The 114,227-nt window shown below is 72.5% G+C and carries 104 protein-coding genes and 1 tRNA gene (1 of these 105 running past the window's edge); 41 read left to right on the top strand and 64 right to left on the bottom strand.

Translation table 11 applies throughout. The annotated features are described in order from the left end of the window. Positions 1-1,322, bottom strand: the 5' portion of a protein-coding gene (gene leuA, locus E4622_RS19790; RefSeq protein WP_134741919.1) for a 2-isopropylmalate synthase. It extends 439 nt beyond the left edge of the window; the window shows 1,322 of its 1,761 coding nt (coding positions 1-1,322); its start codon is at positions 1,320-1,322; its stop codon lies beyond the left edge, outside the window. A gap of 228 nt (positions 1,323-1,550) precedes the next feature. On the opposite strand from leuA, the gene E4622_RS19785 reads away from it, so the two are divergent. Both E4622_RS19785 and E4622_RS19780 read left to right on the top strand, forming a co-directional pair. Beyond that, positions 1,551-2,168 (top strand): methyltransferase, encoded by a 618-nt coding sequence (locus E4622_RS19785; RefSeq protein ID WP_245156118.1) that lies wholly within the window; start codon positions 1,551-1,553, stop codon positions 2,166-2,168. Positions 2,169-2,285: 117 nt separating this feature from the next. Beyond that, on the top strand, positions 2,286-3,083 hold the full coding sequence (locus E4622_RS19780) for a sigma-70 family RNA polymerase sigma factor (protein ID WP_134741917.1): 798 nt from the start codon (positions 2,286-2,288) through the stop codon (positions 3,081-3,083). A gap of 8 nt (positions 3,084-3,091) precedes the next feature. Here the strand turns inward: E4622_RS19780 and E4622_RS19775 are convergent, their stop codons facing one another. The 3 genes from E4622_RS19775 to E4622_RS19765 all read right to left on the bottom strand — a co-directional run bounded on the left by E4622_RS19775 (position 3,092) and on the right by E4622_RS19765 (position 5,344). Continuing rightward, on the bottom strand, positions 3,092-4,462 hold the full coding sequence (locus E4622_RS19775; RefSeq protein ID WP_134741915.1) for a cation:proton antiporter: 1,371 nt from the start codon (positions 4,460-4,462) through the stop codon (positions 3,092-3,094). 28 nt (positions 4,463-4,490) lie between these two features. Then, the gene (locus E4622_RS19770) at positions 4,491-4,763 is read right to left on the bottom strand and encodes a LuxR C-terminal-related transcriptional regulator (protein ID WP_245156117.1); all 273 of its coding nucleotides are present in this window, start codon (positions 4,761-4,763) and stop codon (positions 4,491-4,493) included. An 80-nt stretch (positions 4,764-4,843) separates the two neighbouring features. After that, positions 4,844-5,344, bottom strand: a complete 501-nt coding sequence (locus E4622_RS19765) for a hemerythrin domain-containing protein (RefSeq protein WP_134741911.1) — start codon at positions 5,342-5,344, stop codon at positions 4,844-4,846. A 99-nt stretch (positions 5,345-5,443) separates the two neighbouring features. On the opposite strand from E4622_RS19765, the gene E4622_RS19760 reads away from it, so the two are divergent. The 6 genes from E4622_RS19760 to E4622_RS19740 all read left to right on the top strand — a co-directional run bounded on the left by E4622_RS19760 (position 5,444) and on the right by E4622_RS19740 (position 9,678). After that, positions 5,444-5,590: a DUF1059 domain-containing protein gene (locus tag E4622_RS19760; protein ID WP_134741909.1), complete on the top strand. Its 147-nt coding sequence runs from the start codon at positions 5,444-5,446 to the stop codon at positions 5,588-5,590. 81 nt (positions 5,591-5,671) lie between these two features. After that, complete coding sequence (locus E4622_RS19755; RefSeq protein ID WP_134741907.1) at positions 5,672-6,487, top strand: septum formation family protein; 816 nt, start codon at positions 5,672-5,674, stop codon at positions 6,485-6,487. Continuing rightward, entirely contained in the window at positions 6,487-7,311 is an 825-nt protein-coding gene (locus E4622_RS19750) for a septum formation family protein (protein WP_134741905.1), read from the top strand. Before E4622_RS19755 ends, E4622_RS19750 begins: the two co-directional genes overlap by 1 nt. A 55-nt stretch (positions 7,312-7,366) precedes the next feature. Further along, positions 7,367-7,513 (top strand): hypothetical protein, encoded by a 147-nt coding sequence (locus E4622_RS22925; RefSeq protein ID WP_167736162.1) that lies wholly within the window; start codon positions 7,367-7,369, stop codon positions 7,511-7,513. After that, complete coding sequence (locus tag E4622_RS19745; RefSeq protein WP_134741903.1) at positions 7,510-8,568, top strand: YihY/virulence factor BrkB family protein; 1,059 nt, start codon at positions 7,510-7,512, stop codon at positions 8,566-8,568. The genes E4622_RS22925 and E4622_RS19745 overlap by 4 nt, the downstream gene beginning before the upstream one ends. 48 nt (positions 8,569-8,616) lie before the next feature. Next, on the top strand, positions 8,617-9,678 hold the full coding sequence (locus E4622_RS19740) for an NAD-dependent epimerase/dehydratase family protein (RefSeq protein WP_134741902.1): 1,062 nt from the start codon (positions 8,617-8,619) through the stop codon (positions 9,676-9,678). A gap of 20 nt (positions 9,679-9,698) precedes the next feature. Here the strand turns inward: E4622_RS19740 and E4622_RS19735 are convergent, their stop codons facing one another. The 11 genes from E4622_RS19735 to E4622_RS19685 form a co-directional block, all read right to left on the bottom strand. Then, entirely contained in the window at positions 9,699-10,880 is a 1,182-nt protein-coding gene (locus E4622_RS19735) for a zinc-dependent alcohol dehydrogenase (protein ID WP_134741900.1), read from the bottom strand. Between the two features lie 107 nt (positions 10,881-10,987). After that, positions 10,988-12,289, bottom strand: coding sequence for an HNH endonuclease signature motif containing protein (locus tag E4622_RS19730; RefSeq protein ID WP_134741898.1), 1,302 nt, complete (start codon positions 12,287-12,289; stop codon positions 10,988-10,990). A 649-nt stretch (positions 12,290-12,938) separates the two neighbouring features. After that, positions 12,939-13,637 (bottom strand): GAF domain-containing protein, encoded by a 699-nt coding sequence (locus E4622_RS19725; protein WP_134741896.1) that lies wholly within the window; start codon positions 13,635-13,637, stop codon positions 12,939-12,941. An 81-nt stretch (positions 13,638-13,718) separates the two neighbouring features. Further along, on the bottom strand, positions 13,719-14,666 hold the full coding sequence (gene era / locus E4622_RS19720) for a GTPase Era (RefSeq protein WP_134741894.1): 948 nt from the start codon (positions 14,664-14,666) through the stop codon (positions 13,719-13,721). Beyond that, positions 14,659-15,429 carry a siderophore-interacting protein gene (locus tag E4622_RS19715; protein WP_134741893.1) on the bottom strand — a complete coding sequence of 257 codons (771 nt, stop codon included), beginning with the start codon at positions 15,427-15,429 and terminating at the stop codon, positions 14,659-14,661. The genes era and E4622_RS19715 overlap by 8 nt, the downstream gene beginning before the upstream one ends. Before the next feature lie 13 nt (positions 15,430-15,442). Continuing rightward, a complete protein-coding gene (locus E4622_RS19710) occupies positions 15,443-16,711 on the bottom strand; it encodes a class I SAM-dependent methyltransferase (protein WP_134741891.1) in 1,269 nt (422 codons plus the stop codon). Continuing rightward, the gene (locus E4622_RS19705; protein WP_348537013.1) at positions 16,708-18,072 is read right to left on the bottom strand and encodes an FAD-binding oxidoreductase; all 1,365 of its coding nucleotides are present in this window, start codon (positions 18,070-18,072) and stop codon (positions 16,708-16,710) included. The genes E4622_RS19710 and E4622_RS19705 overlap by 4 nt, the downstream gene beginning before the upstream one ends. 136 nt (positions 18,073-18,208) lie before the next feature. After that, positions 18,209-18,550 carry a cytidine deaminase gene (locus E4622_RS19700; protein ID WP_134741887.1) on the bottom strand — a complete coding sequence of 114 codons (342 nt, stop codon included), beginning with the start codon at positions 18,548-18,550 and terminating at the stop codon, positions 18,209-18,211. Next, positions 18,543-19,865 carry a hemolysin family protein gene (locus tag E4622_RS19695; RefSeq protein ID WP_134741885.1) on the bottom strand — a complete coding sequence of 441 codons (1,323 nt, stop codon included), beginning with the start codon at positions 19,863-19,865 and terminating at the stop codon, positions 18,543-18,545. The genes E4622_RS19700 and E4622_RS19695 overlap by 8 nt, the downstream gene beginning before the upstream one ends. Continuing rightward, on the bottom strand, positions 19,862-20,341 hold the full coding sequence (gene ybeY / locus E4622_RS19690; RefSeq protein WP_134741883.1) for an rRNA maturation RNase YbeY: 480 nt from the start codon (positions 20,339-20,341) through the stop codon (positions 19,862-19,864). Before ybeY ends, E4622_RS19695 begins: the two co-directional genes overlap by 4 nt. Next, positions 20,338-21,357: a PhoH family protein gene (locus E4622_RS19685; protein ID WP_134741881.1), complete on the bottom strand. Its 1,020-nt coding sequence runs from the start codon at positions 21,355-21,357 to the stop codon at positions 20,338-20,340. Before E4622_RS19685 ends, ybeY begins: the two co-directional genes overlap by 4 nt. A gap of 103 nt (positions 21,358-21,460) precedes the next feature. Between E4622_RS19685 and E4622_RS19680 the strand changes: the two genes are divergently transcribed. Together E4622_RS19680 and E4622_RS19675 are read left to right on the top strand one after the other, a co-directional pair. After that, entirely contained in the window at positions 21,461-21,727 is a 267-nt protein-coding gene (locus E4622_RS19680; protein ID WP_134741879.1) for a hypothetical protein, read from the top strand. Positions 21,728-21,737: 10 nt separating this feature from the next. Continuing rightward, positions 21,738-22,025, top strand: a complete 288-nt coding sequence (locus tag E4622_RS19675; protein WP_134741878.1) for a DUF1905 domain-containing protein — start codon at positions 21,738-21,740, stop codon at positions 22,023-22,025. 116 nt (positions 22,026-22,141) lie between these two features. On the opposite strand, the gene E4622_RS19670 is transcribed toward E4622_RS19675, so the two are convergent. Continuing rightward, positions 22,142-23,377: a hypothetical protein gene (locus E4622_RS19670; protein WP_134741876.1), complete on the bottom strand. Its 1,236-nt coding sequence runs from the start codon at positions 23,375-23,377 to the stop codon at positions 22,142-22,144. Next, on the bottom strand, positions 23,374-23,712 hold the full coding sequence (locus E4622_RS19665) for an HIT domain-containing protein (protein ID WP_134741873.1): 339 nt from the start codon (positions 23,710-23,712) through the stop codon (positions 23,374-23,376). The genes E4622_RS19670 and E4622_RS19665 overlap by 4 nt, the downstream gene beginning before the upstream one ends. 142 nt (positions 23,713-23,854) lie before the next feature. Between E4622_RS19665 and E4622_RS19660 the strand changes: the two genes are divergently transcribed. Further along, positions 23,855-24,769, top strand: coding sequence for a Gmad2 immunoglobulin-like domain-containing protein (locus E4622_RS19660; protein WP_134741872.1), 915 nt, complete (start codon positions 23,855-23,857; stop codon positions 24,767-24,769). 22 nt (positions 24,770-24,791) lie between these two features. Further along, on the top strand, positions 24,792-25,838 hold the full coding sequence (locus E4622_RS19655; protein WP_134741870.1) for a winged helix DNA-binding domain-containing protein: 1,047 nt from the start codon (positions 24,792-24,794) through the stop codon (positions 25,836-25,838). 11 nt (positions 25,839-25,849) lie between these two features. On the opposite strand, the gene E4622_RS19650 is transcribed toward E4622_RS19655, so the two are convergent. From E4622_RS19650 to hrcA, 3 genes are read right to left on the bottom strand one after another with little or no spacing between them, the layout of a single operon-like run. Further along, the gene (locus E4622_RS19650; RefSeq protein ID WP_134741868.1) at positions 25,850-26,593 is read right to left on the bottom strand and encodes a 16S rRNA (uracil(1498)-N(3))-methyltransferase; all 744 of its coding nucleotides are present in this window, start codon (positions 26,591-26,593) and stop codon (positions 25,850-25,852) included. A 1-nt stretch (position 26,594) separates the two neighbouring features. Then, a complete protein-coding gene (gene dnaJ / locus E4622_RS19645; RefSeq protein WP_134741867.1) occupies positions 26,595-27,773 on the bottom strand; it encodes a molecular chaperone DnaJ in 1,179 nt (392 codons plus the stop codon). A 50-nt stretch (positions 27,774-27,823) separates the two neighbouring features. Further along, a complete protein-coding gene (gene hrcA, locus E4622_RS19640) occupies positions 27,824-28,849 on the bottom strand; it encodes a heat-inducible transcriptional repressor HrcA (protein ID WP_134741865.1) in 1,026 nt (341 codons plus the stop codon). Between the two features lie 147 nt (positions 28,850-28,996). Here hrcA and E4622_RS19635 point away from each other — a divergent pair, with 147 nt between their 5' ends. From E4622_RS19635 to E4622_RS19620, 4 genes are read left to right on the top strand one after another with little or no spacing between them, the layout of a single operon-like run. Beyond that, entirely contained in the window at positions 28,997-29,728 is a 732-nt protein-coding gene (locus E4622_RS19635; RefSeq protein ID WP_134741863.1) for a hypothetical protein, read from the top strand. 28 nt (positions 29,729-29,756) lie between these two features. Further along, positions 29,757-30,620, top strand: coding sequence for an MBL fold metallo-hydrolase (locus tag E4622_RS19630; protein WP_134741861.1), 864 nt, complete (start codon positions 29,757-29,759; stop codon positions 30,618-30,620). 19 nt (positions 30,621-30,639) lie between these two features. Further along, a complete protein-coding gene (locus tag E4622_RS19625) occupies positions 30,640-30,855 on the top strand; it encodes a hypothetical protein (RefSeq protein ID WP_134741859.1) in 216 nt (71 codons plus the stop codon). A 52-nt stretch (positions 30,856-30,907) separates the two neighbouring features. Beyond that, a complete protein-coding gene (locus tag E4622_RS19620) occupies positions 30,908-31,756 on the top strand; it encodes a DUF3097 domain-containing protein (protein WP_134741857.1) in 849 nt (282 codons plus the stop codon). A gap of 177 nt (positions 31,757-31,933) precedes the next feature. Here E4622_RS19620 and E4622_RS19615 read toward each other — a convergent pair whose 3' ends face one another. The 6 genes from E4622_RS19615 to E4622_RS19590 are packed head-to-tail and all read right to left on the bottom strand — an operon-like array spanning position 31,934 to position 38,355. Next, entirely contained in the window at positions 31,934-32,365 is a 432-nt protein-coding gene (locus tag E4622_RS19615) for a TM2 domain-containing protein (protein WP_134741855.1), read from the bottom strand. Between the two features lie 9 nt (positions 32,366-32,374). Next, positions 32,375-33,586 (bottom strand): radical SAM family heme chaperone HemW, encoded by a 1,212-nt coding sequence (hemW, locus tag E4622_RS19610; RefSeq protein ID WP_134741853.1) that lies wholly within the window; start codon positions 33,584-33,586, stop codon positions 32,375-32,377. A gap of 57 nt (positions 33,587-33,643) precedes the next feature. Beyond that, positions 33,644-35,464 (bottom strand): AMP-dependent synthetase/ligase, encoded by a 1,821-nt coding sequence (locus tag E4622_RS19605; protein ID WP_134741851.1) that lies wholly within the window; start codon positions 35,462-35,464, stop codon positions 33,644-33,646. Positions 35,465-35,521: 57 nt separating this feature from the next. Further along, complete coding sequence (locus tag E4622_RS19600; protein WP_134741849.1) at positions 35,522-36,748, bottom strand: MFS transporter; 1,227 nt, start codon at positions 36,746-36,748, stop codon at positions 35,522-35,524. Then, complete coding sequence (locus E4622_RS19595; RefSeq protein WP_134741848.1) at positions 36,745-37,395, bottom strand: MOSC domain-containing protein; 651 nt, start codon at positions 37,393-37,395, stop codon at positions 36,745-36,747. The genes E4622_RS19600 and E4622_RS19595 overlap by 4 nt, the downstream gene beginning before the upstream one ends. A gap of 57 nt (positions 37,396-37,452) precedes the next feature. Beyond that, positions 37,453-38,355 carry an aminoglycoside phosphotransferase family protein gene (locus tag E4622_RS19590; RefSeq protein ID WP_134741846.1) on the bottom strand — a complete coding sequence of 301 codons (903 nt, stop codon included), beginning with the start codon at positions 38,353-38,355 and terminating at the stop codon, positions 37,453-37,455. 254 nt (positions 38,356-38,609) lie between these two features. Between E4622_RS19590 and E4622_RS19585 the strand changes: the two genes are divergently transcribed. Beyond that, positions 38,610-40,037: a sugar transferase gene (locus E4622_RS19585; RefSeq protein WP_134741845.1), complete on the top strand. Its 1,428-nt coding sequence runs from the start codon at positions 38,610-38,612 to the stop codon at positions 40,035-40,037. Here the strand turns inward: E4622_RS19585 and E4622_RS19580 are convergent. The 7 genes from E4622_RS19580 to E4622_RS19550 form a co-directional block, all read right to left on the bottom strand. Beyond that, positions 40,000-41,106 carry a glycosyltransferase gene (locus E4622_RS19580; protein WP_280633785.1) on the bottom strand — a complete coding sequence of 369 codons (1,107 nt, stop codon included), beginning with the start codon at positions 41,104-41,106 and terminating at the stop codon, positions 40,000-40,002. The genes E4622_RS19585 and E4622_RS19580 overlap by 38 nt on opposite strands. Before the next feature lie 26 nt (positions 41,107-41,132). Continuing rightward, the gene (locus E4622_RS19575; RefSeq protein WP_134741843.1) at positions 41,133-42,401 is read right to left on the bottom strand and encodes a polysaccharide biosynthesis tyrosine autokinase; all 1,269 of its coding nucleotides are present in this window, start codon (positions 42,399-42,401) and stop codon (positions 41,133-41,135) included. A 172-nt stretch (positions 42,402-42,573) separates the two neighbouring features. After that, positions 42,574-43,644 (bottom strand): glycosyltransferase, encoded by a 1,071-nt coding sequence (locus E4622_RS19570; protein WP_134741842.1) that lies wholly within the window; start codon positions 43,642-43,644, stop codon positions 42,574-42,576. Then, complete coding sequence (locus E4622_RS19565) at positions 43,632-44,756, bottom strand: glycosyltransferase family 4 protein (protein WP_167736161.1); 1,125 nt, start codon at positions 44,754-44,756, stop codon at positions 43,632-43,634. Before E4622_RS19565 ends, E4622_RS19570 begins: the two co-directional genes overlap by 13 nt. A 5-nt stretch (positions 44,757-44,761) precedes the next feature. Then, a complete protein-coding gene (locus E4622_RS19560) occupies positions 44,762-46,084 on the bottom strand; it encodes an O-antigen ligase family protein (protein ID WP_134741839.1) in 1,323 nt (440 codons plus the stop codon). After that, positions 46,081-46,896 (bottom strand): polysaccharide deacetylase family protein, encoded by an 816-nt coding sequence (locus E4622_RS19555; protein WP_134741837.1) that lies wholly within the window; start codon positions 46,894-46,896, stop codon positions 46,081-46,083. The genes E4622_RS19560 and E4622_RS19555 overlap by 4 nt, the downstream gene beginning before the upstream one ends. Further along, on the bottom strand, positions 46,893-49,796 hold the full coding sequence (locus E4622_RS19550; RefSeq protein WP_134741836.1) for an oligosaccharide flippase family protein: 2,904 nt from the start codon (positions 49,794-49,796) through the stop codon (positions 46,893-46,895). Before E4622_RS19550 ends, E4622_RS19555 begins: the two co-directional genes overlap by 4 nt. A gap of 148 nt (positions 49,797-49,944) precedes the next feature. Between E4622_RS19550 and E4622_RS19545 the strand changes: the two genes are divergently transcribed. Further along, complete coding sequence (locus tag E4622_RS19545) at positions 49,945-50,667, top strand: hypothetical protein (protein WP_134741834.1); 723 nt, start codon at positions 49,945-49,947, stop codon at positions 50,665-50,667. 66 nt (positions 50,668-50,733) lie between these two features. Here the strand turns inward: E4622_RS19545 and E4622_RS19540 are convergent, their stop codons facing one another. Continuing rightward, complete coding sequence (locus E4622_RS19540) at positions 50,734-51,483, bottom strand: hypothetical protein (protein WP_134741832.1); 750 nt, start codon at positions 51,481-51,483, stop codon at positions 50,734-50,736. Between the two features lie 168 nt (positions 51,484-51,651). Between E4622_RS19540 and E4622_RS19535 the strand changes: the two genes are divergently transcribed. Then, a complete protein-coding gene (locus E4622_RS19535) occupies positions 51,652-52,710 on the top strand; it encodes a GNAT family N-acetyltransferase (RefSeq protein ID WP_134741830.1) in 1,059 nt (352 codons plus the stop codon). Here E4622_RS19535 and E4622_RS19530 read toward each other — a convergent pair. Next, positions 52,640-53,524, bottom strand: a complete 885-nt coding sequence (locus E4622_RS19530; protein ID WP_134741828.1) for a cupin domain-containing protein — start codon at positions 53,522-53,524, stop codon at positions 52,640-52,642. The two genes, E4622_RS19535 and E4622_RS19530, sit on opposite strands and share 71 nt — an antisense overlap. A gap of 161 nt (positions 53,525-53,685) precedes the next feature. Next, entirely contained in the window at positions 53,686-55,584 is a 1,899-nt protein-coding gene (gene lepA / locus E4622_RS19525; protein WP_134741827.1) for a translation elongation factor 4, read from the bottom strand. 43 nt (positions 55,585-55,627) lie between these two features. Between lepA and E4622_RS19520 the strand changes: the two genes are divergently transcribed. Together E4622_RS19520 and rpsT are read left to right on the top strand one after the other, a co-directional pair. Beyond that, entirely contained in the window at positions 55,628-56,575 is a 948-nt protein-coding gene (locus tag E4622_RS19520; protein ID WP_134741825.1) for a phosphotransferase, read from the top strand. A 137-nt stretch (positions 56,576-56,712) separates the two neighbouring features. Then, the gene (gene rpsT, locus E4622_RS19515) at positions 56,713-56,973 is read left to right on the top strand and encodes a 30S ribosomal protein S20 (protein ID WP_134741823.1); all 261 of its coding nucleotides are present in this window, start codon (positions 56,713-56,715) and stop codon (positions 56,971-56,973) included. A gap of 176 nt (positions 56,974-57,149) precedes the next feature. Here rpsT and holA read toward each other — a convergent pair whose 3' ends face one another. From holA to E4622_RS19485, 6 genes are all read right to left on the bottom strand, one after another. After that, positions 57,150-58,124: a DNA polymerase III subunit delta gene (holA, locus tag E4622_RS19510; RefSeq protein WP_134741821.1), complete on the bottom strand. Its 975-nt coding sequence runs from the start codon at positions 58,122-58,124 to the stop codon at positions 57,150-57,152. Between the two features lie 52 nt (positions 58,125-58,176). Continuing rightward, a complete protein-coding gene (locus tag E4622_RS19505; protein WP_134741819.1) occupies positions 58,177-60,456 on the bottom strand; it encodes a ComEC/Rec2 family competence protein in 2,280 nt (759 codons plus the stop codon). A gap of 11 nt (positions 60,457-60,467) precedes the next feature. Next, positions 60,468-61,478 carry a helix-hairpin-helix domain-containing protein gene (locus E4622_RS19500; protein ID WP_209022022.1) on the bottom strand — a complete coding sequence of 337 codons (1,011 nt, stop codon included), beginning with the start codon at positions 61,476-61,478 and terminating at the stop codon, positions 60,468-60,470. A 228-nt stretch (positions 61,479-61,706) separates the two neighbouring features. After that, positions 61,707-62,561 carry a DegV family protein gene (locus E4622_RS19495; protein ID WP_134741817.1) on the bottom strand — a complete coding sequence of 285 codons (855 nt, stop codon included), beginning with the start codon at positions 62,559-62,561 and terminating at the stop codon, positions 61,707-61,709. 30 nt (positions 62,562-62,591) lie between these two features. After that, positions 62,592-65,081 (bottom strand): leucine--tRNA ligase, encoded by a 2,490-nt coding sequence (leuS, locus tag E4622_RS19490; protein WP_134741815.1) that lies wholly within the window; start codon positions 65,079-65,081, stop codon positions 62,592-62,594. A 140-nt stretch (positions 65,082-65,221) separates the two neighbouring features. Next, complete coding sequence (locus tag E4622_RS19485) at positions 65,222-65,881, bottom strand: TetR/AcrR family transcriptional regulator (protein WP_134741814.1); 660 nt, start codon at positions 65,879-65,881, stop codon at positions 65,222-65,224. Between the two features lie 185 nt (positions 65,882-66,066). Between E4622_RS19485 and E4622_RS19480 the strand changes: the two genes are divergently transcribed. From E4622_RS19480 to E4622_RS19460, 5 genes are all read left to right on the top strand, one after another. Continuing rightward, positions 66,067-66,864: an SDR family oxidoreductase gene (locus E4622_RS19480; protein ID WP_134741813.1), complete on the top strand. Its 798-nt coding sequence runs from the start codon at positions 66,067-66,069 to the stop codon at positions 66,862-66,864. A gap of 2 nt (positions 66,865-66,866) precedes the next feature. Further along, positions 66,867-67,997 (top strand): DUF5938 domain-containing protein, encoded by a 1,131-nt coding sequence (locus E4622_RS19475; protein WP_134741811.1) that lies wholly within the window; start codon positions 66,867-66,869, stop codon positions 67,995-67,997. Between the two features lie 5 nt (positions 67,998-68,002). Continuing rightward, positions 68,003-69,535, top strand: coding sequence for a long-chain fatty acid--CoA ligase (locus E4622_RS19470; protein WP_134741810.1), 1,533 nt, complete (start codon positions 68,003-68,005; stop codon positions 69,533-69,535). A gap of 19 nt (positions 69,536-69,554) precedes the next feature. After that, positions 69,555-70,316, top strand: coding sequence for a 3-oxoacyl-ACP reductase family protein (locus tag E4622_RS19465; RefSeq protein ID WP_134741808.1), 762 nt, complete (start codon positions 69,555-69,557; stop codon positions 70,314-70,316). Between the two features lie 250 nt (positions 70,317-70,566). Further along, a complete protein-coding gene (locus E4622_RS19460) occupies positions 70,567-72,255 on the top strand; it encodes an alkaline phosphatase (protein ID WP_209022021.1) in 1,689 nt (562 codons plus the stop codon). Between the two features lie 39 nt (positions 72,256-72,294). Here the strand turns inward: E4622_RS19460 and E4622_RS19455 are convergent, their stop codons facing one another. Continuing rightward, on the bottom strand, positions 72,295-73,245 hold the full coding sequence (locus E4622_RS19455) for an AraC family transcriptional regulator (protein ID WP_134741805.1): 951 nt from the start codon (positions 73,243-73,245) through the stop codon (positions 72,295-72,297). A 70-nt stretch (positions 73,246-73,315) separates the two neighbouring features. Here E4622_RS19455 and E4622_RS19450 point away from each other — a divergent pair, with 70 nt between their 5' ends. Together E4622_RS19450 and E4622_RS19445 are read left to right on the top strand one after the other, a co-directional pair. Continuing rightward, positions 73,316-74,776, top strand: a complete 1,461-nt coding sequence (locus tag E4622_RS19450) for an NAD(P)/FAD-dependent oxidoreductase (protein ID WP_134741803.1) — start codon at positions 73,316-73,318, stop codon at positions 74,774-74,776. After that, positions 74,773-75,372 carry an acetoacetate decarboxylase family protein gene (locus E4622_RS19445; RefSeq protein WP_134741801.1) on the top strand — a complete coding sequence of 200 codons (600 nt, stop codon included), beginning with the start codon at positions 74,773-74,775 and terminating at the stop codon, positions 75,370-75,372. Before E4622_RS19450 ends, E4622_RS19445 begins: the two co-directional genes overlap by 4 nt. Positions 75,373-75,379: 7 nt before the next feature. Here the strand turns inward: E4622_RS19445 and E4622_RS19440 are convergent, their stop codons facing one another. Next, complete coding sequence (locus E4622_RS19440) at positions 75,380-77,020, bottom strand: acyl-CoA synthetase (protein ID WP_134741800.1); 1,641 nt, start codon at positions 77,018-77,020, stop codon at positions 75,380-75,382. 116 nt (positions 77,021-77,136) lie between these two features. Further along, positions 77,137-77,505: a hypothetical protein gene (locus E4622_RS19435; RefSeq protein ID WP_134741799.1), complete on the bottom strand. Its 369-nt coding sequence runs from the start codon at positions 77,503-77,505 to the stop codon at positions 77,137-77,139. A gap of 163 nt (positions 77,506-77,668) precedes the next feature. Here E4622_RS19435 and E4622_RS19430 point away from each other — a divergent pair, with 163 nt between their 5' ends. Continuing rightward, on the top strand, positions 77,669-78,508 hold the full coding sequence (locus E4622_RS19430; protein ID WP_134741798.1) for an acyl-CoA thioesterase domain-containing protein: 840 nt from the start codon (positions 77,669-77,671) through the stop codon (positions 78,506-78,508). A gap of 259 nt (positions 78,509-78,767) precedes the next feature. Here the strand turns inward: E4622_RS19430 and E4622_RS19425 are convergent, their stop codons facing one another. Continuing rightward, the gene (locus tag E4622_RS19425) at positions 78,768-79,082 is read right to left on the bottom strand and encodes a helix-turn-helix domain-containing protein (RefSeq protein ID WP_134741797.1); all 315 of its coding nucleotides are present in this window, start codon (positions 79,080-79,082) and stop codon (positions 78,768-78,770) included. 88 nt (positions 79,083-79,170) lie between these two features. On the opposite strand from E4622_RS19425, the gene E4622_RS19420 reads away from it, so the two are divergent. Further along, entirely contained in the window at positions 79,171-80,376 is a 1,206-nt protein-coding gene (locus tag E4622_RS19420; protein WP_134741796.1) for an MFS transporter, read from the top strand. 106 nt (positions 80,377-80,482) lie between these two features. Here the strand turns inward: E4622_RS19420 and E4622_RS19415 are convergent. From E4622_RS19415 to E4622_RS19365, 12 genes are all read right to left on the bottom strand, one after another. Then, a tRNA-Ala gene (locus E4622_RS19415) sits at positions 80,483-80,555 on the bottom strand. A gap of 72 nt (positions 80,556-80,627) precedes the next feature. Further along, a complete protein-coding gene (locus E4622_RS19410; protein ID WP_209022020.1) occupies positions 80,628-81,248 on the bottom strand; it encodes a histidine phosphatase family protein in 621 nt (206 codons plus the stop codon). Next, positions 81,241-81,633 carry a ribosome silencing factor gene (rsfS, locus tag E4622_RS19405; protein WP_134741794.1) on the bottom strand — a complete coding sequence of 131 codons (393 nt, stop codon included), beginning with the start codon at positions 81,631-81,633 and terminating at the stop codon, positions 81,241-81,243. The genes E4622_RS19410 and rsfS overlap by 8 nt, the downstream gene beginning before the upstream one ends. Beyond that, entirely contained in the window at positions 81,630-82,265 is a 636-nt protein-coding gene (nadD, locus tag E4622_RS19400; protein ID WP_134741793.1) for a nicotinate-nucleotide adenylyltransferase, read from the bottom strand. Before nadD ends, rsfS begins: the two co-directional genes overlap by 4 nt. 25 nt (positions 82,266-82,290) lie before the next feature. After that, entirely contained in the window at positions 82,291-82,449 is a 159-nt protein-coding gene (locus E4622_RS22920; RefSeq protein ID WP_167736160.1) for a hypothetical protein, read from the bottom strand. A gap of 21 nt (positions 82,450-82,470) precedes the next feature. Then, positions 82,471-82,929 (bottom strand): hypothetical protein, encoded by a 459-nt coding sequence (locus E4622_RS19395; RefSeq protein WP_134741792.1) that lies wholly within the window; start codon positions 82,927-82,929, stop codon positions 82,471-82,473. Then, a complete protein-coding gene (locus E4622_RS19390; RefSeq protein ID WP_134741791.1) occupies positions 82,926-83,555 on the bottom strand; it encodes a CDP-alcohol phosphatidyltransferase family protein in 630 nt (209 codons plus the stop codon). The genes E4622_RS19395 and E4622_RS19390 overlap by 4 nt, the downstream gene beginning before the upstream one ends. 31 nt (positions 83,556-83,586) lie before the next feature. After that, positions 83,587-84,837 (bottom strand): glutamate-5-semialdehyde dehydrogenase, encoded by a 1,251-nt coding sequence (locus E4622_RS19385; RefSeq protein WP_134741790.1) that lies wholly within the window; start codon positions 84,835-84,837, stop codon positions 83,587-83,589. A gap of 149 nt (positions 84,838-84,986) precedes the next feature. Continuing rightward, on the bottom strand, positions 84,987-85,940 hold the full coding sequence (locus E4622_RS19380) for an electron transfer flavoprotein subunit alpha/FixB family protein (RefSeq protein WP_134741789.1): 954 nt from the start codon (positions 85,938-85,940) through the stop codon (positions 84,987-84,989). Positions 85,941-85,955: 15 nt separating this feature from the next. Beyond that, positions 85,956-86,744, bottom strand: coding sequence for an electron transfer flavoprotein subunit beta/FixA family protein (locus tag E4622_RS19375; protein WP_245156116.1), 789 nt, complete (start codon positions 86,742-86,744; stop codon positions 85,956-85,958). Between the two features lie 191 nt (positions 86,745-86,935). Then, a complete protein-coding gene (locus E4622_RS19370) occupies positions 86,936-87,256 on the bottom strand; it encodes a hypothetical protein (protein ID WP_134741787.1) in 321 nt (106 codons plus the stop codon). 4 nt (positions 87,257-87,260) lie between these two features. After that, positions 87,261-88,040 carry an enoyl-CoA hydratase-related protein gene (locus tag E4622_RS19365; protein WP_134741786.1) on the bottom strand — a complete coding sequence of 260 codons (780 nt, stop codon included), beginning with the start codon at positions 88,038-88,040 and terminating at the stop codon, positions 87,261-87,263. Positions 88,041-88,169: 129 nt separating this feature from the next. Here E4622_RS19365 and glgX point away from each other — a divergent pair, with 129 nt between their 5' ends. Next, positions 88,170-90,323 (top strand): glycogen debranching protein GlgX, encoded by a 2,154-nt coding sequence (glgX, locus tag E4622_RS19360; RefSeq protein ID WP_134741785.1) that lies wholly within the window; start codon positions 88,170-88,172, stop codon positions 90,321-90,323. A 332-nt stretch (positions 90,324-90,655) separates the two neighbouring features. Here the strand turns inward: glgX and glgP are convergent, their stop codons facing one another. After that, the gene (gene glgP / locus E4622_RS19355) at positions 90,656-93,250 is read right to left on the bottom strand and encodes an alpha-glucan family phosphorylase (RefSeq protein ID WP_134741784.1); all 2,595 of its coding nucleotides are present in this window, start codon (positions 93,248-93,250) and stop codon (positions 90,656-90,658) included. Positions 93,251-93,377: 127 nt separating this feature from the next. On the opposite strand from glgP, the gene E4622_RS19350 reads away from it, so the two are divergent. The 8 genes from E4622_RS19350 (at position 93,378) to E4622_RS19315 (ending at position 107,185) form a co-directional block, all read left to right on the top strand. Beyond that, the gene (locus tag E4622_RS19350; protein ID WP_134741783.1) at positions 93,378-96,821 is read left to right on the top strand and encodes a M36 family metallopeptidase; all 3,444 of its coding nucleotides are present in this window, start codon (positions 93,378-93,380) and stop codon (positions 96,819-96,821) included. A 168-nt stretch (positions 96,822-96,989) separates the two neighbouring features. Continuing rightward, on the top strand, positions 96,990-98,984 hold the full coding sequence (locus E4622_RS19345) for an alpha-1,4-glucan--maltose-1-phosphate maltosyltransferase (protein WP_134741782.1): 1,995 nt from the start codon (positions 96,990-96,992) through the stop codon (positions 98,982-98,984). Continuing rightward, on the top strand, positions 98,981-100,747 hold the full coding sequence (gene treS / locus E4622_RS19340; protein WP_134741781.1) for a maltose alpha-D-glucosyltransferase: 1,767 nt from the start codon (positions 98,981-98,983) through the stop codon (positions 100,745-100,747). Before E4622_RS19345 ends, treS begins: the two co-directional genes overlap by 4 nt. Continuing rightward, positions 100,744-102,171 carry a hypothetical protein gene (locus E4622_RS19335; RefSeq protein ID WP_134741780.1) on the top strand — a complete coding sequence of 476 codons (1,428 nt, stop codon included), beginning with the start codon at positions 100,744-100,746 and terminating at the stop codon, positions 102,169-102,171. Before treS ends, E4622_RS19335 begins: the two co-directional genes overlap by 4 nt. Next, on the top strand, positions 102,168-104,396 hold the full coding sequence (gene glgB, locus E4622_RS19330) for a 1,4-alpha-glucan branching protein GlgB (protein WP_134741779.1): 2,229 nt from the start codon (positions 102,168-102,170) through the stop codon (positions 104,394-104,396). Before E4622_RS19335 ends, glgB begins: the two co-directional genes overlap by 4 nt. Before the next feature lie 10 nt (positions 104,397-104,406). Continuing rightward, on the top strand, positions 104,407-105,162 hold the full coding sequence (locus tag E4622_RS19325; RefSeq protein ID WP_134741778.1) for an NUDIX hydrolase: 756 nt from the start codon (positions 104,407-104,409) through the stop codon (positions 105,160-105,162). Between the two features lie 86 nt (positions 105,163-105,248). Further along, on the top strand, positions 105,249-106,763 hold the full coding sequence (locus E4622_RS19320) for an APC family permease (protein WP_134741777.1): 1,515 nt from the start codon (positions 105,249-105,251) through the stop codon (positions 106,761-106,763). A 5-nt stretch (positions 106,764-106,768) separates the two neighbouring features. Beyond that, complete coding sequence (locus E4622_RS19315) at positions 106,769-107,185, top strand: universal stress protein (RefSeq protein ID WP_134741776.1); 417 nt, start codon at positions 106,769-106,771, stop codon at positions 107,183-107,185. Here the strand turns inward: E4622_RS19315 and E4622_RS19310 are convergent. Beyond that, complete coding sequence (locus E4622_RS19310) at positions 107,100-108,047, bottom strand: EamA family transporter (protein WP_134741775.1); 948 nt, start codon at positions 108,045-108,047, stop codon at positions 107,100-107,102. The genes E4622_RS19315 and E4622_RS19310 overlap by 86 nt on opposite strands. 73 nt (positions 108,048-108,120) lie before the next feature. On the opposite strand from E4622_RS19310, the gene E4622_RS19305 reads away from it, so the two are divergent. Beyond that, a complete protein-coding gene (locus tag E4622_RS19305) occupies positions 108,121-109,014 on the top strand; it encodes a LysR family transcriptional regulator (protein ID WP_134741774.1) in 894 nt (297 codons plus the stop codon). A gap of 36 nt (positions 109,015-109,050) precedes the next feature. Here the strand turns inward: E4622_RS19305 and E4622_RS19300 are convergent, their stop codons facing one another. Then, positions 109,051-109,788: an EI24 domain-containing protein gene (locus E4622_RS19300; protein WP_134741773.1), complete on the bottom strand. Its 738-nt coding sequence runs from the start codon at positions 109,786-109,788 to the stop codon at positions 109,051-109,053. Positions 109,789-109,795: 7 nt separating this feature from the next. After that, positions 109,796-110,740, bottom strand: a complete 945-nt coding sequence (locus E4622_RS19295; RefSeq protein ID WP_134741772.1) for a tetratricopeptide repeat protein — start codon at positions 110,738-110,740, stop codon at positions 109,796-109,798. Positions 110,741-110,812: 72 nt separating this feature from the next. Between E4622_RS19295 and E4622_RS19290 the strand changes: the two genes are divergently transcribed. Further along, entirely contained in the window at positions 110,813-112,087 is a 1,275-nt protein-coding gene (locus E4622_RS19290; RefSeq protein WP_134741771.1) for an endonuclease/exonuclease/phosphatase family protein, read from the top strand. A 4-nt stretch (positions 112,088-112,091) separates the two neighbouring features. Here E4622_RS19290 and E4622_RS19285 read toward each other — a convergent pair whose 3' ends face one another. Then, on the bottom strand, positions 112,092-113,300 hold the full coding sequence (locus E4622_RS19285; RefSeq protein WP_134741770.1) for an acetyl-CoA hydrolase/transferase C-terminal domain-containing protein: 1,209 nt from the start codon (positions 113,298-113,300) through the stop codon (positions 112,092-112,094). Between the two features lie 129 nt (positions 113,301-113,429). After that, a partial coding sequence (locus tag E4622_RS19280) for an HNH endonuclease signature motif containing protein (protein WP_134741769.1) occupies positions 113,430-114,227 on the bottom strand: 798 nt, incomplete at its 5' end.

Below are 114,227 nucleotides of genomic sequence, written 5' to 3'. Positions count from 1 at the left end.
TCGGCGTCGGTGCGCTGCTGGATGACGCGGCTGAACTCGATCTGGGCGCGGCGCGGCAGGTCCAGCTTGTGCTCGGCCTTGAGGATGTAGGCGACGCCGCCCTTGCCGGACTGGCTGTTGACCCGGATGACCGCCTCGTAGGAGCGGCCCACGTCCTTGGGGTCGATGGGCAGGTAGGGCACCGCCCAGGGGTGCTGGTCGACCGGGACGCCCGCGGCCGCCGCGTCGCGCTCCATGGCCTCGAAGCCCTTCTTGATGGCGTCCTGGTGGGAGCCGGAGAAGGCCGTGTAGACCAGGTCGCCGCCGTAAGGGTGGCGCTCGGCGACGGGCAGCTGGTTGCAGTACTCGACCGTGCGGCGGACCTCGTCGATGTCGGAGAAGTCGATCTGCGGGTCGATGCCCTGGCTGAAGAGGTTGAGCCCCAGCGTCACCAGGCAGACGTTGCCGGTGCGCTCGCCGTTGCCGAACAGGCAGCCCTCGATGCGGTCGGCGCCGGCCAGGTAGCCCAGCTCGGCCGCCGCGACCGCCGTACCGCGGTCGTTGTGGGGGTGCAGCGACAGCACGACGTGCTCGCGGTGGGCGAGGTGGCGGTTCATCCACTCGATGGAGTCGGCGTAGACGTTGGGCGTCGCCATCTCGACGGTCGCCGGCAGGTTGATGATCACCGGCTTCTCGGCCGAGGGCTCGAACACCTCCAGCACCTCGTTGCAGACGCGGACCGCGAACTCCAGCTCGGTGCCGGTGTAGGACTCCGGGCTGTACTCGTAGAAGACCTGCGTCTCGGGGATCGACTCCTCGTACTTCTTGCACAGCCGCGCACCCTGGACCGCGATGTCGGCGATGCCGTCCATGTCGAGGCCGAAGACCACGCGGCGCTGCAGCGTCGAGGTGGAGTTGTAGAGGTGGACGATGGCCTGCTTGGCGCCCGCGATCGCCTCGTAGGTGCGCTCGATGAGCTCCTCGCGGGCCTGCGTCAGCACCTGGATCACGACGTCGTCGGGGATCAGGTCCTCGTCGATCAGCTGCCGCACGAAGTCGAAGTCGGTCTGGCTGGCACTGGGGAAGCCGACCTCGATCTCCTTGTAGCCCATCGCCACCAGGAGCTGGAACATCGTCTTCTTGCGGGCCGGCGACATCGGGTCGATGAGGGCCTGGTTGCCGTCGCGCAGGTCGACCGCGCACCAGCGCGGCGCCTGGGTGATCGTGCGGTCCGGCCAGGTGCGGTCGGCGAGCGCGACGGGCGCGAAGGGCGCGTAGCGGCCGAACGGCATCGGGCTGGGCTGCTGGACGTTGCGCTCGGTGTAGGGCTGGGTGTCGCTCATGGTCATGGTCCTCGCGGGGTGTGGAGCCGAAGTGGCCGGGCGCACGCACTCACTCCGCAGCGAGGGGGTCCGGCTCTGGCTCAGACCTCGCTGCGGCAGCGAAGAAGCAGCTGGCGCATCATGACGACTCGAACTGTAGCGCACCCGCGCCCGCCCGGTCGGGTGGTCCACCACCCGGCCGGGTTCCTCGGGGCTGATTATCTCGAAGGGCAACGGGCACCGGGCCGCATGACCCTGCGGCAACAGATGGCGTTCAGCCATCTCACGATCGAGTTCGACGATCGGGTGCTGACGCCGCGACCGTGGACGGCCATGCAGTCGACGTGGGCGGCCGAGCTGATCCCCGACGCCCCGGTCGGCCGGGTGCTCGAGCTCTGCGCCGGCGCCGGTCACATCGGTCTGCTCGCCGTCTCCCTCTCCAACCGCCCGCTCGTCTGCGTCGACCTCAACCCCGCCGCCTGCGAGCTCGCCGAGCGCAACGCCCGCGTCGCCGGGCTCGGTGACGACGTGGAGATCCACTGCGGTGACCTCACCGAGGTCGTCCCCTCCGAGCTCTTCGGCGTGGTCATCGCGGACCCGCCGTGGGTGCCCGCCGCCGAGACCGCACGCTTCCCGGAGGACCCGCTGCTGGCGATCGACGGCGGCGACGACGGGCTGGAGGTGGCGCGGCTGTGCCTGGAGGTGGCCGCCGAGCGCGTCGCCGACGGGGGGCACGTGCTGATCCAGCTCGGCACCTCCGAGCAGGCGCGACGACTGTCGGCCGAGCAGTGCGCGGTCCCGCTCCACCTGGTCGAGATCCGCGACGGTGAGCGCGGCGTCGTGGCCCGTTTCGACCGCGTCGCCTGAAGTCTCACCCGTTGGGGTGGACCGTTTTCGGCCCTTTCGGGGACCTCTCACCCGGGCGGGTGTGTCGGGCCATGACGCCTCAGGGCCAGTCTCGAAGGCAACGGCCGAAGGAGGCTCATGACGATCACGACCCTGGGGCGCACCGTCCCCCGAGAGTTCCGGAGCCGCGAGACGGCCCGACTCTTCGCGACGTTCGCGGACCTCGACGAGCACGAGCGCGAGACTGTCATCGAGCAGATCGTCGTGCTCAACATCCAGGTGGCCCACGCCATCGCCCGCCGCTACCAGAACCGTGGCGTCCCGGTCGAGGACCTGGAGCAGGTGGCCTGCCTCGCGTTGGTCCGCGCCGCCCAGCGCTTCGACCACACCATGGAGCGCGACTTCCTCTCCTACGCCGTCCCGACGATGACCGGCGAGGTCAAGCGCTACTTCCGTGACCACGGCTGGACGATCCGTCCGCCTCGGCGCATCCAGGAGATCCAGTCGCGGGTCATCGCCGAGCACAAGCAGGGCACCGTGGACGGCCGCCCGCCGACGCCGCGCGAGATCGCCGAGCGCCTCGAGCTCGACATCGACGACGTGACCGAGGCGCTCAGCGCCGCGGTCTGCTTCCAGCCGATCTCCATCGACCAGGCCGTCGAGGCCGACAGCATGGACTCGCTGGCCGACTTCCTCACCGTCGACGACCAGGGACCGCAGGACGCCGCCGAGGCGCGGGCGCTGCTCGCACCGGTGCTGAAGAAGCTGACCCGCGACGAGGTGCGGCTGCTGGCCATGACCTACGCCGAGGGCATGACCCAGCAGCAGATCGGCGAGGCCATCGGCGTCACGCAGATGACCATCTCGCGTCGGCTCACCCGGATCATCGCCCGCCTGCGCGGCGAGCTCGGGATCGACCTGCCCGCCGTCGCCTAGCTGTAGACCTAGCGCTCCTCGGTCCGGCGACTCTCCGCGAGGCCCGGGCCCTGGGCGCCGCGGCGCCGGTCAACACGGTCCAGGGCCGGCTTGGCCGTGATCCCGTGGACGAGCACCGACAGCACGATCGTGAACGCGACCGTCGACCACAGCCACGGCAGGTCCTCGAACTCGGCCTCACCGGCGGCGTACGCCAGGTAGTAGAGCGAGCCGACGCCCCGCACGCCGAAGAAGGCCACGGCCAGGCGGTCGCCGACGTCGAGACCGCCGGGCAGGTCCTTGCGGCGCAGTCTCACCGAGAGCGAGACCAGTCCGGCGAGCGGCCGGATCACGAAGATCACCGCGACGCCGACCAGCGCCCCGGTCCAGGTGAGGTCGCTCAGGAGGCCGCGCGTGGTCGCGATGCCGAGGAACAGCAGCACGGCCAGCGTCAGCAGGCGCTCCAGCCGCTCGATCACCTCGTGCATCGAGCGGTGGTAGTCGTGCTTGCGCTCGGAGGCGCGCATGGCCATCGCGCAGGTGAAGACGGCGAGGAAGCCGTAGCCACCGGCCAGCTCCGCCGCGCCGTACGACGCCAGCAGGGCCGCCAGCGCCAGGAGCGGCTCCCCCTGCTCGGCGAGGCGGAGCGAGGGCCGCGAGGAGCGGAAGGCGATCTTGCCCAGCAGCCAGCCGGCCCCGACCCCGACCGCGACGCCGATCGCGATCTTGCCGACGAGGTACCAGCCGAGCCACTCGGCGCTGTCCGCGAGCCCGAAGCCGCCCGCGGCCACGAGGATGGCGAGGTAGACGAAGGGGAACGCGAGGCCGTCGTTGAGACCCGCCTCGGAGGTCAGCGCGAAGCGGACCTCGTCGAGGCGCGCCCCCGTGTCGCTGTCCTCGTCGGCGAGCCCCTCCTCGAGCTCCTCGAGGTCCTCGGCCAGCATGGGGCCGCCGACCTGGACGTCGGAGGCCAGCACGGGGTCCGTGGGCGCGAGCGCGGCACCGAGCAGGATCGCGGCGGCGGGTGCCAGGCCGGCGACGCCCCAACCGAGCAGGGCGATCCCCCCGATGGTGAGCGGCATCGCCACGACGAGCAGCCGCCAGGTGGGCGACCAGTGGCCCCACGTGCGCCGCTCGCGCGGGCGCAGGGGGCGGTCGAGCGCGAGACCGACGCCCATCAGCGCCACCAGGACGGTGAGCTCGGTGACGTGCAGGATCACCTTCTCGTCCTCGATCGGGTCGAGGGCGAACTCCCCGGACAGCGGCAGCAGGCCGATCAGCAGGCCGATGCCGACGAGCACCATGGGCGCCGAGACGGCCAGCGAGCGGAGGGCCTGGGGCAGCACCACGGCGAGCAGCAGGCAGAGCCCGGCGATGAGGTAGACGAACGAGTCGGTCATGAGCCGCACACCCTCCGGACCGGCGAGGTCACTCCCTGCCTGAGGGCGGTGGCTCGAAGCCGTGCTGCACGGCCCAGGTGACCGCCTGCGAGCGACGCGTCACGCCCATCTTCTTGTAGGCGGTCCTGATGTAGGTCTTGACCGAGTTGATGCTGAGTCGCGCCGCGTCGGCGATCTCCTGGTTGGACAGGCCCTGGACGATCAGGGTGAGGATCTGGATCTCCCGGCTCGACATCCGGGGGGGCAGCACCGTCGGGACCTGCAGTCCGTCCGGTGGCGTGTCGCTCTCGGTGGTGCTCACCGTCCAACCTTGCCAGCACCCCGCAGCCCGGGACGCCATGCGGGTTCACCCCAACGGGTGGAAATCCCATGCAGACGCCCTCAAGCGATCACCGCGTCGATCGTCTTCTTCAGCGCGCTGGGCTCGGCCGGCGTGCGCGGCGCCTTCTTCTTGGCCTCGATCATGTCGGCGCCGATCTCCTGGAGGACCTTGCGGCTCAGGCCCTCACGGACCTCGGGGAACCACTCGTCCTCCTCCTCCTCGATGTGGTGGCGCACGTTCTCGATGAGGACCGTGGTCTTGGCCGTGAAGCGCTCGGCGTCCGGCTTCATCCCCACCAGCTCCATGACCAGGACGTCGGCGACGTGGTGCTCCTCGTAGGACTCCAGGACGTCGTCCTCGAGCTCGGGCAGCAGGTCGCGCACGCGGGGGTACATGACCTCGTTCTCGATGTAGGTGTGCACCGTCAGCAGCTCGATCATCTTGTTCACGAGCCGACCCTTCTCGGCGTAGGCCTTCTCCCCCGCCTTCTCGAACGCGGTGAAGGTCCGCAGGATCTCCTTGTGGTCGTTCTTGAGCAGCACGATGGCGTCGGTCGACATGGCGGGTCCTTCAGGTGGTGGGCAGGTGGTGGCCAGGTACCCCACCGACCCGGCCCTCATGCCACATACGGGACGGCGGGGCCGTGGCAGAGTGGACCCATGAAGACGCGACTCGCCTGCCCGTGCGGCACCACCATCACCGGCACCGACGAGGACGACCTGGTCGAGAAGACCCAGTCCCACCTCAGCGAGGCCCACCCGGGCCGGGAGTACGACCGCGACTCCATCCTGTTCATGGCCACCTGAGCCACCGCCACCCGGCGAGGCCCCGGGGAGGCGGCCGGTAGCATCGGACCTCGTCCCCCGTCCTCCGAGGAAGGCCACGCGTTGTCGCACCGCTCGCGCCGCCGCGCCTCCCTGGTCACCGTCGGGCTCCTCGCCATCCTCCTGCTCTCGGCGTGCGGCAAGACCGCCCAGGGCGGTGACGCCGACCCCGACCAGGTCGACGCGGTCGACGTGCCCGAGCTGGGCGTGTGCCGGGTGCTGACCCCCGAGGACGTGCTCCAGGCGAGCAACGCCACGCGCACGCTCGACTGCTCCGACAAGCACACCGCCCAGACGTACGCCGTCGGACAGCTGCCCGCGCAGTTCGAGGACGTCTCGTGGGACGACGAGAAGCTCGGCGCGTTCGCCTACACGACCTGCTCGACGAAGTTCCTGGCCTTCCTCGGCGCCGACGAGAGCCTGGTGATGCGCGCGGTGGTCAGCTGGGCGTGGTTCCGCCCGTCCGAGAAGGCGTGGGAGGACGGCGCCCGCTGGTACCGCTGCGACATCGTGGGCGGCGGCGAGCAGAGCGAGCGCTACGTCAACCTCCCGGAGACCGCGGAGGCGATGCTGCAGGGCCGGCCTCAGGACCGGTGGATGGTGTGCGCCACCGGCGAGGCCCTGGAGGGAGCCCCGCGCATCCCGTGCACCGAGCCGCACGACTGGCGCGCCGCCACGACGATCAAGCTCGGCGAGGCCGAGGACCCCTATCCCGGCGACCGGGTCGTCGAGGTGAAGACCCGCGACTTCTGCTCCACCTCGGTGGGCGCCTGGATGAACTACCCGGTCGACTACGACTTCGCCTACACGTGGTTCCACGAGGCCGAGTGGGAGGCCGGCAACCGGCGCTCGGTCTGCTGGGCGAAGACCCCCGACTGATGTCGCGACCCACGCGGGCCCTCGCCGCCACCGTCGTCGCCCTGCTGCTCAGCCTGAGCGCAGGGTGCAGCGCCGACGACGACGCACCGCAGGAGGCTGCCCCGTCCGCCTCCCCCAAGCCGACGGCGACCGCCGTACCGGGACCGGCCAAGGGCGCCTGCTACCGGATGTCCTTCGAGGGTGCGCTGGCCGCGACCACCCAGGCCGACGAGGTGCCCTGCACGCAGGAGCACACCGCGCAGACCTACCTCGTGGGCACGCTGGACACCCTGGTGGACGGCCACCTCCTGGCGGTCGACTCCGACCGGGTGCTCGGCGACATCGCCGAGACCTGCCCGAGCCGGCTGCTCGACCTGGTCGGCGGCACCCGGGAGGACGTCCGGCTGAGCATGCTGCGGCCGGTGTGGTTCACCCCGACGCTGGCCCAGGCCGACGCCGGCGCCTCGTGGTTCCGCTGCGACGTCATCGCCGTGGCCGGGCAGGAGCGGTTGGCGCCGCTGACCGGTCGCATCGCCGGCGTGCTCGACTCCGCCGAGGGACGCGACCGCTGGGGCATGTGCGGCACGGACCAGCCCGACTCCCCCGACTTCGAGCGCGTCCTGTGCTCGGCGCCGCACTCCTGGCGCGCGATCGAGGTGGTCGACCTCGAGCCCGGCCGCTACCCCGGCGCCGACGCGGTGCGTGACCGCGGCCAGACGCCCTGCGAGGACGCCGGGCGCGAGGTCGCCGAGGACGCCCTGAACTTCCAGTGGGGCTACGAGTGGCCCACTCGAGAGCAGTGGCGCGCCGGGCAGACCTACGGCCGCTGCTGGGCTCCCGACTGACGGGAACGTGCAGGTCGGGCGGCATGACCGGCGTCCGGGACGGGTACCTGGCGGCATGGATCGCCGCCGCATTCTCGTCATCTGGGCCGTTGTCGTCTTCCTCGTCGTCGGGGCGGTGATGCTGTTCATCGGGATCAACCAGGGCGAGGACACCGACTACGGTGACCGCCCGGGCGGAAGCCCCCGGATCGGGCAGTCGTGAGCACGCGCGAGACGTCGGACGCGTCGGCCCCGGCCCCCGACTCGGACGCCAAGGTCGACTCACCGGCCGACATCAGCAAGCACTCGTGGATGTACGTCGCCCGCAAGACCGTCCGTGAGTTCTCCGACGACCAGTGCACCGACCTGGCCGCCGCCCTCACCTACTACGCCGTGCTGGCGCTCTTCCCCGCCGTCGTCGCCCTCACCTCGGTGCTGGGCCTGATCGACCAGGGCACCAAGGCCGTCGAGACGATCCTCGACATCGTGCGAGACCTGGGCGGCGCCTCGATCGTCGACAGCGTCGAGGGCCCGCTGCTGGAGCTGAGCACGTCCCAGGGGGCCGGTCTGGCGCTGATCCTGGGTCTGGCCGGGGCCCTGTGGTCGGCCAGCGGGTACGTCGTGGCGTTCGGCCGCGCCATGAACCGGATCTACGAGATGCCCGAGGGGCGTCCGATCTGGAAGCTGCGGCCCGCCATGCTCCTGCTCACCGTGGTGCTGGTGGTGCTGGTCGCCGTCGTGCTCCTCGCCCTGATCGTCACGGGGCCCGTGGCGCAGGCCGTGGGCGACGCCATCGGCATCGGCTCGACCGCGGTCACCGTCTGGAACATCGCCAAGTGGCCGGTGCTGCTCGTCGTCGTGGTGCTCATCGTGGCCCTGCTCTACTACGCCACCCCCAACGTCAAGCAGCCCAAGTTCCGCTGGGTCAGCGTCGGCGCCGTGCTCGCGATCGTCACCTGGATCCTGCTGTCGGTGGGCTTCGGCTTCTACGTCGCCAACTTCTCGTCCTACGACAAGACCTACGGCACCCTCGGCGGCGTGATCGCCTTCCTGCTGTGGCTGTGGCTGACCAACCTGGCGCTGCTCTTCGGCGCCGAGCTGGACGCCGAGCTCGAGCGCGGGCGTGAGCTCCAGTCGGGCATCGCGGCCGAGGAGGAGATCCAGCTGCCCCCGCGCGACACCCGCAACATCGAGAAGTCGCGCAAGAAGGAGCTCGAGGACGTGCGCCGGGGTCGCGAGATCCGGGTGAGCAACCGCCGGTCGGGCCGCAAGGACTGAGCCGGGGGCGCCGACGCATGGGCCGCGCCGGGCAGGGCACCGGGCCGCATGCGCATCGTCGTCACCGGGGCCACCGGCAATCTCGGATCGGCCCTCCTCCGCCTGCTCACCCGTGACGGACACGACGTCGTCGGCGTCGTACGGCGCACCGCCGCCCAGCCCGTCGGCACCGGCACCGTCGAGTGGGTCCACGCGGACCTCTCGCAGTCGTGCGTCCCCCGGCTGACCGAGGCCTTCACCGGCGCCGACGCGGTCGTGCACCTGGTGTGGGGCTTCCAGCCCTCCCACGACCTCGATTATCTCGAGCGGCTCGGCGTCGGCGGCACCCGCCAGGTGACCGAGGCCGTGGTCGCCGCCGGGGTGCCGCACCTGGTCCACATGTCGTCCGTCGGCGCCTACTCCCCGCGCAGCGTCAAGGACCCGGTCACCGAGAGCTACCCGACCGAGGGCGTGCCCGGCTCGCCCTACAGCGCCCACAAGGTCGCCGCCGAGCGGCTCCTCGACACGTTCGAGGCCGAGCACCCGGACGTCGCCGTCGCGCGGATGCGGCCCGGCATCGTCGGGCAGCGCAGCGCCGGCAGTGCGCTGCTGCGCTACGGCCTGCCCGCGCTGGTGCCGTCCTGGGCGCTGCGCGCCGTGCCGGTGCTGCCGCTCGAGGACAGCCTGGCCATCCCGATGGTGCACGCCGACGACGTCGCCGACGCCGTCTCCCGCGTGATCGCCGCTCAGGCGACCGGCGCCTTCAACCTCGCCGGACCGACTGCGGTCACGGCGGACCACATCGCCGCCGCGCTGGGTGCCCGGCGGGTCTCCGTTCCCGCAGGAGTCGTGCGCCGGGCGGTCGCGCTCTCCTGGCAGGCACGCCTCCAGCCGCTCGACCCGGGCTGGATCGACCTCGCCTTCCACGTGCCCCACCTGGACACGGCACGGGCGCACACGGAGCTCGGCTGGACCCCGGGCAAGGACGCGCCGGCGGTGCTGGAGGAGGTCGTGGCCGGCATGCGCTCACGTGCCTCCGACGCGACTCCGCCGCTGCGCCCGCGCTCGGTGGCGCGGTCGCTGCGGCGGAGTCTGAAGGTCGGTCCGGTCACGCGTCGCCGCGAGCCGTGACCGCATAGATCTCGAGACGGTCAGGGCGTGAAGACGACCTTGATCATCCCGTCCTCCTTGTCGCGGAACTTGCGGTAGGCCTCCGGCGCCTCGCTGAGCGGCAGCCGGTGGGTCGCGAAGCCCTCCGTGCCGAGCGGGTCGCTGTCGTCGATGAGCAGCGGCAGGATGTCGTCGCTCCAGCGGCGGACGTTGGCCTGGCCCATGCGCACCTGGACCTGCTTGTCGAACAGCTGGAACATCGGCATCGGGTCGGTCGCCCCGCCGTAGACGCCCGAGATGGACACGGTCCCCCCGCGACGTACGGCGTCGATGGCGCCGTGCAGCGCCGCCAGCCGGTCGAAGCCGACGTTCATCATCAGCGGCTCGGCGACCTTGTCGGGCAGCAGCCCGACGGCCTTGATCAGCTTCTCGGCCACGGGGTTGCCGTGAGCCTCCATGCCGACCGCGTCGATCACCGAGTCGGCGCCGCGACCGTTGGTCCGGTCACGCACCTCGGCCGCCAGGTCGTCGACCTGGTCGATGTCGATGGTCTCGGCGCCGCGCCCGCTGACCCGGGCCAGCCGCTCCGGCACCCGGTCGGCCACGATCACGCGACGACCCTCGTGCATCGCGATGCGCGCCGCCATGTCCCCGATCGGTCCGGCCCCCATGACGAGCAGGGTGCCGCCGTCGGGCACGTCGGCGTAGCGCACGGCCTGCCAGGCGGTGGGGAGCACGTCGGAGAGGTAGACGAAACGGTCGTCCGAGGGGCCTTCGGGCACCTTGATCGGCAGGAAGTCCGCGAACTGCACGCGCAGGAACTCCGCCTGGCCGCCGGGCACCTGCCCGTAGAGCTTGCTGTAGCCGAGCAGGCTCGCGCCGGTGCCGTGCTCGCGGTTCTGGGTCGTCTCGCACTGGCTGTGCAGGCCCTGGTCACAGGTCCAGCACGAGCCACAGCTGACGTTGAACGGCACCACGACCCGGTCGCCGACCTTGAGGTCGCTGACGCCCGGGCCCACCTCCTCCACGACGCCCATCGGCTCGTGGCCCACGATGTCGCCGGGCGTCATGAACGGCGCCAGCGGGTCGTAGAGGTGCAGGTCGGACCCGCACAGGCCGGTCGTGGTCACGCGGATGATCGCGTCGGTGGCATGGACGATCTGCGGGTCCGGGACGTCCTCGACACGCATGTCCTTCGGGCCCTGCCAGGTCACTGCCTTCATGTGCTGTCTCCTCGATATGGCTTGTGGGCTTGGGTTTTCCGGTACCCGGCCACGGTCGAGGCATGCCAGTAGCCCCGCCGTGGTGCTGGTGGCGGGGCACGGGGCGGTCAGGTTCGTCGAGGGGGTTCGTGGGCTCGGGTCGGGCTGTCGAGCGGGGTGGTGCCGGTGTGGTCGCGGCGGTAGGCGTGCCCGTGGGGTGAGTGCCACAGGTAGGTGCCGCGGTCGAGGACGTCGTAGTCCCACCGGCCGTGGGTCTTGAGCCGGTGATGCCCTCGACACAGCGGTGCGGTGTTGCACGAGCACGTCGGCCCGCCCTCGGCGAACGGGATCGCATGATCGACGTCGCAGCGCACGGCGGGTCTGGTGCACCACGGGAAGACGCAGGTGAGGTCGACGAGCTCGTCCTGCTCACGCAGGCGGTCGGGGATCTCGTAGGCCGCGACGTGGATGTGGCCGCTCAGGTCTCGGACGGGTTTGACGATGACGCGGGTGTCGGGACGCCCGCACCACTCCCGGATCGTCCCGGCGAGCAGGGGCGTGCGGGTGTTGCCCAGGCGTCCGACCCCGTCGAGATCCTCGTGCACGTGCACGACGATGTCGGTCTTCTCGGTGGTGGAGGTGCGAACGGAACGAGCCTCGACACCACCCTCAGCAGCGTCGTCACCGTCGTGGAAGGGCAGCGAGTCGTACCCCCTGGCCAGGTCCCCGGCCGCGATCGAGCGTCGCACGTCCAAGGACTCCTCGGACCCGGCGGCCTTGAGCTCGGCGGCGCGGTGGGACAGCGCTCCGTCGAAGGCGACGGCGTCGACGTAGTCCAGCGTCCCGGTGACTTCGACGGTCCCGTTGATGGAGACGTGGGCCTTGTCGACGTCGAGGCGGCGGGAGTCGGCGGCCTCACGGCGGGCCTTCTCCGCGGCTTCGGGGTCGAACCTGGCTTTGGCGGCGGCGATCTGGCGCTCGATCTCGGCGAAGGAGACCTTGTGGGCGACGAACCCGACCATCCGGTCCACGTAGGCGGCGCCGGCTGCGGGCAGGGCCATGGTGTGCTCGGCGATCCAGCGGGCTCTGTAGAACGGCAGCTCCATCGCCTCCACCCGCGCCCACACCCGCGGGAGGCGGTAGCGGGCCTCGAGGGCGGCGCCGACGTAGCGCTTGGCGGAGTCGGTGGACATGCCCAGCGCCGCGCCGAGCTCCATGACCGCGAACTCGGAGACCCAGGGTGCGCCGTCGCCGGCGAGCGGGATGCCGTGGTCGCCGAACGAGGCCTCGGCTTCGTCGTCGGTGGCGTGCAGGACACACCACTGCAGAACACTGCGAAGGGTCTGCAACTCACCCTCGGCCTGAGTGGTGCGGCCCGCGCGGACCTGGGCCAGCACGTGGCTGGCCTCGGGTCCGGTGGGGTTGCTCATGGGACTACTCAAGCACCGACCACCGACAGTGGAGGGGGTGAAATGGGGCTCAAGAGGCCTTATCCACAAGGGCTCTTGAAACTTTCTGAACTTTCTTCGGAGCGTGGTTTCCAGACGGGACTTCGTCCCTCCTCAACCACCGGGCCCGACGCCCGGCAGTGGCGGGCAACCCAGCGCCCACCCCGTCCCCGTAGCTGCCAAAGACCGCAACCACCAGCGGCGCGTAAGCCGAAGTTCAGTCCCCCACGGAAGGCGACCTGAGGTGCGGGGGTCTCGACGGGCGCTCCTCGCTGGCGCTCGTCGCTGCTCGACCACCGGGGGTGCGCCACCGTGGGTTGAGGAGGTTGCGCAGCAACCGTCTCGAAACCGATCCGACCCGGCGGCCGGCAGAGGCGCGCAACCCACCGCCCGCCCCGTCCCCGTAGCTGCCAAGGACCGCAACCACCAGCGGCGTGCGAGCCAACAGCCGAGTTCCCCGAGGAGGCGACCAGAGGTGCAGGGGTCTCGACGTGCGCTCGCTGGCGCTCGCTGCTCGACCACCGGCGGTGGTTCCGAGACGGGACCTGAACGTCCGGATCCATCACCCGATGCGGCGATCCCTGGGATGCGACGTGGTCGGTGCCGACCTACGGCGGCCCGGGTCAGCCGGTCACGTCCCCCCGAGACTGACCAGCGCCTCCGCCAGCTGGTCCGGGCTGATGCCGGCTCGCCGGGCGGCGGTGCGGATCCGGTCGCGGGCGGTGGTGGCATCGACGTGCTGCAGGTCGGCCACGACGGACGCCGAGCGGTCCAGCACGGACTCGGCCTCGAGGATGCGCGGGGCCTCCTCGGCCACGATGCGGCTGGAGAAGGAGAGGTCGGCGTTGGTGACGATCCGGTCGGCGGACGTCTCGAACAGCGTGGCCAGCTCCTCGTGCCTGCCGTCGAAGGCGTCCGACGTCGCGCCGTAGAGGTTGACCGAGCCCTGGATGACGCCGTCCTTGATGAGCGGCAGGGTCAGGGTCGAGGCGATGCCGGTTGCCGCGGCCGCACGCGCGAAGAGCGCCCACGACTCCTCGTCGGTCGCGTCCTGGACGGTGTAGGCCGCCTGCACGCCGCGCTCAGTCGGCTCCACGCACGGGCCATCGTCGAGGGACTGGACCACGTCGAGGAAGTCCACCTGGAGGGCCGAGGCGACGAACGTGAACGTGACGCCGTACTCGCGCGAGGAGATGCTCATCCCCACGCAGCGCGACGAGAACCGCTCCACCTCGCGGCTCAAGGTGGTCATGGCTTCCAGCAGCTCGCCCTCGGCCACGAAGGGCCCGAGCTCCTCGGTCGCCTTCACGGTCTCCGGAATGGGTTCCATCTCGACCAGCTCCCACAGAAAGTCACGGTTCGACGGTCGGGGTCAGGTACCCGTTCCCCCGTCGGCTCATGACACCGCTCGTCAGAAGCCGAGCTTGCGCAGCTGGCGCGGGTCGCGCTGCCAGTCCTTGGCGATCTTGATGTGGAGGTCGAGGTAGACCGGCGTCCCGAAGAGCGCCTCGATCTGGAGCCGGGCGGCCTTGCCGACGTCGCGCAGGCGAGCACCCTTGTGGCCGATCATGATCCCCTTCTGGGAGTCGCGCTCGACGTAGAGGTTGGCGTGGATGTCCAGCAACGGCCGGTCGGCGTCACGCCCCTCGCGCAGGCCCATCTCCTCGACGACGACGGCGATGGAGTGCGGGAGCTCGTCGCGCACGCCCTCGAGGGCGGCCTCGCGGATCAGCTCGGCGACGATGGCCTCCTCGGGGGCGTCGCTGAGGTCGCCGTCCGGGTAGAGCTGCGGACCGGCCGGGAGCAGCCCGACGAGGAGGTCGGCCAGGAGCCCGACCTGGTCGCCGGCCTGGGCGGAGACCGGGACGATCTCGGCCCACTCGACGCCGGTCTCAGCGCCGAGCTTCTGGATGTCCAGGAGGTGCTCGCCGATGCGCTCGGCGTCGGCGAGGTCGGTCTTCGTGGCGATGGCGACCTTGATCGTGCGCTTGATCTTGGCCATCTCGCGCACGATGAAGCGGTCGCCGGGCCCGATCTTCTCGTTGGCCGGCAGGCACACGGCGACGACGTCGACCTCGCCCAGCGTGGTCTTGACGAGGTCGTTGAGGCGCTCGCCCAGCAGCGTCCGCGGTCGGTGCAGACCGGGGGTGTCCACGAGGATCAGCTGCGCGTCGGGGCGGTGCACGATCCCGCGCACGACGGTGCGCGTGGTCTGCGGCTTGGAGCTGGTGATCACCACCTTCGTGCCCACCAGAGCGTTGGTCAGCGTCGACTTGCCGGCGTTGGGCCGACCGACGAAGGACACGAAGCCGCTCTTGTGCTCGGCCTGCTGGTCCGGAGTGTCCTGCGTGTCAGCCATCGCTCGCCCTGTCGTAGTCGGCCCAGATCTCGTCGTCGCTCTTGCCTGCGGCCTTGCCGGCACGCCAAATCGGACCGGGGTCGACCGAGCGCGGCTGCCGGGCGGCGACGCCGCGCCAGTAGCCCATGACGTCGTAGGCGGTCGCCGGCATCCGCCGCTCGCGCATCAGGTGCTTGCGGATGGCGCGCATCTGCGCGGACTCCCCCGCCATCCAGAAGTAGCCCTCGCCCTCGGGCCAGGTGATGCTCTCGACGACGCTGGCCAGCCGGCTCTCCCCGTCGTGGGGGGCGTCGAGCCAGTGGACCGACGCGGAGGCGGGCAGGTAGTCGCCCAGGTCGTCGGGCACCTCGGCCCACACGTCGGCGGGCACCGGGCAGGACTCCAGGATGCGCGCCACCGCCGGCATCGCGGTCAGGTCGCCGACGAGGATCAGCCAGGAGGCGTCCCCAGGCAGCGCGAAGCTGCCCTTGGGCTCGGTGATCGTCACCGTCTCCCCCACGCACTCGCCGGCCGCCCACTCCGTGACGAGGCCGGTCGTGTGCAGGACGACGTCGAGCGTCAGCTCACCGTCGGCCCAGGACCGCACCGTGTAGTAGCGGCTCTGGAACTGCCCGGGCACCACCAGACCGACCCACTCGTCGGGGATGCCGGTCGACACGAAGTCGCCCAGCCCGGGGCCGCCGAGGACCAGCCGCACGAGGTGGTCCGAGAGCGGGGTACGCCGCAGCACCTGCGCGTCGTACGTCCTGGCCCTCGTGCTCACCCGTGCAGGCTAGTCACCATGTGGGTCGGAGCGGGAATCCGTTGCCGCCGCCGTCGGCGACGCGGACCCCCAGCACCTGGTGCAGCTGGATCTCGTTCCACTCGAAGCCCAGGCGCGAGCTGGCGATGTAGAGGCCCCAGACCCGGGCCGTCCCGATCCCGACCTCCTCCACGCAGGCGTCCCAGTTGTCGACCAGGTTGCGGTTCCAGTCGCGCAGGGTCATCGCGTAGTGCATGCGGAGGTTCTCCGAGTGCATGACCTCGAGGCCGACGTCCTGCGCCTCCTTGATGATCGTGCCGGAGCCGATCAGCTCCCCGTCGGGGAAGACGTAGCGGTCGATGAACGCCCCCGTCTCCTCGCGGCGGTTGTGGTGGCGGGTGATCGAGTGGTTGAGCAGCCGACCCTCCGGCTTGAGGCGGTCGTGCAGGAAGCGGAAGTACGACGGGTAGTTGCGCACGCCGATGTGCTCGGTGAGGCCGATCGAGCTGACGGCGTCGAAGCCGCCCTCCATCACGTCGCGGTAGTCGAGGTGGCGCACCTCGGCGAGGTCGCCGAGCCCGTCGCGGTCGATCGCCTCCTTGCCCCAGTCGGCCTGCTGCTGCGAGAGCGTGACGCCGAGCGCCTTGACGCCGTACTCCTTGGCGGCGTGGCGGACCATGCCGCCCCAGCCGCAGCCCACGTCGAGCAGCCGCTGACCGGGCTTGAGGTCGAGCTTGCGGGCGACCAGGTCGAACTTCTCGGCCTGCGCCTCCTCGAGGGTGGCGTCGGCGTGGGGGTAGACCGCGCAGGTGTAGGCCATCGAGGGGCCTAGGACCAGCCGGTAGAAGGCGTTGGAGACGTCGTAGTGGTGCGAGATCGCCTCGGCGTCGCGGCCCATCGAGTGGCGCAGGCCCTCCATCGCCCGGCGCCAGCGGGGCAGGTGCTCCTGCGGCGGCGGGGGCGGCGGCTTGAGGTTGGAGATGCCCAGCCCGCGCACCAGCGTCAGGATCTCGCCGGGGGTGACCTTGCGGAACTTGGTGTGGTCCTTGAGCAGGGACATCAGCTCGTAGGGGTTGCCGGGGTGCACGCCGTGCACGACCAGGTCGCCGGCGACGTAGGCGCGGGCCAGGCCCAGGTCGCCCGGCGCCGTCAGCAGGTAGGCGAGCCCGCGCTGGTTGGTGAGCTCGAGGCGCATCGGCGAGTCCTCCGGGCCGGTGGCGCTGCCGTCGTACGCCGTGAACCGGACGGGCATGCCGTCACGCAGCAGGTCCGCAATCGCGTCCGCGATCCTGATGGTCGTCATCGTTTCCTCACTGCCTTGTCGAAGAGTGTGGTCAGTCTGTCGTCCGGGTCGTAGCGGCGCTTCACCTCGGCGAGGTGGGGGCCGTCGTAGAGCCGATCGAACGTCTCGGCGTCGTAGAACGCCTCGCTGTAGAGGGACTTGTGGCCGCCGAGGTCGTGCACCTTCGCCTCGATCGCGCGGTTGAGCGGCCCCTCGGGCGCGTCGTCACCGACGTGGACGGTGCCCCAGAATCCGACGTTGACGTAGGTCTCCCCCGGCTCGAGGGGGTAGGTGCTCCACGGCCGCTTGGCGACGAGCGGGCACAGCCACACCGGCCGCATGCCCACCTCGGCGTCGAACCACTCCAGGAACTCCGGGAGCCGGTCGACGGGCACCTCGACGTCCTGGATGACCCGCTCGCGCATGGGCCGGCCGGCACGGCGGTCGAGGCGGTCGGCGATGGAGAAGCGGCGGTCGAGGCCCAGCAGGCGGTGGTAGACGTCGGAGCGCCGCAGCCGCGCCGGCCACACGCGTCGCACCAGCGGGTGCTGAGCCCCGAAGGCGCCCGAGCACCAGAACCAGTCGGTGTCCCACCGCCAGAGGTAGTCGTACATCGTCAGCAGGTCGGTGTCGCGCTCCTGTACGGAGCGGAAGTAGATCTGCTGGCCGGTGTAGTCGCTGGGGGTGCCGCCCTCCGCGGAGTCGGTCCAGCGCGCGAGGGTGAGGTAGAGCTCGCCCGGCTCGAACGCCGTGCCGTCGAGGCCGTCGACCCGCTCTCCGGCGTGCTCCCCGGTGTCGACGATCTCGGCCACCGTCTTGGCGAGCAGCGCCGCGTCGTCGAAGCGCACGTGGCGCAGCGCGACGTACGTCGGCACCGGCTCGAGCTCGATGCGCAGCCGCGTGGCGTAGCCCAGGGAGCCGTAGGAGTTGGGGAAGGCGTCGAAGAGCTCGTCGCCCGGCCGGCAGGTGACGATCTCGCCGGCGCCGGTGAGCACGTCCATGTCCAGCACCGACTCGTGCGGCAGACCGTTGCGGAAGCTGGTCGACTCGATGCCGAGGCCGGTGACCGCCCCGCCCAGCGTGATGGTGCGCAGCTGCGGGACGACGTACGGGATCAGGCCGTGCGGCAGGGTCGCATCGACCAGGTCCTCGTAGGTGCACATGCCCTGCACCTGCGCCGTGCGCGTCTCGGGGTCGACCTCGAGCACCCCGGTGAGGCCGGACACGTCGAGGCCCGGGGTCACCGTGGCCTGGCGGGCACGGAAGAGGTTGGACGTGCGTTTGGCCAGCCGGACCGGCTGACCCGGAGGGATGGCAGCGGCAGACTCCACGAGCCGTCTCACCGCGCGCTCGTGCTGCTCCCAGGGGGCTCGCGAACTCACTGGCTGCACGTTACTCCGATCCGGTTTCGGCTGTGTCGCGTCTCGCCTCCTGCAACGCGCCGCGCCCCGGTTCCCTTCCGCCCCCGCTCGATTGCTCCTGGTCCGCCGGCCCGGAAGGATCGCGCGGGCGGCCGCATCAGGTCGTCGACGTCGCGGCGACCGTGCCGCGGGGGTCGCCACGGTGGACGACGACGCCGGGGCCGCCGAACTCGCGCAGCGCGGCGAGGTCGGCAGCGGCCACCTCGTCGGCCTCGCCTAAGACGACGGCCGCCTCGAGGCCCTGCGAGCCCGCGGCGACGGCCATGGCCACGCACACCTGGAGCGCCGAGACCGCCAGCGAGGGCAGGGCGACGGTCGCGGCGGCGTAGGTCCGGCCGTCGGAGTCGCGGACGGCGGCGCCCTCGGCGGCGCGCGTGCGGGCGCGGGTGGCGCGGGCCAGCGTCACGAGCTTGGCGTCCTCGGCGGTCAGGTCACTCACTGGCGGTCTCCAGGGTGGGTGCGGTCTTGTCGTGGTCGGTCGTCTCGGCCTCGACCCGGTGGATGAGCACCGTGCCGATCTTGTTGCGACGGCCCGCCGCGTCCTCGGCCACGAAGCGCAGGCCGTGGGCCTCGACCGTGGAGCCGGGGATCGGGACCCGCCCGAGGTGCTTGGCCATGAGGCCGCCGACGCTGTCGACGTCCTCCTCCTCGACGTCGAAGCCGAAGAGCTCGTCGAGGTCGTCGACCGGGTAGCGCGAGGACACCCGCACCACCCCCTCGGGCAGGGTCTCGACCTGGATCTCGTCGTCGTCGTACTCGTCGGTGATCTCGCCGACGATCTCCTCGAGGAGGTCCTCGATGGTGATCAGGCCGGCCGTGCCGCCGTACTCGTCGACGACGACCGCGATGTGCTGGCGGCGGGCCTGCATCTCGCGCAGGAGCGCGTCGACCGGCTTGGACTCGGGCACCCAGTGCACCGGGCGCATGACCTCCTCGATGCGCTGGGTGAACTCCACCTCGGGCGCCTCGAAGTCGCGGCGGACGATGTCCTTGAGGTAGGCGAAGCCGCGGATGTCGTCGAGGTTCTCCCCGATGACCGGCACCCGGGAGTAGCCGCTGCGCAGGAACAGCGACAGGGTCTGGCGCAGGTTCTTGAAGTGCTCGATGTAGACGACGTCGTTGCGCGGCACCATGACCTCGCGCACCGAGGTGTCGCCGAGCTCGAACACCGAGTGGATCATGCGGCGCTCGTCGGACTCGATGAGCGCCGACGCCTCGGCCATGTCGACCATCTCGCGGAGCTCGGTCTCGCTGGAGAACGGGCCCTCGCGGAAGCCGCGCCCCGGGGTGATCGCGTTGCCGACCATGATCAGGATCCGCGGCAGCGGGCCGAGGACGGTCGTGAAGAGCGCCAGCGGAGCGGCCGAGAGCAGCGCGACGGTCTCGGAGTGCTGGCGCCCGAGGGTGCGCGGGGCGACGCCGATCACCACGAACGACACGAGCAGCATCACGCCGATCGCCGTCAGCACGCTGGCCAGCCACGACCCGTCGACGAGCTCGTCGATCTGCAGCGTCACTAGGACGATGGCGGAGATCTCGCAGAGCAGGCGCAGGAGGAGCGCGGTGTTGAGGTAGCGCGGGGCGTCCTCGAGGATCGAGACCAGGGCACGCGCGCCCGGGCGTCCCTCGGCGACCAGCTCGGTGGCTCGCGCCTTGGAGAACGACGCCAGGGCGGCGTCGGCGGCCGTGAAGACGCCGGCGAGGAGGACCAGGGCGGCTGCTGTGACCAGCAGCCAGAGATCGCCGGAGGTCATGGCTCGACCGGGGTGGGACCCGGCCGCAGCTGGGTGCGCCACGCGGCGAGCAGCGTGTCCTGGAGGCCGAACATCTCGGCGTGCTCCTCCGGCTCGGCGTGGTCGTAGCCGAGCAGGTGCAGGATGCCGTGGGTCGTGAGCAGCTCGATCTCGGCGTCGGTGCCGTGGCCGGCCTCCGCGCCCTGCCGCTCGGCGATCGCCGGGCAGAGCATCAGGTCACCGAGCACGCCCTCCTCGGGCTCCTCGGTCACCAGGCCGGGTCGCAGCTCGTCCATCGGGAAGGCCAGCACGTCGGTCGGCCCCTCCTTGCCCATCCAGTGAGCGTTGAGCTCGGCGATCGTGTCCTCGTCGACGGCCTTGATGCACAGCTCGGCGAGCGGGTGCACGCGCATCTCGTCCATGACGAACCGCGCGAGCCCCGCGAGGTGCTTGACGTCGAGCGGCAAGCCCGACTCGTTGAGGACCTCGATCGTCATCGCGGGCCTGCCTGGGCGTTGCGCTCGGCGTCGAACTCGTCGTAGGCCGCGACGATCTTGCCGACCAGCCGGTGGCGTACGACGTCCTGGCTGTTGAGCGTGTTGAACGAGATGTCGTCGACGTCGTCGAGGATCCCCTGGATGACGCGCAGGCCGGACTTCATGCCGTTGGGGAGGTCGGTCTGCGTGACGTCGCCCGTGACCACGATCTTGGAGCCGAAGCCCAGCCGCGTCAGGAACATCTTCATCTGCTCGGGCGTGGTGTTCTGCGCCTCGTCGAGGATGATGAAGGAGTCGTTGAGGGTGCGCCCGCGCATGAACGCCAGCGGCGCCACCTCGATGGTGCCGGCGGCGAGCAGCTTGGGGATCGTCTCGGGGTCGACCATGTCGTGCAGGGCGTCGTAGAGCGGACGCAGGTAGGGGTCGATCTTCTCGCTGAGCGTGCCCGGCAGGTAGCCGAGGTTCTCGCCGGCCTCGACGGCCGGGCGCGTGAGGATGATCCGGTTGACGTTCTTGGACTGCAGCGCCTGCACGGCCTTGGCCATCGCGAGGTAGGTCTTGCCCGTGCCGGCGGGGCCGATGCCGAACGTGATCGTGTGCTTGTCGATGGCGTCGACGTAGCGCTTCTGGTTGAGCGTCTTGGGTCGGATCGAGCGGCCGCGGTTGCTCAGGATGTTGAGGCTCAGCACGTCGGCGGGGCGCTCGGTGGTCTCGGCGCGCAGCATCGCCAGCACGCGCTCGACGGTCTCGCCCGTCACGCCCTGGCCGGTGCGGATGATCGTCACCAGCTCGTCGAGCAGCCGCTCGGCGAGCGCCACCTCGCCGGGGTCGCCGTTGAGCGTGATGCGGTTGCCGCGCACGTGGACGTCCGCGCCGAAGGAGCGCTCGATCAGCGCGAGGTGCTCGTCGCCGGGGCCGAGCAGGCTGACCATGTTGATGCTGTTGGGGACGACCACGGTGTGCCGGGTCTGGCGGGTGTCCCCCGCGGGGGTCCGGTCGGTGCTGCTGTCAGTCATGGGTGCCCTGGGCGGGCGGCCTTTCGGTCGGGTACGGAGCCACCTCCATGCTACGGGAGCGCGCCGCAGCGGCCCACCGGGTTGTGCCCCGTACCGTGGAGCCATGCGGGAGGCCGACGAGTACGACGAGGACTGGGACGGGGACGACGACTCCCCACCGGTCTGGTTCCCGGGCGGCCACCTGCCACCGCACGCCCGCGCCACGGGGCTCACCCACCACGTCCCTGAGGGGGCGCTGCTCGACTTCGCGGGCAAGCTCGATCCCAGCTTGCGCCGACACCGGATCACCGCCTGGGTGCTGCTGGTGGTCTTCGGCCTCCCCGTGCTCTTCGCCCTGCTGCGGTTCATCGACGCGGTGTTCCCGGGCTGAGGGCCGCGCGGTGCAGCTGGAGTTCGGCGGCGAGGTCTGGGAGTGGCGCGGCCCGGCGCCGTACCACTTCGTGAGCGTGCCGGAGGACGAGTGCGAGGAGATCGCGCTCGCCGCGGCGGCCGTGACCTACGGCTGGGGCATGATCCCGGTCTCCGTACGCATCGGAGCCACCGACTGGACGACCTCGCTGTGGCCCAAGGACGGCGGCTACGTCGTCCCGCTCAAGGACGCCGTGCGTCGGGCCGAGGGCATCGCGCTCGGTGACGTGGTCGACGTGCGGCTCATGATCGACGTGTGAGCCGCGGGGTGACGTTTCCCCAAGGTATGCACCGGAAGTGTCACTTCCCTCGGTGTACAACCCCCGGGAAGTGACAGCTCCCCTGCATACCTTGGGGAAACGCCCGCGCTACGACGTCACTGAGCGTCGAACGCGACCTGCAGCATCCCGAGGCACATCTCGTCGGTGGTGCCCTCGCCCCACAGGACGTAGCGGTCCTCGCGCTGGGTCTCGAAGGCGGGCAGCCTGTCGCGCAGCCACTGGGCGTGGCGGCACGTGACCTTGACGGTGTCGAACGCGTCGACGTGGACCGGCTCGATCGCCCGGGAGCCCTGGTCGTCGAAGTTCCACGGCCGTACGTCGAGCACGGTGCGGGCCGCGGGGGTGCCGGGGTTGGTCTCGATCGTGATGCGGCGCCCGAGCAGGTGCATGTGCCCGGCGACGCCGTGGATGGTCATGCCGCGACCCAGCGTGCGGGTGCACTGCGTCGTGCCCGAGGCGACGACGTCGCTGCCGCACAGGAAGTGCAGGCCCTGCGCCAGCGCACCGCCCGCGGAGCCGAAGCGGTCGCGGGCGTCGGCGAGGGCGGCGTCGCGGTCGCACAGCGGTGAGGCGTCGCGACCGGCGCGGCAGGGCATCTCGACGGGTGCGGGCATGAGGAACGTGTGCAGCGGCGTGGTGCCCGGGTCGCGCCGGGTGACGCGGACCTGGGTGGAGCTCATGTCGGGGCTGGCCCCCGCGAGCAGGTTGTAGTGCACCTGCATCACGACCCGCGACCCGCGCGGCAGGTCGACGCCGTAGCCGGCCTTGACCGTGGTCTCCTCGCCGCCGGGTGCCCAGGCGCCCAGCCAGGGCGCGTCGTCGGGGTTGGTGAACTCCCCGTCGAGGCCGCTGCCGCCGAAGCAGGTCCAGCCCTGCCCCTTCGTGTCGTCGTCCTTCTGCTCGGCTGCCGCCACCTGCTCCGGCGGGACCCGGAACAGGATCACGTGGTGCACCACGTCGGGGTTTCCGGGCACGACGTTGATGCCCGTGAGGAAGCTGTCGCGCGCGAGGTGCGGGTCGAGCAGGAAGCACCGGTAGTCGTCGGTGCCGGTCCCCGTGGGCGCGGAGGGCGTGTAGGTCTCCGGCATCGTCATCGTGATGCGCTTCTCGCCGCGCCGCAGCGGCTTCAGCCTCGCGGGCGCCACGTCCGGGTGGTGCGCGGGGGGCGGCTTCGCGGTCTCGCTGGCCCCGGGCGTCTCGGAGCCGGTGCTCGCGGCGCCGGCCGCGGGCTCGGTGGCCGCCTCCGGTCCGGCGTCGTCGGTGCCCGAGCAGGCGCTCAGCACGACGGCCAGCAGGGCGCCCGCGAGCAGCGTCGTACGCCGCCGGCTCATCCCGGCGGCCAGGTAAGGTCGCGCCCGGCCAGCACGTGGAGGTGGGCGTGGAAGACGCTCTGGCCGGCGCCGGCGCCGGTGTTGAACACCAGCCGGTAGTCGTCGTGCCCCTCGGCCGTCGCGACGGCCGCGGCGGTGAGCACCAGCTCGGCGGAGGCTGCCGGGTCGGCGGTGGCCAGCTCGGCGGCGTCGGCGTAGTGGTCGCGCGGGACGACGAGCACGTGCGTCGGCGCCTGGGCGTTGATGTCGCGGAAGGCGACGGTCCGCTCGGTGGCGTGCACGATGTCGGCGGGGATCTCCCCCGCCACGATCTTGCAGAACAGGCAGTCGTCCACGACCCGCTCCCCTCTCCCAGGCTCGGCTCTCCCATGCTCGCACGGTTCGCTGCCCGGGGGCAGGCGAACCGCGAGGCCCCCTGCCGACCGACACGCGCCCGATCACCGTGCAATAGCCGCTCGCCCCCGGGAGGATGGGCCCATGAGCACACCTCGGAGCCGTCACCTCGCCCTCGCGCTCGCCGGCCTGGTCGGCAGCGTCGTCCTGGCCGGCTGCGGCGAGGACCCCGCCCCGGTCGCCGACGACCCCGAGGGCTCGGGCGGTCAGAGCTCCGAGGGCACCCCGTCGCCCGAGCCGTCGCCCGAGCCGAGCGATGCCGGGGACGGCTCCGGCGAGCAGGTGACGGTGCCGGTCTACTTCGTCGGAGACAGCCCCCTGGGCAAGCGGCTCTACCGCGAGTTCCGCAAGGTCGAGGGCGACAACCCCCTGGCCGAGGCGGCCGCGCTGATGGCCGCGGGCGACGCGAACGACGCCGACTACGGGACGCTCTTCAGCGCCGGCGGCTTCGCCTCGGTCTCCTACGACGCCGGGTCGGGCTTCGTCGTCGAGCTCGCCGACGACACCTACACCACCGCGCCGGAGGGGATGGGCAAGCCGGCCGCGAAGCTGGCGGCCCAGCAGCTCGTCTACACCCTCCAGGGAGTGCAGCAGGCCAAGGACCCGGTCACCGTCGAGCTCGACGGCGCCCCCACCACGCTCTTCGGCATCGATACCGCGGCCGGGCTGAAGCGGGCCGGCGAGATCGACGTCCTCGCCCTGGTCAACGTCACCGCACCCGAGGAGGGCGCCACCGTGAGCGGCACCTTCACCGCGAGCGGGGTGGCCAGCGCCTTCGAGGCCACCGTCCCCTGGCAGGTCCGGCAGGGCGAGGAGGTCGTGCTCGAGGGCTTCGCGACCGCGGACGGCTGGATGGACAAGCTCTACCCCTGGGAGAGCGAGGTCGACGTCTCGGGCCTGGCGCCCGGCGAGTACGTCTTCGAGGCCAGCACCGGCGACCCCTCCGGCGAGGAGGGCCCCGGCCCGATGGTCGACACGAAGACCTTCACGGTCACGTAGGTCCTCCCGTGACGCTGGTCCCGTGAGGCTGACGAGGCGGCGGCTCAACCGCACCCTGCTGCGCCGCCAGCACCTGCTGGAGCGCGTCGACCTGACGCCGGCCGAGCTGTGCCACCACCTCGTGGGCCTGCAGGCGCAGGAGAACCTGCCGCCCTACCTCGGCCTCGCCGCCCGGCTGGTCGACCTCGACCCGCACTCGGTCTCCCGCGGCCTCGAGGACCGGTCGCTCGTCAGGCTGCTGTGCCTGCGCGGCACGATCCACCTGCTGGTGGCCGACGACGCGCTGATGCTGCGGTCGTGGACCCAGAGCCGTCAGGAGCAGGAGCTGCGCTCCAGCCAGAACACCCGGCCCGCCCTGGGGGTCGACCGCGCCGCGTTCGGCGCCGCACTGTCCGCCGTACTGGCGGAGGGGGCGCTGAGCCAGAAGGCGCTGAGCGCGGCGCTCGCGGAGTCCTTCCCCGACGTGCCGCCCGCCGCCCTGGGGCAGCTGGCGCGCGTCGTCGCCCCACTGGCCCAGCTCCCGCCCCGCGGCACCTGGAAGGGCTCGGGCGGCGTGGTCTACCAGTACGTCGACCGGTGGCTGGGGCGTCCGCTCGTCGAGCCGGACGTGGAGGAGCTCGTGCGCCGCTACCTCCGCGCGTTCGGACCGGCCACGGCCGCCGACGTCACCACTTGGTCGGGCGTCACGCGGCTCGGACCGGTCCTGGCCGGGATGGACGACCTGGTCCGTCACGAGGACGAGGAGGGGCGGGTGCTCCTCGACGTCGCCGACGGGGACCTCGCCGACGAGGACGCGCCGGCGCCGGTGCGGCTCCTGGGCTGCTACGACAACCTCTGGCTGTCCCACGCCGCCCGCGACCGGGTGACCGACCCGGCCAAGCGCGCCTCGTGGTCGGGCGTCAACGGCGGCACCGGTCACACGCTGTTCGTCGACGGCATGCTCGAGGGGATCTGGTGCGTCGAGGACGGCCGGGTGCGGGTCGTCGAGACGCTCCGACCGCTCACCCGGTCCGAGCGGGCCGAGCTGGACGAGGAGACCGCCCGCGTCGAGGCGCTGCTCGCGCGCTGACGCGACGCTGCTCAGGGACCCCAGCGCGCGGTGCGCGAGAGCAGCGCGGCGCAGGCGACGACGCCGGCGGTGGAGGTGCGGAGGACCTCGGCGCCGAGGCGGACGCTGACGGCGCCGGCGTCGACGAACGCGGCCACCTCCTCGTCGGTGAGCCCGCCCTCGGGTCCGACGACGACCAGCACCGTGCCGGAGGGCGGCACCTCGACGGCGGCCAGCGGCGCCCCGGCGTCCTCGTGCAGCACGACCGCGAGGTCGGCGGCCGCGACCAGGCCCACCACGTCGGCGGTGGAGGCCAGGTCCGCGACCGAGGGGTGCCAGGAGCGGCGCGACTGCTTGGCGGCCTCGCGGGCCGTGGCCCGCCACCGGGCGAGGGACTTGGTGGCGCGCTCGCCCTTCCAGACCGCCACGCTGCGCCCGGCGGCCCAGGGCACGACGGCGTCGACGCCCACCTCGGTGAGGACCTCGACCGCAAGCTCACCGCGGTCGCCCTTGGGCAGTGCCTGCACCACGACCAGCGAGGGGGTCGGCGCCGGCAGGTCGTCGACCGCCTCGGCCACCACGGACAGGAGCCGCTTGCCGGTGGCCGCGACGCTGCCGGTGACCGAGCGGCCCCGCCCGTCGGTCAGGACGACCCGCTCCCCCACCCGGGTACGGCGCACGGCGACGGCGTGGTGCGCCTCGTCACCCTCGACGGTGACGGTCGCGCCGACCGAGACCCCGTCCAGCGTCGGGACCAGGTGGACGGGCAGCGACATGTCAGTGGTTGAACGCGTCGCGCAGGCGACCGAAGACCGAGCGCTGCGTCCCGGCCGGGACCTGTCCGGTCGGTGACTCCTCGTGGCGGATGGCCGCCAGCTCGCGCAGCAGCTCCTCCTGACGGGCGTCGAGCCGCTGCGGGGTCTCGACCAGGACCGTGACGACCAGGTCGCCGCGGCCGCCGCGCAGGCCGGGAACACCGCGGGCGCGCAGCACCTGCTGCGTGCCCGACTGCGTGCCCGAGCCGATCTCGAGCTCGAAGGACGTCTCGACACCCGAGTCGGCGCCCTGCTCGATGTCGGCCTCGAGGGTCGGCAGGGTGAGCGAGGTACCGAGCGCGGCGGCGGTCATCGGCACCGAGACCGTGCAGTGCAGGTCGTTGCCGTGGCGGGTGAAGGTGGCGTGCTCGGCCACGTGGATCTCGACGTAGAGGTCACCGGCGGGCCCGCCGCCGGGACCGACCTCGCCCTGCTCGGTGAGCTGGACGCGGGTGCCGGTGTCGACGCCGGCGGGGATCTTGACGGTCAGGCTGCGCCGCGAGCGGACCCGGCCGTCGCCGGAGCAGGAACGGCACGGGTCGGAGATGATCGAGCCGAAGCCGCGGCACGCCGCGCACGGGCGCAGGGTGCGGATCTCGCCGAGGAACGAGCGCTGCACGTGGGCCACCTCGCCGGCGCCGCGGCAGGTCTCGCAGGTCACCGGGTGGGAGCCGGGAGCCGCACCCTCGCCGTGGCAGGCGTCGCACAGCACCGCGGTGTCGACCTTGAGCTCGCGCGCCACGCCGAAGGCGGCCTCGGCCAGCGTGATCTCGAGGCGGATCAGCGCGTCCTGGCCGCGACGCACCCGTGAGCGCGGCCCGCGGCCGCCGCCCTGGCCGCCGGCGCCGGGCTGGCCGCCGAAGAAGGCGTCCATGATGTCGGTGAAGGAGAAGCCGGCGCCCTGGCCGAAGCCCGCCTGGCCGCCGCCGAAGGGGTCGCCGCCCCGGTCGTAGGCGGCGCGCTTCTGGGAGTCCGACAGCACCTCGTAGGCCAGCGAGATCTCCTTGAAGTGGTCCTGGGTGTCGGGGTCGGGGTTGACGTCCGGGTGGTACTGCCGTGCCAGGCGCCGGTAGGCCTTCTTGATGGCGTCGTCGTCCGCGTCGCGGGCGACGCCGAGAAGCTCGTACAGGTCCTTGCTCAACGTCGGGTTCCTTGTCTGGTTCGGGGGGCGGGGGCGCGCGGGGGCGCCGCTCAGTCCTCGTCGAGGATGCGGGAGACGTAACGGGCGACCGCGCGGACCGCGGTCATCGTGCCGGGGTAGTCCATGCGGGTCGGACCGACCACCCCGAGGGTGGCGAGGGCGTCGTCGGTGGGGCCGTAGCCCGTGGCGACGACGCTGGTGGAGGAGAGCTGCTCGTAGGGGCCCTCCGCGCCGATGCGGACCGTGACCATGCCGCCGGCCGTGGCCTCGCCCAGCAGCTTGAGCAGCACGACGTGCTCCTCGAGCGCCTCGAGCAGCGGGCGGACGGCGGAGTCGAAGCTGTCGCCGTAGCGCGCGAGGTTGGCGGCACCGCCGACCGCGATGCGCTCGTCCAGGCGGTGGTCGCTCATGGCCTCCGCGAGGGCCTCCACGACCGGACCGACGTACGCCGCCAGGTCGGCCGTGGGGGGCTCGGCGGCCAGCTCGCGCAGCGCCGTGACGGCGGCGGAGATGATCTCGCCCGACGCGACCGAGTTGACCCGCGTGCGCAGGTCGGCGAGCGCCTCGTCGCTGAGGTCGGCGCCGAGCTCGACGAGACGCTGCTCGACGCGGCCGGTGCTGAGGATCAGGACCGCCAGCAGCCGGCGGGGGGCGAGGGCGACCAGCTCCACGTGGCGCACGGTCGAGCGCGACAGCGTGGGGTACTGCACGACCGCGACCTGACGGGTCAGCTGCGAGAGCACCCGCACCGAGCGCTGGACGACGTCGTCGAGGTCGACGGCGCCGTCGAGGAAGGTGGACACGGCCCGTCGCTCCGCGGCGCTCATCGGCTTCACCGTGGTGAGGCGGTCCACGAACAGGCGGTAGCCCTTGTCGGTGGGCACCCTCCCGGCACTGGTGTGGGGCTGGGCGATGTAGCCCTCGTCCTCCAGCGCGGCCATGTCGTTGCGGACCGTGGCCGGCGAGACCCCGAGGCCGTGCCGCTCGACCAGTGCCTTGGAGCCGACGGGCTCCTCGGTGGCGACGTAGTCCTCGACGATCGCGCGGAGCACGGCCAGTCTGCGCTCTTCCTGCATGTCCGCCTCCCGCCTGCTTGGCACTCCGGTGATCCGAGTGCCAATCCTACTCGCGGGCCGGGAACATCCGACATTCCCTCGCGCCACGCCCTCCCCGCTCCCGACGCGATGAGTTAGGGTTGCCTTACCTCACCTCCAGGAGCGCCCATGACGTCGGACACCACCCATCTCGCCGCCCTCGACGAGCCGCGCCGCCTGGCGGCCGCCGCCCGCAGCATCCTGGCCTGCCCGGCCGGGGTGAACCTCGTGGTCGACGGCGTCGAGGACGTCCTGGCCGGGACCGCCGACCTGGGCATGCAGGACCTCGACGGCACCCCGACGTTCTCCTGCGTGCCCGGCAGCGACCTCGCCACCGCCGCCCGGATCGGCGCCAGCGCCCTGCTCACCCTGGAGAGCGGCCTGGGCGCTCCGGGATCCCCCGACCGGCAGGCCACGCTCACCCTCGCCGGCACGCTGCGCGCGACGGCGCGGGAGGACTGCGGGTGCTGCGGCGAGGCACGCGACATCGTCGAGCTCTCCCTCACCTTCGCGCTGCTCGCCCGCACCGACAGCCGGCCCGAGCAGCAGTATCGCGTGCCGCTGGCGCCGTTCCGCTCCCCCGACCACCGCCTCAACCGCGGCTACCTCCAGCGGTCCGTGGAGCACGCCAACCACTGCCACCAGGAGGAGCTGCGCCGCGCCGTGGCCACGACCAGCGGCACCGGGCTCTCCCAGGTGGTCGGCGTCGCGCTGTCGGACCTGCGTCCCGACGGGGTGCAGGTGCACTGGGTCGACCCGGACGGCGCCCACACGCGCGAGCTGAGGTTCACCACCGCCGCGTCCACGACCGAGGAGCTCGGCGAGCTCCTGCGCCGCGAGCTGCACTCCGGCCTCTGCTGAGCGCGTCCCGACGCCTACATTGGGCGGCGTGGCATTCCTCGAGGTAGCCGACCGCGTCTGGGTCGCCCGCTACGACTGGTTCGACGTCAACGTCACCCTCGTCCGCGGGTCGGGCGGGCTGCTGGCCGTCGACACCCACGCCTCGGCGCTGGCCGCGCGGCAGGTCCTGGAGGACGTCCGCGCGCTCGGCGTCGGGGACGTCACCGGCGTGGTCAACACCCACGAGCACTTCGACCACACCTTCGGCAACCAGGAGTTCCGCACCGCCTACGGCGCCATCCCCATCCACGCGCACGAGACGGCCGCCGAGCGGACGGTCCCCGCCGGCGAGCGGGTCAAGGGCCTCTACCGCGACGACCCCGACGACCCGCACCGCGACGAGGTCGTCGCCACCGAGGTCGTCGCCGCCGACCACACCTTCTCCTCCGCGGTCGTGCTCGACCTGGGCGACCGCCTCGTCGAGCTCGTCCACCCCGGGCGCGGCCACACCGCCGGAGACCTCGTCGTGCGCGTCCCCGACTGCGACGTCCTGCTCGCCGGCGACCTCGTCGAGGAGTCGGCCGCCACCGGTGGCGTGCCCGGCTTCGGCGCCGACTGCTACCCGCTCGAGTGGCCCTGGACCCTGGACATCCTGCTGGGCCTCACCACGTCCGCGAGCGTGGTCGTCCCCGGCCACGGCGCCGCGGTCGACCGGGAGTTCGTGGAGACCCAGCGCAACCAGGTCGGGCTGGTGGCCGAGACCATCCGCGAGCTCGCCGGTCGTGGGGTGCGGCCCGAGGACGCGCTGGCGACCGCCGAGGAGTGGCCCTTCCCCCGCGAGGCGCTCGCGGACGCCGTACGACGCGGGTACGCGCAGCTGGGCCCGGGCGAACGACGTTTGCCGCTGGCCTGACGCGGGTTACGTTCGAGGCATGAGCGAATCCCAGACCGACCCCACCGACGAGAGCACCGTCGGGGTGTCCGACGACAAGCTGCCCGAGGACCTCCAGCCCGGCGAGGACAACCCGCTCGCGGAGGGCCTCGACGACAACGAGACCGTCGACGACCTGCTGGACGGCGGCAAGGACGCCGAGCAGCTCGGCGAGGACGGCACCTCGGCGGGGTCGCAAGAGTCACAAGACGGCTGATCCCGGCGCGGCAGACCACCCCAGGTCGGTCGCCGCCTCTAGCGTCAGTCGGGTGAGCGACCGATACGGCACCGACGTCCTGTCCGGCGACTGGCGCAAGCCCCAGCGCGGGCGCGCCGTCGAGGCGCCCGCCGACCTGGGCAGCGTCGTCGAGGAGGTCACCACCGACTGGGTGGGCGAGATCGTCGCGGTCGACCGCGACCTGCACACCTTGACCCTGGAGGACCGCCGCGGCCGCCGGCGTACGTTCCCGCTCGGGCCCGGCTTCCTGCTCGAGGGCAAGCCGGTCATCCTCACCGCCCCCGTACGCCGCTCGGCGCCCGCCGCGCCCACCCGCACCGCCTCGGGGTCGGTCGCCGTGCCCGGCGCTCGCGCGCGCGTCGCCCGCGCCAGCCGGATCTTCGTCGAGGGCCGCCACGACGCCGAGCTCGTCGAGAAGGTCTGGGGCGACGACCTGCGCATCGAGGGCGTGGTCGTGGAGTACCTCCAGGGCGTCGACGACCTCGTCGCCCACCTCCGCGACTTCGGCCCCGGGCCCGAGCGCCGCGTCGGCGTCCTCGTCGACCACCTGGTCCCGGGCTCCAAGGAGAGCCGCATCGCCGCCGACGTCGCCGCCTCGCCCGTCGGCCGGCACGTGCTGGTCGTCGGCCACCCGTTCGTCGACGTCTGGCAGGCCGTCAAGCCCGACCGCATCGGCGTCGCCGCCTGGCCCACCATCCCGCGCGACGTCGAGTGGAAGAAGGGCGTCTGCCGGCACTTCGGATGGCCCGCCGACGACCAGGCCGACATCGCCCGCGCCTGGCAGCACATCCTGTCGCGCGTGCAGTCCTACGACGACCTCGAGCCCGCGCTCCTCGGCCGCGTCGAAGAGCTCATCGACTTCGTCGCCAGCTCCGACTGAGCCTGCGAAGGCGGAGCTGACCGGCGACGAGGTTGAGGTGGCTCGGCTCCGACCGAGCCTGCGAGGGCGGAGCGAGCCGTCTCGAAACCCGGCCACGAACTCGGAGACGCTGACCTGCGTCCGGGACAGTGGTTTCGAGACGGGACTTCGTCCCTCCTCAACCACCGGGAGACAGGCCTACCGGAGCATGAGGCCGTTGGCGTCCTTGCTGTCCGTGGAGAGCATGATGATGCCGTCGATGAAGGGCCAGAGGCCGCCGATGCCGCAGGTGAAGATCGTGACCAGGAGCTGGGCGGTGCCGATGCCCGTGTCGCCGATGTAGTAGCGGCCGATGCCGAAGGGCACGAGGATCTGCAGGAGTCCGGCGACGATCTTCTGCTTGTCGGAGAACGGGATGCCGGTCACCGGGTGGATGCCGTAGGGCGCGCCCGGCATGCCCATCGGGGCGGCTCCGGGGTAGCCCGGGTAGGGCAGCTGGCCGTAGGGCTGGGGCTGGCCGTAGGGCGGCGGTGGCGGCGTGCCGTAGGGCTGAGCGCCCTGGGGCGGCCCGGAGGGCTCGCCGCCCGGCTGCTGGTAGGGGTCGTACGGGTTCTCGGGGCCCTGGGTCATGGCAGCACCCTAAGGGAGGAGGTCGCGCACCACGGCGTCCGCCAGCAGCCGGCCGCGCCGGGTCAGGACGAGGCGCTTCGTCCCTGCCTCCAGCAGGCCGTCCCGCACGAGGACCGGCACGGCGCGGCGGCCGGCCTCGTCGAGCACGTGCGGGTCGAGACCGTCGCGCAGCCGCAGCTCCAGGAGCACCCGCTCCACCCGGCGGCTCTCGGGGTCGAGCACCTCGCGTGCGTGGGCCGGGCTGGCACCCGAGGCCAGCCGGTCGGCGTAGGCCGCCGGGTGCTTGACGTTCCACCACCGCACGCCGCCCACGTGGGAGTGCGCGCCCGGGCCGACGCCCCACCAGTCGCCGTCGGTCCAGTAGCCGAGGTTGTGCCGGCAGCGGGCGGCGTCGTCGCGGGCCCAGTTGGACACCTCGTACCAGCCCAGGCCGGCGGCGGTCAGCCGGTCGTCGGCCACGTCGTACTTGTCGGCCAGGTCGTCCTCGTCGGGCATGGGCAGCTCGCCGCGCCGCACCCGGCGGGCCAGGGCGGTCCCGTCCTCGACGATGAGGGAGTACGCCGACACGTGGTCGGGTCCGCAGGCCAGCGCCTCGTCGAGGCTGCGCCGCCAGTCGTCGAGGGACTCCCCCGGCGTCCCGTAGATCAGGTCAAGGCTGACCTGCTCGAAGCCGGCCTCACGGGCCCAGCGGACGACGTCGGGCACCCGGGCCGGGTCGTGCGTGCGGTCGAGCACCGCCAGCACGTGGGGCACGGCGGACTGCATCCCGAACGAGATGCGCGTGAAGCCCTGCTCGCGCAGCCGCTGCAGGTCCGCGGGCGTCACGCTGTCGGGGTTGGCCTCCGTGGTGACCTCGGCGTCGGGGTCCAGGCCGAACTCCTCGCGGACGGCCCCCAGGACGGACCCGAGCTCGCCGGGGCTGAGCAGGGTCGGGGTGCCGCCGCCCACGAACACCGTGCCGACCGGCGCGTCCGCGTCGCCGAGCACGCGGCGCGCCTGCCGGACCTCCGCGACCGCCGAGGCGGCGTACGTCGCCCGCGACGCGCCGGGGCCGAGCTCGTCGGCGGTGTAGGTGTTGAAGTCGCAGTAGCCGCAGCGGACCCGGCAGAAGGGCACGTGCACGTAGAACCCGAAGGGACGCTGCCCGAGGCCCGTGAGGGCCGACTCCGGGAGGGACCCGTCCACCGGCACCGGTTCACCAGCGGGGAGGACGGACGGCACGCCTCCATCCTCCCACCCGGCCCGCAGCGCCCCGTGGGGACGCCCCTCAGGAGCCCGTCAGCTGTAGAACGACGCGATGCGCTCCTTGTTGTTGTCCTCCACGACGTTGCGCTTGACCTTCATCGAGGGCGTCAGCTCGCCGGACTCGATGGTCAGGTCGTGGTCGAGGATCTCCCACTTCTTGATCGTCTCCCAGCGGTTGAGGCGCCCGTTGAGCTCCTCGACGTAGCCGTTGACCATCTCGTGGGCCCTCTCCGAGCGGACGATCTCGGAGTAGGACTTGCCGGCCAGGCCGTTCTCGGCGGCCCAGCCCTCCATCGCGTCGGGGTCCAGGGTGACCAGCGCGACGACGAAGTTGCGGTCGTTGCCGAACACCATGAACTGGCTGACGTAGGGGCAGATCGCCTTGAACTTGGACTCGATCGCCGACGGGGCGATGTACTTGCCGCCGGACGTCTTGAAGAGGTCCTTGATCCGGCCGGTGATCGTGAGGAAGCCGTCGGCGTCGAGGCTGCCCTTGTCGCCGGTGCGCAGCCAGCCGTCGTCGGTGAGCGTCTTGGCGGTCTCCTCGGGCAGGTTGTGGTAGCCGTCCATGACGTGCGGGCCGCGCAGCAGCACCTCGTCGCCCTCGCCGATCTTGACCTCGCTGCCGGGCAGCGCGCGCCCGACGGTGCCGATGCGGTTCTCCTCGGGGTGGTTGACGGTCGCACCCGCGGAGTTCTCGGTCATGCCGTAGCCCTCGAGGATGACGATGCCGGCGGCGTTGAACCACTCGGCGATCTCCTGGTTGAGGGCGGCCGAGCCGGAGATGAAGAACCGCACCCGGCCACCGAAGCGCTCGCGGACCTTGCTGAAGACCAGCTTGTCGAACAGGCCGTGCTGGAGCCGCAGCGCCAGCGGGACGGACTTGCCCTCGCGCTTGAGCCGGTCGGCCTTGAGGCCGACCTCGAAGGCCTTGTGGAAGATCTTCTCCTTGGCGCCGCCCTCGGCGGCCTGCATGGTCTGGATCCGGCCGTAGGCCTTCTCGAAGATGCGCGGGGCCGCGCCCATGAACGTCGGCTTCACGATGCCGCAGTTCTCGACGATCTTCTCGACCCGGCCGTCGATGGCGGAGGCGAAGCCGCACGCGAGCTGCGCGGAGAGCAGGACCTTGCCGAAGGAGTGCGACATCGGCAGCCACAGGAACTGCAGGTCGCTCTCGTCGAGGATGTGCTGGACCTTGATCGCGGAGCCCTCGTAGACCCAGGACTCGTGCTTGAGCCGCACGCCCTTGGGCCGGCCGGTCGTGCCGGAGGTGTAGATCAGCGTCGCCAGCTGGGTCGGGGCGATGCTCTTGGCCGTCGTCTCGATCACGTCGGGGTGCTCGGCGAGGTGGGCGTCGCCGAGCTCGGCGAGCGTGTCCATCGTGATGACCCAGTCGCCGTCGGCGGCACCGTCGAACGTCACGACCTTGGCGAGGTGCGGGAGCTCGGACTTGTGCTCGCGCAGCTTGGCGAGCTGCTCGTCGTCCTCGGCGAACACCACCCGGCACTCGGAGTCGCCCAGGATGTAGGCGGTGTCCTCGGCGTTGGTGGTGGGGTAGACCGTCGTCGTCGCGCCGGCGGCGCACATGACGGCCAGGTCGGCCAGGATCCACTCGTAGCGGGTCCCGGAGGCGATGCCCACGCGCTGCTCGGGCTCGATGCCGAGCGAGAGGAGCCCGGCGGCCAGGCGGCGTACGAGCGTGCCGGCCTGCTCCCACGTGACGGACTCCCAGTCGTCGCCACGGGGGTAGCGGAACGCCTCGGAGCCGGGCGAGGAGGCCACCCGGTCGAGGAACTGCACCGCCACGTTCTGAGGAAGGTTGTCGACGAAGGTCGTGTCGTGGTTGACGGGCATGCCACTCCTGGGTGAAGCCGAGACGGGTGTGTTGCGGAGTAACCTAGATCACTTCGGCTACCCGCGGGTAGGCGACCGACCGGCGAGCCGGCTTTCCTGCGCACCGCTCGCCCAGGCCACGGCCGGGCGGGTGGCGACGGCCGCCGCGAGCAGCACTCCGCCGAGCAGGAGCCAGCCGGTCAGCCCCAGCGCGAGGGGCAGCAGGGCCATCACCGTCGGCGCCAGGAACGAGCTGATCGAGAAGCCCATCCCCCAGACCCCCTGGTACTGACCCATGGCCTCCTCCGGAGGCAGCTCGAAGCCCAGCAGGAACGACGCGGAGGCCTGGCACAGCTCCCCCGCCACCAGGACGACGGAGCCGACGACGAGGAGCACCACGGCCAGCGTGGCCGACACCCCGCCGCTGACGCCGAGGATCGCGCACGCGCCGAGGAAGAGCAGCCCCGACAGCAGCGTCGCGCGGACGGCGGCGTCCAGGGTCACCACCCTCCGAGCGACCGCCACCTGCGCCACGACCACCGCGACGGTGTTGATGACCAGCAGCACGGCGACCACGGCGCGCGGCGCCTCCGTCTCGTTGACCACCCACAGGGGGATCGCCAGCTCCAGGATCCAGTAGTGCATGGTCAGCACCGAGCTGACGAGCACGACCGCGACGAACGGCAGGTCGCGCAGCGCGCTGAGCATGTGCAGCGCCTCGCCGGCCGGTCGCGGCGGCACGTGCGGCACGGACGTCATGAGCAGCGCCGTCACGGCGTACGTCGCCACGTCGACGTACATCACCGCGAGGTAGGCCTCGCGCGTGTCGAAGTGCAGGGCGATGGCCGCGATCCCGGTGCCGACCGTCATGCCCACGTTGGTGACCGAGCGGAGGTAGGCCTTCGTCGTCGCGCGGTCGGAGCCCTGGACGAGCCCGGCGATCAGCGCCGCCCGGACCGCGCCGGACCCGCGGTCGAGCACCGCGATGGCCGTCGCCAGCGCGACGAACTGCCACCACTCGGTGACGAGCAGGTAGAGCGCCGCCAGGGCCGCGATCATCAGCACCAGCGCCACCTGGACCTCGCGCGGGCCGCGGCGGTCCGCGAGGTGCCCGATGGGGATGCCGGCGAAGAGCGCGACGCCGGCGGCGATGCTCAGGCCCAGCCCGACCTCGACGACCGAGAAGCCGACGATGCGGGTGAAGTACAGCGCGCTGAGCGTGAAGAAGATGCCGTTGCCGGTGGTGTTGACCAGGGTCGCCGCCGCCATGCTGCGGACGGCGGGATCCTCGGGCAGCAGCCTCACAGCCGCGTGTTGGCGACGTAGGCGTCGGCCTTGGCGCGCGCCTGCTCGCTCAAGGAGTCCACGCGCAGGAGCTCGGGCAGCAGGGTGGGGTCGCGGTAGAGCGCGCGGAACATCGTCGACACGGTGACGCCGTGGTCGGGCTCGTGGACGACCGTGATGTCGTCGCCCGCGCTGGCGGTGCCGGGCACGACCACCCGCAGGTAGGGCCCGGGCCGGCTGACCTCGGCGAAGCGCTTGACCCAGGCGGTGTTGTCGTAGCCCGAGCGACCCATCCACATCTTGAAGTCGTTGCACGGGTTGCGGACCGTGGTCACCTCGAGGACGGCGTCGCCGACCCGCCACCGCTCCCCGACCTGGGCCTCGTTGACGTCGATGCCGACGGTGGTGAGGTTCTCCCCGAACTGGCCGTCGCGGACCTCCTGGCCGAGCTGCTCGGCCCAGTAGTCGAGGTCCTCGCGCGCGAACGCGTAGACCGCCTTCTCGAGGCCGCCGTGGTGGCGGGTGTCCGACACCTGGTCGCCGGCCGGGCCGTAGAGGCCGATCTCGACGGGGCCGGCCACCGGCTGCTTGTCGATGGACGTCCGGCCGATGCCGGCCCACGTCGCCTCGCGGGGCCGACCGACGTTGAGCGAGCGCAGAAGGGCCATGCCCCATTGTCCCTGTCGCTCGCCGGCGACCGCCATCGGATTGCCGCGTCGGCCCGGTCAGTCCTGGACGGCCTTCGCGATCGCGAGGCAGGTCGTCAGCCACTCGTCGTCAGGTGCCCCCGGTCGGGCCTCGAGCTCCCACTGGACGTTCTGGAGCATCCGCACCACGACCCAGTCCCTGGCCCGGTCCTCGTCGAGGCCCGCGGCGTCGACCGTCGCGTGGAAGCGGCGCCGCACTCCCCCGCGGACGTCGCCGGCGAGCTCGTCGAAGCGGTTCCAGAGCAGCGGGGCGACCTCGTAGTGCGGGTCACCGCTCATCGGCTTGGGGTCGATGGCCAGCCACGGCTCGCGCTCCCCCGCCAGCACGTTGGCGTAGTGCAGGTCGGTGTGGACCATCGTCCCGACGCTCGCCGGGTCCGCCACGAGGTCCCGGCCGAGGGAGACCGCCTGCTCGACCAGCCGGCGCGGGACCGGTGCGCTGCGGGGCAGCGCGCCGAGGCGGGCCCCCCACCGCTCGACGTACGACGTGAGGGTGCGCAGCTGCGGCGGCGCCGGGAGGTGCAGCCGTCCGTACAGACCGGCCACGACCTCGCACGCCTCCAGGTCCCACAGGTCGGTGAGGTCGCCGACGCCCAGTCGCTCGAGCAGCAACGCCCGGCGCCGTGGGTCGGCACGCAGGAGGGCGACAGCGCCACGGCCGTGCCAGTGCTGCAGGGCCAGGGCCTCGTGCTCGCTCTCGTCGTCGGGGAAGGCGAGCTTGAGCATGGCGGCGACCCCGTCCGCGCGGACCGGCTGCACGAGCGCGGTGCGCCCGTGAGTCGCTGGCCCGTCGAGCACCAGGTCCCACTCCGCCAGCAGGTCGCGCAGCAGTCGCGGGAGCGCGTCGACGAAGGCACCCCAGAGGGGGCCCCGCGCCGCGAACGCCTGCACGCCCGCGGGGAGATCGAGCGGCGACACCACGTCCCGGAGCCTCTCAGATGTGTGGTGGGCCACGTTCGCCCCCTCGGCCGTGACCTCGCCTGACCTGCGCCGTTGACCTCGATGTGACAACAGCGTCGCGATCTTGTTGACTAGACGTGACTAGTTCGAAATGACTATGCATCTTGGTCAGTTCGGACCATGCATGGCTCCCTGGTGGATGTATTGGGGGGCGCGGGCCTCTGCCCGCGCCTGCCAGGGGCCAAAGCGAGGTCATATCCTGGGGGGGATACCGCATGAACGCACGACCGATCGACCTGATGCCGTGGCTCACGAGCATCCGTCCGCTGCTCACGCTCGTGGACCCGCTGGCCGTCGTCCTGGCCGCGCTCGTCGTCCGCGACCACGTGAGCGCCGCGTCCGTCGCAGGCGCCGCGCTGGCGGCGATGTTCGTCAGCCGCGCCAGCGACCTGCACCGCTCGCGGCTGGTGCTCTCGGTGCTGGAGGAGCTGCCCAAGCTGGCCCTCGGCGCCGCCGTGGCCGCGCTGGTCCTGGTCGCCGTCGCTCCCCTCGGGGGCCTCGGCGGACGACCTGCCTGGTCGGTGCTGGCGCTGTTCGCGGCGTCCATGTTCGCGCTCCTGGTGGTGCTGCGCACCGCCGTCTACACCGCGGCGCACGCCCTGCGGCGCAGCGGCCGGGCCGCTCACCCGGTCATCATCGTGGGCTCCGGCGTCGTGGGTCGCCGCCTCGCGGAGGCCTTCCTGGCCCACCGCGAGTACGGCCTGACCCCGGTCGGCATGATCGACTGCGCTCCCGACCTGCACGCGCGCGACCTGCCTGTCCCGCTGCTGGGCGGCATCGACTCGCTGGAGCGAGCCATGGTCGACCTGGGGGTCGACGACGTCGTCTTCGCCTTCCCCGGTCCGCCGGACCACCACACCATCGACGTCGTCCGCCGCTGCGTGCAGACCGACCGCCAGGTCTTCGTCGTGCCCCGCTTCTTCGAGATGATGGGCGTCGACCGGCACCGCCGCACCGAGGTCGTCCGCGACGTCGCCGTGATGCGGCTGCGCCGCAGCGCCCTGCGCTCGCGCACGATGTTCCTCAAGCGCGTCGGTGACGTGCTGATCTCCTCGGTCGCCATGGTGCTGCTCTCGCCGGTGCTGGCGATCATCGCGCTCGCCGTCCGGGTCGAGACCGGTCCGGGCGTGATCTTCCGCCAGACCCGCGTCGGCCTGCACGGGCGGACCTTCACCCTGTTCAAGTTCCGCTCCCTGAAGCCGGCCTCCACCGAGGAGAGCGCGACGACCTGGAACATCGACCACGACGACCGGCTGGGCCCGATCGGTCGCTTCCTGCGCCGTACGAGCCTCGACGAGCTGCCGCAGCTGGCCAACGTCTGGCGCGGCGACATGAGCCTGGTGGGCCCGCGACCCGAGCGGCCGCACTTCGTCCGCGAGTTCTCGCGGTCGCAGGAGCGCTACGAGGACCGGCACCGCGTGCAGACCGGCATGACCGGGTGGGCCCAGGTCAACGACCTGCGCGGTGACACCTCGATCGACGACCGGGTGCGCTTCGACAACTTCTACATCGAGAACTGGTCGCTGTGGGGCGACGTGAAGATCATGGTCCGCACCGTGCGCGCCGTGCTGCGCGCTCCCGGGTCCCGGACCAAGGTCCTCGCGCTCACGTCCCCGGCGACCGAGGAGCGGCGAGCCGCCTAGTCACCTCGGCGACGGCCCGCGCGGCGTGGGTCGCGTCGTGGTGCGCCTCGACGTGCGCCCGGCCCGCCAGGCCCTCGGCCGTGGCGCGCGCCGGGTCGAGCAGCCTGAGGGCGAGGGCGTCGGCCAGCGCGGCAGGGCTGCCGGCGGGTACGACGGCGCCGGCTGAGACGGGCACGCTGTCGGCCACGCCGGTGACGTCGGTGGCGACCACGCTGCGAGCGGTGGCCATGGCCTCCAGCGGCACCAGCGCCATGCCCTCCCACCGCGAGGGCACGGCGACGACGTCGGACGCCGTCAGCCAGGACGCCACGTCGGGCCGGGTCCCGACCAGGCTCACGCCCGCCAGCTCTCCCGCGCGCCCCTCGAGCTCGGCGCGGTCGGGTCCGTCACCGACCAGGACCAGCCGGGCCCCGGGGACCAGCGCCCGCACCTGCGGCCAGGCGGCCAGCAGGTCGGTCTGCCCCTTCTGGGGCGCCAGGCGGCCCACGCAGACGACCGTGGGGCCCTCAGGGAGCCCCAGCGACGTCCGCGCCGACGCCCGGTCGGCCGGGCCGCCCGGTCGCAGCTGCGCCAGGTCGACGCCGTTGGGGACGACGGTCGTCGCGGCCACGACGCCGTGCGACTCCCCCAGCGCCCGCTCGGCCTCGCTGACGCAGACCAGCTCAGTGGTCCACCGGACCGCCCGGCGCTCCCACGCGAGCGAGCCGGCCCGCACGGGCCCGGACGCGGCCAGGAACGACCACGCGTGGGGCTGGAAGACGGTGGGCACCCGCCCGCGCAGGACCAACCGGCCCGCCAGGCCCGCCTTGGCGCTGTGCAGGTGCACGACGTCGGGCCGGCTCGCGGCCACGACCCGGGACAGCGTGGCCGTCTCGTGCACGAGGCGGGGCCCCGGGGCACGACGGGCCCGCCAGGTCAGCACCCGGGCTCCCACGGCCGCGGCCTCGGCCCCCAGCCAGCCGGTGTCGGGGCAGGCGAGCGTGACGTCCCAGCCGCGGGCCACCTGGTCGCGGACGTAGTCCAGGGCGACCCGGGCGACGCCCTCGGTGGTGGGCGCCGAGACGTGCAGGACGCGCGGGGCGACCGGTCCCCGGCTCAGCCGGGGACCCGCTCGGCGCGGCGGGTGACCAGGACGATGCCCAGGAGCCGGACCCCGACCGTGCGCACGCGCTCGGCGTGCGTCCGCAGCTGGTCGGCGGACACCGCGCCCTCGGGCACGGCCAGCAGCATCGAACCGCCCATGGCCATCACCCGGGCGTCGTCGCACACGTCCAGCGGCGGCGCCAGGACCACGACCACGTCGAAGCGGGCGGCCATCTGGTCCATGGTGGCGGCGAACCGGGTCTCGATGAGGGTCTCCGTGGGCTCCCCGCCCCAGCTGCCCGACGGCAGCACGGTGAGCTGGCCGACCGGGCCGGGACTGAGCGCGGAGTCGAGGTCGGCGCCGGTCAGCACGTCGTAGAGTCCCGCGGTGTCGGGTCCGCCGACGATCGGCTTGCCGTGGCGCTCGCCCATGCGACCGTCGACCAGGAGCACCTTGCGCCCGACGTTGGCCAGCGAGATCGCCAGGTTGGCCCCCAGCCAGACGTTGACGTCGGCGCTGGTCACACCCGTGACGACGACCCGGCTGACCGGGTCGGTGCTGGCCTCGGCCTCCAGCGCGATGCGCAGCTGCCGGAAGACGGCGGCGGCGCTGGTGCCGGGGTAGAGGGCGGGCAGGGTCGTGGGGTCGCGCGGCGCGGCCACCTGCGCGAGCACCGGGGCGACCGCCACCTCGGCGATGACCTCGGGGCCGTCGACGTTGCGGGACCGTCGGTCACGCAGCAGCGCGGCGGCGACCGCGAGGATCACCGCGAGGAGCGCCCCCACGCCGATGCCGAGCAGCAGGTTGGGGCTGGAGTACGTCGCCGGGGGCTGCGCGGGGTTGCTGGTGCTGAAGAGGAAGGCGCCGTTGCTCGGGTCGTGCAGCGGCAGCACGTCGGCGACGATGTTGGCGATCTTGGCGGCGCTCTCGGGGTCCTGGTCCTCGACCGTGATCTGGACCAGGATCGTCCCGTCGACCCACATGCCGCTGATCGAGCTGCGCAGCTGCTCGAGCGAGCGGTCGACGTCCAGCCGGGCCCGCACGTCCTCGAGGACCGCGCGCGAGTTGGCGATCTCCCCGAGGGTGCCGCGCAGGTCGTTGAGGTCCTCGCTGCTGGTCGTGCTCTCAGGCGCCGCCGTGGCGGCGACGGTCGCGGTGGAGGTGTAGACCCTCGGCGCGGCCATCAGGCCGGCGGTCACCGCCGCACCCGTGAGTGCCAGGATCAGCACCACGAGCAGTTTCTGGCGCCACAGCGCCCCCCCGATGTCACGCAGCTCCACTGGTCATCCTCACTCGTGCCGGTACATCCCCTAGCCGACCGGAGGGGACTCCGGCCGTACTGCCCCCCGTGTGAGACACACACGTGCACGAGGATCAGTCCCCGACCGGTTTGCGTGCCGGTGGACCAGACCATCGAGCACTCCCCAGCCTACGCGACGGTGCGCCACCGGGCTAACCAGTGCGGATGGCATAGAGGGAGCGGTAGGCCGCCAGCATCGCCGCCGACGTGAACCGCTCCTCCCACAGCGCCCGGCCGGCGCGACGCATCGCCTCACGCCGCACGGGGTCGTCGAGCACCCGCGCGACGCCTCGAGCCAGCTCGGAGGCCGAGCCGGGGGCCACCAGCTCGACGGTCGCGGCGTCCAGCGTGCGCAGGCCGCCCACCGCGGACGCCACGACCGGGACCCCCGCCGACATCGCCTCGAGCACGCTCACCGGCAGCCCCTCGCGGTCGCTGGCCAGCACCAGGACGTCGCTGGCGCCCAGCAGCCGGTCGACGTCGCGCCGGTCCCCCAGCAGCGTCACCCGGTCGGCGAGGCCGGCGTCCGTGACGCGACGGGCCACGCCGGCACGCTCCGGTCCGTCGCCGGCCACGAGGAGCTGGGCGTCGCCGGGCAGCAGGGACCAGGCGTCGACGAGCAGGTCGTGACGCTTCGGCGCCGCCAGGCGCGCGACGCAGAGCACCACCGGGCGGTCGGGGTCCAGCCCGAGCTCGCGCCGGGCGACGGCACGCTCGGGAGGTGCCACCCCCGCGGTGGCGTTCTCGACGACCTGCACCCGCCCCCCGTCGAGCCCCGCGCCCACGAGCCGGTCGCGCACATCGGAGGAGACCGCGACCACCACGTCCGCACAGCGGCCCAGCAGCCGGGCCGCCTGCGGGTAGTCGTCGTCCGCGAGTCCGTGGACCGTGCAGACGAGCCGCGGTCGCCGACCCACCCGGACGAGGCCGAGGCGGGCGGCCAGGGCGGCTCGCACGTTGTGGGCGTGCACCACGTCGACCGGACGCCGGCGAAGCTCGCGCCGGATGCCCAGCACCGCCCGCAGGAGCGAGCGCGGGTCACGGGCGCGCAGCGGCACGGTGAGCGTCGCGATGCCGTCGGCGGCGAGCAGGTCGGCCCGCCAGCCGCCGTTGCTGACGACCGTGACCTCGTCGCCGGCGGCCGTGAGCCCGCGGGCGAGGTCGTCGACCATCGTCTCGGCGCCGCCCGAGCCGAGCTCGGCCACGACCATCAGCGCGCGCACGACCGGGCCTTCGCGTAGCTCTCCAGCAGGCCGTCCAGGCAGTGGTCCATCGTGTAGCCGTCCAGGACGCGGGCGCGGGCCGACTCCCCCATCCGGCGGCGACCGGACGGGTCCCCGGCTAGCGTGCGCAGGCCCTCGGCGAACCCGGCGACGTCGCCGGCGGCGCACAGCACGCCGTCCACGCCGTCACGCAGCACCTCGGGCACGCCACCGACGGCCGACGCCACGGCCGGGAGACCGCAGGACATCGCCTGCAGCAGGGCCAGCGGGCAGTTCTCGGCCGCCGAGGTGAGCGCGAAGAGGTCGGCACGGGCGAACACCGGGGCCGGGTCGTGCAGTCGCCCCAGGAGCGAGACCCGACCGGCGAGCCCCGCCTGGGCGACCCGACGCTCGACGTCGGGCAGCAGCGGGCCGTCGCCGGCCACGAGGAGGCGCAGGTCGGGGACCCGCTCGGCGGCGTCGAGCAGGACGTCGACCCGCTTGACCTCGCCCAGGACCCCCAGCCAGAGCGCGGTGGGCGGGCGCGACGGCGTACCGGCGGAGGCGGGGGTGGGCGCGAAGCGGACCGGGTCCACGCCGTTGGGCACGACGTCGACCCGCGCCGGGTCGAGCCGCACGTGGTCGAGCGCGAAGCGCGCCACGGCCGTGCTCGGCACGACGACCCGGGCGCGGCTCCAGCGGGTCACGGCCCGCTCGCCGTCGAGGTAGTAGAGGCGGTCGCGGCGCCGCCGGGGGGCCGCGAGCGCGTTGCCGGGCACCAGGTCCGAGAGCCCGTCGGCCACCCCGTGCAGGGTGTAGACGACCCCGGCCCCGCCTAGGTTGCGGGCCAGGAGGCGCCCCACCCAGCCGGCGCGCCGGTCCTGCAGGTGGACGACGTCGGGACGCAGCGAGACGAGGCGTCGCGCCACCCCGGCGCCGCCGGCGAGATCCTTCTTGGTGGCCATCTCGAGGGGGTGCCAGGTCACGCCGGCCGCTCGGGCTCGCGCCGTCCCGTCGGACTCGGGTCCGATGACGTGGCTCTCGTGGCCGCGACCGGCGAGCCCGACGGCCACGTCGACGGCGTGGTCGACCGGTCCCCCGGCCCGCTGGGTCAGCAGCTGGACGACGCGCACGCCGCTCACTCCTGCTCCGGCGCGGCGGGCACCCCGGTCGCGCCGGTCGCGCCGAGGGCCGCCCCCAGTGCCGCGAGCAGCCAGAGCGGCAGGAAGTACTGCTCGGTGACGAACGCCGCCGCGACGGCCGTGCCCAGCAGGGCCACGCAGACCGCGCCCCCGAGGGGATCGCGCGTGCGCCGCCAGTGGGACCAGGCGCCGAGGTAGGCGGTCACCAGGATGGCGAGGAAGACGACCAGGCCCAGCAGCCCGGTCTCGGACGACACCTCGAGGTAGGTGTTGTGGGCGACGTCGAGGGTGTGGTTGATGTTGAGCGGCAGGGAGTCGGCGAAGTCGCGGTGCTGCTGGCTGAACGAGCCGGGTCCCAGTCCGAGGACCGGGTTCTCCAGCGTCATGCGGCCCGCGGACTGCCACAGGTCGAGGCGCTCGGAGACGTTCTGGCCGGCGACGTGCTCCTTCTGCGACAGGCTGGTCTCGATGAGCTGGGGGAAGGCCGTCAGCACGACCAGCAGCGCGACGACGGAGAGGGCGCCGAAGCCGAGGGCCACCTTCCACCGGACCAGGCCCATCAGCAGCGCCGCGACGGCGACCACGGCGAGCCCCAGCAGCGCACCTCGCGAGAGCGTGCCGAGCACGGCGAGCAGGATGACGCCCGCGGCCAGGTCGTAGACCCACGGGCGGCGCGCGGAGCCGCGCAGCGCGAAGGCCAGCGGCAGCCCGGCCAACAGGAAGAACGCCAGGTCGTTGGGGTCCCCGATGGGACCGCCCACGCGCCGGTCCTCGCCCATGATGTACTCCGCGATCCCGCAGGCCGAGGCGACCGCGCAGGAGAGCACGTAGACCCGGGCCACCCGAGCGGGAGGGAGGCCGGCGCGCATGACGTCGGTGAGCACCGCGAGCACGGCGAGGAAGCCGGCGTAGCGCAGGAGGACGTCGATGCTGGCCTGGCCGTTGGTGTGCAGCGCCGTCGCGGCGAGCAGCACGGCCACGAAGGCCAGCGCGCAGACCAGGACCGGGTTGCGACCGCCGTCGTGCAGGCGGCCCAGGCAGCGGCGCAGGAGCCAGGCGCCCACGAGCAGCAGGGCGAGGCCCTTCATCACGCGGGGGTCGACCGGCACGAGGTAGTCCTCGAAGACCGCCGTGCCCACGACCGCCAGGGCCGCCCACTCGATGCGCAGCAGCAGGGCCACGACCACGACGAGCGCCATCACGCCGACGAGCGCGGCCATCGGCGCGAAGCCGGCCAGCAGGCCGAGCACGGGGGCGGCGACGAGCGCGCCGAGGACGAGACCGCGGCTGCTGGTCCGGGTCGCGGGCGCCGTGGTCACCACGGGGTCTCCTGGCGCCGCATGGTGTCCAGCGGGCGCAGGACGGTGTAGCCGCCGTCCAGCAGCGGACGGAGGTCGCGGGGGTCGTGCGGCACGAAGGCCCGGCGCAGCGAGTGCTTCGGGGTGCGGGCGGTGTTGAGGCCGCGGTCCACGGTGATGCCCGTGACGTAGCCGGCCTCCTGGGCCGCACGGCGTACGCCGGGGTCCCAGCCGCCGGTCGGGTAGGCCACCGAGGTGACGGGGCGGCCCAGCAGGTCCTCTAGCGCGGTGCGGGACTCGACCAGCTCGCGCCGGAGCTCGCGCGTGCCCAGGCGTGGCAGCCAGGGATGGCTCACCGTGTGGGACCCGATGTCCAGCCCGTCGTGGGCCGCGGCCACCAGCTCGTCGGCGCTGACGAGCCGCAGCCCGTCGTGGTCGGGCTGTCCCAGGTCCCAGGGCAGGCGGCGGTCGGCGCCGAGGTAGCCCGAGACGGCGTAGAGGGTGGCCGGGAAGCCGCGCTCCTTCAGCAGCGGCCAGGCCACCTCCACCACGCTCGCGTAGCCGTCGTCGAAGGTCAGGGCGACGGCGCGGTCCGGCAGGGTGCCCGCGTCGAGCCGCGCCACGGCCTCGTCCAGGGCGAGCACCCGCGCCCCCCAGGCCTCGAGCTCGTCGAGGTGGTGGCGGAACGCGCTCACCGGGGTCGACAGGTCGCCGCAGTGGTCGTCCACGCGGTGCCAGCCGATGAGGGTCAGCCCGCAGTCCCGGCGCAGTCGCCGGGCCGCGGCCGTGAAGGGGCTCAGGGCCCTGCCCAGGACCCGGACCTCGGGTCTCATGACGGCCTCCGGAGCAGTCGCCCGGCGTCGCGCAGGTGCTCGCGGTCCAGGACCCAGACGGGGACCGCGAAGGCGAGCACGCCGATGGTGCCCACGACCAGGAGGTTCAGCAGGGACGGCTGGTCGACCGGGAACACCTGGCGCACGGCCAGGACCACCACGGTCATGACGAGGGCGCCCGTGGCGGCGGGACGCAGCGACAGCGCGAGCCGGCGAAGGGAGAAGCCGCTGACGAAGACGCGCGCGAGCACCAGGGCCACCAGCGACACCACGGTGGCCGCCGCCACCTGCCCCACGGCGACCGCGGTGATGCCGCGGTGCGCCACGGCCAGCAGGGTGCCCAGCAGGAGCAGGAGGTGCGTGAGGCGCAGCAGCATCGAGACGCCCGGCCGGCCGGCCGCGTTGAGCGAGGTCTGCACGAGCTGCCCGACGCTCAGCAGCGCGGCGTAGAGCGCCAGCCAGCCGACCACCGGGACGCCGGGGGCCCACTTGTCGCCGAGCAGCACCAGGTGGTCGGAGAACACCGCAAGGCCCACGCACAGCGGGGCGATCAGGGTGAGGGTCGCGGTCATCACGACCGTGGCCGCCCGGCCGAGGTCCTGGCCGCGCATGCGGCACAGGTAGGGGAAGGCCGCGCCGGTGGTGACCACGACGATCATCAGGTAGGGCATGAACGCCAGGCGGAAGCCGAGGGAGTACTGGCCCAGGGCCACCGCCCCGAGCACTCGGGCCACGATCAGGTAGTCCACGTTGAGCTGGACCAGCTCGAGCAGGTTGGCGCCGGCGTAGGGACCGCCGTAGGACAGCAGGCCGCGCGCGTCCTGGGTGTTCCACCCGGGCAGGACCGGCGGGTGCACCACCCAGCTGAGCAGCAGGGTGAGGACCGCCTGGACGACCTGGCCGACCACGAGCGCCATCACGCCGCTCCCCTGCGTCACCAGGACGATCGCCACGGCCGCGCCGACCATCGAGGAGACGGTGTCGGGGATGATGCGCCGCAGGAACTCCAGCCGCCGGCGCAGCAGCTCGTTGGTGACCGCGGCGACCGACACGAACGGCAGCGTGACCGTCAGGCCCCGGATGACCGCCGCCCCGCCGTCCTCGGCGTGCAGGGCGCCGGCGAGCCACGGTGCCGCGAGCCAGAGCATCCCCGCGAGGACCGCACCCATCGCGGCGCCCACGGTCACCGCCGTGCGGGCGGCGCGCTGGACGTCACCGCGCCAGTAGACGAGCGCGGAGGCGGTGCCGAGGCTGGTCACGACCAGGGAGATGTTGGCGACCAGGGTGCCGAGCGCGACGAGTCCGAGCGACGAGGGCGCCAGCATCGCCGCGAGCGTGAGCAGCACGATCGTCTGGGAGCCCTTGACCGCCACGCCGTTGGTCGCGAGCCACAGCGCGCCGCGGGCGGTGCGACCGGCCTCCGCGGACGTCGTCGGCGGCTCGCTGCCGCCCGCGGCGTCCACGCGGTCCTCGGGGTGCCCGGGGTCCGCGGCACCGGGCACGAGGGCCGCGTCGACGGCGGCGAGGTGGCGCGCGAGCGTCTCCTCGCCCAGGTCGTGCAGGGAGCGGTTGCGCAGGTAGAGCACGACGGCGGCCACGGCCAGCGCGAGGCGCTTCGGCCGGTCCCAGTCGGCCCAGCGACGGCCGGCGACGACGGTGTCGGCGAGCGGCTCGACGTCGTCGACGAGCGCGAGGATCTGCTCGGTGGGCAGCTGTGCGGAGTCACCGGCGCTGCGCAGGGCCGGCATGAGCAGGTCGTCCATCCCCTGCGGGGCGTCGGGCGAGGCGTTGTCCCAGTCGATGACGGTGCGGGTCGCCCCGTAGATGAGCACGTTGCCGGGCCAGAGGTCGCCGTGGCACCAGGTGGTCGGGAGCCCGCCCTCGAGGTCGCGCAGCACCGCGGTCCAGCGCTCCTGGTGCTCGGGCGGCACGACGGCCGCCGCCCCGCCCCACGTGTCGGCCCACCCGGGACCGGTCGCGCCGGTGACGTGGGCCGAGAGCACCTGGGCGACGTCGTCGGCGACCTGCCACTGCTGCTCCGGGCTGGGCCAGGGCCAGGTGAGGGCACCGCGTCGCCGCGGGGTCCACTCGGTGGCGACCCAGGGCCGCTCGTGGGTGCGTCCACGGGCCAGGACGGTCGGCAGGTACGGCGCCATCGCCGGGACCTGCTCGAGCACCTGGGTGGCCCGGTCGTTGTCGGCGTCGCGGTCTCGGGCCGGGTCGGTGACCGACACCCGCACGGCCACGTCGCCGTCGGGCCGGCGCACGCGCAGGACGGCGTGGCCGGCCGTCGCGACGCCCACGAGCCGACCCGGCACGCCGGTGGCGCGCTCGAGGTCCCGGATCACCTCGTCGGCCAGGGTGGGCAGGGACGGCCCGGCGAGGCTCAGCCGCGGCGCGGAGGCCGGTCGCCCGATGGCCAGGGCGACCCGTCGCCGCAGCCACGGGACGGGGCCGCTGGTGACGTTGACCGGCCAGCCGCGGCGCCAGAGGACCTCCGGGCTCTCGGCGCTCGGGTGGACGACGTGGTCGCCGGTCTCGCCCAGCACGGCGAGGACGCCGTCGCCGGCCAGCAGGGGCCGGACGTGCTCGGGGTCGTGGGCGCGGGAGTCGACGACCACCAGGCCCGCGGCCACCGGGGCGTCGTCACCGGCGGACCAGTCCGCGGGAAGCGCCGTCGCGCCCGGGTAGGCCGCCAGCAGGTGCGGGGTCAGCTCGTCGGTCACCGCCAGCACGACCGGCCCGTTTGGGGCGGCGGGGAGCAGCACGGCGAAGGCCGCGAGCCGGTCCCCGACGGTCCAGTGCGGAGCCGCGGGTGCGGCGGCGCCGGACGCGTCGCCGGGGGTGCCGTCAGGGGTGGGGAGGGCAGGTTCGAGCGCCGAACGTGCCCCCCGTGCCATGTGGTCCCCCCACCGTGTCGCAGCGTGCGTGCGGATCGTCGGACCGAGGACCGGTCCCCGCGTCGCGACGTACCCGCCTAGGATAGGCGCGCCGGGGCATTTCCGGCAGCCGACGAATCCGGGGGGATCGATGCGCAGACGCTTCGTCATGGCTATCGCGGGAGTGATGGTCGGCCTCGTGGCCCTGTCCGGATGCTCCGACATCGCAGCCCAGCTCTCCGGCGAGCAGGTCACCGATCCTGAGCTGTCCGAGAAGCTCGTGTCCCCGCTGCTGGAGACCGTCTCGTGGGGCGAGGTCGACGGCATGCTCTCGGTCGTCGTGCGCAACCCCGGCGACCGCACCCTGCGCCACGCGACCGCGGTCTTCGTGGCGCGCGACGCCGACGGCGTCACGGTGGGCTCGTCCACCTCGTCGGAGAAGAAGGGCACCTGCTGCACGGTCTACGACCTCCAGCCGGACGCGGAGTACGGCTTCTACTTCGACGTGGGCGTCGACGCCGGGCAGGTGGCGGAGGTCGAGGTCAACTACCGCGACGTGGCCTGGCGCAGCGGCAAGACCGAGCCGGTCCCGGCGATGCGCGGCGCCCCGGTGGCGCTGACCGCCAACACCCTGGGCGCCGTGGTCGTCGCCGACGTCACGACGCCCGCGAGCCCGGTGCGCCAGGCCATCGCGCAGGCGTTCCTCGACGGGCCGGACGGCGAGTTCATCGCCGTGGTGTCGGGCCGGTGGACGTGCTTCGCGCCGGGTGTGCCCCGCCGCATCCAGATGCAGCTCTACCACCCGCTGCCGGCGGGCACCACGGTCGACTCGGTGGTGGCCTACCCGGTCGGCGAGGACGTGGCGCACCCCGAGCCGGACTGCCGGTCCTGAGCGACCGAGGAGCCCGGCCCGGTCGGGGCCGGGCTCCTCGGACCGGGCCGGGCTCTCAGGCGCGGATCAGGCCTGCGAGCTGGCGCGGAAGAGCCATCCGAGCGGACGGGCGCCCTGGTCGTCGCGGCGGTCCTCACGCTGGAGGTAGGCCGTGTCGTGCGGCACGACCTGCGTCTCGGCGGTGCGCTCAGGGGCGTACTGCTCGGGCGCCACGACCTCGGGCAGCATCGACGACGGTGCGGGAGCCGGAGCCGGAGCCGGAGCGGGCTCGGTGCGGACGCCCTCGAGCGTGCCGAGCATGGAGCCCACCGAGCGGAGGGCCACCTGGAGGTGGCTCTCGACGTCCTGGAAGCCCGCGCGGAGCTCGCCCAGGGCGTCCTCGGTGCGCTGCCGGACGCCGTCGGCCTCGGCGTGGGCGCGAGAGACGATCTCGGCGGCCTCGTCGATGGCCTCGACGCGCATCTCGGTGGACAGCGCCTGCGCCTGCGTCAGGATCTGGTCGGCCTCGGCGGTCGCCTGCTCCTTGATGCGGTTGGCCTCGGCGCGGAGCGCATCGACCTCGCGCAGCCCGCTCAGGGTCTGGCGCAGCGCCTTGGCGCGCTCACCGGCGGTGGACGGGCCTGCGGCGGGCGTCTCCGCGGGTGTGATGGCCTCCGCGGCCGGCGCGGCCGGCGCGGCGAGCGCCTCGGTGGACGCGATCGGTGCTGCGGCCTCGGCCGTCGGCGTGGTCTCCGCGGATGGCGTGACCTGCTCGGACGGTGTGGCAGCGCGTCGGATCATCGACGGCTGCTCGTGCGTGGTCGTGTCGTCGGACATTGCTTTCTGTTCCCCCCAGTCGGTAGGTCGAGTCGCGGCACCCAGGGTGCGCGGATAGACCTTCTAGCTCCTTACACCATAGGTCGGCGAGCGCCTCGTCACCACCCCGCGGGCGTCGAGAGCGTGGTGGTCAGTGTCACGTCGCCGGATGCCGACTAGGGTCGTCCCGTGCCGGCGACCGGGGGGATCTCGCTGCTCGTCGTGGACGAGCTGGGTCCGCGTGCCGCAGAGTGGGACTCACTCGTGTCACAGCAGCCACTTCCGTCACCGTTCCTGCGCACCTCGTGGCTGGAGTCGGTCACCGACCGGCGCGTGCGCGTGACCCTGCTCGTCCTCGAGGAGGGCCGCCTGCTCGGCGGCGTGGCCCTGGTCCGGGACCGCCTGCTGGGCGTCGAGCGCTACCGGTTCGCCGGCCAGGGCGTCCTGTGCCCCGACCACCTCGACCTGGTCGCAGCCCCCGGACGCGAGCGCGACGTGCAGGCGACGATCCGGGGCTGGTTCGCGGCGCCTGGCGCTCGCGTCCTGGACCTGGTCGGGCTGGCCGAGGGATCGCGGCTCGCCGCCGCCCTGCCGGGCTCGGCGACGCCGGTCGACCTGGCGCCGTACCAACCGCTCACCGAGGACGACTACCTCGCGTCGCGCTCCTCGAACTTCCGCCGCGCCACCCGCAAGGCGGATCGGCGCATGACCGAGGACGGCTACGTCCACACGCAGGTGGCGCCGGCGGACCTCCCGGCGGCCTTCGGCGAGCTGCGCCGGCTGCACGAGACCCGGGACGGGCGGGGGCCGCTCCTCGAGCAGCTGCCGACGCTCGCCGAGGCGTTCACCGCCGCGGTGGCCCGCGACGAGGCGCGCGTCGACCTGCTCGCCTCCCCCGAGGAGGTCGTGGCGGTGTCCCTCGCGTTCACCTGCGACGCCCGGCTCAGCCTCTACCAGGTCGCGCGGTCGCTGGACCACGAGCACCGCAGCGCGGGGACCGTGCTGCTGCACCGCGTGATCGTGGACGCCCACGCGGCCGGTGCCCGGGAGCTGGACATGCTGCGCGGCGACGAGGCCTACAAGGCGTCGTTCGCCGACCACTCCCGGACGGTGCTGAGGCTGCGCGTGGGCCACGGCCTCCTCGGCCGGGCCGTGGTGGCCGGCTGGGGCGCAGCGGTCAGTGGGAACCGACGCTTCCGGACCCTCCGAGACCGAGCCGCCGCTTGGCGCCGCCGTAGGCCTTCATGAAGCCGACCTTGGCGCGGTCGCGGCCCGAGGACCGGCCGTAGGGCTGAGGGCTGACGCCGAGCTTCTCCACCTTGGTGTTGAAGGCCTGCACCAGCGACTCGCCCTCGTTGTCGTCGTTGAAGAAGGTGACGGTCATCGACAGCGACGTCTTGTCGTAGTTCTTGATCCAGTGCGGGGTGTAGGGCGGGATGTAGCAGCCGTCGCCCGGCCCGATCTCGTACTCCGCGGTGACCTCGGGCAGCGTGTCGAAGCGGCCGAAGTCGCCGTTCCAGTACGACTTGATGTGGCGGGCGCGCTGCTCCTCGTCGGCGAACTTGCCGAAGCCCAGCAGGCGGGTGCCCTGCAGCTGCATGCAGAAGCTGTGCTCGATGTCGAAGTGCGCGGCGGTGACCGCCTGCGGCGAGCTCGCGAACAGGAAGCCCATCCGGCGGCGCAGGCTGGCGGCGGGCAGGCCCGAGGTCGCGGCCATGCCGTCGATGATCTCGTCGATGAGCACCTGGTAGCGGTCGGCCTGCTGGATGTGCAGCAGCGTGAACCACGAGCTGTTGACCGCGATGTCGCGGATCTGGGTCGCGATGTCGTCGACCGTGACGGCGACGCTCTCGGCGGAGCCGGCCGCCAGCGGCTTGTCGCCGATCTCGGCGGAGACGGACGCCGGCGGCAGCTCGGCGCCCAGGTCGGCGATGGCGTCGAGCGTGAGCAGCGGGTGCCCGGCCAGGTTGTGGCGGAAGCGCGTGGGCGTCCGGCTGGCCAGCTGCTGCTGGAACGTGCGGTCGACCTGCGGACCGATGGTGTCGTGCGATGTCGTGCTCATGGATCCCCCATAGATGTGAGGCCCCCCAGGACCCTCGTGCGGACGTGACGGACGGTCGGACCGACCGGTCACGTGCTCCAACGTACCCGCTGCTGGCCGTCCTACTCCTGGCAGAACGAGCGGGCTCTCACGAGGTGACGCCGCGCGCAGCGTGAGCCGCGCTACTTCTTGCCGGACTTCTCCCCGCTGGGGGCGTTGGAGAGCGCGGCGATGAACGCCTCCTGGGGGACCTCGACGCGGCCGACCATCTTCATCCGCTTCTTGCCCTCCTTCTGCTTCTCCAGCAGCTTGCGCTTGCGGGTGATGTCACCGCCGTAGCACTTGGCGAGCACGTCCTTGCGGATCGCGCGGATGTTCTCGCGGGCGATCACCCGGGCGCCGATCGCGGCCTGGATCGGCACCTCGAACTGCTGGCGCGGGATCAGCTCCTTGAGCTTGCCGGCCAGCATCACGCCGTAGGAGTAGGCGGCGTCCTTGTGGACGATCGCCGAGAACGCGTCGACAGGCTCGCCCTGCAGCAGGATGTCGACCTTCACCAGGTCGGCCGCCTGGTCGCCCGAGCGCTCGTAGTCGAGCGAGGCGTAGCCCTTGGTGCGCGACTTGAGCGCGTCGAAGAAGTCGAACACGATCTCGCCCATGGGCAGCGTGTAGCGCATCTCGACGCGGTCCTCGGAGAGGTAGTCCATGCCCTGCAGGTTGCCCCGCTTGTTCTGGCAGAGCTCCATGATCGTGCCGATGTAGTCCGACGGGCTCAGGATCGTGGCGCGGACGACGGGCTCGCGGACCTCGGAGATCTTGCCGCCGTCGGGGTACTCGCTGGGGTTGGTCACCTCAATGACCGAGCCGTCCTCCATGACGACCTCGTAGACGACGTTGGGCGCCGTCGAGATCAGGTCGAGGTTGAACTCGCGCTCGAGGCGCTCGCGCACGATCTCCATGTGGAGCAGGCCGAGGAAGCCGCAGCGGAAGCCGAAGCCCAGGGCGCCGGAGGTCTCCGGCTCGTAGGCGAGCGCGGCGTCGTTGAGCTGGAGCCGCTCGAGGGCGTCGCGCAGCGTCGGGTAGTCGTCGCCGTCGATCGGGTAGAGCCCGGAGTAGACCATCGGGTTGGGGTGCTTGTAGCCGCCGAGCGCCTCACTGGCCCCGTGGTGCTGGCTGGTGACGGTGTCGCCGACGCGCGACTGGCGCACGTCCTTCACGCCGGTGATCAGGTAGCCGACCTCGCCGACGCCCAGGTCGCTGGACTTCACGGGCTCGGGGCTGATGACGCCGACCTCGAGCATCTCGTGCACGACGCCGTTGGACATCATCTTGATCCGGTCGCGGTGGCTGAGCTTGCCGTCGACGACGCGGACGTAGGTGACCACGCCGCGGTAGGTGTCGTAGACCGAGTCGAAGATCAGCGCACGCGGCGGGGCGTCGGGGTCGCCGACGGGGGCCGGGGTCTGCAGGACGATCTCGTTGAGCAGCGCCTCGACGCCCAGGCCCGTCTTGGCCGAGGTGCGGAGCACGTCGGAGGGGTCGCAGCCGATGATGCCGGCCAGCTCGGCGGCGTACTTCTCGGGCTGCGCCGACGGCAAGTCGATCTTGTTGAGGACCGGGATGATGTGCAGGTCGGCGGCGAGCGCGAGGTAGAGGTTGGCCAGCGTCTGGGCCTCGATGCCCTGCGCGGCGTCGACCAGCAGCACCGCGGCCTCGCACGCCTCGAGCGAGCGGGAGACCTCGTAGGTGAAGTCGACGTGGCCGGGGGTGTCGATCATGTTGAGCACGTAGGTGCCGGGCTCGGCGCCCTGGTCGTTGTCGACCGGGACCGTCCAGGGCATCCGCACGGCCTGGCTCTTGATCGTGATGCCGCGCTCGCGCTCGATGTCCATGCGGTCGAGGTACTGCGCGCGGGCGGCGCGGGCGTCGACCACCCCCGTCAGCTGGAGCATGCGGTCGGCGAGCGTCGACTTGCCGTGGTCGATGTGCGCGATGATGCAGAAGTTGCGCAGGATCGCGGGGTCGGTGTGGCCCGGAGGGGGCGCGGCAGGCGGCGTGGACACGATGCCCGATCCTCCCATGCCGGTGGGTGGGAGTGAGAATCCGTTTGCCCGTGCCGGGAGGATGAGCGGCGTGATCCCGTCCCCCCTCCCCCACGGCCGGACCGCGCGACGCCTCGAGTGGGCGCACCTGCCGCCCCTGGTGCGCGCCCTCGTGGAGCGGCGCTGCGGCTCCCCCGTGGTCGACGCGCGCTCGCAGGGCGCCGGCTTCACCCCGGGCTTCGCCTCCGTGCTCACCTGCCAGGACGGCTCGCGCCACTTCGTGAAGGCCGCCTCGGCCAAGGCGCAGCGGATGTTCGCGCACTCCTACCGCGAGGAGGCGCGCAAGCTCGCGGCGATCCCGGCCTCCGCGCCGGCACCGCGGCTGCTGTGGGTGCACGACGCCGACGACTGGGTGGTCCTGGGTCTGGAGCACGTCGAGGCGCGCAACCCGCGCCGACCCTGGCGCCCCGCCGACCTCGAGGCGTCCGTGGCGATGCTCCAGCGGGCCGCCCAGGCGCTGACGCCGGCGCCCGCCGGGCTGGACCTGGACCTGTTCGCGGTGGAGTTCGCCGACTTCCCCGGCTACTGGGACCACGTGCGGGCCACGCGCCCCGACCTGCCGCACCTCGAGGAGGCCGCGGCGCTGGCCGCGCGCTTCGCCGACGTCACCTCGGGCAGCACGCTGGTGCACACCGACGTGCGCGACGACAACATCCTGGTCCGGCCCGACGGCACGGCCCTGCTGTGCGACTGGAACTGGCCGGTGGTCGGCGCCGCCTGGCTCGACACGGTCTTCCTGATGATCGGACCGCGCGGCGACGGCGTCGACGTCGACGCCGCGCTGGCCGCGGCGCCGCTGACCGCCGAGGTGCCCGCGGAGCACGTGGACATCGTGCTGGCGCTGCTGGCGGCGTACTTCCTCAAGCAGGGCGACGAGCCGGTCCCGCCCACCTCGCCGCACCTGCGCGAGGCGCAGCGCTGGCAGGGTGAGGTGGTCTGGGAGTGGCTCTGCGAGCGGCGAGGCTGGTGACCGGGCGCGGTCGCGACGGCGGATTTGGGTGGCCGAGCGGCGCGCTGCTAATCTTGTCCGTCGCGTGATCCGGCAGCACCTGCGCCGACCGCACACCAGACCTGAGACAGCATCCACCCGGAGACGAAGGCACACCTGTGGCGAACATCAAGAGCCAGATCAAGCGCAACAAGCAGAACGAGAAGGCGCACGAGCGCAACAAGGCGGTCAAGAGCAACCTCAAGACCGTCGTGCGCAAGTTCCGCGAGGCTGCCGAGGCCGGCGACAAGGACCAGGCCATCGCCCTGAGCCGCGACGCCGCCCGCAAGCTGGACAAGGCCGCCTCCAAGGGCGTCATCCACAAGAACCAGGCCGCCAACCGCAAGTCCTCGATCTTCAAGAAGGCCGCGTCGCTCTGACCCGCGTCCTCTCCTGACCCGTCCGAGTTCCTCGGGCGGGTCAGTGTCATTTCCGGGCGTTGCTGCGGGCCGGACCGGCGGGGTAGTCCCTGACGTTCGTGTCATCGACACGCGCATTTCGCGACACGATCGTCAGGGACTACCCGTCACGGCGGGCTCAGCGCGAGGCGGGGCGGTCAGCGGTGGTCGCGCAGGGCGGTGACGGTGAGGACGAGTCGCTCGAGGGTGTAGGAGGGGTCGCTGGCGGCGCCCTTGATGTCGGCGTCGGCCTTGGCCACCGCCCGGATCACCCGCGACAGCCCGGTCTCGGACCAGCCGCGGGACTGGTCGCGCAGGGAGCGCAGCTTCCACGGGGGCACGCCGACCTCGCGGGCCAGGTCGGCCTCGCGCATGCCGCGCACCGCACCCTGGTAGCGGGCCAGCCCGCGGGCGCTGCCGGCGAAGGCCGAGGTCACCAGCACCGCGGCCGTGCCGCCGTCGAGCGCCCAGCGCAGCTCCTCGAGCGCGGCTTGCCGCTTGCCCGAGAAGGCGGCGTCGGCCACCGCGAAGGACTTGGCCTCGGCCCGGCCCCCGAAGTACTGCTTGACCCGCTCGACGGTGAGCGGCTGGCCGACGAAGTCGTTGGTGAGCTGGTGGGCGGCGGCCGAGAGCGAGCGCAGGTCGTGGCCGACGGCCGTGACCAGGAACGACGCCGCCTCCTGGTCGATGGCCGAGCCGAGCTGGCGGACCTCGTGGGTCACGAAGCCGGCGAACTCCGAGGGGCGCAGCTCGTCTGACTTGGACTCGCTGACGCCGGCCAGCTTGCGCAGCTTAGTGAGCACGCCCGAGCCCTTCTGGCCTCCACCGTGGGCCAGGACCAGCGCGACGTCGTCGGCCGGGTCGGCGGCGTAGCCCAGGAGCCCGTCGACCGACTCCTCCGGCAGGTGCTCGAGGTTGCGGACGACGACGCAGCGCACGGTGGAGAACAGCGACGGAGCGGACAGCTCCCCCAGCGTGCCGAGGGTGAGGTCGGAGGCCATGGTCTCGGAGAGCTCGGCCTCGGGGTCGTGGGCACGGACCGCGGCCCGGACGCCGGCGATGGTGCGCTCGTTGAGGAACTCCTCCTTGCCGGTCACGAGGGTGACCCGACCGAGGACGTCTCCGGCGCGCATGTCGTCAGCCTCCCACAGACCGCCGACGGTCCTCCGGCAGGGCACGCGCCGGTCAGCGGGTCGCCGTGGACACGCCGTCGCCGTCGGGCACGACGAGGACGTCGCCGTCGGTGTCGGTGCGACGCACCTCGCTGCCGTGGTCGGCCAAGGCGTCCAGGACGACGTCGGCGGGGTGGCCGTAGTCGTTGTCGGCGCCGACCGAGACCAGCGCCACCTCGGCGTCGAGCGAGGTGAGGAAGCCCAGGTCCTGGTAGCGGCTGCCGTGGTGGGGCACCTTGAGCACGTCGACGTCCAGACCGACGAGGCTGCGGGCGAGGGCCGCCTGGCCCTCGGGCTCGAGGTCACCGGCGAGCAGGAGCCGGACCCCGCGCACCTCCACGAGCAGGACCACGCTGGCGTCGTTGGCGCGGCTGCCGTCGCCGGCGCCGACCTCGGTGCGGTCCGGGGGCGGCCACAGCACCTGGAGGGTGACGTCGCCCAGCGTGCGCGTGACGCCGTACGGCGCGAGCACCGGCACGAGCCCGGCGGCGTCCGACTCCTCCCCCACCTGCGCCACCCCGCCGGGCGGGTCGAGCATCCGGGTCGTCTCGACCGCACCCACCCGGCGGCCGTCGAGCACCCCGCTCAGTCCGTCGACGTGGTCGGCGTGGAAGTGGGTCAGCACGACGAGCGGGACGTCGTCGACACCGAGCCGGTCCAGGCAGGCGTCGACCGCCCCGGGGTCCGGGCCGGCGTCGACGACGATGCCGGCCGACGGGGACGTGCGCACCACCAGGGCGTCACCCTGGCCGACGTCGCACATCGCGAGCACCCACCCGGGGGCCGGCCAGCCCGGCGTCGGGAGGCGCACGGTCACGACGACCACGAGGAGCGCGAGCAGGGCGGCGGCCGACGCCGGGCGGCCGAGCACCCGGGGCATGAGCAGGACCAGGACGACGCACATCGCCGTGAGGGCCACCAGCGCGACGGCCCCGGAGCCCCAGTCGAGCGCCGCCCCGGGCAGGTCCGCACCGCGGCGGGCGACGGCGACGATCCAGCCCACGCACCAGGCGGCGAGCGTGCCGAGAAGGCGACCGCCGGGAGGGACGAGGAGTCCCACGAGCCCGCCGGCCAGGCCGAGCACGGTCGCCGGACCGACCAGGGGCGCCACGGCCAGGTTGGCGGCCACCGCCACTAGGCTGACCTGGCCCGAGAGCCCCGCGACCACCGGCGTGCACGCCAGCTGGGCCGCGGCGGGGACCGCGACCGCCTCGGCCGCCCAGCGCGGCAGCCACCGCGCGAGCGCGTCCCGCCAGTCGGGGGCCAGCACGACGATGCCGGCGGTGGCGAGCACCGACAGCGCGAACCCGGCGGTCATCGCCAGCCCCGGCTGGACCAGGAGCAGCGCCACCACCGCCAGCCCCAAGGCCCGGAAGGCGCGCCTGCGACCGTCGACCCCCATCGCCACCAGACCGATCGCGCCCATCACCGCGGCGCGCAGCACGCTGGGCTCGGTGCGGGCGAGGAGCACGAAGCCGACGATCCCCGCCGCCCCGACGACGTGCAGCCAACGCCCGCGGACCCCGCACCACCGGGCCAGCAGCAGCAGGAACCCCACCACCAGCGTGAGGTTGGTCCCGGAGACTGCCGTGAGGTGCGTCAGCCCGGTGGTGCGGAAGTCGTCGGCCAGCCCCGGGTCCAGGCCGGCGTCGTCCCCGTCGACGAGCGCCGGCACCAGCGCGCGCTGGTCGGCGGGACGATGCGCCACCGCGTCGCGGATCCCCCGACGGACCACGGCCGCGCCGCGCCACCACACGTCGGGTGGCGCCCGCAGCGTCGGGTCCCGTGCTCCGGTGAGCACCCCGGCCAGGTCGTCGCCGTCGGCCGGCACCAGGACGCCCGACGTGGTGACCGTCGCTCCCAGCGGCGTCCGCGCCCACGCCTGACCGCCGATCACCAGGACCGGCGTGGCGAGGGCGTGGGTGCGGCCGCGCCCGGTGACCGAGCGGACCTCGAGGCGGACCACCACCTGCTCGGCGAAGCGGCCTGCGACCGGTCGCGGGTCGGAGACGACGGTGCCGGTGACGCTCGCTGCCGCGCGCTCGTGCGCGAGCGCGCCCACCGGGTTGTCGCTCACCGCCTGGACCCGGAGCAGGGTCGCGCCGGCCACCGCAGCGGCCACGAGCACCATTCCGAGGAGGGTGGGCGACGCGCGCCGGGCCGCCACGAGCGCGACGGCGCCCACCCCCAGCCAGACCCAGGCGCCCAGCTGGTGCGCGGCGACGCCCGCGAGCCACCCGGACGCCGCGAGCAGGGGCAGGCGCAGGTCGTGCCCGCCGACCGCTGGCGTCACCGGCCTCTCCCTCAGATCGTGACGTAGGGCGCGATCTTGGCCAGCGTGGCGTCGCCGATGCCGTCGACCTCGAGCAGCTCGTCGACCGAGGAGAAGCCGCCGTGCTCGGTGCGCCAGGCGAGGATGGACTGCGCCGTGACCGGACCGACTTCGGGCAGCGTCTCGAGCTCGGCCTGCCCCGCCGTGTTGAGACTGACCAGCGCCGGCACGGCCCCGCCGGGACCGGGCGCCCCCGGCACCTCGGAGACGCCGGGACCCCCCACCGCCGGACCGGCAGGCGCCCCCACCAGGACCTGCTCCCCGTCGACGAGCACGCGCGCGAGGTTGAGGGACGCCAGGTCCACGCCCGCCCGAGCTCCACCGGCCGCCTCGATCGCGTCGACCACGCGAGCCCCGGCGTCCAGCACCTGGATGCCGGGGCGGCGTACCTTGCCCGCGACGTCGACGGTCACGCTCGCTCCCGCGCCGCCCGCCGGCCCTCCGCTCGGTGAGGCACCGGACGGCGAGACGGCGGGCGGCGAGGGCACGGGCTGCTCGGCCACCGAGACCAACGCACCGCTCGCGGCGGGCAGCGAGGGACCTGCGGTGGCCGGCTCGGGGTCGCCCCGCACCACCCACCAGGTCGTGACGGCCAAGCCCACGGCGACCAGCACTGCCACGACGGTCACCTGCATGGGTCCCAGCCAGGCGCGCCCGCGCAGTGGCTCGGGCACCGCCGCGGCCAGCACGCGACGCCGGCGCGCCGCGTGGCGACCGGGGACGGGAACCGGCGGGGGTTCCCCCGCCGGATCCTCCGGCGGGGGCGGGGCGGGAGGGTCGACCGTCGGGGGCACGACCACGAGTGGGCGGCGGGCAGGGGCGACGCGAGTGTGCCCGTCCCACCACTCGCCGCCGGCCGCGGGCGCCACGTCGCGCGCGTCCGCGGCCCCCGGCACGTGGGTGGCGGACAGCTCGGCGCTCAGCTGGGCCAGCCGTCGCGCCACCGCCTCGTCATGCTCCTGCTGGGCTCGTCGCGATCGCATGGGAGGGACGCTAGGCAGGCCGCCGGACGGCGGGCCCCGGCGACGCCGCGAGCTGTGGACGACCCGCACGGGCGACGTACCTGTGGACGACTCGCGGCGCGTGGCTCAGGAGACGTGGGCGGGGGCGCGCCGAGGCGTCGAGCCGCACCTGCTGGGCCTTTCCCTGCGCTTCTGGGCCGTTCTTCTGGCCCAGAAGCGCAGGTTTTTCAGCAGCTGCTGAAAAACCTGCTACCCCCGCGGCGCCACGCAGACGGCGATCATCCCCGGCCCGACGTGCGCCCCGAGGACGGCGCCGAGCTCGCCGCACCAGGGCTCGCGGCCGCCGAGGTTGGCGGCGAGGCGGTCGGTGAGGCGGTCGACGAGCATCCCGGCGCGGTCGGGGTTGGCGAGGTGGGCGACGCAGAGGTCGATCGGGTCCGCGCCGGCCGCCTCGACGGCGAGCTCCTCGAGCCGGGCCAGGGCCCGGGCGGTGGTGCGGACCTTCTCCAGCGAGGCGACGACGCCGTCCTCGATCTGCAGCAGCGGCTTGACCGCGAGCGCCCCACCGAAGAGCGCCGAGGCGGTGCCGATCCGGCCGCCGCGGCGCAGGTACTCGAGGGTGTCGACGTAGAAGAGCGAGCGGGAGGCGGCCGCGCGGGTGCGCGCCGCCTGGGCGGCGGCCTCGACCGAGACGCCCTGGCCGATGGCGTCGGCGGCGGCGAGGGCGGCGTAGCCGGTGGCCACGCCGACCTGGCGGCTGTCGACGCAGATCACCCGCACGGGGGCGTCCCGGGCGGCGAGCTGGGCGGACTCGAAGGTGCCGCTCATGTCGCCCGAGATGTGGACCGACACGATCTGCTTGGCGCCGGCGAGGGCCGCGCGCTCGTAGGCGTCGAGCATCGCCCGGGGCGCGGGGCGCGACGTGCTGACCGGGCGGAACTCCCGCAGCGCCTGCGCGACGCGCTCCGGCGTCGCCTCCTCGGACCCTTCGTCGTAGGAGCTCGCGCCGATGACGACCTGCAGCGGGACCACGATGATCCCGCGCTCGGCCGCCACCTCCGGGGGGAGGCTGGCGGTCGAGTCAGTGACGACGACGACCGACATGGACCGAACAGTAGCCCGGGTGGCCCCGGCTCAGACGACGATGTTGACCAGCTTGGGCGCGCGCACGACCACCTTGCGGATCTCGCGACCGTCGAGCGCACGCACGACCGCCTCGTCGGCCAGCGCCAGTGCCTCCAGGTCGGCCTCGGAGATGTCGGGCGACACCTCCAGGCGGCCCCGGACCTTGCCCTGCACCTGCACCACCGCGGTCACCGACTCCTCGACCAGCAGGGCCTCGTCGACCGTGGGCCAGCCGGCCCGCGCGACCGTCGGCTCGTGGCCGAGGCGCGCCCACATCTCCTCCGCGGTGTACGGCGCCACGAGGGACAGCAGGATCGCGACCGCCTCCGCGGCCTCGCGCACGGCCGGGTCGGCGCCGCCGGGGCCGGAGTCGATCGCCTTGCGGGTGGCGTTGACGAGCTCCATGGTGCGGGCGACCATCACGTTGAAGCGGTGGATCTCGATCAGCGACTCGGCGTCGTGCAGCGTCCGGTGCGTCAGCCGGCGCAGGGCGGCGTCACCGGTGGCGGGGTCGGCGCCGGGCTCGCTGGCGACGTCGCCGCTCAGCCGCCAGGCGCGCTGCAGGAAGCGCAGGGAGCCGGCCGGCGACATGTCGGCCCAGTCGATGTTGTCCTCGGGCGGCCCGGCGAAGACCAGCGTCAGCCGCACGGCGTCGACGCCGAAGGCCTCCAGCTGCTCGCCCAGGCTGACACCGTTGCCCAGCGACTTGCTCATCTTGCGGCCGTTGTTGATGACCTTGCCCTGCGACAGGTAGGCCGAGAAGGGCTCGTCCCAGTCGACCATGCCCATGTCGCGCAGCGCCTTGGTGAAGAACCGGGCGTAGAGCAGGTGCAGCACGGCGTGCTCGTCGCCGCCGACGTACAGGTCGATCGGGCCCCACGCGTTGGCCAGGTCGGTGTCGAAGGCCTGGGTGTCGTCGTGCGGGGAGACGTAGCGGAAGAAGTACCAGGACGAGTCCACGAAGGTGTCCATGGTGTCGGTGTCGCGCGTCGCCGGTCCGCCACAGGTGGGGCAGGTGACGTTGACCCAGTCGGTGGCCGCGCCCAGGGGCGAGGTGCCCTTGGGCTTCAGGTCGGCGCCGCGCAGCTCGGGCAGCTCGACGGGCAGCTGGTCCTCGGGGACGGGGACCTCGCCGTCGACCGGGCAGTGGATGATCGGGATCGGCGCGCCCCAGTAGCGCTGGCGCGACAGCAGCCAGTCGCGCAGCCGGAAGTTGACCGTGCCGCGGCCCAGCCCCTTGCCCTCCAGGTAGGCGATGGTCGTCGACTTCGCGTCGGCGATGTCCATGCCGGACAGGTCGATCTCCTCGTTGGCCGAGTTGATCGCCGGGCCGTCACCGGTGAACGCCTCGCCCTCCCAGTCGGCGGGGGGCTCGACGGTGCGGATGACCGGCAGGTCGAAGACCTGCGCGAACTCCCAGTCGCGCTGGTCCTGCCCGGGCACGGCCATGATCGCGCCGGTGCCGTAGTCGGCCAGCACGTAGTCGGCGGCGTAGACCGGGATCCGGGCGCCGGTCAGCGGGTTGGTGGCGTGGACGCCCAGGTCGACGCCGGTCTTGGGCCGGTCGGTCGACAGCCGGTTGATCTCGGTCTCCTTGCGGACCTCGACCAGGTAGTCCTCCAGCGCGGGGCGCTGCGCGTCGGTGACCAGCTCAGAGGCCAGCGCCGCGTCGGCGGCCACCACCATGAACGTCGCACCGAACAGCGTGTCGGGGCGCGTCGTGTAGACCGTCAGCGGCTCGGCGCGGCCCTCGACGACGAAGTCGACGTGGGCGCCCTCGGAGCGGCCGATCCAGTTGCGCTGCGCGTTGACGACCTTGTCCGACCAGGTCGGCTGCAGGTCGTCCAGCCCGTCCAGCAGCTCCTGGGCGTACGCCGTCGTGCGGAAGTACCACTGCGTCAGCTCGCGCTTGGTGACCTCGGCGCCGCAGCGCTCGCAGGCACCGTCGACGACCTGCTCGTTGGCCAGCACGGTCTGGTCGTGGGGGCACCAGTTGACCCAGCTGTTCTTGCGGTAGGCCAGTCCCTTGGCGTGGAACTTCAGGAACAGCGACTGCGTCCAGCGGTAGTACTCCGGGTCGGAGGTGTTGAAGCGCCGCGACCAGTCGAAGCTCACGCCGTAGCGGCGGAAGGACTGCAGCTGCGTGGCGATGTTGCCGTAGGTGTAGTCGGCGGGGTGCGCGTCGTTGCGGATCGCTGCGTTCTCGGCGGGCAGGCCGAAGGAGTCCCAGCCCATCGGGTTCAGGACCTCGTAGCCCTTCTGCCACCAGTAGCGCGCGATCACGTCGTGCAGCGCCGTCACCTCGGCGTGACCCATGTGCAGGTCGCCGCTGGGGTAGGGGAACATCGTCAGCGCGTACTTCTTCTCGCGCGGCGACGCGTCGTCGGCGCGGAAGGGCTCGAGCTGCTCCCAGACCGGCTGCCACTTGCGCTCGGTCGCGGCGACGTCGTACGTCGCGGCGTCGATCTCGCCGGGGGTGTCGCTCTGCTGCTCGCTCATGATGTCTCTCTCGCCTCTGGTGGGTCCTGGCTCCGGGCACAAAAAAGCCCCTCGGTCACGAGGGGCAGCCGCGTCGGTCTCGGATCGACGCGGCTAGGTAAGGAGCAGGTCCCTGTGCATGTCACCAGGGTAGCCGAATCTCACGAGGGGGCGGGAGCCAGCATCAGCGGCATCAGGCCGTGGACCTGCGACGCGATCTGGTCGAGCGCCTGCGGCTGGCCCACGAGGTGGCCGAGCAGCGCCTGCTGGAACAGCCCGTCGAGCACGGCGTACGCCGCCGAGGGGGTCATCGCCGTGGGGCGCCCCGCCAGCTCGGCGTAGCGGCTGACGACGCGCCAGATCATCTCCTCCAGGGTCGCGTCGATCATCGTGACCGCCTCGCGCAGCGACTCCTCGAACATGCTCTGGGTGCGCAGGTCGTACCAGAGCCGGTGCATGGGAGCCTCGTCGCGCAGCGTCTCGACGAGCTTGGCGGCGAAGGCGTCCAGGAGCCCCTCGGCGGTGGTGGAGTCGGAGACGACCGCGTCGTAGCGGGTCACGCACTGCGCCTTGTAGTAGCGCACGCAGTAGACGATCAGCTCGAGCTTGTCGTGGAAGTAGTAGTGGACGACGCCGTGGCTGAACTCGGAGTTGTTGGCGATCTCGCGCAGGCTGGTCCGGGCGTAGCCCAGCTCCCCCAGGGTCGTCAGCGCCGACTCCGCGAGCTGGTTGCGCCGCGCGTCGTGCTTGTCGGCGGGCGCGCGCCGGGTCCTGCTCGACGCGGCGGCCGTGCCGCTCACCGTGCTGGTCGTGCCTGCCATCCGCCCACCTCGCTCGCCGTCCTGTCGCGCCACTCTACGGTCCCGTCGCCTTCCGGAGGCCTCGTCCTGACACCCGACCGGACTTTTCTTGACGAATGTCCAGGAAAGTCTTGACAGTCGTCAAGGGTTTCGCCGTACGTTGTGACCGCCGGCACACCGGCATCCGACCGCACCGAGGAGACCCGATGACCCACCTGGACCTGTCCGGCCGTACCGCCCTGGTGACCGGGGGTGCGCAGGGCCTCGGCGAGGGCATGGCGCAGGCCCTGGCCGCGGCCGGCGCCCGCGTCGTGATCGCCGACCTGCAGGACGACCTCGGCGAGAAGGCGGCCGACGCGCTCGAGGGCGAGGGTCACGGCTTCGTGCACCACGACGTCACCGACGACGCCAGCTGGGCCAACGTCACGACGGCCTGCGCCTCGGACTTCGGCGGGCTCGACATCGTCGTCAACAACGCCGGCATCGAGATCACCAGCCTGCTGGTCGACCTGGATCCCGACCAGGTCCGCAAGCAGCTCGAGGTCAACCTGCTGGGCACCGCGCTGGGCATCAAGCACGCCTTCCGCACGATGCGGCCCGAGGGCGCCGCCGGCAACGGCGGCTGCGTCATCAACGTCGCCTCGGTCGCCGCCACCATCGCGTTCCCCGGCATCGGCGTCTACTCCGCCACCAAGTCCGGCGTCGACCGGCTCACCCGCGTCGCCGCCATGGAGGCCGGCAAGCTGGGCTACGGCGTCCGCGTCAACTGCATCTACCCCGGCCTGGTGCCGACCGCCATGGGCGCGGGCCTGGCCAACGACGTCGCCGCGATCGGGCTCTTCGGCTCTCCCGAGGAGGCCGTGGGGGCCGTCATCGAGCTCACCCCCTCGGGTCGCCTAGGCGAGGTGTCCGACATGGCCGACGCGGTGGTCTTCCTGGCCTCCGACGCCGCCCGCTTCGTCAACGGCGTCGGCCTCCCGGTCGACGGCGGGATGGGGATGTGACCATGAGCGACACCAAGCGCGTCGTCGTCTACGGCGCCTCCGGCTACACCGGCCGCCTCATCTGTGAGTACCTCCGCGAGTACGGCGTGCCGTTCGTCGCCGCCGGCCGCTCGGCCGACACCCTCAGTGCCTCGATGGCCACCCACGTCGCCGGCATCGAGACCGCCGACTTCGAGGTCGTCGAGGTCACCCACGACCTGGAGTCGCTCACCGAGCTCTTCCAGGGCGCGTCGGTGGTGCTCAACACCGTGGGCCCGTTCAGCAAGTGGGGCCCCGAGGTGGTCGAGGCGTGCCTGGCCGCCGGCGCCCACTACACCGACACCACCGGCGAGCAGGACTGGCTGATCACCTGCGACGAGAAGTACGGCGCCGACTTCGCCGCCGCGGGCCTCCTCCTCGCGCCGGGGATCGCGCAGATGTACACGACCGGGGAGATCGCGGCCGAGGTCGCGCTCGAGACGCCCGGCCTCGACACCCTTGACATCGCCGTCTTCTGGGGCGGCAGCCCGACGATCGCCTCCACCCAGACGATCCTCTTCAACGCCGCGCTCTCCGGCGCCCACTACCTCGAGCAGGGCGCCTACGTGCCGTTCGACCCCGAGGCCGGCCACTATCAGCTGGCGATCCCCGGCCAGCACGAGCTCGCGCTGGCGCTGCCGTGGGGCGGGACATCCCACCCCGTCTGGTACCGCAACGACCCCCGCGTCGCCAACGTCAAGGCGCTCGGAGGGGTCTTCAACAAGGCGCTCATGCTCGGCGTCCCCCAGATCGTGGCCGCCGCGATCGAGGCGACCAAGGACATGGACGCCGACGACACCTACGCCGCGCTGGCCGCCACCGCGGCCCAGGTGATGAGCACGATGCCGCCGCGCGAGAACCCCCGCCTCAACAAGTCCCTCGACTCGGTGCACGCGTCGGGCCCGCTCGGCCGCGCCCACTGCGTGATCCACGGCAACCAGAACTACAAGCAGACCGGGCTGCTCCAGGCGTACGCCGCCTACCACCTGCTCCAGCAGCCGCCCAGGCGCGTCGGCTTCGCGTCGGGGTGCCAGGCGTTCGGGCACCGCGAGCTGCTGGGCGTGCTGCGCAGCTTCGGGCTGGTCTCCGCCCCGGTGCTGACCGTGGAGGGCTGACCTCCGTGCGCCTGGTCGACTACCTCGACAAGGGGGCCTCGCTCGATCCCGGGGCCCCCTGCCTGACCACCGACGGCGCGAGCCTGTCCTACGCCGAGGTGCAGCAGCTCAGCGCCCGCGTCGCCGGTGGCCTGGTCGCGCGCGGGGTGGCGCCCGGCGACACGGTCGCGATCCTCTCGGCCAACGACCCGGTCGCCTTCGCCTGCGTCTTCGGCATCAGCCGGGCCGGCGCGGTGTGGTGCCCGGTCAACCCGCGCAACGAGGCCGCCGAGAACCGCGAGCTGCTCGACCTGTTCGACTGCTCGGTGCTGGTCTTCCAGGCGACGTACGCCGGACTGGTGGCCCAGATCCGCGACGACCTGCCGAAGCTCACGACCCTGGTGTGCCTCGACGGCGCCGTGGACGGGGCGCTCACGTGGGCGGAGTTCCTGGGCGAGCCGCTCGTCGAGCCCGTGCCGCCCGTCGACGACGTGGCGATGATCGTCGGTACCGGCGGCACCACGGGTCGGCCCAAAGGGGTGCTCCTCACCGGACGCAACCTCGAGACGATGAGCGCGATCACCCTGATGAGCTACCCGTTCGAGGGCCGGCCCGTCTACCTCGCACTGGCGCCGCTGACCCATGCGGCCGGCGTCCTGTGCTTCCCCGTCATGACCCTCGGCGGCGAGATCGTGGTGATGCGCTCCCCCGACGTCGGGTCGTTCCTCGAGCACGTCCAGCGGCACCGGGTCACCCACACGTTCCTGCCGCCGACGCTCGTCTACATGGTGCTCGCCCACCCCGAGCTCGACGCGACGGACACCTCGTCCCTGCAGTGCTTCTGGTACGGCGCCGCGCCGATGTCGGCCGCGAGGCTGGAGGAGGCCATCGGGCGGCTGGGACCGGTGATGGCGCAGCTCTTCGGCCAGACCGAGGCGCCGATGATGATCGCGACCCTGTCGCCGCGCGACCACCTGCGCGCCGACGGCAGCATCGCCCACGAACGGCTGTCATCAGCGGGGCGACCCGCCCCGCTGGTGACGGTCTCCATCATGGCGCCCGACGGGGCGCTGCTCCCCCGCGGCGAGACCGGCGAGATCGTCGTCCGCAGCTCGCTGGTCATGGCCGGCTACCACCGCGACCCCGCGGCGACCGCCGAGGCCTCGGCCCACGGCTGGCACCACACCGGCGACATCGGCTACCTCGACGACGAGGGCTTCCTCTTCATCGTCGACCGCGCCAAGGACATGGTCATCACCGGCGGCTTCAACGTCTACTCCACCGAGGTCGAGCAGGCCGTCATGCAGCACCCGGCCGTCCAGGACTGCGCCGTGGTGGGGCTGCCCGACGACAAGTGGGGCGAGCGGGTGACCGTGGTCCTCCAGCTGCGGCCAGGCGGGAGACTCGGGCCGGGCGAGCTGACGGCGTTCGTCAAGGAGCGCATCGGCAGCGTCAAGGCCCCCAAGCAGGTCGAGGTCTGGGACGACCTGCCGCGCTCCAAGGTCGGCAAGGTGCTCAAGACCGACATCAAGAGGACGCTGCTGTCGGGACCGGCCTGAGAAGCCCTAGGGTCGGCGCATGACCGTGAGCGACATGTTCCGACTGGACGGCAAGGTGGCCGTGGTGACCGGCGCCTCGAGCGGGCTGGGCGTCGCCTTCGCCCAGGGCCTGGCCGAGGCCGGCGCCGACGTCGCCCTCGGCGCGCGCCGCGTGGACCGGCTCGGCGACACCGCCGGGCTCGTGCAGGCCGCCGGCCGCCGGGCGCTGCCCGTCGAGACCGACGTGGCCGACCCCGAGTCCTGCAGCAACCTCGTCGCGCTGGCCATGGAGGAGTTCGGCCGCGTCGACATCCTCGTCAACAACGCCGGCATCGGCACCGCCGCTCCGGCCACCCGCGAGGCCCCCGACGACTTCCGCCGCGTGATCGACGTCAACCTCAACGGCTGCTACTGGATGGCGCAGGCCTGCGGACGCGTCATGCAGCCCGGGTCCAGCATCATCAACATCTCCTCGGTGCTCGGCCTCACCACCGCGGGACTGCCGCAGGCGGCCTACGCCGCGTCGAAGGCCGGCCTGATCGGCCTCACCCGCGACCTCGCGCAGCAGTGGACGGGCCGCAAGGGCATCCGCGTCAACGCGATCGCGCCCGGCTTCTTCGCCTCCGAGATGACCGAGCAGTACCCGCCGGGCTACCTCGAGTCGCAGGCCCCGCGGCTCCTGGCCGGACGCAAGGGCGACCCTGCCGAGCTGGCCGCGACCGTGGTCTTCCTCGCCTCCGACGCCGCCGGGTACATCACGGGCCAGACGCTTCCTGTCGACGGCGGGATGACGATCACGTGAGGGGTTTCGAGACGGTTGCTGCGCAACCTCCTAAACCCCCGGTATCCCCCGGGGGTTGAGGAAGGCGCGCTAGCGCCTGTCTCGAAACCCCCACCACCACCGCGCCAGCGGGCACATGGTCGGGGTCGAGCAGCGACCTGTCCGGCCGACACCCTCCCGGACACCCAAGCGTCATCCGCGCTCCACCCGGGCGACGGGGCAGCGCCGCCTGCGGGCGGGACCTTTCGCGCATCCGACGAAAGGACACGCCGTGCAGCGCACCCGTACCTCCCTGATCGCGACGGGAGCCCTGACCGGGCTCCTCGCGGTCGGCGCCCTCACCTCGTCCGCGGCGAGCCCGGCTCCCGAGGCCGGCTTCGACCAGGACCGCTCCGCCGAGCTGGCCGCCGAGATCGACCCGTCCGAGCCCAAGAGCGTCATCCTGCTCATCGGCGACGGCATGGACGACTCCATGATCACCGCCGCCCGCGACTACGCCCTCGGCGCCGACGGCCGCTTCGCGCTGGACAGCCTGCCCTTCACGGGCGCGATGACCACCCACGGCCTCAAGGTCGGGCCCGGCCCGGACTACCCGGTCGCCTACGTCTCCGACTCCGCCCCGACCGCCAGCGGCTGGTCGACCGGCAAGAAGACCGTCGACGGTCGCCTCTCGCAAGGCCCCAGCACCGCAGCCACCGTGCCCGGGGAGGACTACCGGACGGTCCTGGAGCAGTTCAAGGAGGACGGCAAGCTGACCGGCGACATCACCACCTCGGAGATCACCGACGCCACGCCCGCCGCGGCCGCCGCGCACATCAACGCCCGCGCCTGCAAGGGACCCGCCGACATGGCCACGTGCCTGCCGGCCAAGAAGGCCAACGGCGGCAAGGGCTCGATCGCCGAGCAGCTGGTCGACAACGAGGTCGACGTGCTCCTGGGCGGCGGGATGAGCAGCTACACCCAGCCCACGGACGCCGGCGGCGGCCAGACCGTCCTGTCCTACGCGCAGCAGCAGCACGGCTACCGCGTGCTCGAGGACAAGACGGACCTCGCCGCGGTCACGTCGCTGGCCGGCGGCCCGGTCCTGGGTCTCTTCGCCCCCGTCAACATGACCCCGATGAACAACCCGCTCGTCGCCACTCCCCCTCCGGGCGCCGGCAGCACCACCACCGAGTGCACGCCGGCCGAGCGCGGCGACCAGCCCGACTTGTCGGCGATGACGGAGAAGGCCATCGAGCTGCTGGACAACCCGGACGGGTTCTTCCTCCAGGCCGAGAGCGCCATGATCGACAAGCAGGAGCACTCGACCGACATCTGCGGCGCGATCGGTGACCTCGTCGAGCTGGACGAGGCCGTCGAGGTGGCGCTGGACTACCAGGCCGAGCACCCCGACACCCTGATCATCGTCACGGGCGACCACGCCCACTCGACGCAGATCGTGGGCGGCAACACCGACGGCAAGCTGACGGCGACGCTCGAGACCGCCGACGGCGACCCGCTCACCGTGGCCTACTCCACCTCCGACGTCGGCTCGGACCACACCGGCGCGCAGATCCGCGTCGCCGCGTCCGGTCCGCAGGCGGCCAACGTGACCGGCGTGATCGACCAGACCGACCTGTACGCGACCATGCTCGGCCGCACGCCGAGCACGCTCCCCGGTCCGGGGGCGCCGCAGCCCCTCGCCCCGCAGGCCGCCGTCGCCGCGGTGCGCTCCATCGACCGCGACGTCGTCCGCCGGGCCGGACTGCCCGTGTCCGTGGCCGCCGCCGGCGCGTCCAAGGTCACCGTGCAGCTGCTCAGCAAGGGCCGCGTCCTGGCGACCCGCACGGTCGGCCGCACCGGTGGCGACGTCCGCCTCAAGAGCAGGCGCGCCGTCACCGGCAAGCTCGTGGTCAAGGTGACCGCGACCGGTCCGGGCGGCTCGGACGTCGCGACCCGCACGGTCCGCACCACCCGCTAGCCCCGGTCGCCGCTGACCCGCCGGACGCGCTCCGGCGGGTCAGCGGTCGTTCGTGCCGTCGGCGACGTCCCTCCACCGCCTCCGCGCATGCAGGTACGCCGCCGCGTCGGCGTAGCCGAGGCGGGCCGCCACCTCGGCGACCGGCATCGTCGCGCGGCCGGCGTGCAGGGCCCGGGCCAGCGAGGAGCGCACCTCGTCGAGCAGCTGCCGGTAGCCGACGCCCTCCTCGGCCAACCGGCGCCGCAGCTGGCGCTCGCTGAGGGCCAGCGCGGCGGCCACCTCCGGCATCGGGGCGCCCTCGGGCAGCCGCTGGGTGATGAGCACCCGGACGTCCTGGGCGAGACCGGTGCGCGCCCGGCGGGCGTCGACCACCTGCGCGCACATCGTCGCGGCCAGCGCCAGGCGCTCGGGGCTGCGCTGCGGCAGCGGCCGCTCGAGCTGGTCGACGCCGAAGGCCAGCCGGGCCGCCCCCTCCCCCCATGTCAGCTCCGCGCCCACCCCGCCCGGCACCAGCGCCTCCAGCACCACGTGCACCGCCGTGGCGTCGCGCTCCACCAGGAAGCGCCGCACGTCGGGCGGCAGCGTCGCCCCGTCCAGGCTGACCACGACCCGGTCACCGACCAGCTCGGCGCGCGGGATCGCGAAGGCGAAGCTCAGGTCGATGAAGCGCAGCGCCACCGTCATCGCGTCCAGCACGGTCCGGCTGGCCAGCAGGGCGAACCCGAACGCCCCGAAGCTCGCCGCCTCGTAGCGCTCCCCCACGTCGCGACCCACCTCGCCCAGCAGCCGGTGCAGCGTCCGCACGACCCGGAGCTCCTGGGCGGCCGTGACCTCGCCCCCGTCGAGGTCGGGGAGGCGCAGCCCGGTCCCGACGAGGGCCCGCTGCGCGCCGACACCGCGCGATCCGGCGTACTCCACGAGGAGGGCGACGCCGGCCGCCGAGCGCGGGAAGTCCCAGCCGCTGGCCGCGGGCTCGGGCAGCTGCGTCATGTCCGGAATTATCAACCACGTCCTCCGTCAGACACCGTCGGGACCGTCTGACCGCCCTACCTTCGGAGCCATGAGCCCCCGAGTCGTCGTCATCGGAGCCGGCTTCGGCGGCCTCGGCGTGGTCCGTGCGCTGCGCGAGCGCGGCCTCACCGACATCACGGTGCTGGAGCGTGCCGACGACGTGGGCGGCGTGTGGCGCGACAACACCTACCCGGGCGCCGCGTGCGACGTCCCGTCCCCGCTGTACTCCTGGTCGTGGGCCGTCAACCCCCGCTGGAGCCGCCGCTACTCCCGCCAGCCCGAGATCCTCGCCTACCTCCGCGAGACCGCAGACCGCGAGGGGCTGCTGGCCCACGTCCGCACGGGCGTGGAGGTGACGTCGCTGTCCTACGACGAGGCGGCCGCGCTGTGGCACGTCGCGACCGCCGACGGGACGACGTACGACGCCGAGGTGGTCGTCTCGGCGGTCGGACAGCTGTCCAACCCGGCCATCCCCGCGGTGCCCGGCGCCGAGACCTTCGGCGGGCCGGCCTTCCACTCCGCCCAGTGGCGCCACGATGTCGACCTGCGCGGCGCCCGGGTGGCGGTCGTCGGCACCGGCGCCAGCGCGATCCAGCTCGTGCCTGCGATCGTCGGCGACGTCGCCGCGATGACGGTGTTCCAGCGCTCGGCGCCCTACGTCGTCCCGAAGCCCGACCAGGGCTACCGGCCCGTGCACCACCGCGCCTTCGAGCGCTTCCCGTGGCTGCTGGCCGCGGAGCGGCGCTCGTGGTTCTGGCTCACCGAGCGCTTCAACGCAGCCCTCGGCGGCCGCTCGCCGATCTCCCGGCCCCTGCTGGCCACGCTGCGCGCGGCCTGGCGACTCACCCTGCGTCACCAGGTCCCCGACGCCGACCTGCGGCGCCGGCTCGTGCCGGACTACCCGCTGGGCTGCAAGCGCCTGCTCTTCTCCAACGAGTGGTACCCCGCGCTGGCGCGCGAGCACGTCGACGTCGTCACCGAGCACGTCACGGCCATCGAGCCGGACGGGGTGCGCACGTCCGACGGGCGGCTCCACGCCGCCGACGTGCTGGTCTGGGGTACCGGCTTCAAGGCGACGCAGTTCCTCGCGCCGATGCGCGTCACCGGGGTGGGCGGCGCGGACCTGCACGAGCTGTGGAGCGACGGCGCCCGCGCCCACCTGGGGCTCACCGTCCCGGGCTTCCCCAACCTCTTCTGCATCTACGGGCCCAACACCAACCTCGGCGGCAGCTCGATCATCGCGATGATGGAGGCCCAGGCCGGCTACGTCGCCCAGGTGGTCGTCCGCCTCGCCGACGACGGCCCGCACGCACTCGCCGTACGGCGTGAGGTGGCGGCGGCCTACGACCGCGAGATGCAGTCGCGACTGGCCGACAGCGCCTGGAGCGGCTGCTCGAGCTGGTACGTCGACGGCCCGCGCATCACCACGAACTGGCCGGGGCTCGTGGCCGAGTACCAGGCCCGCACCGCAGACGTCGACTGGGACGACCTCGAGGAGATCACCGCATGAGCACCGCCTATCCCCCGGAGCCGTGGGACCTCGCCGGCCTCGGCCACCTGACGACCTGGTCGGTCCCGGCAGCCGGCCTGCCGGCGCTGCCGTTCAGCGCCCGACCCGTCACCGTGCGCGGGCGGGCGCTGGTGACGACGGCGTTCGTGGCCTACTCGCAGGCCGGCCAGATGGCCTACGACGAGCTGCTCGCCGCCGTCGTGGTGCGTCACGGCCGCGGGGTCGGCCTGTCGATCACCGACATCTGGGTCGACAGCGAGACCTCGATGCTCGGCGGGCGCGGCCTGTGGGGCATCCCCAAGGACCTGGCCACCTTCGACGGCCTCCGGGCCTCCGTCGACGGGCGGCCGGTCGCCGGCGCGACGTTCGCGGCCCGCCGCCTGCCCGCCGTACCGCTGCCGCTGCCGGTGCGTGGCCGGGTCGTCCAGACCCTGCACGCGCGCACGGTCGCCAGCCCGATCCGCGCGTCCGGACGGCTGCGGCCCGCGACCGCCGAGTGGCGCCTGGACGAGGACGGCCCGCTGGCCTGGCTGCGCGCGGGTCGTCCGCTGGCCAGCGTCGTGGCCGAGGACTTCCGCCTGCGCTTCGGCTCCTGAGCCGGCCTCAGGCGGTGGCCTGCGCCGTGGCCCAGCGGTAGTCGGCCTTGCCCGAGGGCGAGCGCTGCATCTCGGTGACCCGCACGACCGCCTTGGGCACCTTGTAGCGGGCGACGTGCCGGCCCGCCTCGGCGAGCAGCTCGTCGTCCGTGGCGTCGGAGCCGTCGGCCAGCTGGACGATGGCGACGACCTCGCTGCCCCACCGCTCGGACGGGCGGCCCACCACGACCACGTCGCGCACGTCCGGGTGGGCGGCCAGCGCCCGCTCCACCTCCTCGACGAAGATCTTCTCGCCACCGGAGTTGACCGTCACCCCGTCGCGGCCGAGCAGCTCGATGCGGCCGTCCTCGAGGACGTTGGCCCGGTCGCCGGGCACCGACCAGCGCACGCCGTCGACGACCGGGAAGGTGCGCGCGGTCTTGTCGGCGTCGCCGAGGTAGCCCAGCGGGATCCGGCCCGTGCGGGCCAGCCAGCCGCCGCTCTCGCCGGGCCCGAGCAGCCGGGAGAGGTCGTCGCTCACGACGGCGGTGTCCTCCTGGGCCTCGAAGACCGCGGCGTCGGCCTCGGCGCCCTTGAACGAGTAGACGTTGAGCTGGATGCCGGTCTCGCTGGAGCCCACGGTGTCGCGGATCATCACGTGCGGCAGCGCGTCGAGAAGGCGGCTGCGCACGGTCGGCGACAGCGGCGCGCCGCCGTTGCTGACGGCCGCCACGCACGACAGGTCGTAGTCGCCGCGCTCCAGCTCCTCGACCAGCGGTCGCGCCACGGCGTCGCCGACGACGGGGATGGCCAGGCACTTCTCGCGCGAGGCCACGCTCAGCGCGTCGGCGGGGTCCATGCGGTGCACGTCGTCGGGGATCACGATCTTGCCGCCGGTGGCGAACATGTGGAACGCCGACCACTGCGCGGCGCCGTGCATGAACGGCGGCAGCATGAGCATCGTGGTGCCGCCGTTGGCGGCGACGGCGGCCTGCGCGATCTCGTCGTACGACGCGTAGGGCGTGGTCGTGCCGAACGGCAGCCCGCCCATCGCGGAGATGAACACGTCCTCGTGGCGCCAGACCACGCCCTTGGGCATCCCGGTGGTGCCGCCGGTGTACATGATGAACAGGTCGTCGCCGGACGGCTCCGGCATCCCGGCCGCCGGCGCGGGCGTCGCGACGATCGACTCGTAGTCGACGGCGCCGGGCAGCAGCGCGTTGCCGCTGTCGTCGGCCACCTGGACCAGCAGCCGCAGCCCGGGCACCTGCTCGCGCAGCGCGGCCACCTGCGGCGCGAACTCGGCGGCGTAGACGAGACCCTCGGTGCCGGCGTCGTCGAGGAGGTAGAGCAGCTCCTCCTCCACGTAGCGGTAGTTGATGTTGTACGGCGCCACGCGGGCGCGCCACGCGCCGACGAGCGTCTCGAGGTACTCGTTGCCGTTGCGCAGGTAGACGCCCAGGTGGTGCTGCCCGGACTCGTGGCCGGCGAGGCCGTCGCGCTCGGTGTGGCAGCCCAGGCCCTGCTCGACCAGGAAGTGGGCCACGCCCTGCATGCGCTCGTTGATGGCGGCGTAGGTGAAGCGCCGGTCGCGCCAGACCAGGACCTCCTGGTCGGGGACCGCGCGGGTGACGGTCTCGAAGACCGTCGAGAGGTTGAAGCCGGGCATGCATGCTCCTGCGGTGGACGGCCGGACGGGACCAGAACTAGAACAAGTTCCAGGAACTGTAGCGGCCGTCACACCGCAGGGACAGGCTTTGCGGGAAGTTGTTGACAGGTGTCAAATCAGGGGTTGCGGCGCACCCGGATCGTCGGGCTCACGTCGCGTCGACAGCCGGCCTTGCCGGGCACGACGGCGTAGAAGCGCCCCTCCGTGCCGGTGTTGCCGGTGGACCACACGTACGTCCCGCCCTGCTTGTCGGTGGTGTCCGTGACCCACAGGTGCGGCTCGCCGGCCACCATCTTGAACACCTTGACCGTGCGGTCGGCGGCGCACCGGCGGGGCTTGGGGCTCGACACCGTGCCGAACATATCGGTGCCCTCGGACTTGATGGTGACGGTGACCTTGGCCTTCGGGGCCGCGGCCTCGGCGGCGACGCCGAGCGGGAGCCCGACGGCCAACGCCGCCACTGCTCCGAGCATGACTACTCGCATGGTCTGCCTCTCTCCTGCTGTCGGACCTGCATCGGTCCCCCACCTCCCAGCAACGTAAGGACCCCTCGCGGCGGTGTCAGCGATCGAGCCTGTCCGGATCCGGCATGTCCTCCATGCCCGGACCGGTGGGGACGGCGCCGGGCGCGCCCCCTAGCCTCCCCTCGTGGATCTCTCCTTCTTCCGCGCGGACGGCGCGACGCTCGTCCCCACCGAGATGGCCCAGAGCATGTGGGACGCCAACCAGATGCACGGGGTGGCCGTCAGCGGGGCGCTGGCCCGAGCGCTCGAGGCGGGTGTGGCCGACCTCGGCCGCGCCGACCTCCGCCCCGCGCGGCTGACCGTCGACCTGTTCCGCCCCGCGACGATGGACCCGTGCGAGACGAGCACCACGGTGGTGCGCGAGGGCCGCCGCATCTGCCTGGTCGACGCCGTCCTCACCCAGGGCGGAGCTCCCGTCGCGCGCGCGAGCGCCGTCTTCCTCGCCCCGTCCGCCGACCCGGACGGCGAGGTGTGGAGCCCCGAGGACCGGCCCGTGCCGCCACCCGAGGACGTGGCGCCGCCGACCGACGTACCGCACGTGCCGTTCTTCCACAGCGAGGCGGCCGGCTGGTCCCAGCAGTTCGGCGACCACCAGAACGGCTCGCGCAAGCGGTCGTGGAACTCCGCGATCCCGATCGTCGCCGGCGAGGCGGTCACGCCGTTCCAGGCCGCGGCCGCCGTGGCCGACGGTGCCAGCCTGGTCACCAACTGGGGCAGCGGCGGCGTCCAGCACATCAACACCGACATCACCCTCACCCTGGCCCGCCGCCCCGACGGCGTCGAGATCGGCCTCGCCGCCGTCGACCGGGTCGAGAGCGACGGCATCGCGGTCGGCACCGTGGCCGTCTTCGACCGCCTCGGCCCCCTCGGCACCGCCGTCGTCACCGCCCTCGCCAACGCGCGCCGCACCGTCGACATGGGCGGGATCGAGTACCAGGACGACGGGAGTCGGCGTTCGCGCTGACGCGGTGACGTTTCCCCAAGGTATGCAGGGAAGCTGTCACTTCCCTCGGTGTGCAACGCGAGGGAAGTGACGCTCCAGGGACATACCTTGGGGAAACTGCCGCCGCGCCAAGCGCCCACCCGACGACCGGAACGAAGCCGCACCATCAGCCCCGCAGGCACCACCGCCCTGCCGAAACTCATGCTTCCGTCATGAAGCTTCATACGGGAAGCATGAGTTTCACCGGGTACCCGGTGAAACTCACGCAGCGCGCGAAGCGCTACTCCGCGGCGAGGACCGAGTCCAGGAGCCCGGGGAACGCGCGGTCGAGCTCGTCGCGGCGCAGGTGGAGGACGCGGCCGCGGCCCTGGGGCTCGTTGCGTACGACGCCGGCCTCGCGCAGCACCTTGAAGAGGTGGGACTTGGTCGACTTGGGCAGCGCGGGGTTGAACGTGCCGCACTCGGCCATGCTCAGCGGCCCGCCGGCCAGCTCGCGCACGATCTCGAGCCGCGCCGGGTCGCTGAGCGCGAACAGGACGTCGGTCAGGCGCACCTCGGACATCTCCGGGTGCGGGAGGGACGTGACGGAGGCCATGGTTCGATAATACTTGAACAATCCTGAGACTTCCGTAAAGTGAGCAGAGTTCCAATAATTTCGAACTCACACCTGTCGAAGGACCACCATGACCGTCACCGCCGCCCCCGCAGCGCAGCGCAGCAGGACCAGCAGCCCCGGATTCGCGCTGGTCGTCGCGGCCGTCGTGGCCATGATGGCCGGCGCCAGCGCGCCGTCGCCGTTCTACCCCGTGCTCCAGCAGCAGCTCGGCTTCTCGGCCGCGGCCATGACCGGCATCTTCGCCGTGTACGCCGTCGCGCTGCTCGTGACGCTGCTCCTCACGGGCTCCATCTCCGACCACCTCGGCCGCCGGCCGGTCGTCTCGGCCGGGTTCGTGGTGCTCGCGGTCAGCATGGTCGCCTTCTGGCACGCCGACTCCGTCGGCGTCCTGGTGGCGGCACGCATCGCGCAGGGGGCCGCCACCGGCCTCCTGGTGTCCTCCCTGTCGGCCACGGTGGTCGACCTCGAGCCGGCGCACCGCCCCGGCTCGGCCGCGACGCTCAACAGCATCAGCCCGCTGGTGGGGCTCGCGGCGGGCGCGCTGGTGGCCGGGGCGATCCTCGACTGGACCTCCTCGGCGCTCACCGACGTGTTCAGCACCCTCACCGTGGTCTACCTCGTCGTCGCCGCGGCCGTGTGGCTGCTGCCCGAGACCTCGCCCCGCCACGACGGCGTGCTCCGCTCGCTCGTCCCGCGCGTCGGCGTGCCCCAGGCCGCGCGGGCGCCGTTCCTGCGCAGCGCGCCGGCGCTCTTCGCCGGCTGGGCCAGTGGCGGGCTCTACCTCTCGCTGGGCGCCCCGCTGGTCGCGACCGAGCTCGGCGGCGACCGCCACGTCGAGCAGGGGCTCGTCGTGACGACCCTGGCCGGGGTCGGCGCGCTCGCCTGCTTCGTCGGGCGCCACCAGACGTCGCGGCGCCTCACGATCACCGGCACGACCTCGCTCGCGGTGGGCACGGCCCTGACCCTGCTCGCGCTGGCGCTCGGCTCGTTCTGGGGGTTCATCGCCGCCGCCGTGGTCGCGGGGACCGGCTTCGGGCTGACGTTCATGGGCATCATGCGCTCCATCACCCCCGCCGCGGCCCCGCACGAGCGGGGCGAGCTCTTCGCCTCCGTGTTCGTGGTCTGCTACCTCGCGTTCGGCGTGCCCGCGGTCGCCGCCGGCATCGCCTCGCCCCACCTCGGCCTGGCCGAGACGACCTACGTCTACGGCGCGTGTGTCATCGTGCTCGCGAGCGTCACGGCCCTGATGCGCCGCTTCGGCGCCACCGACTAGGCACGACCTACCCAGCACCACCCCACGCGCGGTGCGGCTGCGCAAACGACGACGGCAGGCCCCTCGGGGCCTGCCGTTCGTCGTGATCTCGGAGGAGATCGTCCGGTGGAGCTGAGGGGACTCGAACCCCTGACCCTCTGCATGCCATGCAGATGCGCTACCAGCTGCGCCACAGCCCCGAACCGCTGCCCCGTGCTTCAGGCAACTCGCGGAATACTAGCCAACCCCGCACCCGAGAGGAAAATCGGGGGTCACCCCGTGCGGTTGTAGGCGCCCAGGCGCAGGCCGCCGTCGTGGGGGTGCTCCTCCAGGACCACCCAGCCGCAGTTGGCCAGCCCGCGCAGCGTGTGGAACTGCTCGTCGGGCCAGCCGAGCATCGCACCGGTCGCGACCCGGATCGCCGCGCCGTGGGACACGGCGACGCCGGTCTCGCCCGGACCGAGCGCGGCGAGCAGCTCGTGCAGGACCGCGCTCATCCGGCGGCGTACGACGTCGGTCGGCTCGGCGCCGGGCGCGGCGTCGTAGCGGCCGCTGCGGAACTCCGTGAAGCCCTCGGGGTCCAGGGCGGCGTACTCCTCGTGCGTGAGGCCCTGGCGCTCCCCCAGGTGGAACTCCCGCAGGCGCTCGTCGTACGTCGCCGTCAGGCCGGTCGCGTCCGCGACGGCGTCCGCGGTGACGCGGGCGCGCAGCAGGTCCGAGGACCACAGCAGGCGGGGGCCGAGCTTCGCGACCACCGCGGCGGCCGCCGTGGCCTGCGCGCGACCCACGTCGTCGAGCTCGACGTCGGTCTGGCCCTGGACGCGCAGGGCGTGGTTCCAGGCGGTGCGGCCGTGGCGGAGCAGGACGAGGGTGCGGGAGGCGCTCTCAGGCACCGGCGGGCGGGGCGGGAGGGCCCAGGACGTCGGCAGGCAGCTCGATGGCCGGGCAGTCGCGCCAGAGCCGCTCGAGGGCGTAGAACTGGCGCTCCTCCTCGTGCTGCACGTGGACCACGATCTCGCCGTAGTCGAGCAGCACCCAGCGTCCCTCGCGGTGGCCCTCGCGGCGGATCGGCTTGGCGCCGGCCTCGCGCAGCTTGTCCTCCACCTCGTCGACGATCGACTTGACCTGGCGGTCGTTGGAGCCCGAGGCGATCACGAACGCGTCGGTGATGGCGAGCTGTTCGCTGACGTCGAAGGCGACGATCTGCGTGGCGAGCTTGTCGGAGGCCGCGCGGGCGGCGGCGACGACGAGCTCCACGGCGTGGTCGGTGGCAGTCATGAGTTGTCCGATGCTGTTGCGGGGGTTGCTGGGGGGTAGAGGCGGTGCTTCTGGATGTACTGCACCACACCGTCGGGCACGAGGTACCAGACGGGCTGCCCGCGGCGCTGGCGCTCACGGCAGTCGGTGGAGGAGATGGCCAGCGCCGGGATCTCCACCATGGTGACCCGGGCCGAGGGGATCGAGCCCAGCACGTCGGGGTCCATGTCGTAGCCGGGCCGGGTGCAGCCGACGAAGTGGGCCAGCGAGAAGAGCTCGTCGGCGTCACGCCAGCCGAAGATGTCGGTGAGCGCGTCGGCGCCGGTGATGAAGTAGAGGTCGGCGTCCGGCATCGCCGCGCTGAGGTCGCGCAGCGTGTCGATCGTGTACGTCGGTCCCTCGCGGTCGACGTCGACGCGCGAGACCGTGAACCCCGGGTTGGCGGCGGTCGCGATGACCGTCATCAGGTAGCGGTGCTCGGGGGTGGACACCTGGCGGTCGGACTTCTGCCACGGTCGGCCGGTCGGGACGAACACCACCTCGTCGAGGCCGAACCACGCCTGCACCTCGGCGGCGGCCACGAGGTGGCCGTGGTGGATGGGGTCGAACGTGCCACCCATGACGCCGACCCGGCGTCGTACGGCGTCCGTCATGGCCGGCACTCGTCGTGGGCCATGCTCAGCTGTGCTCGCGTCCTCCGCCGAAGCCGACCAGGGCACCGAGCATCCCCAGGAGGATGGCGATCGCGATCAGGCCCACCCACCACGGGTTGATGACCTGCTCGTGGTGCTCCTCGGCGGCCCGGCTCAGGGACAGCGTGATCTCGCTCAACGACATGGGGGCAGCCTATCGGGACGCTCACCCGAGCAGCGACTCGACTCCGGCGAGGACGACCCAGAAGCGCAGGCTGCGCCCCACGAAGATGGTGGGCAGGAAGACGTACATCCGCATCTTCAGCGCCCCGGCCACCGCAGCCATGACCAGCAGAGGCGGCACCCCCGCGAACGACGAGACCAGCATGATCGTGCCGCCGAACCACGGCCGCCCGTCGATGCGCTGCTGCCACCGCTGGTAGCTCGCGCTCACCTTGGGTCCCGAGAGCCGCTTCTGCACCCACTCGGTGTCGAAGCTGCGGCGGGTCAGCTCGTACCAGACGATCTTGCCGACGGTCTGGCCCCCGCCCGCGACGGCGGCGAGCGCCAGCGCGTGCCCGTCGCCGACCGTGGCCGCCGTCCCGCCGAGGATGACCTCCATGTTGATCAGCGGGAACAGCGCGGAGGCGATGCTGACGCCGAAGGTCCAGAGGTAGAGGCTCATGCCGGGAGGCGCTCCGGCACCGGCAGCCCCAGCTGGAAGAGCCACCGGAGGGAGACGCACTTGAGCACGACCAGCGCCAGGGCGATGCTCAGCCCGACCGCGAACGCGACGTCGACGTTCCAGTCGCGCAGCACGAGGAGCAGGACGGCGAAGAGCGAGGAGTTGACCGCCTTGGCCGGCTTCGACCAGTTCCACACGTAGATGCGGCGATCGACGACGTAGAAGTAGTTGGGGCTGCGGATGGGCCAGGCGAGGAAGGCCAGCGACAGGAACATGTCGATGACCATGAAGTTGAAGAGGTAGACCGCCACCGGCAGCGCCAGGTCCGGCTCGATCCAGACCAGGCCGATGTAGAAGCCCGCGCAGTTGATGCGGTCGCACATGATGTCGATGACCCCGCCGATGCGGGTCTCGCAGTCGCGCAGCCGGGCGTAGCCGCCGTCGGCCATGTCCCCGACCCAGTAGACGGCCAGGCCGATGACGAGCATCGTGAGGTCCTCGTCCCTCGCGGCGGCGAGGCAGAGACCCAGGGAGACGAGGGTCCGGACGAAGGTGATGACCGTGGCGCCCGTGAACAACCTCTCGGCTGCCGGATCGGCGTACACGGACGCGTCGGTCGCGGGCATGCGGGAAACGCTATCGCGCCGAGGGTCCGAGTCAGCGCACGTGGCCGTCCCCGGTGACGACGTACTTGGTCGAGGTCATCTCCGGCAGGCCCATCGGACCGCGCGCGTGGAGCTTCTGCGTGCTGATCCCGATCTCCGCGCCGAAGCCGAGCTCGCCGCCGTCGGTGAACCTCGTCGAGGCGTTGACCAGCACGGCGGCGGAGTCGACCGCGGCGACGAAGCGGCGGGCCGCGGTCTGGTCCTCGGTCACGATCGCGTCGCTGTGCTGGCTGGAGAAGCGCCGGATGTGGGCGAGCGCCGCGTCGAGGTCGGGTACGACGGCGGCGGAGATGTCCAGCGAGAGGTACTCCTGCCCGTGGTCCTCGTCGGTCGCCGCCAGGACGCCGTCCAGCGCCTGGAAGGACGGGTCGCCGTGCACGGTCACCCCGGCCTCCTGCAGGGCGGCCGTGACCCGCGGCAGGAACTCCTCGGCCACGTCGGCGTGCACCAGCAGCGACTCGGCCGCGTTGCACACGCTGGTGCGATGGGTCTTGGCGTTGAGCACGATCGCCAGCGCCTTGTCCAGGTCGGCGGCGCGGTCGACGTAGACGTGGCAGTTGCCGACGCCGGTCTCGATGACGGGCACGGTCGACTCCTCGACGACCGAGCGGATGAGACCCGCGCCGCCGCGTGGGATCAGCACGTCGACGTACCCACGGGCGCGCATGAGCGCCTTGACGCTGTCGCGCGTGTCGCCCGGGACCAGCTGGACGGCGTCCGCGTCCAGGCCGGCCGCCTCGGCTGCGTCGCGCAGCACCGCCACGATGGCGGCGTTGCTCGAGCGGGCGCTCGAGCTGCCGCGCAGCAGGACGGCGTTGCCGGACTTGAGGCAGATGCCGGCCGCGTCGGCCGTGACGTTGGGGCGCGCCTCGTAGATCATCCCGACCACGCCGAACGGCACCCGCACCTGCCGCAGCTCCAGGCCGTTGGCCAGGGTGCTCCCCCGCACCACCTCGCCCACCGGGTCCGGCAGCCCGGCGACGTCGCGCAGGCCCTGCGCCATGCCGTCGAGCCGCTCCGGCGTGAGCCGCAGCCGGTCGACGATGTTGGCCGGCGTCCCGTCGGCCTCCGCGCGCTCGACGTCCTCGGCGTTGGCCGCGAGGATCTCCTCGCCCCGCGCCAGGAGGGCGTCGGCCATGGCGTGCAGGGCGCGGTCCTTGTCGGCCCGCGTCGCCTGGGCCAACGCGTAGCTGGCCTCCCGTGCGCGCGCGGCGACGGCCAGGACGTCCTGCTCGGTGCTCATGGCCCCAGGGTAGTGATCCCGCGCTCCCCGGTGGTCGAGGTGCGAGTGAGGCGAGACTCGACACCGCCCGGCTCAACCACGGACAGCCGAAATGACCGCTGACCCGCCAGCAGGTGACGGGTCAGCGGGTGGAGCGGCGGTGCGAGCGGTCAGCTCTTGCGCTCGTTGATCTTCTCGGTCGCGGCGGGCAGGACCGAGTGCAGGTCACCCACGACGCCGAAGTCGACCAGCTCGAAGATCGGGGCCTCGTCGTCCTTGTTGACGGCCACGATGGTCTTCGAGGTCTGCATGCCGGCGCGGTGCTGGATGGCGCCGGAGATGCCGTTGGCGACGTAGAGCTGCGGGGAGACGGTCTTGCCGGTCTGGCCCACCTGGAAGGTGTGCGGCATCCAGCCCGAGTCGACCGCGGCGCGCGAGGCACCCACCGCCGCGCCGAGCGCGTCGGCGAGACCCTCGATCGGCTCGAAGTTGCCACCGGTGCCACGGCCACCGGAGACCACGATCGCGGCCTCGGTGAGCTCGGGGCGACCCGAGGCCTTGCGCGGCTGCTGGGCCACGATCTGGGCGGTCTTCGCACCGTCGGAGATGGTCGCGGCGAACTCCTCGACCACCCCGGCGCCGGCCTCCTCGACCGGGGCGGTCGAGTTGGGCTTGACCGTGATGATCGGGGTGCCCTTGGTGACCTTCGCCTTGACCGTGTAGTTGCCGGCGAAGACGGACTGCGTCGTGACCGGCCCCTCCTCGACGTCGACGGCGTCGGTGATCAGGCCGGACTCGATCTTGATGGCCAAGCGGGCGGCGACCTCCTTGCCCTCGTAGCCGGAGACGAAGAGCACCGCGGCCGGCGACGCCTTCTCCACCAGCTGCTGGAGCGCCTCGGCCTTGGGGGCCACGAGGTAGCCCTTGATCTCGGCGTCGTCGACGACGTAGATCTTCTCGGCGCCGAACGCCTTGAGCTTCTCCGCGACCTCGCCGGCCTTGTCGGAGCCGCCGAAGAACACGGCGGCGGGCTCGCCGAGGCGCTTGGCCAGGGCCAGCAGCTCGAGCGTGGGCTTGCGGATCGCGCCGTCGACGTGGTCGACGACAACCAGGACCTCAGACATGTTGGCTCCCCGTCCTCAGATGAACTTCTTGGAGGCGAGGAAGTCGGTCAGCGCACCGGCGCCGGACCCGTCCTCGTCCTTGACGATCTCGCCGGCCGTGCGCGGCGGGCGCTCCGTGGTGTCCTCCACCTCGGACCAGGCGACCGACAGGCCGACCTCGCCGGCGTCGACGCCCAGGTCGCTCAGCGACCAGGTGTCGAGCGGCTTCTTCTTGGCGGCCATGATCCCCTTGAACGACGGGTAGCGGGCCTCGCCGGTCTGGTCGGTGACCGAGAGGACCAGCGGCATGGTGCCGCCGATGACCTCGGTGGCCGTGTCGCCGTCGCGCTTGATGCGGACCTGGTCGCCCTGGGTCTCGATCACCGAGGCGAACGTGACCTGGGGCAGGCCCAGCCGCTCGGCGAGCATCGCCGGGACGACGCTGCCCGACGCGTCGGTGCTGGCCATCCCGCAGACCACGAGGTCGGCCTGGCCCTTGTCCTGGTTGATCTTCTCGATCGCCTTGGCCAGGACCAGCGACGTGGCGATGTAGTCGGAGCCGGCGATCGCGTCGTCGGTGATGTGCACCCCCTCGTCGGCGCCCATCTGGAGGGCCTTGCGCACGGCGTCGACGGCCTTCGCGGGACCGACGGTGAGCGCGATCACCTTGGTCTCCTCCGGGCTGCCGGACTTCTCCTTGATCTGGAGGGCCTGCTCGACGGCGTACTCGTCGAGCTCCGAGAGGAGCCCGTCGACGCCGACGCGGTCCACGGTGTTGTCCGACTCGAACCGGCGGTCACCGGTCGCGTCGGGGACGTGCTTCACACAGACGACAATGTTCATGGTGGTGTGGCCGGGACGGCCCCTCCTGATGCACTCGTGAGGTCAAGGTGTGGCCTGACTGCCAGGACTGCTGGCTTGGGCAGGCTACCGCCGAGTCACAAGCGGGCGGAACAGCGGTCCGCGGTCGACTACGTCACACGGTGCGATGGGTCACCCACCGCTGCGGACGTGGGTCAGGGACGCACCAGACGGTCGACCACGCGCCCGACGACGAGGTAGACGACGGCGCCGATGCCGTAGTTGAACAGCGCGGTGGTGGTCTCGCCGTTCTCCCCGGTGAAGCGCTTGATCGGGTTGTCGAGGTCGAAGACGCCCAGGTCGACGGCGTCGGCGAGGTCCAGGACGAGCTCGACCAGCGGGTTGCTCCGCTCCGCGTCGAGCGCGATCAGCAGCGCGGCGGCGGCGAGCACCGAGGCCGCGAGCACGAACAGCGCCCACAGCAGCCGCGCCGCCGTGACCCGCATCCTGGCGCCGCTCGTCCTGCCCTCAGCCATGTCGCTACCGCCCCTTGAACTCAGCCTTGCCCGGTCCGTTGGTGACGAAGGATTGCATACCGGTCGTGCGGTCCTCGGTGGCGAACAGCCCTGTGAACTGGATGCGCTCGATCTCCAGGCCGGTGGCCAGATCGACCTCGAGGCCCCGGTCGATGCTCTCCTTGGCGGCGCGCAGGGCCAGCGCGGCGGCCCCGGAGAACTGCCCGGCCCAGGCGACCGCCTCGTCGTAGACGGAGACCGCGGGGACCAGCCGGTCCACCAGCCCGATGGCGAGCGCCTCGTCGGCCTTGACGAACCGGCCGGTGAAGATCAGGTCCTTGGCGCGGCTCGGGCCGACCAGCCGGCTGAGGCGCTGGGTGCCGCCGGCGCCGGGGATGATGCCGAGCAGCACCTCCGGCTGGCCCAGGGTGGCGTCGTCGGCCGCGATCCGGAAGTCCGCGGCCAGCGCGAGCTCGCAGCCGCCGCCGAGGGCGTAGCCGTTGATGGCTGCCACGACCGGCTTCGGGATCGCCGCGACGGCGTTGACGGCCGACTGGATCGAGCCCGAGATCCGCATCATGTCAGCCGAGGAGAGCTCGGCCATCTCCTTGACGTCGTTGCCGGCCGCGAAGACCCGCTCCCCGCCGTGGACGACGACGGCCCTGACGTCGTCGCGGTCGGTCGCCTCCTGGGCGGCGGCGCGCAGCTCGGTCTGGACCTGGATGCTGATGGCGTTCATCTTCGGCCGGTCCAGCCGGATCGTGCCCACACCGTCGGCGACCTCGAGCGTCACGAACTCAGACATCTGGCAACTCCCATCTGACGACTCCTTGTGTCGGTGGTCCTCGCTCCGTCGAAGGAGCGTGACCCGAGCCTGCCATCCGGAGCCGGGTTCCGGGGACCCGGGACCGAGCCATGGGCCACAATGGATCGAGTGACTCCTGGCCTGTGGCGCAACCTCGGTGACCGTGCGCCCGTCTGGCCGGGGCGCCACTACCCGCTCGGGGCGACCTGGTCCCCCGAGTCCACCAACTTCGCCGTGCACGCGCCCCGCGCCGAGGCCGTCTGGGTCTGCGTCTTCGACGACGAGGGCGGCGAGCGCCGCCACCAGCTCACCGAGCAGTCCCTCGGCATCTGGCACGGGGCGGTCCCCGGGATCGGCGTCGGCACCCTCTACGGCTACCGGGTCGACGGCCCGTGGGAGCCCGCGGCCGGGCTCCGGTTCAACGTCGAGAAGCTGCTGCTCGACCCATTCGCCCGGGCGGTGAGCGGCGGGCTGACCCTGGACCCGGCGATCTACGGCTTCACCCTGGACGCCGACGGGGTCCAGCAGCGCAGCGCCGCCGACTCCGCGCCGTACGTGCCGCGCAGTGTGGTGGTCGTCGACGACTTCGACTGGGGCGACGACGCCGCGCCGCGGCACCGGTGGCGGGAGACGGTCATCTACGAGGCGCACGTCGTCGGCATGACGCGCCTGCACGACCGGGTGCCGCGCGAGCTGCGCGGGACCTACGCCGGCCTCGGCTCCCCCGCGGTCGTCGACTACCTGCGCGACCTCGGCGTCACCGCGATCGAGCTGCTGCCGGTCCACCAGCACGTGCCCGAGCCCGCGCTGCTCCAGCGGGGGCTCACCAACTACTGGGGCTACAACTCCCTCGGCTACTTCGCCCCCCACGGCGCCTACGCCGCGGCCGGCGACCGGGGCCAGCAGGTCACGGAGTTCAAGGAGATGGTGCGCTCCTTCCACGCCGCCGGCCTCGAGGTCATCCTCGACGTCGTCTACAACCACACCGCCGAGGCCGGCCCGGACGGTCCGACGCTGTCCTTCCGGGGCTTCGACGACGCCGTCTACACCCGTGTCGGCCCGCGGCCGGGTGCTCCGACGGACGACTCCTACTGGGACGTGACCGGGTGCGGCAACACCGTGGACGCGGCCTACCCGTTCGCCCTGCGGATGATCCTCGACTCGCTGCGCTACTGGGTCACCGAGATGCACGTCGACGGCTTCCGCTTCGACCTGCTCTCCGCGCTGACCCGGGTCGACCACGAGGTCGACATGGGCTGCCACCTGCTCACCGCCATCGGCCAGGACCCCGTGCTGCGGCACGTGAAGCTGATCGCCGAGCCGTGGGACGCCTCGATGGACGGCTACGCGGTCGGCAAGTGCCCGCCGCCGTGGGTGGAGTGGAACGACCAGTACCGCGACGAGATCCGTGACTTCTGGCGCGGCCGGTCCTCCGGGATCCGCACCGTGGCGACGCGCCTGGCCGGCTCCTCGGACCTGTACGCCGACGACGGACGGTCGGCGTACGCGTCGGTGAACTTCGTGACCGCCCACGACGGCTTCACGGTCCGTGACCTGGTGACCTACGAGCGCAAGCGCAACGAGGCCAACGGCGAGTCCAACCGTGACGGCACCGACAACAACCGGTCGTGGAACCACGGCGTCGAGGGCGAGACCGACGACGAGGAGGTCCGCGCGCTGCGCCGGCGCCAGGCGGCCAACCTGATGGCCACGCTGTGCCTGTCCACGGGCGTCCCGATGATCACCGCCGGCGACGAGCGGGGCCGGACGCAGGGCGGCAACAACAACGCCTACTGCCACGACGACGAGACCTCCTGGATCGACTGGCGCCCCGACGACGCGTGGCTGGACGTCTACGAGGTCACCAAGACCGCCCTGCGCCTCCGACGCGACCACCCGGCGCTGCGGCAACGGCACTGGCTGGCGGGGCGGCCGGCCATCCACGGGGGCCCCAAGGACCTCGCCTGGCTGCACCCGTCCGGTCGCGAGATGACGTCCGAGGACTGGCACGACCCCGGCATGACCGCGGTCGGCATGTTCGTCTCCGGCGCCCCGCTCCGCTCCCCCGGCCCCCGTGGCGAGCAGCAGGTGGACGACTCGTTCATGCTGTGGTTCAACTCCGGCGCCGAGCCCGTCGCCCTGACCTTCCCCGAGAACGACTGGGTGCAGCGCGGCGAGGTCGCCCTCACCACCGACCCCGACCTCGAGCAGGGCACCCCCGTCAAGGCCGGCGACGCCCTCACGCTGGGCGCCCGCTCGGTGCTGGTCCTCCGCGGCACGTAAGCGCGGCCCCGGTGGTTGAGGTGGGACGAAGCCCCGTCTCAACGACCGCTGTTGGTCGAGCAGCGAGGAGCGCCAGCGACGAGCGCCCGTCGAGACCCCCGCACCTCTGGCTGCTTCCTCGGGGACTCTGGGGCGCCGCGCGAAGCGCGGCACCCCCTGTGGGGGCTGGCGTGGCTGGTGGTGTGTCTACCTGCCCTCAGCGTCGGCAGTTGGTCACCACATCGGGCCGGGCGAGCGTGCGGGTGTGTCGAGACGGGACTCCGTCATTCCCCAACCACTGATGGTGCGGTGTCGAGAAGGGGCTCGTCCCGTCCCTGCAACCGGACCAGCGGCTAGGCCATGGTGACGACGCCGAGCTCGGCGTCGGAGGCCAGGAGGGCGTTGCGCGGGATCACGCGGACGGTGTAGCCGAAGGAGCCGCTGTGGTCGAGGGTGACGGCGCCGTCGAAGCGGTAGCGGCCGCCGTCGTAGGTCTCCGCGACGGCCAGGGGCTCGATGACGGTGTCGGTGAGCCGATCGTCGGCGTCGGTCCGGCCGTGGACCAGCTGGACCGCGACGTCGTCCGGGGAGAGCTCGCCGAGGGAGACGAAGGCGCGCACGTCCAGGTGGGCGCCGACCTCGGGGGCGTCGCCGACGCCGCTGCTCTCGACGTACTCCACGCGCACGTCGGCCCAGCCGGCCTTGACCCGCTGCTTCCAGGCCGCGAGGTCGCGGGCGCCCTCGTAGTCGGAGTTGAGCAGGCGCGCGTTGGTGGCGGCCGGGGTGTAGAGCTGCTTGGTGTAGTCGCGGACCATGCGGGTCGCGAGCACCTTGGACCCGAGCGACTTCAGCGTGTGGCGCAGCATCTCGACCCACCGGGTCGGGACGCCGTCGGCGTCGACGTCGTAGAAGCGGGGGGCGACCTCGTTCTCGAGCAGCTCGTAGAGCGCCGTGGCCTCGAGGTCGTCGCGGCGGTCGGGGTCGTCCAGGCCGTCGGCCGAGGGGATCGCCCAGCCGTTCTCGCCGTCGTACCACTCGTCCCACCACCCGTCGAGGATCGACAGGTTGAGGCCGCCGTTGAGCGCGGCCTTCATGCCGGAGGTGCCGCAGGCCTCGTAGGGGCGCAGCGGGTTGTTGAGCCACACGTCGCAGCCGGGGTAGAGCGGCTGCGCCATGGCGATGTCGTAGTTGGGCAGGAAGACGATCCGGTGGCGCACCTCCGGGTCGTCGGCGAAGCGCACCATCTCCTGGATGAGCTTCTTGCCGCCGTCGTCGGCGGGGTGCGACTTGCCGGCGATGACCAGCTGGATCGGCCGCTCGGGGTCGAGCAGCAGCCGCTTGAGGCGGGCCGGGTCGCGCAGCATCAGCGTGAGCCGCTTGTACGACGGCACGCGGCGCGCGAAGCCGATCGTCAGGACGTCGGGGTCCAGCGCGCTGTCGATCCACGCCAGCTCGGCCTTGGCCGAGCCGCGCTTCTCCCACGAGCGGCGCAGCCGCTTGCGGGCGTCGACGACGAGCCGCTCGCGCAGCCGGCGCTTGGTCGACCACACCTCCGCGGAGGGCACCTTGTCGACGGCGCTCCAGAACGCGTCGGTGTCGTCGGACTCGGAGTCGGCGCCCTGCGACTCGGCGAGCCCGATGACCTCGCGCGCCACCCAGGTCGGGGCGTGCACGCCGTTGGTGATCGAGCCGATCGGCACCTCGGCCTCGTCGAAGGCGGGCCAGAGGCCGTTGAACATGCCGCGGCTGACCTCGCCGTGCAGGATCGAGACGCCGTTGGCGCGCTGCGCGAGCCGGAAGCCCATGACGGCCATGTTGAACACCGACGCGTCGCCGCCGTCGTAGTCCTCGGTCCCGAGGGCCAGCACCTTCTCGATCGGGACGCCGGGCGTCGCGCCGCTCTCGCCGAAGTACTGCTCCACCAGCGTGCGCGGGAAGCGGTCGATGCCGGCGGGCACCGGCGTGTGGGTGGTGAACACGGTGGAGGCGCGGCTCACCTCGAGCGCGGTGGCGAAGTCCAGGCGGGGGCCGGACTCGGCGACGGTGAGCTCGCGGATCCGCTCGATGCCGAGGAAGCCGGCGTGGCCCTCGTTGGTGTGGAACACCTCGGGGACGGGGTGGCCGGTGATGCGGGAGAAGGCGCGCAGCGCCCGCACGCCACCGACGCCGAGGAGCATCTCCTGGCGCAGCCGGTGCTCGCTGTTGCCGCCGTAGAGACGGTCGGTGACGTCGACGTAGTGCTCGGGGTTGCCCTCGACGTCGGTGTCGAGCATCAGCAGCGGCACGCGGCCGACGCTCGCGACCCAGATGCGGGCGACGAGGTCGGGCCCGCCGGGCATGGCGATCGAGATGGTGGCGCGGCTCCCGTCGGCCTCGCGCAGCAGCGAGATCGGCAGGCCGTCGGGGTCGAGGAGCGGGTAGGTCTCCTGCTGCCAGCCCTCGCGCGAGAGCGACTGCTCGAAGTAGCCGTGGCGGTAGAGCAGGCCGACGCCCACGATGGGTACGCCGAGGTCGCTCGCGGCCTTGAGGTGGTCACCGGCGAGGATGCCGAGGCCGCCGGAGTACTGGGGCAGCACCGCGGTGATGCCGAACTCCGGCGAGAAGTAGCCGATGGCGGCGGGGCCGCGCTCGCCGTCGCCGGCCCGGGCCGCGACCCGCTGGTACCAGCGCTCGCCGGTGAGGTAGGACTCCAGGTCGCTCGCCGCGACCGCGAGGCGCTCGCGGAAGCCCTCGTCGGCCGCCAGCTCCTCCAGCCGGGTGCGGCCCACGGCGCCGAGCAGCCCGACCGGGTCGTGGCCCGTGGACTCCCACAGCGCGGGGTCCACCTCCTCGAAGACGTCCTGGGTCTCGGGGTGCCACGACCACCTCAGGTTGAGGGCGAGCACCCCCAGCGCCTCGAGGGCGGGAGGAAGGACGGGACGGACCGTGAATCGTCGAATGGCGCGCACCCGGAGGACGCTACCGCCGATTTGTGGAACGATCCAAAGAATCGGCAGAACCGGTCCCCGGACCGTTCAGGCGGGCGTTCCGGGCCGCGCCGCCATAACGATCCGCCGCGCCCGGCGTTGTCCGTCCATGACCGCCCTCTCCCGGAGCCGCCGCGCTGCCGCGGCCACCGTCGCCCTCGTGACCGTCACCCTGGTCCCGGGTCTCCTCCAGCTGCCCGCCGTCGCCGACGAGCCGGCTCCGGCGCAGGCGCGCCAGGCTCCCCTCTCCGGCCCGGACCTCGCGAAGGTCCGGACCCTGGGCGACGCGGTGGCCGGCAAGGACGACCTCGACGCCCGCGGCCGGGCCCTGCCGAGCGCCGTTCAGCGACGGGCCGTGGCCCGCCTCGGCGTCGCCGACGTGCGCTGGAACCGCTTCGGCACCCCGAGCTCGCTGCTGCCGGCCGACGGCGTCCTGGCCACCGCCGCCTCGTCCGACCCGGTCCAGGCGGCCCGCTCCTGGCTGAGCAGCAACGCGGCGGTCTTCGGGCTGACCCCCGCCAAGGTCTCCGCCCTCGAGGTCGTCGGCGAGCAGCGGCTCGCGCAGAGCGGCGCCCGCGCCGTGCTGTTCCGCCAGAAGTTCGGGAACCTCACCCCCGCCCTGGCCAGCATGGTCACCGTCGGCGTCTCGGGTCGCACGATCGCCTACGCCTCCTCGTCCCTGTCCCGCACCACCGGGACGCCGCCCGCGCCGACCCTCAGCCCGCTGCAGGGCTGGCTCAAGGCGGCGGCCGACGTGGGTCGCGCGGTCCCCGGCGGCGACGTCGGCGCCATCGTCGAGTCCGTCTCCGGTGGCTGGACCCGGCTGAAGGTGCCGGGCTTCGACCAGGAGCAGCTGGTGCGCCTGAGGGCCCTCGCGATGGCCGACGGCAGCGTCCGGCCGGTCCTCGAGTCGAACGTCGTCGACGCCGCCGGCATCCCCGCGCTGGGCTACACGCTGATGATCGACGCGGTGACCGGCAAGGTCCTCCACCGCGAGAACAAGGTCGAGAACAGCAGCGACTTCTTCCCGTTCACCGGGGCGATCACGGCCACGACGTGCGGCCCCAAGCACCCCTTCCAGCTCACCGACAACGCCACCCGGTCGGTCGTCGCGGTGGCCTCCACGGTCAACGCGGTCAACGACATCGAGGTGCGGATCTTCGGCCCCGGCGACGTGCTGCTCGCCACCGGCGACCTCGGCACCAGCCCCGAGACGGCGACGTACGCCGCCCCGCTGATCGCGGCCGGCACCTACTCGGTCCAGGTCTGCCCGTTCGCGGCCCCCACGGTCCCGTTCGTCGCTCCCGGCAACTACGCCGTCGCGGTGACCACCAGCGACCAGGGCGCGCCCGGTGCCGCTGACCTCACGGCCAACCCGCGGTGGCGCTTCTTCCCGTCCAACCCGGAGCTGAACTTCTCGGCGGGGCACACGCCGCGCAGCTCCGTGGTCGGCTGCTGGAACGCCGGCTCGGGCTGCACCCTGCGCACCGGCGCGCTGGCCAACGTCCAGGCGCTCGGTCCCTGGGACTTCCTCACCGCGAGCGGCACCTCGTCGCTGTCCACCGTCGGCAACAACGCCAACACCCACGAGGCGTGGGCGAGCCCCCTGACCCCGGGCGGCACCGAGCAGGCGCCGGTCTCGGCGACCCAGGACTACACCCAGGCCTTCACCGACCGCTGGAACAACAGCCGGTGCAACCCCGCCGAGCTGACGCCGGGCGGCAACGACATCAACGCCAGCGTCACCAACCTGTTCGTCGCCCACAACCGGATGCACGACTACTCCTACTACCTCGGCTTCGACGAGCGGAACTACAACCTGCAGCTCGACAACGCCGGGCGCGGTGGGGCCGAGAGCGACCCCGAGATCGGCAACGCCCAGGCCGGGGCCCTGACCGGCGGCCAGCCGTCCTACCTCGGTCGCGACAACGCCAACCAGATCGCGCTGCAGGATGGCGTGCCCGGCATCACCAACCAGTACCTCTTCCAGCCGATCGCGGGCTCGTTCTACGCCCCCTGCACCGACGGCGGGCTGGACATGGGGATCGTGGGACACGAGTACACCCACGCCATCAGCAACCGCATGGTCGGCGGCCCCGACGAGGGCCTCACCTCCGAGCAGGGCGGGGCCATGGGCGAGTCCTGGGGCGATCTGGTGGCCGCGGAGTACCAGTTCAGCCACGGCTACAGCAACGGCGGCAACATCTGGGCCGTCGGCGTCTACGCCACCGGCAACAAGCAGACCGCCATCCGCGACTACGCCATCAACCGCAACCCGCTCAACTACTCCGACTACGGCTTCGACACCACCGGCGTGGAGGTGCACGCCGACGGCGAGATCTGGAACGGCACGATGTGGGAGGTGCGCCAGGCGCTGGTGAAGAAGTGGAACAAGCGCTACCCGGTCACCAACAGGTCGCTGCAGCTGCGCTGCGCCCAGGGCACGCGTACGGCGAGCCCGCTGCCGGCCCAGGCGTGCCCCGGCAACCGGCGCTGGGTGCAGCTGATGTTCGACTCGTTCCTGCTCCAGCAGGGCGCGACCTCGATGCTGGACGCCCGCGACGCCATGATCGCCGCCGACCGCATGCGCTTCGGCGGCGCCAACAGCAAGGTGCTGTGGGACGCCTTCGCCCGGCGCGGCATGGGCCGGAAGGCCTCCACGCCCAACGCCGACTCCGGGGACCCGAAGCCGAGCTTCGCCTCCCCCAAGTCGCGCAACGGCAAGGTGACGCTGCGCAGCAAGAGCCCCGGCCGCTTCTACGTGGGCGACTACGAGGCCCGCGTCGCCCCGGTGGCCGACACCGTGCGCAAGACCGGGCTCCGCAACGTCGTCACGATGGCCCCCGGTCGCTACCGGATGCTCTTCGTCTCCGCCAGGCGCGGCTTCACGCGGTTCGTGCTGCGCGTGCGCCCGGGACGGACCACCTACCGGGTCAAGGACCGCGTCAACCTCGCCGCGCGGGCCGCGGGCGCCAAGGTGATCCGCTCCACCGCGGGCTCGCTCAACCCCGGCTCCCTCATCGACGGCACCGAGCTGACCAACTGGGGCGGGGTCACCGAGGGCAACGTCGACGCGACGCGGCCGTCCGTGACCGTCGACCTCGCCGGGCGGCGCGTGCAGACCCTGCGCCGCGTCGCGGTGAGCGCCTACCTCAACCCGTCGCCGCCCGACGGCTCCGAGCTCCCGCTCGCGGCCGACCCGGACTCCGGCTCGCGCTTCACGGCGCTGCGCCGGTTCGCGCTCGAGGCGTGCGTGCGTCGCTGCGGCACGACCAAGGCCCGCTGGAAGCGCTTCTACACCTCGAAGCCGAACGCGTTCCCCTCGCAGCGCCCGCGCCCGGTGGCGCCGACGCTCAACCTGCGCTCGTTCAAGGTGCGGCCCACGAGGGCGGCGGCCGTGCGGCTGGTGGTCCTGGAGAACCAGTGCACCGGCTACGCCGGGTACGCCGGCGAGCAGGACGCCGACCCGCTCAACGCCACGGACTGCAAGGCCGGCTCCGACCGCGGCACCATCGTCCACGCCGCGGAGCTGCAGGTGTTCGGCCGGCGATAGGGGTTCCGAGACGGTCGCTGCGCGACCTCCTCAACCCCCGGAGCTCCCCGGGGGTTGAGGAGGGACGAAGTCCCGTCTCGAAGCCCCCGACGTACCCGCTTCACCCTCACGGGGGATGGACAGACCTCCGGTTTGCACGGGGGCGGGCGACCGGCAAGGGTGGGACGCATGGCTGGACGCATACCGATCATGGACGTCATACCTGTCGTGGACCTCGGCAGGCGACCCGCGAAGGCGACGGCAGGTGAGCCCTTCCCGGTGACCGCGACGGTCTTCCGCGAGGGGCACGACCAGCTCGGCGCCGAGGTGGTGCTGATCGACCCCAAGGGGGGACGTCTCGCGCCCCGGCGCATGACCCCCCACGGCGAGGAGCCCGACGTCTACCGCGCCTGGGTCACCCCCGACACGGTGGGCGCCTGGACCTTCGAGGTGCAGGCGTGGTCGGACCCGCTCGCCACCTGGGAGCACGACGCCGGCATCAAGATCCCGGCCGGCGTCGACGTGGAGCTGATGTTCCTCGAGGGCCGTCTGCTCCTGGAGCGGGTCAAGGCCGGGCTGCCCAAGAAGGCCAAGGACGAGCACGCGCTGCTCAAGGGCGCGATCAAGGCGGCCACCGACACCGACCGTCCGGTCGAGGCACGGCTGGCCCAGCTGATGTCGGAGGACCTCTGGGCGGTGCTGCACGCCCACCCGCTGCGCGACCTGCTGACCGTCGAGGGCCCGTACCCGGCGTACGCCGACCGCACCCGGGCGCTCTACGGCAGCTGGTACGAGTTCTTCCCGCGCTCCGAGGGCGCGACCCGCGACGAGGCGACGGGGAAGGTGACCAGCGGCAGCTTCCGCACCGCGGCGAAGCGGCTGGACGCCGTCGCCGAGATGGGCTTCGACGTCATCTACCTGCCGCCGATCCACCCGATCGGCGAGGTCAACCGCAAGGGCCCCAACAACACGCTGACCCCCGGCCCCGACGACACCGGCTCGCCCTGGGCGATCGGGTCCAAGGACGGCGGGCACGACGCGATCCACCCCGAGCTGGGCACGTTCGCGGACTTCGACGCCTTCGTGGCGCGCGCCGGCGAGCTCGGCCTCGAGGTCGCGCTCGACCTGGCCCTCCAGGCGGCACCCGACCACCCGTGGGTCACCACGCACCCGCAGTTCTTCACCACGCGGGCCGACGGGTCGATCGCGTTCGCGGAGAACCCGCCCAAGAAGTACCAGGACATCTACCCGATCAACTTCGACAACGACCCGACCGGCATCTGCCGCGAGGTGCTGCGGATCGTGCGGCTGTGGATCTCCCACGGCGTGCGGATCTTCCGCGTCGACAACCCCCACACCAAGCCGCTGCCGTTCTGGGAGTGGCTCCTGGGCGAGGTGCGGCGCACCGACCCCGACGTGCTGTTCCTGTCGGAGGCCTTCACGCGCCCGGCGATGATGCACGGCCTGGGCTCGGTGGGCTTCCACCAGTCCTACACCTACTACACGTGGCGCACCGCCCGCTGGGAGATCGAGGAGTACCTCACCGAGCTGTCGAGCGAGTCCGACCACCTGATGCGGCCCAACTTCTTCGTCAACACCCCCGACATCCTCCACGCCTACCTCCAGTACGGCGGTCCGGCCGCGTTCAAGGTGCGCGCGGCGATCGCGGCGACGAGCTCCCCCAGCTGGGGCGTCTACGCGGGCTACGAGCTCTTCGAGCACGTGGCGGTCAAGCCCGGGAGCGAGGAGTACCTCGACTCGGAGAAGTTCCAGATCCGGGTCCGCGACTGGGACGGCGCCGCGGCCGAGGGCCGCACGCTCGCGCCGTACCTCACGCGGCTCAACGAGATCCGGCGCCAGCACCCCGCGCTCCAGCTGCTGCGCAACGTCACGATCCACAGCAGCGACGACGAGAACGTCCTGGTCTTCTCCAAGGTCGCCTACGACCCCGAGACCGGCGAGCCCGGCGACACGGTGATCGTGGTGGTCAACCTCGACCCGCACGCGACCCGCGAGACGATGGTCCACCTCGACCTGCCCAGCCTCGGCCTCGACTGGCACGACGGCTTCACCGTCCACGACGAGATCACCGGCGAGGACTGGAACTGGGGCCAGCACAACTACGTGCGCCTGGACCCCGGCCACGAGCCCGCCCACGTCCTCACCCTCAGGAGGGGTCTGTGACCGACCTGCAGCCCGAGCAGACCCACCAGCCCGAGCCCCGTCCGGCCGACCCCAACGACCCGTTCCCCGACACCGTCGGGACCACCCCCGACTGGTTCAAGTCGGCGGTGTTCTACGAGGTGATGGTCCGGTCGTTCCGCGACTCAAACGGCGACGGCACCGGCGACTTCAAGGGCCTGACCGAGAAGCTCGACTACCTCGAGTGGCTCGGCGTCGACTGCCTGTGGGTGCCGCCGTTCTTCACGAGCCCCCTGCGCGACGGCGGCTACGACGTCGCCGACTTCACCAACATCCTGCCCGAGGCCGGGACCGTCGAGGACTTCCACCACTTCCTCGACGAGGCCCACAAGCGCGACATCCGCGTGATCATCGACTTCGTCATGAACCACACCAGCGACCAGCACCCGTGGTTCCAGGCCAGCCGCGAGGATCCCGAGGGGCCCTACGGCGACTTCTACGTGTGGTCCGACACCGACGAGCTCTACCAGGACGCCCGGGTGATCTTCGTCGACACCGAGCCCTCCAACTGGACCTGGGACCCGGTGCGCCAGCAGTACTTCTGGCACCGGTTCTTCTCCCACCAGCCGGACCTCAACTACGACAACCCGAAGGTCCACGACGCGATCCTCGAGGCCATCTCGTTCTGGTTCGACATGGGGCTCGACGGCTTCCGCCTCGACGCGGTGCCCTACCTCTACGAGCGTCCCGGCACCAACGGCGAGAACCTCCCCGAGACCCACGAGTTCCTCAAGAAGGTCCGCCGCTTCGTCGACGAGAAGTACCCCGGGCGGATCCTGCTCGCCGAGGCCAACCAGTGGCCCTCCGACGTCGTCGACTACTACGGCGACTTCGAGTCCGGTGGCGACGAGTGCCACATGTGCTTCCACTTCCCCGTGATGCCGCGCATCTTCATGGCCGTGCGCCGCGAGTCGCGCTTCCCGATCTCGGAGATCATGGAGCAGACGCCGCCGATCCCGCACGGCTGCCAGTGGGGCATCTTCCTGCGCAACCACGACGAGCTCACGCTCGAGATGGTCAGCGACGACGACCGCGACTACATGTGGGACGAGTACGCCAAGGACCCGCGGATGAAGGCCAACATCGGCATCCGCCGCCGCCTGGCCCCGCTGCTGGACAACGACACCAACCAGATCGAGCTGTTCAACGCGCTGCTGCTGTCGCTGCCGGGCTCCCCGGTGCTCTACTACGGCGACGAGATCGGCATGGGCGACAACATCTGGCTCGGTGACCGCGACGGCGTGCGCACGCCGATGCAGTGGACGCCCGACCGCAACGCCGGCTTCTCCTCCGCGACCCCCGGCAAGCTGTTCCTGCCCGCGATTCAGGATCCCGTCTACGGGTACCAGTCGGTCAATGTGGAGGCTCAGCTCGAGAACCCGTCCTCACTGCTGCACTGGACGCGGCGGATGATCCAGGCGCGCCGTCGTCACGACGCGTTCGGGCTCGGCTCCTTCCACGACCTGGGCGGGTCCAACCCGGCCGTGCTGTCCTACGCCCGTGAGCACACCGGCGACGACGGGGAGCGCGACGTCATCGTCTGCGTCAACAACCTGTCGCGCCTCGCCCAGCCGATCGAGCTCGACCTGCGCCGCTTCGAGGGCATGGTGCCGGTCGAGCTGCTCGGCGGCGTGCCGTTCCCGCGGATCGGCGAGCTGCCGTACCTGCTCACGCTCGGCGGCTACGGCTTCTACTGGTTCCGGCTCACGCCGGCGACCGACCCGGGAGAGAGGCAGCTGCTGTGACGCATCTGGATCCGAAGGTCTTCACCGACTATCTCGTCCGCACCCGCTGGTTCGCCGGCAAGGGACGGCCGTTCACCGTCACCGGGGTCCGCCTCGTCGGCGAGGTCCCGGGCCGCGTCGAGGACAGCCCGCACGTGGTCATCCACCTCGTGCAGGTCTCCTACTCCGACGTGGAGGCGACGGCCGTGGACGCCGTCGAGCTCTACCAGGTGCCGCTGGCGTTCTACGAGCACCCGCAGCAGCGCCTCGACCATGCCTTCGTGGGCTGGTGGGAGCACCCCGAGCACGGGTGGGTCCACGCCTACGACGCCCTCCACGACCGCGAGGCCATGGCCTGCTGGCTGCGCTCCTTCGACGCCGCCGCCTCGCAGGAGCACGGCAACACCGTCGACCCCGAGACGATGCTGACCTTCCACCGGCTGCCCGGCTACGACCTCGAGGCCGAGGCCCCGTCGATGCTGTTCACCGGCGAGCAGTCCAACTCCTCGGTGAGCTTCGGCGAGGACGCCCTGATGAAGGTGTTCCGCAAGGTCACCCCGGGCGTCAACCCCGACGTCGCCGTCCACGACGTGCTCACCCGGGCCGGCTCCGACCACGTCGCCGCCCTCTACGGCTGGCTCGACGTGCTCGACGCCGACTCCGACGCGGTGATCCAGCTCGCCATGCTCCAGCAGTTCCTGCGCACGGCCACCGACGGGTGGGACCTCGCGCTGGGCAGCGTGCGCTCGCTCTTCGCCGACCCCGAGCTCCACGCCCGCGAGTCCGGCGGCGACTTCGCCGGCGAGGCGGCGCGCCTGGGCGAGGCGCTGCGCGAGCTGCACGAGACGCTGCGGGAGTCGTTCGGGTCCTCCAGCATCGAGACCGGTGACCTGGCCGAGCAGATGCGCTCGCGGCTCGCCGCCGCGGAGAACGTCGTACCCGGGCTGGCCGAGCACCACCAGGCCCTCGCCGACCTGCACGACCGCGTCGCCCGGCTGGGGCGCATCGAGGTCCACCGCATCCACGGGGACCTGCACCTCGGCCAGACCCTGCGCACCAGCAAGGGCTGGAAGGTCGTCGACTTCGAGGGCGAGCCGGCCAAGCCGCTCGCCGAGCGGATGCTGCCCGACTCCCCCTGGCGCGACGTCGCCGGCATGATGCGCTCCTTCGACTACGTCCCACACGTCGCCGTGCGCGAGCGCGAGGAGGAGACCGACCCCGAGGAGGCCGCGCAGCGCACCCGTCGCGCGCAGGAGTGGGCCCACCGAGCCCGAAACCACTTCCTCAACGCCTACACCGGTGGCCAGCTGAGCGACACCCAGCACACCCTGCTCGACGCCTACGTCGCCGACAAGGCCGTCTACGAGACCGTCTACGAGACCCGCAACCGTCCGACCTGGGTGGACATCCCGCTCCAGGCCGTGGCCAGGATCGGAGCCGCATGACCGGCACCATCGCACCCGTCCCCACGTCCGAGCTCGACCAGGTCATCAGCGGCGAGCACGGCCACCCGCACGCCGTCCTCGGCCCGCACGTGCACGAGGGCGCCGTCACCGTGCGCGTCCTCAAGCCGCTGGCCTCCGCCGTCGTGGTCCGCCACAGCGGCACCGAGACCGCGCTCGAGCACGAGCACGAGGGGGTCTGGGTCGGGGTGCTCCCCGGCGAGACCGACGTCCCCGACTACCGCCTCGCGGTCTCCTACGACGGCACCGTCGTTGAGCTCGACGACCCCTACCGCTTCCTGCCGACGCTCGGCCAGGTCGACCTGCACCTGATCAACGAGGGCCGCCACGAGCAGCTCTGGAACGTCCTGGGCGCCCGCGTGCACCACTACGCCGCCGTCGGCGGCACCGTCAGCGGTACGTCGTTCGCGGTCTGGGCGCCCTCGGCGCGCTCGGTGCGCCTCAAGGGCGACTTCAACAGCTGGGACGGGCGCGAGCACCCGATGCGCCAGCTCGGCAGCTCCGGCGTCTGGGAGCTCTTCGTGCCCGGCCTGGGTGCCGGCACGTCGTACAAGTACGCGATCCGCGGCGCCGACGGCGAGTGGCGCGAGAAGGCCGACCCGATGGCCTTCCACGCCGAGGTCGCGCCGGCCACCGCGTCCCGGGTCACCGAGTCGACCCACGTGTGGGGCGACGAGGAGTGGATGACCGCCCGACGCGACCGCAAGCCGGTCGCCGAGGCCATGGCGACCTACGAGCTGCACCTGGGGTCGTGGAAGCGCCACCCGGGCGGCGGCTTCTGGAGCTACGACGAGCTCGCCGACGACCTGGTCCCCTACCTCTCCGAGCTGGGCTTCACCCACGTCGAGCTGATGCCCGTGATGCAGCACCCCTTCGGCGGCTCGTGGGGCTACCACGTGACGTCGTACTTCGCCCCGGACTCCCGCTACGGCGACCCCGACGGCTTCCGCCGCCTCGTCGACCGGCTCCACCAGGCCGGCATCGGCGTCATCCTGGACTGGGTGCCCGGCCACTTCGCCACCGACGCCTGGGCGCTGGCCAGCTTCGACGGGACGCCCCTCTACGAGGACCCGAACCCCCAGCGCGGCTGGCACAAGGAGTGGGGCTCCCACATCTTCAACTTCGGCCGGCCCGAGGTGCGCAACTTCCTCTACGCCAACGCCCTCTACTGGCTCGAGGAGTTCCACGCCGACGGCCTGCGCGTCGACGGCGTGGCCTCGATGCTCTACCTCGACTACGCCCGCGAGGAGGGCGAGTGGTCGCCCAACAAGCACGGCGGGCGCGAGAACCTCGAGGCCGTGCAGTTCCTCCAGGAGATGAACGCCACCGTCTACAAGCGGGTGCCGGGCATCGTCACGATCGCCGAGGAGTCGACCTCCTGGCCGGGCGTCACCGGTCCGACGAGCGAGGGCGGCCTGGGCTTCGGCCTGAAGTGGAACATGGGCTGGATGCACGACTCCCTCGGCTACCTCGCCCGGGAGCCGGTCCACCGGCCCCACCACCACCACGAGATGACGTTCGCGCTCACCTACGCCTGGGCCGAGAACTACGTCCTGCCGATCTCCCACGACGAGGTCGTGCACGGCAAGGGCTCGCTGCTGCGCAAGATGCCCGGCGACCGGTGGCAGCAGCTGGCCAACCTGCGCGCCTACCTCGCCTACATGTGGGCCCACCCCGGCAAGCAGCTGCTGTTCATGGGCTGCGAGCTGGGCCAGGAGTCGGAGTGGGCCGAGGCCCGCGAGCTCGACTGGTGGCTCCTGGAGCACCCCGAGCACCGCGGCGTCCACGACCTGGTGCGCGACCTCAACCGCGCCTACGTCGACTCCCCGGCCCTGTGGTCGCGCGACGGCGACCCGTCGGGCTTCCAGTGGGTCGACGCCAACGACGCCGGCCGCAGCACCTACACGTTCGTGCGCCGCGGCGACGGGCCGGACCTGGTGTGCGTCTCCAACTTCCGCGACCACCCCCACGAGGGCTTCCGCCTCGGGCTGCCGGCCACCGGCACCTGGGACGAGGTGCTCAACACCGACGCCGAGACCTACCTCGGCTCCGGTGTCGGCAACCTCGGGCAGATCACGGCCGTCGAGGGCGAGCACGACGGGCAGCCGGCGCACGCCGACATCGTGGTGCCGCCGCTGGCGACCATGTGGTTCCGGCACGTCCTGGCCGAGGAGCCTGCGAAGGAGTCCCGTCGCACGGTCTCCTAGGGTTGACGACGTGAGCGAGCAGCCGAGGGCCGAGACCGTCTCCGACGGCGTCGCGCGCATCGTCTGGACCCCGCCCGCGGGCGGCGACTGGAACACCGCCCTCGACGCCGTACGGCGTGAGGTCGAGGCCGCGCTGGTCGCCCACGGCCGCGTCGAGATCCTGGTCGGCGCCGACGACGAGACCGCCCAGCGCGTCGCCACCTGGTCCGGCATGCAGCGCGAGGGCGTGCAGCGGGGGGTCGACGGCGACCTGGTCGTCTACGCGCGGCTCGACTCCGACACCCCGGTCAGCGAGCCGGGCGGCTTTCGCGCGCTGCTCAACTCCTTCCTGCCGCGCAAGCGCGCGATCAGCCAGATGCTGATCCGCGACCGCGACGAGCGGGTGCTCGTGTGCCAGCTGACCTACAAGCAGGACTGGGACCTGCCCGGCGGCGTCGTCGAGGTGGGTGAGTCGCCGCAGCTCGCCGTCGCCCGCGAGGTCGAGGAGGAGCTGGGCCTCTCCCTCGAGGTCGGCCCCCTGCTCCTCACCGACTGGCTTCCCCCGTGGGGCGGCTGGGACGACGCGCTCTGCCTCGTCTTCGACGGCGGCGTGCACGACGCGGCGATCACCGACACGATCGTCAAGCAGGCCCGCGAGATCCAGTCGGCGGAGTTCCTCACGCTCGACCAGGCCCGCGAGCGGTGCGCCGACTTCACCACCCGGCGCCTCGAGTCCGCCCTCGCCAACCTCGGCGGCGGCCCCGCCTACACCGAGTCCGGCAGGTGACCTGAGCGACCTCTCCGCGGGTGCTGGCCCTTCCCAAGGCTCCTCCACCCGTGTAGAACGACCCTCACGGGTGGAGGGAGCGACCGGTGGTCGACGTGGAGACGCAGGGCCCGCAGCTCAAGGCGGACTCGATCGGGTTCGTGGACGCGCTGGTGATCGGGCTGGCCGCGACGTCACCGGCCTACTCGCTGGCCGCGGTGATCGGCGCGATCACCGCCGCGGTCGGGGTCTACGCCCCCGGCGCCCTCCTGGCCTCCTTCGTGCCGATGGCCCTGATCGCCACGGCGTTCCTCTACCTCAACCGGGTCGACCAGGACTGCGGCACGACGTTCAGCTGGGTGACCCGGGCGCTGGGTCCGTGGTTCGGCTGGCTCGGCGGCTGGGCGATCACGATGACCGGCGTGCTCGTGATCGGGTCGCTGGCCGACGTCGGCGTGAGCTTCACGCTGCGGACCTTCGGCGCCGACGCGGCGGCCGACAACGCGTGGGTGCGGATGCCCCTGGCGATCGCGCTGATCCTCCTGCTGACCTGGATCTGCATCCTCGGCACCGACGTCTCGGCCCGCCTGCAGAACGTGCTGATCCTGGCGCAGGTCGTCTCGCTGCTGGTCTTCGCGGCCGTGGCGATCGCCAAGGCCGTCGCCGACGACAGCACGCTCGACCCGATCGACCCCTCCTGGTCGTGGCTCAACCCCTTCGGCGCCGGCGGCGCGAGCCTCTCCACGGCGCTCCTGCTGGGTGTGTTCGCCTATTGGGGCTGGGAGTCCGCGGTCAACCTCAGCGAGGAGACCACCGACGGCGCCTCCACTCCCGGCCGCGCGGCGGTCTGGTCGACGCTGGTGCTGCTGGCGACGTACGTCTCCGTGGCGGTGGCCGTCGTGGCCTACGCCGGGCCTGCCTGGCTCAGCGACAACGCCGGTGAGGAGGAGTTCGTCTTCGCCTACCTCAGCGAGGAGGTGATGGGCGGGTGGAGCTGGGTGGTGCTGGCCTCGGTCGCGACCTCGGCCATCGCCTCGACCCAGACGACGATCATTCCGGCGTCGCGCACCGGTCTGTCGATGGCGCGGCGGCACGCGATCCCGTCGCACTTCGGGCGCATCGACCCCCGCCACCGCACCCCGCACGTCAGCACCTGGTGGGTCGCCGGCATCGCGATCGTCTGGTACGTCGGCATCTACCAGGTCAGCGCCAACGCGCTGTTCGACTCCCTGACCGCCCTCGCGCTGCTCATCGCGTTCTACTACGCGCTGACGGGCATCGCCTGCGCGGTCTACCACCGCAAGCACCTCCTCGAGAGCCCGCGCAACCTGCTCCTGATCGGCGTCGGACCGGTCGCCGGGGCCGTGATGCTGCTCTGGTTGCTGGTGCTGTCGGTGCGCGACATGTCCGACCCCGCCAACTCCTACAGCGGCCAGTCGTGGCTGGGGGTGGGCCCGCCGCTCGTCATCGGCCTCGGCATTGTCCTGGCCGGCGTCGTGCTGATGCTCTTCTGGCGGACCCGCGACGGCCGCTACTGGCAGGAGCGGGCCGGGCTGCCCGACCCCGACGTCGTCCACGGCGTCAAGGCCGGTCGGGCCGACCCCGACGGACTGGAAGGCTGAGAGCCATGGCAGTGGTGCTGGGCTACGACGAGTCACCGGGCGCGGACGCCGCGCTCACCACCGCGATCAGCGTCGCGGCACGCTTCGGCGAGCCGCTCGTGCTGGTCTACGGGGTCGCGCCGCCGGGCGGTGCGGGCGAGGAGTTCAAGGCGCACCGCGAGGCGCTGCTCGAGATCGGCCGCACGGCGCTCTCGCACGCCGTCGAGCGCGCGGAGGCCGCGGGCGTCGAGACCGACATCCGGCTCGTCGACGCCAAGCCGGCGCAGGCCCTGATGCAGGTGGCCGACGCCTGCGACGCGAGCGTCATCGTCGTCGGGACCGCCGGGGAGAGCCCGCTCAAGGGCGCGATGCTGGGCTCGACGCCTCACAAGCTGCTGCACCTGAGCTCGCGACCGGTGCTGTGCGTGCCGGTGGCGGGCTGACCCGCACTCCCCTGCTCGGGCGCAGCGCCACCAGGACGCCGAGCACCAGGAGCAGCCCACCGAGCGACTCCGCGGCGTTGGGGCGCTGGTCGAGCAGGAGCCAGGCCGACGCCATCGCCACCACCGGGGCGAGCAGCACCCACGGCACCACGGACGCCGAGGGGTTGCGGCCGAGCAGCGTGTTGAAGATGCCGTAGCCGACCAGGGAGGCCAGTCCCGCGGTGTAGAGGGTCGAGACCAGCGCCTGCCAGCCGAACGCCGCCACGCCGTCGGCGAGCGCGCCCGGTCCGTCGAGCACCAGGCTCAGGGCGACCAGCGGCACGGGCACGACCAGCGCCGACCACACCGTCAGCGAGAGCCCGCCGGTGACGCCGGAGGCCCGCGCCAGGACGTTGCCCGTCCCCCACGACAGCGCCGCTAGCAGGCACAGGGCCAGGGCCAGCAGCGGCACGTCGCCGCCGCGACCGAGCGCCACCACGAGCAGCCCGACCGAGCCGACGGCCACGCCGACGGCCTGGGCCGGCGTGGGCAGCTCGCGCAGGACCCCCGTGGCGATCAGCACCGTGAAGATCACCTGGGCCTGGAGCACCAGCGCGGCGAGCCCGGGCGGCATGCCCGCGGCCATCCCGACGTACAGGAATCCGAACTGGCCCAACGACATGAAGACGCCGATCAGGGCGACCGTCCGCCAGGGCGCCCGGGGCCGACCGACCAGGAAGACCGCCGGGATCACCACCAGCACGAAGCGCGCGGCCAGGAAGAGCAGCGGCGGGACGTCGCCCATCCCCCAGTCGATGACCACGAAGTTGAAGCCCCAGACGGTCGCCACGAGCGCGGCGAGGAGCGAGTCACGTCGGTTCACGCACCCCAGCCTGCCGGTGATGATTCGGAAGCACCAGCGAATACTGGTGCACCTTTCCCGGTAGCATCGCTACATGATCGACCTCACCGCACTCACGGCCCTGCGGGCCGTCGACACCCACGGCTCCGTCGTCGGCGCGGCCGACGCGCTGGGCTTCACCCCCAGCGCGGTGTCGCAGCAGGTGAAGCGCCTGGAGCGCCAGACCGGCGTGCCGCTGCTGGAGCGGGTGGGCCGCGGGGTGATGCTGACGCGGCACGGGCGCCACCTGGTCGACGCCGGCGCGAAGGTGCTGGGCGACCTCGAGGAGATCGAGTCGGGGCTGCACCGGCAGGCCGAGGCGGTCGCCGGCCACCTGCGGATCGTCGCCTTCTCGACCGCCATGCGCGGCCTCGTGGCACCGGCGGTGCGCGCCCTCCTCGACACCCACCCGGACCTGACCCTGCAGCTGTCGGAGCGCGAGCCCTGGGACACCGTCGACCTGGTCGCCTCCGGCCAGTGCGAGATCGGCGTCGTCCACAGCTGGGGCGACGTCGCGCTCGCGATCCCCGAGCACGTCGTGGCGGCCCGCGTGGCCCGGGACCTCGCCGACGTCGTCGTCCACCGCGACCACCCGCTCGCCGACCGCACGCAGGTCACACCGCGCGACCTCGTCGACGAGGGCTGGGTCGCCACGCCCGAGGGCACCATCTGCCGCCAGTGGCTGACCCGGATGTACGACGGCACCGGCCGGCTGCCCCGGATCGCGCACCAGTCGATGGAGTTCGACAGCCACCTGGCGATGGTGCGCGCCGGCCTGGGCATCGCCCTCGTCCCCCGCCTCGGTCGCCAGCCGCTCGGCGAGGACCTCGTCGCCGTCCCTGCCGTCGACCCGGTCCCCACGCGCGAGGTGCTCGCCCTGCACCGCCGCAGCATGGCCTCCTCCCCCGCCGTCGCCGCCGTCCTCACCGCCCTCACCACCGGGGGTTGAGGAAGAACGACGTCCTGTCGCGGAAACCCCCGACCGTCAGCGCAGAGCCGCCGCGTCTCGCTCGGCCACCAGGTCGCGCGCGAGCATCGTCGCGCCGGCGACGGCCGCCGGCATCACGACGACCGCGCCGAGCGGCACCAGGAAGAAGACCTGCACCGTCACCCCGAAGCCGAGCACGGTCGAGCGGCGGCCGCGTGTGAGCTCCACGCGCCGGGCGGCGTCCAGGCCGCGGGCCTCCAGCGGACGGCCCAGCAGGTCGCCGGCCAACATCCAGCCCGAGACGCCCAGGCCGAGGACGGCGCCGGCGACCGTGCCGACGACCGGGAGGAACCCGACGACGACCACCAGGACGCTCGCGCCGATGCCGACCAGCACCAGCACGACCGCGTCGCGGGCCGCGCGCCACGCGCTGAGCTCGCCGTCGGGCACGGCGCCGCCGAGCATCCGCTCGGTCTCGCGCCAGATCCGCGCGTAGAACGGGTCCCCGACCAGGAGCGTCAGCGCGACGAAGGTCGAGGCCGCCAGCGCGAGCGCACCCACTGCGACCACGAGCGCGACGCTGAGGCGCACGAGCACCCGCACCGTGTCGCCGACGTCGTCGACGAACGGCGTCACCCAGCGCACCAGGTCGGGCAGCTGCACCAGCAGGACGACGTACGCCGTCAGCAGGACCAGCGAGACGACCAGCGCCGGGACCATCCCGAGCAGCATCAGCCCGGGCCGGTGCCGCCAGAGGGCGAACCCGCGCAGGACGTAGGACGGTCCGGCGTTCACCGGGCGCTCAGAAGAGCGCAGAGGCGAGGTTCTGGCGGCCCTTGAGCACGCGGGGGTCGTCGTTGCCGACCGCGGCGAAGAGCCCGAGGAGGTGCTCGCGAGCGGCGTTGCGCTCGTCGCCGGCCGAACGGCGGACCAGCTCGACCAGGCGACCGAAGGCCTCGTCCACGCGCCCCTCGAGGAGGTCGAGGTCGGCGACGAGGGTCTGCGCGTCCAGGTCGTCGGGGGCGCTGTCGGCGGTGGCGCGGGCAGCGGCCGGGTCGACGCCCTGCGTGCGCTGCAGCACCTTGGCCATGGCGAGCCCGGCGGCGGCCTCGGCGTCGGCGGGGTTGGCGGTGACGAGCTTCTGGTACTCCGCGACCGCGCCGTCGAAGTCGTTGGCGGCCATGGCGTCCTCGGCCGCGGCGTAGCGGGGGTCCACCGCCTCCTCGTCGCCGTCCACCGCAGGCGCGGCGCCGGACAGCGGCTGGTGACGGGCGGTCATGCCCTGGGTCGCGAGCTGCTGCATGACCTGCGTCAGGGCGGTGCGGAGCTCCTCGAGCGGGACGACGTCCTGCAGCAGCGGGGCGGGCCTGCCGTCGAGGATGGCGACGACCAGCGGGATCGACTGGACCTGCATCGCCTGGGCGATCTGGGGCGAGGCGTCGACGTCGACCAGGCCGGCCAGGAACCGGCCCTCGAACTCGCCCGACAGCGTCGCCAGGTCGTCGGCGAGCTGGCCGCTCTCGGGCATCCGCGAGCGCGAGAAGAGCACGAGCAGGACCGGCGCGGTCATGGACCGCTCGATGACCTCCTGGAAGTTCTGCTCGGTGACCTCCAGGGCGTACGACGCGATGCCACCGCCCCCACCGCCGGCGGGCACACCGGCGCCGGCGGGCGGGGTCGGTGCCGCGGGGCGCTTGAGGGCGGAGAGGTCGATCGCTCCGGGACGGCTGAACGGCTGCTGCGTCATGGCCCCAATCCTAGGGAGGACCGCCACCCGGCGTTCGGGCGGCTGTCACCTCGCCGTGGCAGGGTCGGAGCCATGAAAATCTCTCGGGCTGCCGCGGCGAGCGCCGCGGCCATCACACTGCTGACCACGCCGGCGGTCGCCGGCCTCACCGGTGGCTCCGCCACCGCCGCCGACGGCGACCGCCACGGCACTCACCACGAGACCCACCACGGGGGCCACCACACGAAGCGCGACACCGTGCGCTTCCAGACCTTCAACGCCTCCCTCAACCGCACGCGCGCCGGCGAGCTCGTGGAGGACCTCTCGACGCCGGACGACCCGCAGGCCTCGGCCGTGGCCGAGATCATCCAGCGCACCCGTCCCGACGTCCTGCTGCTCAACGAGTTCGACTACGTCCCCGACCGAGTGGCCGTCGACCTGTTCCGCGACAACTACCTCGAGATCGGCCACCACGGCGCGCGGCCGATCGACTACCCCTACGCCTACGTCGCCCCGTCCAACACCGGCGTGCCGAGCGGCCACGACCTCGACAACAACGGCACGGTCGGCGGCGGCAACGACGCGTTCGGGTTCGGCGACTTCGAGGGCCAGTACGGCATGGTCGTGCTGAGCAAGCACCCGATCGTGACCGGCAAGGTCCGCACCTTCCAGAGGTTCCTGTGGAAGGACATGCCCGGCGCCCTCCTCCCGGACGACCCGAGCACCGCGGCCCCGCGTGACTGGTACTCCCCCGCCGAGCTCCAGGACGTGCGGCTGTCCAGCAAGTCCCACTGGGACGTGCCGGTCCGGATCGGTCGCCGTACCGTCCACTTCCTGGTCTCGCACCCGACGCCGCCGACCTTCGACGGCCCCGAGGACCGCAACGGCGCGCGCAACCACGACGAGATCCGCTTCTGGGCCGACTACGTCGACAACCGGCGCTACCTCTACGACGACCGAGGTCACCGCGGCGGGCTGCCGCGAGGCGAGCGGTTCGTGATCGCCGGCGACCAGAACAGCGACCCCCTCGACGGGGACTCCGTGCCGGGGTCGATCCAGCAGCTCCTCGACCACCCGCGCATCACCGACCCGCGGCCGTCGTCGCGCGGCGGCGTGGAGGCCGCAGCCCGCCAGGGCGGGGCCAACCTCGCGCACGAGTCCGACCCGCGCTTCGACACGGCCGACTTCAACGACAACCCGGCGCCGGGCAACCTGCGCGCCGACTACGTGCTGCCCTCACGCGGGCTGAAGGTGCGTGGCTCCGGGATCTTCTGGCCGGTGCCGTCGGACCCGCTGTCCCGGCTGACCGGGGAGTTCCCGTTCCCCTCGTCGGACCACCGCTCGGTCTGGGTCGACGTCCGCCTCTGACGCCTCACGCGAGCCCCAGCGCCGCGGCCTCCTCCCAGAGGTCGTCGCGGACGCTGGGGTGAGCGGCGTGGTCGATGATCTGGCGCGCCTGCTCGCGCTGGTCCTGACCGAACACCTCGGCCAGGCCCTGCTCGGTCACGATCGCGCTCATCTGGAACGACGTCACGGGCTCGTCCACCAGGGCGACGACGGTCGAGACGTCCGCCTTGGGGTGCCACGAGCGCAGCGCGATGAACGCCTGCCCGCCGGGGCTGTGCAGCGCGCCGACGATGAAGTCGGTCTGGCCGCCGGTGCCGGAGTGGATCCGGGCGTTGATGCGCGAGGCGTTGGCCTGGCCGAACAGGTCGACCTGGAGCGCGGTGTTGACGCTGACCATCGCCGGGTTGCCGGCGATCCGGGCGGGGTCGTTGGTCACCTCGGTGCGCACCATCTCCACTCGCTCGTTGCCGTCGACCCACTCGAGGAGCTCGGGCGACCCGAAGAGGAACGACGCCGAGATCGGGACGTCCGTGTCCAGCGCCCCGGCCAGCTCGAGCGCGAGCACGCTGTCGGAGAACATCTCGGTCCAGATCCGCAGCCCGCGCCGCCCGATGAGCCCGCGCATGGTGGCGTCCGGCACCGCTCCGATCCCGGCCTGCAGGGTCGCGCCGTCGCCCACCCGGGCGGCCACCAGCTCCCCGATCCGGGCCGACGCGTCGTCGATCGGAGCGACGGCGGCGTGCGCCAGCGGCTCGTCGGCCTCGACCAGCACGTCGAGGTGCTCGACGTCGACCAGCGCGTCGCCGTAGGTCCAGGGCAGGTGGTCGTTGACCTGCGCCACGACGATCCCGCCCCCCCTGCGGACCGCCTCGATGGCGGCCGGCAGCACGTTGACCTCGACCCCCAGCGACACCTTCCCGTCGCGCGGCCGCGTCGTGTGGAGCACCACCGCGTCCGGTGACAGGGACCCGGCGAACAGGGTGGGCACGAGCGAGAGGCGCGAGGGCACGTAGCTCAGCCGCGGACTGCGCCGCTGGCCAGGCCCGACGAACGACGTCTCCAGCGTCACCCCTGCGCGGTCCGGGATGCCGTGCTGCCCGTTGAGCATCCACAGCCGGTACTCCGCCAGCCGCTCGTCCACCAGCCGCAGCGTGTGCCACGGCGTCGCATGGTTGCCCGTCACGACGATGCGGGGGTTGGCGGGCAGCGCGGCGAGCGCGCGGTCGAGGTCCACACCGACGATTCCACCAGACCCCACCTCAGGTGACCCAGGCCGAAAGACCTTCGATGCCCAGGAACAAGTCCCACGCCGGTGGTGGAGGAGGGACGAAGTCCCGTCTCCACCATGGTCCCGGGCGGCTCCTCACTCCCGCTTGTGGAAGGAGACCTTGCCGCCCGGGTGGTGGGTCATGACGTAGCCGGGGTGGTGAGCCAGCGGGTGGTGGCCGGTGCAGAGCAGCCCGCCGCGCTCGACCGAGGTGTCGCCGCCCTGGGACCACGGGTCGAGGTGGTGGGCGTGACACCACGCAGAGGGCCTGTCGCAGCCCAGCGCGATGCAGCCACCGTCGCGGACGGCCATCGCGATCCTCTGGGCCTTGGTGTGGAACCGCATCTTCCGGCCCACGTCGAGGACCTGGGACTTCCCACCGAGCACGACGGGGATGACCCCGGCCTCGCACGCCATGCGCCGGGCGAGTCCGGGGCTGATCGGGGTGCCGGTGTCGAGCTGGGCTGCCTTGAGGCCGCCCATGAGGGTCTCGAGGGTCATGGTGACCACGACGGTGGCGTCCATCCCCCCGGCCTGGGGGAGCTTCTTGGTGGGGAAGCGGTCGATGTACTCGATGAACGCCAACCCCATCCCGTGCGGGGTCGATCCCTCGCCGCCGGCCTTGGGCGAGGCCAACGCGTCGAGGGGCTTGCGGAGCTTGTCAGCCTGGTGGGTGGGGATCGAGAACCGGCCATGCGTGGTGCCGTGGCCGTCGTCGTGCATCGTGAACCGCGCCTTCGCCTCAGCCTTGCGCTCCTGGGACTCGAGCTGACGGGCCGTCTCTGCCTCGCCGACCTCGGGGGCCACGACCTCCAGGACGTGCACGCCCAGGACCCGCAGCCGCTTGGCGTCGAAGTGCGCCGCCTCGGCGAGCAGGTGGTCCCGCGCCTGGTC

The sequence above is a fragment of the Nocardioides sp. 503 genome, from assembly GCF_004522095.1.
Taxonomy (GTDB): Bacteria; Actinomycetota; Actinomycetes; order Propionibacteriales; family Nocardioidaceae; genus Nocardioides.
This window is presented reverse-complemented; position numbering and strand designations above follow the sequence as displayed.

Excerpts from the sequence above, each read along its gene's own strand:
- E4622_RS19495 (WP_134741817.1), bottom strand. The coding sequence starts at position 62,561 with ATGTCGGTCGTCGTCGTCACTGACTCGACCGCCAGCCTCCCCCCGGAG.
- E4622_RS19450 (WP_134741803.1), top strand. The coding sequence starts at position 73,316 with ATGAGCCCCCGAGTCGTCGTCATCGGAGCCGGCTTCGGCGGCCTCGGC.
- E4622_RS19455 (WP_134741805.1), bottom strand. The coding sequence starts at position 73,245 with ATGACGCAGCTGCCCGAGCCCGCGGCCAGCGGCTGGGACTTCCCGCGC.
- E4622_RS19395 (WP_134741792.1), bottom strand. The coding sequence starts at position 82,929 with ATGAGCCTCTACCTCTGGACCTTCGGCGTCAGCATCGCCTCCGCGCTG.
- nadD (WP_134741793.1), bottom strand. The coding sequence starts at position 82,265 with ATGACGGACGCCGTACGACGCCGGGTCGGCGTCATGGGTGGCACGTTC.
- glgB (WP_134741779.1), top strand. The coding sequence starts at position 102,168 with ATGACCGGCACCATCGCACCCGTCCCCACGTCCGAGCTCGACCAGGTC.
- E4622_RS19290 (WP_134741771.1), top strand. The coding sequence starts at position 110,813 with ATGAAAATCTCTCGGGCTGCCGCGGCGAGCGCCGCGGCCATCACACTG.
- E4622_RS19635 (WP_134741863.1), top strand. The coding sequence starts at position 28,997 with ATGACGTCGGACACCACCCATCTCGCCGCCCTCGACGAGCCGCGCCGC.
- E4622_RS19520 (WP_134741825.1), top strand. The coding sequence starts at position 55,628 with ATGAGCGGCGTGATCCCGTCCCCCCTCCCCCACGGCCGGACCGCGCGA.
- E4622_RS19695 (WP_134741885.1), bottom strand. The coding sequence starts at position 19,865 with ATGACCTCCGGCGATCTCTGGCTGCTGGTCACAGCAGCCGCCCTGGTC.
- leuS (WP_134741815.1), bottom strand. The coding sequence starts at position 65,081 with ATGAGCGAGCAGCAGAGCGACACCCCCGGCGAGATCGACGCCGCGACG.
- rsfS (WP_134741794.1), bottom strand. The coding sequence starts at position 81,633 with ATGACTGCCACCGACCACGCCGTGGAGCTCGTCGTCGCCGCCGCCCGC.
- E4622_RS19500 (WP_209022022.1), bottom strand. The coding sequence starts at position 61,478 with ATGCGATCGCGACGAGCCCAGCAGGAGCATGACGAGGCGGTGGCGCGA.
- E4622_RS19540 (WP_134741832.1), bottom strand. The coding sequence starts at position 51,483 with ATGTCCGACGACACGACCACGCACGAGCAGCCGTCGATGATCCGACGC.
- E4622_RS19685 (WP_134741881.1), bottom strand. The coding sequence starts at position 21,357 with ATGACTGACAGCAGCACCGACCGGACCCCCGCGGGGGACACCCGCCAG.
- E4622_RS19740 (WP_134741902.1), top strand. The coding sequence starts at position 8,617 with ATGCGCATCGTCGTCACCGGGGCCACCGGCAATCTCGGATCGGCCCTC.
- E4622_RS22920 (WP_167736160.1), bottom strand. The coding sequence starts at position 82,449 with ATGTCGTTGAGCGAGATCACGCTGTCCCTGAGCCGGGCCGCCGAGGAG.
- ybeY (WP_134741883.1), bottom strand. The coding sequence starts at position 20,341 with ATGACGATCGAGGTCCTCAACGAGTCGGGCTTGCCGCTCGACGTCAAG.
- E4622_RS22925 (WP_167736162.1), top strand. The coding sequence starts at position 7,367 with ATGGATCGCCGCCGCATTCTCGTCATCTGGGCCGTTGTCGTCTTCCTC.
- E4622_RS19660 (WP_134741872.1), top strand. The coding sequence starts at position 23,855 with ATGAGCACACCTCGGAGCCGTCACCTCGCCCTCGCGCTCGCCGGCCTG.
- E4622_RS19435 (WP_134741799.1), bottom strand. The coding sequence starts at position 77,505 with ATGCGAGTAGTCATGCTCGGAGCAGTGGCGGCGTTGGCCGTCGGGCTC.
- E4622_RS19780 (WP_134741917.1), top strand. The coding sequence starts at position 2,286 with ATGACGATCACGACCCTGGGGCGCACCGTCCCCCGAGAGTTCCGGAGC.
- E4622_RS19350 (WP_134741783.1), top strand. The coding sequence starts at position 93,378 with ATGACCGCCCTCTCCCGGAGCCGCCGCGCTGCCGCGGCCACCGTCGCC.
- E4622_RS19605 (WP_134741851.1), bottom strand. The coding sequence starts at position 35,464 with ATGCCCGTCAACCACGACACGACCTTCGTCGACAACCTTCCTCAGAAC.
- E4622_RS19385 (WP_134741790.1), bottom strand. The coding sequence starts at position 84,837 with ATGAGCACCGAGCAGGACGTCCTGGCCGTCGCCGCGCGCGCACGGGAG.
- E4622_RS19585 (WP_134741845.1), top strand. The coding sequence starts at position 38,610 with ATGAACGCACGACCGATCGACCTGATGCCGTGGCTCACGAGCATCCGT.
- E4622_RS19650 (WP_134741868.1), bottom strand. The coding sequence starts at position 26,593 with ATGTCGCTGCCCGTCCACCTGGTCCCGACGCTGGACGGGGTCTCGGTC.
- E4622_RS19785 (WP_245156118.1), top strand. The coding sequence starts at position 1,551 with ATGACCCTGCGGCAACAGATGGCGTTCAGCCATCTCACGATCGAGTTC.
- E4622_RS19670 (WP_134741876.1), bottom strand. The coding sequence starts at position 23,377 with ATGAGCCGGCGGCGTACGACGCTGCTCGCGGGCGCCCTGCTGGCCGTC.
- E4622_RS19765 (WP_134741911.1), bottom strand. The coding sequence starts at position 5,344 with ATGTCGACCGACGCCATCGTGCTGCTCAAGAACGACCACAAGGAGATC.
- holA (WP_134741821.1), bottom strand. The coding sequence starts at position 58,124 with ATGCGCGCCGGAGACGTCCTCGGTCGGGTCACCCTCGTGACCGGCAAG.
- E4622_RS19305 (WP_134741774.1), top strand. The coding sequence starts at position 108,121 with ATGATCGACCTCACCGCACTCACGGCCCTGCGGGCCGTCGACACCCAC.
- E4622_RS19615 (WP_134741855.1), bottom strand. The coding sequence starts at position 32,365 with ATGACCCAGGGCCCCGAGAACCCGTACGACCCCTACCAGCAGCCGGGC.
- E4622_RS19555 (WP_134741837.1), bottom strand. The coding sequence starts at position 46,896 with ATGAGACCCGAGGTCCGGGTCCTGGGCAGGGCCCTGAGCCCCTTCACG.
- E4622_RS19735 (WP_134741900.1), bottom strand. The coding sequence starts at position 10,880 with ATGAAGGCAGTGACCTGGCAGGGCCCGAAGGACATGCGTGTCGAGGAC.
- E4622_RS19475 (WP_134741811.1), top strand. The coding sequence starts at position 66,867 with ATGAGCGACACCAAGCGCGTCGTCGTCTACGGCGCCTCCGGCTACACC.
- E4622_RS19485 (WP_134741814.1), bottom strand. The coding sequence starts at position 65,881 with ATGGCAGGCACGACCAGCACGGTGAGCGGCACGGCCGCCGCGTCGAGC.
- lepA (WP_134741827.1), bottom strand. The coding sequence starts at position 55,584 with ATGGGAGGATCGGGCATCGTGTCCACGCCGCCTGCCGCGCCCCCTCCG.
- E4622_RS19730 (WP_134741898.1), bottom strand. The coding sequence starts at position 12,289 with ATGAGCAACCCCACCGGACCCGAGGCCAGCCACGTGCTGGCCCAGGTC.
- E4622_RS19380 (WP_134741789.1), bottom strand. The coding sequence starts at position 85,940 with ATGTCTGAGGTCCTGGTTGTCGTCGACCACGTCGACGGCGCGATCCGC.
- E4622_RS19595 (WP_134741848.1), bottom strand. The coding sequence starts at position 37,395 with ATGGCCCTTCTGCGCTCGCTCAACGTCGGTCGGCCCCGCGAGGCGACG.
- E4622_RS19465 (WP_134741808.1), top strand. The coding sequence starts at position 69,555 with ATGACCGTGAGCGACATGTTCCGACTGGACGGCAAGGTGGCCGTGGTG.
- E4622_RS19445 (WP_134741801.1), top strand. The coding sequence starts at position 74,773 with ATGAGCACCGCCTATCCCCCGGAGCCGTGGGACCTCGCCGGCCTCGGC.
- E4622_RS19710 (WP_134741891.1), bottom strand. The coding sequence starts at position 16,711 with ATGACGACCATCAGGATCGCGGACGCGATTGCGGACCTGCTGCGTGAC.
- E4622_RS19370 (WP_134741787.1), bottom strand. The coding sequence starts at position 87,256 with ATGGCTGAGGGCAGGACGAGCGGCGCCAGGATGCGGGTCACGGCGGCG.
- E4622_RS19775 (WP_134741915.1), bottom strand. The coding sequence starts at position 4,462 with ATGACCGACTCGTTCGTCTACCTCATCGCCGGGCTCTGCCTGCTGCTC.
- E4622_RS19480 (WP_134741813.1), top strand. The coding sequence starts at position 66,067 with ATGACCCACCTGGACCTGTCCGGCCGTACCGCCCTGGTGACCGGGGGT.
- E4622_RS19750 (WP_134741905.1), top strand. The coding sequence starts at position 6,487 with ATGTCGCGACCCACGCGGGCCCTCGCCGCCACCGTCGTCGCCCTGCTG.
- E4622_RS19390 (WP_134741791.1), bottom strand. The coding sequence starts at position 83,555 with ATGCCCGCGACCGACGCGTCCGTGTACGCCGATCCGGCAGCCGAGAGG.
- E4622_RS19425 (WP_134741797.1), bottom strand. The coding sequence starts at position 79,082 with ATGGCCTCCGTCACGTCCCTCCCGCACCCGGAGATGTCCGAGGTGCGC.
- E4622_RS19625 (WP_134741859.1), top strand. The coding sequence starts at position 30,640 with ATGAGCGAATCCCAGACCGACCCCACCGACGAGAGCACCGTCGGGGTG.
- E4622_RS19345 (WP_134741782.1), top strand. The coding sequence starts at position 96,990 with ATGGCTGGACGCATACCGATCATGGACGTCATACCTGTCGTGGACCTC.
- E4622_RS19680 (WP_134741879.1), top strand. The coding sequence starts at position 21,461 with ATGCGGGAGGCCGACGAGTACGACGAGGACTGGGACGGGGACGACGAC.
- E4622_RS19545 (WP_134741834.1), top strand. The coding sequence starts at position 49,945 with ATGGCTATCGCGGGAGTGATGGTCGGCCTCGTGGCCCTGTCCGGATGC.
- E4622_RS19725 (WP_134741896.1), bottom strand. The coding sequence starts at position 13,637 with ATGGAACCCATTCCGGAGACCGTGAAGGCGACCGAGGAGCTCGGGCCC.
- E4622_RS19550 (WP_134741836.1), bottom strand. The coding sequence starts at position 49,796 with ATGGCACGGGGGGCACGTTCGGCGCTCGAACCTGCCCTCCCCACCCCT.
- E4622_RS19365 (WP_134741786.1), bottom strand. The coding sequence starts at position 88,040 with ATGTCTGAGTTCGTGACGCTCGAGGTCGCCGACGGTGTGGGCACGATC.
- E4622_RS19530 (WP_134741828.1), bottom strand. The coding sequence starts at position 53,524 with ATGAGCACGACATCGCACGACACCATCGGTCCGCAGGTCGACCGCACG.
- hrcA (WP_134741865.1), bottom strand. The coding sequence starts at position 28,849 with ATGCAGGAAGAGCGCAGACTGGCCGTGCTCCGCGCGATCGTCGAGGAC.
- E4622_RS19440 (WP_134741800.1), bottom strand. The coding sequence starts at position 77,020 with ATGCCCGGCTTCAACCTCTCGACGGTCTTCGAGACCGTCACCCGCGCG.
- E4622_RS19295 (WP_134741772.1), bottom strand. The coding sequence starts at position 110,740 with ATGACGCAGCAGCCGTTCAGCCGTCCCGGAGCGATCGACCTCTCCGCC.
- era (WP_134741894.1), bottom strand. The coding sequence starts at position 14,666 with ATGGCTGACACGCAGGACACTCCGGACCAGCAGGCCGAGCACAAGAGC.
- E4622_RS19760 (WP_134741909.1), top strand. The coding sequence starts at position 5,444 with ATGAAGACGCGACTCGCCTGCCCGTGCGGCACCACCATCACCGGCACC.
- E4622_RS19315 (WP_134741776.1), top strand. The coding sequence starts at position 106,769 with ATGGCAGTGGTGCTGGGCTACGACGAGTCACCGGGCGCGGACGCCGCG.
- E4622_RS19420 (WP_134741796.1), top strand. The coding sequence starts at position 79,171 with ATGACCGTCACCGCCGCCCCCGCAGCGCAGCGCAGCAGGACCAGCAGC.